The sequence below is a fragment of the Pseudoxanthomonas wuyuanensis genome, from assembly GCF_900215535.1.
Classification (GTDB): domain Bacteria; phylum Pseudomonadota; class Gammaproteobacteria; order Xanthomonadales; family Xanthomonadaceae; genus Pseudoxanthomonas_A; species Pseudoxanthomonas_A wuyuanensis.
The window spans coordinates 229,518-344,609 of sequence record NZ_OCND01000001.1; the positions used below are offsets into that span (position 1 = coordinate 229,518).

The following is a 115,092-nucleotide window of genomic DNA, read 5'->3' on the forward strand; positions in this document are numbered from 1 at the left end:
GCGAACGTCCTCGATGGTGATGTAGCTGGAAATCTCGGTGTCGTAGAGACGGCGGTTGGGATACTTCTTGATGATGCGGATCGCAGCCATTGAGCAACCACTCAGAATACGTATGCTGCGCAGCATGACGCAGCGCAGCAGCCCTTGCAACAGGCCGGAGGTCAGGGGCCCCTGTTCAGCAAGTAAATTGCTGCGCAGCATTGAAGCCGGGAATGGGGAAGAGGAAACGACGCTTAGCCTCACTCCTCACTCCTCACTCCTCACTCCTCACTCCTCGTTCCTCTCTCCTCGTTCCTCTCTCCTCGCTCGCCCTCACCACCCCATATGGTGGCCGCCGTTGATGTCCAGGTTGGAGCCGGTGATCCAGGCGGCCTGTTCGTCGACCAGGAACGCCACTGCGTAGGCGATCTCTTCCGGCTTGCCCAGGCGGCCGGTCGGGATGTCGGCGGCGATCTTGGCGCGTACTTCCTCGGGCACGGCCATCACCATGTCGGTGGCCACGTAACCGGGCGACACGGTATTGACGGTGATGCCGAGCTTGGCATTCTCGCGCGCCAGCGAAATCGTGAAGCCGTGCATACCGGCCTTGGCCGCGGCGTAGTTGGCCTGGCCGTACTGGCCCTTGAGGCCGTTGATCGAACTGATCTGGATGATCCGGCCCCACTTGCGTTCGCGCATGCCCTCGATCACCGGACGGGTCATGTTGAACACCGAATTGAGGTTGGTGTCGATGACATCGCCCCATTGCTGGGCGCTCATCTTGTGGAAGGTGCTATCGCGGGTGATGCCGGCGTTGTTGATCAGGATTTCGACGGGCCCGAGTTCGGCTTCCACCTGCCGCACCATCGCCTCGGCTTCGGCGGGATTGCAGACATCGCCCTTGAACAATGCAATGTCGTAGCCGTCGGCCTTCATCTGCTGCTGCCAGGCCTTGGCTTTTTCCTCGTTGCGGTAGTTGGTGGCTACCCGATGGCCGTTGCCGGCCAGTTTCTTGCAGATGGCGGTACCGATACCTCCGGTGCCGCCTGTCACCAGAGCGACGCGTGATGTCATGGGGGAATTCTCCGGATAACCGCCGGAACTGACGGTCCGACCGATTCTAGACAGCGTTCGCGCCAGCTTCGTTGTGCGGTGCAGCGAAATCGATCGAAGCGCGTTTGGGCAGCCGTTGCGGATCGAAATCGCGCACCGCGCGGGCCAGCAGGGCCTCGACACTGCGCGCATCGGCCAGGGCGGCTGCGTCCTGCCCAAGCAGGCGCCAGGCGGCGCGCAGTGCCGGCAGCGGATCGGCCGCATCCACCGGCAGTGCCGCCAGCGATTTGGACAGCTTGCGGCCGTCCTGGCCGGTGACCACCGGCAGGTGCAAGTAGCGCGGAATGGGCAATCCCAATGCGCGCTGCAGCAGGATCTGGCGCGGGGTGGAATCGAGCAGGTCGGCGCCGCGCACGACATCGGTGATGCCCTGCGCGGCATCGTCGACCACCACCGCCAGCTGGTAGGCCCAGTAGCCGTCGGCGCGCCTGAGCACGAAGTCGCCGACCTCGGCATACACGTCCTGCCGGTAATGGCCCTGCAGGCCATCGTCGAAACCGACCACGGCCCCCTGCGGCACCCGCAATCGCACCGCCGGGTCCGGGCGCAGCGAACCGCTCACGCAACCATGGTGGATGCCGTCGTTGGCCGCCAGGTCGCTGCGGCTGCAATGGCAGGCGAAGGCCTGGCCGTCGGCGAGCAACTGCTCCAGCGCGCGCCGGTACAGCGCCGAACGCCGGCTCTGCCACTGCACCGGACCGTCCGGCTGCAAACCGAAGGCCGCCAGCGTGTCCAGTTGCTGCTGCGCGGCGCCGGCGACTTCGCGCGGCGGATCCAGGTCTTCGACCCGCAGCAACCACTGCCCGCCGGCATGGCGGGCCAGCAGCCAACTGCCCAGCGCCGCCAGCAGCGAACCCAGGTGCAACGGCCCGGTCGGGGAGGGCGCAAAGCGCCCGCGGTAGACGGACGAATCCGGCAGCGATGCGGTGGCGGCGATAGCTGAATGTCCGGTCAGGAATCGGCTTGAATTCTATCCGCCGCGGCCGCAGAACAACGACACTTCTTTCCATGGCCAGCCTTCGGAGGCTCCCTGTGTTCACCCGCGTCGCGTTGTTCCTCGCCACCAACTTTGCCGTGCTGATCCTGGCCGGCATCGTGATGCGCGTACTCGGCGTCCACCCGCAACAGATGAGCGGCCTGCTGGTGATGGCGGCCATCTTCGGCTTCGGCGGTTCGCTGATCTCGCTGCTGAGTTCCAAGTGGATGGCCAAGCGGGCCACCGGCGCCCATGTCATTGCGCAGCCGCGCAACGAGGCCGAGCAGTGGCTGTTGCTGACGGTGCAACGGCAGGCGCAGGCGGCCGGCATCGGCATGCCGGAAGTGGCCATCTACGATGCGCCGGAAATCAACGCCTTCGCCACCGGCGCCAACCGCAACAATGCGCTGGTGGCCGTGTCCACAGGCCTGCTGCGCGGCATGAACCGCGACGAGGCCGAAGCGGTGCTCGCCCACGAGGTCAGCCACGTCGCCAACGGCGACATGGTGACGATGGCGCTGCTGCAGGGCGTGTTGAACACCTTCGTCATCGTGCTGGCGCGGGTGGTCGGCGGCGTCATCGACAGCTATCTGTCCGGCAATCGCGAAAGTCGCGGCCCGGGCATCGCCTATTTCTTCATCGTGATGGCGCTGGAGGTGGTGTTCGGCCTGTTCGCGACGATGATCGCCATGTGGTTCTCGCGCCGCCGCGAGTTCCGCGCCGATGCCGGCGGCGCCAGCCTGGCCGGCCGCCACAAGATGATTGCGGCGCTGGAACGCTTGGGCGCGCAGCAGCGCCCAAGCACGCTGCCGGCGCAGGTGGAGGCATTCGGCATCGCCGGCGGCATCGGCCAGGGCCTGAAGAAGCTGTTCCTCAGCCATCCGCCGCTGGAGCAGCGCATCGCGGCATTGCGGCAGGCGCAGGCGACGATGGTGTGAGGGGTCGTCCCGGTGTTTTGATTGGCAAAGCCCGCCTATTGGCGGGCTTTTGTTAAGCGGTGTGTCGTTGAGGACTTTGTCCGCTTTGCTGTTGAAGAGCGTTTCGCGCCTGTAGGCGCGAGTTACTTGACCAGCCATTCGGCTGTTGAAAAGCGCTTCTTTGCTTGTGCAAAGAAAGATAACCAAAGAAAGCACACCCCAGGCGGCGCGCCCTTCGGGTGCGTGAGCGGGACAGGACACGGACCCGCCGCGCAAAGCGCGGTGGGCGCGCCGTAGGGTGGCCTTTCTTTTGGTTACTTTTCTTTGGCCACGCAAAGAAAAGTGACTCGCACCGACAGGTGCGAAAGCCTTTGCGTTGCTTGGTCTATGAAAGCAAGGATATTGGATCCTGCCCTCGCGGGAATGACGAGCAAAAGCCGCGCATTCAAGCCTTCTCTAGAGGATATAGAGGAAACTTAGATCGAAAGCGGAGCAAGCTCCGCTTTACGAGAAATCGTAGTTCATCAGCGGCCCTGGCGTGGCCAGGAAGTTGCCTTCCACGTAATCCACCGCCGCGGTGAACAGGAAACTCATTGTTGCCGCGTCCTGCACATGCTCGGCGATGGTGATGATGCCCAGCGCCTGCGCGCGTTCGGCAATCTCGCGGATCTTCTGCTGGTGTTCCGGGACCTTCTGCATCTCCTCGGTGAACACGCGATCGATCTTGAGGAAGGTCGGCTCGAAGTGGGACAGCAGCTGGAAGGAGTCCAGGCCCGCGCCGAACTGCTCCAACCCCACCTTGCAACCCAGCTTTGACGCGCCGGCCTGGAATGCCTGCGCCTGGCGTAGGTGGGTGAACACCTTGGCTTCCGGCGTTTCCAGCCACAGGCTGTCGCCGGGTACGTCGTGCGCCGCCAACTGCTTGGCGATCAGTTGCAGCAGTTGGGCGTCGGCAAACGATGCCGGGCTGACCTTGACGATCAGGCGGGTCGGCTGGCCCTTGTTCTTGCGTTCGGCCAGCACCTCGATGGCGCGGTTGACCACCCAGCGGTCGATGGCGCCCAGCAGGTTGTGTTCCTCGGCGATACCGATGAACGACTGCGGCGTGACCAGCTCGCCGCCCGAATCCAGCCGCAGCAGCGCTTCGTAGACTTCGCCGGTTTCGCCCTGAAGGCTGACCACCGGCTGGTAGTGCAGCAGGAAATTGCCGTTGGTCAGGGCCTTCTGCAGGCGATCGATCCAGTTCTGGATGCGTTCTTCCTCGGCGCGGTCGACCGCGCCGGGGTCGAAAATCTCGAAGCGGTTGCCGCCCAGGCTGGTGGCGGCCTGCAGACTGTCGGTGGCGCGGGTCAGCACCTGGCCGACGCTGGCGATCTTCTCGCCGATCTGCACGCCGCCGATGCTGCAGGTGACCGAGACCGAACGCTCGCCGACATTGACCACATGCGAAGCGAAGGCCGCGCGCAGTTTTTCGGCCAGGCTGCTGGTGTCCTTGTGATCGCCGCGCAACAGCACCGCGAACGTGCGCTCGCCGAAGCGCGCGGAGATCGTGCCGGCGGGCAGTTTTTCGGTCAGGCGCGCAGCCAGCGCGGCGGCAAAATCGTCGGCCGAGTCCAGGCCGATGTCCTGCAGCAGGCGCTGGTAGTGGTCCGGTTCCACCAGCAGCAGCGCGAACTGGCTTTCGCCGCGCGCCACCTGGCTGACCGAATCCTCGAGTTCGCGCAGGAAGGTCGGGCGGTTGAGCAGGCCGGTGACCAGATCGCGCTGGCGCAGGTCCTCGACTTCGCGGGCCAGCTCCGGATCGAATTCCTCGCGGCGGCGGAACACCACCTGTACGCAGGGTTCGCCTTCATAGGTGGCGGTGGCGAATTCCAGCGTGGCCGGAAACTGGTCGCCGTCCAGGCTGCGCGCTTCCAGTTCGAACCGCGGCGGCGGCGCTTCGCCCTTGCCCAGCTGCTTCAACAGCGCCTTGAAATCGTTGACGTACTGCGGGGCCACCAGGTCCAGCAGCGACAGGCCCTCGATTTCGTCGAAGGACTCGTAGCCGAACATCTCCAGGTAGGCCTCGTTGGCGCGGATGTGCATGCCCTCGTGGATGTAGGCGATGGGGTCGCGCGAGGAGGCGATCAGCGCGTCGCAGCGGCGTTCGGTCTCGCGCAGTTGGCCTTCCAGCCGGCGCAAGGCGCGGCGCGCATCCAGATCCGACCATTCGGTCCGTACTACGTTGAGCAGGTGATCGTTGTGGCCGCGCAGCGCGATGGCGCGGGCGCCGCTGGCCAGATCGCCGATCAGATCGGCTTCGTTGATCGTCTCGGACATCACGATGATCGGGATGTCCTTGCCGCTGGCGTCGACCTGCGCCAGCACCGTCGACAGCGGGATGGTCCGTGCCGAGCGGGCAGCCAGCACCAGATCCATTGGCTGGGTCTTCACCGCCTGGGCCAGTTCATCGGCATCCAGGGGCCGCAGCGGCCGGACCGCGATGCCACCGTTGCGGAGCGCGCTGACAACGGCTTCGGCGTCTTCGCCGCTGTCGTCGATGATGGTCAAGCGCAAGGTGGTGTCTTTGCCGATCTGCATGCAACGGTTCCGCCGGGGGAGCGCGTTTAATACACGAAAGGGGCCGGAGGCGTCCAATGCCGGCGTCCCAAAAGCCGGCAAGCCGCGCCCGGTGGCGCTGCAAAGGCTTTCCGGGCCTTACAGCGGCCGTTTGCCGGTGTCCCCGGGAATTTCCCGCACCAGCCGCGGTACCAGGTAGCCGGACAGGCGGGCGGCCAGGGCGGCATGCAACTGGCGGGCGCGGCCGTCGTCGACTTCGTAGTGGGCCACGCCGGCCACCCGATCCAGCTGGTGCAGGTAGTAGGGCAGCACGCCGGCGGCGAAACTGCGCTCGCTCAGCGCAGCCAGCGCCTCGACGCTGTCGTTGACTCCGCGCAGCAGCACCGCCTGGTTGAGCAATTGCACGCCGCTGCCGCGCAGGCGCGCCAGCGCGCCGTCGACCGGGGCGTCGAACTCGTTGGCATGGTTGGCGTGGATGACGAAGGCGACCGGCCAGGGCAGGGCGGCCAGCCAGGCCTGCAATGCGTCGTCGACGCGCTCGGGCAGCACCACCGGCAGCCGGCTGTGGATGCGCAGCCGCTTCAGGTGGGGGATGCCGGCCAGCGCATCGGTCAGCTCGGCCAGCTTGGGCGTGGCCAGCGACAGCGGGTCGCCGCCGGACAGCAGCACTTCGTCGATGCCCGGGTCGCTGCGGATGGCTTCCACCGCTTCGCGCCAGCCGTCGCGGGCGGCGGTCTCCTCGGCGTACGGGAAGTGCCGGCGGAAGCAGTAGCGGCAATGCACCGCGCAGCTGCCGGTGGCCACCAGCAGCGCGCGCGCCCGGTACTTCTGGATGACGCCGGTGGCGGTCTTGGCGGCGCCGTCGCCGACCGCGTCCAGGCCAAAACCTGGCACGGGCCGCATCTCCTCGTTCACCGGCAGCACCTGCCGCAGCAACGGGTCGTCAGGGTCGCCGGGGCGCATCCGCGCCACGAATCCGCGCGGCACCCGCAGCGGGAATTGCGCGGCCGCGGCCTCGGACAGGCGCTGGGCCTGCGCCTGCAGGCCCAGCATGGCCAGCAGTTCGCGCGGATCGCGCACGGCATCGCGCCAGAGCTGCTGCCAGCGGGGCGGCTGCAGCGTTGCGGTGGCTGCGGGCTGTATGGGGATATGCGCTGCGGTTATCATATCGGTCTGAAAACAAGCGCCCGCCGGTCCCGGCAGGTTTCCCATTCTATCCGGCCGGCCGCTTCCGCGGCGGTTTTGCCTTATCCGAGGAGCTGCACCATGGCCAGTTACGGCATGAACGACGTCAAGAACGGGATGAAGATCCTGGTCAACAACGAGCCCTGCATCATCACCGACACCGAGTACGTCAAGCCGGGCAAGGGCCAGGCCTTCACCCGCGTGAAGTACCGTTTCATCAAGTCCGGCCGCGTGGTCGAAATGACGATGAAGGCCACCGACGATGTGGAAGCCGCCGACGTGGTCGACACCGACATGCAGTACCTGTATTCGGACGGCGAGTACTGGCATTTCATGCAGCAGGAAACCTTCGAGCAGGTGCAGGCCGACAAGGCCGGCATGGGCGGCGCCGAAAAGTGGCTCAAGGGTGAGGAAGACTGCGTGGTGACGCTGTGGAACGGCACCCCGATTGCGGTGCAGCCGCCGAACTTCGTCGAACTGAAAATCGTCGAAACCGACCCGGGCGTGCGCGGCGACACCTCCGGCGGCGGCGGCAAGCCGGCCACGCTGGAAACCGGCGCGGTGGTGCGGGTGCCGCTGTTTGTGGGCCAGGACGAAATCATCAAGGTCGACACCCGCTCCGGCGAATACGTCAGCCGCGTCAAGTGAAGCAATGGCCCGTGCGCGCAGCGCACGGCTTTGCCATTGCTTCACCCCGGCGCAAGCCGGGGTCCAGCGCCTTGAAGCTTTTGCTTTTGCCGGACCGAGGTAGGTTAATGAGGCGCGCAGCGCACGGCTTTGCCATTGCTTCACCCCGGCGCAAGCCGGGGTCCAGCGCTTTGGAGCTTTTGCTTTTGCCGGACCGAGGTAGGTTAATGAGGCGCGCAGCGCACGGCTTTGCCATTGCTTCACCCCGGCGCAGGCCGGGGTCCAGCGCCTTGGAGCTTTTGCTTTTGCCGGGCCAAGGCAAACAGCGAGTCACCGGATCCCCGCCTGCGCGGGGACGACGAACCCCATTCCAAGACGGCAGCGCATGTCCGAATCCTTTGCTCCCCCAGAAACCTGCGACCTGCTGATAGAAGCCGGCTTCGTCATCCCGGTGCAGCCGGCCGGCGCGGTGCTGGAAAACCACGCGGTGGCGGTGCGTGGCGGCGAAATCGTAGCCATCCTGCCCACGGCCGAGGCTCGCGCGCGCTTTGCGCCGGCGCAGACCGTATCGCGCCCGGAGGCGGCGCTGATCCCCGGCCTGGTCAACGCGCATACGCACAATCCGATGACGCTGCTGCGCGGCATCGCCGACGACCTGCCGCTGATGGTCTGGTTGCAGCAGCATATCTGGCCGGTCGAGGCCGCGGTGATCGGGCCGGAATTCGTCGCCGACGGCATGGCGCTGGCGATTGCCGAGATGCTGCGCGGTGGCACCACCTGCGCCAACGAGAATTATTTCTTCCCCGATGTGCAGGCCGCGGTCTACAAGCGCCACGGTTTCCGGGCGCGCGTCGGCTTGCCGGTGATCGATTTCCCGACCGCCTGGGCCAGCAGTTCGGACGAGTACTTCGACAAGGCCGGCGAGGTCCATGATCAATGGCGCGGCGATGCGCTGATCGGCACCGCGTTCGTGCCGCATGCGCCCTACACCGTCAACGACGCCAATTTCGAACGCATCCGCATGCTGTCCGACCAACTGGACATACCGGTGCATCTGCACACCCATGAGACGGCGCAGGAAATCACCGACTCGCTGAAGCAGCACGGGCAGCGCCCGCTGGCGCGTCTGGACCGGCTGGGGCTGGTCAACGACCGCCTGATCGCCATTCATATGACCCAGCTGACCGAGGCCGAGATACAGCTGTGCGCCGAACGCGGCGTATCGGTGGTGCACTGCCCGGAATCCAACCTGAAACTGGCGTCGGGTTTCTGCCCGGCCGGCGCGTTGCAGCGGGCCGGGGTCAACCTGGCCATCGGCACCGACGGCTGCGCCAGCAACAACGACCTGGACATGTTCAGCGAAGTCCGCACCGCCGCGCAGCTGGCCAAGGCGGTGGCCAACGACGCCACCGCGCTGGATGCGGCCAGCGCCCTGCATGCGGCCACGTTGGGCGGGGCGAAGGCGTTGGGTTTCGGCGACCGCATCGGTTCGATCGAGGTCGGCAAGCAGGCGGATCTGGCCTGCGTGGATCTGTCCGCGCTGGAAACCCAGCCGCTGCACCATGTGATCTCGCAGCTGATCTACGCCACCGGCCGCCACCAGGTCACCGATGTATGGATCGCCGGCCGGCCCAGGCTGATCCAGCGCGAGCTGGTCGATATCGACACCGTCGCGCTGGTCGCCAATGCGCGGCAATGGCACCAGCGCATCCGCAACCTCCATTCCTGATGCAGCGCTGCGCGGTGCCGGCATGAGCGAGATGACCCAGCCCGTTCCCATTGTGCTGATCCATGGCCTGATCGGCGATCTGCGGATCGTCGCCGACAGCGATGCTTTTGGCGGGGCGCCGGTGCTGGCGCCCAACCTGCTGGGTTACGGCAGCAACCGGGGGGTACCGGCAACGGCCATCACGCTGCCGGCGCAAGTGGAATGGCTGGAGTCAGCGATTGCGGCCCGTTTTGGCGAACGTCCGGTGCATCTGGTCGGCCATTCCGTCGGCGGTGCGGTCGCAATGCTGTTCGCGCACCGTCATCCGCAGCGGGTCGCCGCACTGGTCAGCATCGAGGGTAATTTCACCCTGGCCGACGCATTCTGGTCGGCGTCGCTGGCTGCGATGCCACCGTCTGAAGCCGAGCGCTTGCTCGAATCGATGCGCGCGCAACCGGCGGCCTGGATAGCGCAAGCGGTACAGGAACCGCCTGCGTGGGCGACGGCGCTGGCGGCGGACTGGCTGGCCTTGCAGCCGGCCTCGACGTTGCAGGCGATGGCGCGTTCGGTGGTCGATGAGACCGGTGCGCCGTCCTATCTGGACCGCGTTCGCGAGGTCTTTGCCAGGCATCCGGTACATCTGATCGCGGGCGAGCGATCACGCAGCGGTTGGGACGTTCCCGAATGGGCCTGGCGGCAGGCTGCCAGCACGACGATCGTCGCCCAGGCCGGCCATCTGCCGATGGTCGACGACCGCCAGGGATTCCCGCTACGGCTGGCGCGCTTGCTGGGTATGGCCGCGCCGGAGCCGGTTCATCACTGACGCCAACGACATGAGAATCGACGATATGAATGAACAGGCATCGCCGTCGGCGGCCAATTTCGATCAGGCCGAGCTGGACAAGTTCGGCGCGCTGGCCAACCGTTGGTGGGACCCCGACGGCCCGCAGAAGCCGCTGCATGCGCTCAACCCGGTGCGGCTGGACTATGTGCGCCAGCGCGTGACGTTGCAGGGCGCGCAGGTGCTGGACGTGGGCTGCGGCGGCGGCCTGCTCAGCGAAGCGCTGGCGCGCGAGGGCGCGCAGGTCAGCGCCATCGATCTGGCGCCGGAGCTGATCAAGGTGGCCCGCCTGCATCGGCTGGAGTCCGGTGTGCAGGTCGACTACCAGCTCAAGCCGGTGGAAGAACTGGCGGCCGAGCGGCCGGGCAGCTTCGATGCGATCGCCTGCATGGAGATGCTGGAGCATGTGCCCGATCCCGGTTCGATCATCGACGCCTGCGCCACGCTGCTGAAGCCGGGCGGGCGGCTGTTCCTGTCCACCCTCAACCGTACGCCGGCCGCCTTTGCGCTGGCCATTGTCGGTGCCGAATACGTGGCGCGGCTGCTGCCCAGGGGCACCCATCATTACCAGGAGTTCATCAAGCCGGCCGAACTGGCCGCCTGGCTGCGCGCGGCCGGCCTGCAACTGGAAGATGTCAGCGGCCTGGTCTACGAACCCTGGCGCAACCGGGCGCGCATCAGCCGGCGCACCGACGTCAACTACCTGGCCTGTGCCGTGAAGCCGGGAGCTGCCGGTGACAGGTAACCGGTTGCAGGCGCAGGCAAGGGCGGGGCAGGGCGGTTTTCCGCGTGCGGCGTTGTTCGATCTGGATGGCACCCTGCTGGACAGCGCGCTGGACATGCTGGCCACCGCCAACCGTCTGCGCGGCGACCGCGGCATCGCGCCGATGGCGCTGGCCGAATTGCGTCCGCATGTGTCCAAGGGCGCGCGGGCGATGCTGGCGGCGGCCTTCCCGCAGATCGCGCAGGCCGGGCGCGAAGCGATGGTGGCCGAATTCCTGGCCGTCTATCAGCAGGAACTGGGCCGTCACAGCCGCTTGTTCGACGGTGTCGAAACGATGCTGTCGGCGCTGGAACGGCATGGTGCGGTCTGGGGCATCGTCACCAACAAGCCGGAATACCTGGCCCGCCAGATTCTGCCGCAGCTGGGTTGGGAGAGCCGTTGCGCGGTGTTGATCGGCGGGGATACGCTGGCCGAGAAAAAACCGCACCCGCTACCGTTGCAGGTCGCCGCCGAGCGCATCGGTATCGCCATCGACGGGTGCGTCTACGTGGGCGATGACGAGCGCGACATCGTCGCCGCGCGCGCCGCCGGCATGCCGTCCATCGCCGCCTTGTGGGGGTACCGCCTGGATGGCGAACAGCCGCAAAGCTGGCAGCCCGATGCCATGTGCGAACTGCCGCAAGACCTCGCCGAACCGGCCGCATGGCCCACGCCGCCGGTTCCTCGAACCCTGTAGGAGCGCCGGCCCCGGCGCGAGCTCTTCGGCGACCGATGGGCACGTAGAGCAAGAGCCCGCGCCGGGGACGGCGCTTCCACGAGACTGCCCTTTCAAGAACCCGAATGTCCGATTCCACCGCTCTCGACAGTTTCCTGGACAAATGGCGCGCGCGCTGGCCGGAATGGCAGGTGGCCGAAACCTTCGTGCCGGCGCCGCGGCGCCGGCTTGCGGTGGCCTGGTTCGCGTTGCTGCAGGAGTTCGAAGACGCGATGAACATCGCCGGCGACCCGCTGCCCGCCGACGCCAAGCTGGGCTGGTGGGGCGAGGAACTGCGCGACTGGTCGCGCCAGCGTTCGCGGCACCCGCTGGGACGGGTATTGGAACCGTGTCCGGCGCCCTGGGAGGCGCTGGCAGGAGCGTTGCCGGCGTTGGCTGCCGCACGGGCGCCGGTGGACGATATCGGGGAGGCTTTCAGCCGTTTGCGCGATTACGCCCAGGCCGTGGCGGCGGTGGAAGCCAGCCTGTTCGACGCCGCAACCGCCGGGCAAGCGGCAAATGCGATCGCAGCACAGACGCTGGCGGCTCGGCTGGCCGAGGCGGGGCCGGCGGCGCTGGCCGGCAGCGGCAATGCGGGCGATGACGGCGACAGGGGCATGCTCCAGGTGGGTGAGGCCTTGCTGAAGCAGTGGCCGTTGCCGCGGCAGGCGCCTCGCGAACGGCGGATCTGGGCGGCGCTGGCCCGGCAGCGCCTGCAGCGCCGTGTTGGCGCGGGGCAGCCGGTGGCGGCGGCAGCCCCGCTGCGGCTGCTGCTGACCGCCTGGTGGGCGGCGCGGGGCTAGAGCGTGTTATGGCCTTTGGGGTGAGTGCGACAGCGGCCTTCCCGAAGAGCCTGCCCCGTACTTGATACGGGGGTTGCGCGCCAGCGCCGCCGCAGCCGCGTTGCCCGGCTTGCCTTGGGCACCACCCAAGGATCGCGCCGGACGCCTTGCTGCAACGGCGCTGGCGCGCAACGCATCTCATCCCAAAGGGCATAACACGCTCTGGGACCGCCGTCCCCATCCATGCCGTCTATCGCAGCGATAGCGCCGGCGCCGGCACGTAACAGACTGTTTCATCAAGGGGTTCGGCGCAGCGGGTACAATGGCCGCCGTCACTCCCCCGGCACCGCCATGTCCTCCCCGCCTTCAGCGCCCCGCGCCGATCTCCCCGATGTCGCCGACCACAGCGTACCGTTCGCGCGGCCGCTGGACTGGGTGGGCATGGACAACATCGCGCTGCCGATCCGGATTTCCGATGGCGTAGGCGGCCAGTTGCAGGTCGCGGCGAGCATCGATTTGTCGGTCAACCTGGTCAATCCGGACGCGCGCGGCATCCATATGTCGCGGCTGTACCTGCAATTGCAGGATGGATTGGCCCGCGAGGCGATTACTCCGGCCGGGTTGCGCCATCTGCTGCAGGACGGCATCGCTTCGCAGAACGGGCTGGCCTCGCAGGCGCGGCTGACGCTGCGCTACGAGGCCTTGCTGCAGCGACGCGCGCTGGAAAGCGACTATGCGGGCTGGAAGCGCTATCCGGTGGGAATCGAAGCCACGCTGAGCGACGGCCATCTGCACCTGGCGTTGTCGTTCGCGGTGGAATATTCCAGCACCTGCCCGGCTTCGGCGGCGCTGTCGCGCCAGGCCAATGCCGAGCGTTTCGCCGATGATTTCGCCGCGGCGACGGATCTGTCGGTGGAAGGCGTTCACGACTGGCTGGCGTCCGAGCGCGGCCTGGCTGCGACTCCGCACGCGCAGCGTAGCCGTGCGCAGATCCGGGTGGAACTGCGCCCGCAGTTCGACGAACTGCCGCTGGTGCCGTTGATCGACGCGGTTGAAGCAGTCCTGGCCACGCCGGTGCAGACCGCCGTCAAGCGCGTCGACGAACAGGCCTTCGCCCGTCTGAACGCCGAGAACCTGATGTTCTGCGAAGACGCCGCACGCCGGGTCGCCTCGGTATTGTCCAGCGACGCCCGCATCGCGCGGTACCAGGCCACCGTAGCCCACTACGAGAGCCTGCACCCGCACGACGCGGTGGCCCGCGTCAGCGGCAGCAATCCCTGACGCTGCGAACCCATCCTGTGTAGCTGCGTAGGAGCGACGTGAGTCGCGATGGGTTACCGGTAGAGCTTCATCGCGACTGACGTCGCTCCCACAAGATGGAAAGCTCGCGTCGGGGACGCCGCTCCCAGGAAGCTGTTTTCCGCGTTCGAGCACCGCGCCCCCCATAGCGCCTCAACGCGGACGATGACGAATGCGCCGCAGCAGGGTCCGGCTGTGCGCCTGAATCGCCCAGGATGACTCGTTTGTGAGGAAAGTTACCCTGTGGGAGCGACGTGGGTCGCGATGGGTGACCGGTAGAGCTTCATCGCGACTGACGTCGCTCCTACAAGGTGGAAGGCTCGCGTCGGGGACGCCGCTCCCAGGAAGCTGTTTTCCGCGTTCGAGCACCGCGCTCCCATAGCGCCTCAACGCGGACGATGACGAATGCGCCGCAGCAGGGTCCGGCTGTGCGCCTGAATCGCCCAGGATGACTCGTTTGTGAGGAAAGTTACCCTGTGGGAGCGACGTGGGTCGCGATGGGTGACCGGTAGAGCTTCATCGCGACTGACGTCGCTCCTACAAGGTGGAAGGCTCGCGTCGGGGACGCCGCTCCCAGGAAGCTACTTCCCGCGTTCGAGTACCAGCAGCGGATCGATACGCACATCGAACCAGTTCATCCCCCAATGCAGATGCGGCCCGGTCGCGCGCCCGGTGGCGCCGACCGCGCCGATGACCTGACCCGGTTCCACCCGGTCGCCGACTTTCACATCGATGCGCGACAGGTGCAGAAAGTTGGAACTGACGCCGTGGCCGTGATCCAGCAGCAGGGTGCCGCCGGTCAGGTACAGGTCGGGTGACGCGAAGCTCACCACGCCGCCGGCCGGCGCTTTCACTGGCGTGCCATTGGGCGCGGCGATGTCCATCCCCGAATGCCCGGCGCCGGGCTGGCCGTTGTAGACGCGGGCATTGCCGAAGCGGCCGCTGATGCGGCCCTGCACCGGCCACTGGAAGGGCATCGCGAAATCGGCGCGGTCGTCGTCGCGCACGCGGGCGGCGGTGACCAGCGCCTGTTCGCGCTTGATGCGCTCGGCGATCGCCGGCGGCGGATTGACGGTCTTCGGCGGTACGCCGCTGACATGTTCCACCGGCCAGTCGCGCGCGCTGACCGAAATGCGTACCGGCTCGCTGCGCCCGGACGGGGTGAGCACCGTCAACGCCAGCGGGCCTTTTTCGTCGCGGCCCACGCCGAAAGCCACCGTGCCGTAGCCGGTGCTGCGCAGCACGCGCTCGCGGTACCGCACGATGCTGCCGGGCGGCACCTTGCCCAAGACCAGCGCGCCTTGCGGTACGGTGGCGGGGAAGACCACGCGTTCGTCCGCGATCAGCGCCGGCATGGGGGCCGGCGCTTGCGCGGCCAGCGGCGGCGACCAGCCGGCGGCCATGGCCGCCAGCACCGCCACGATGCCCAGCTTCAACGCGCGAATTCCAGCCGCTGGCCGACAGGCGTGCCGACCAGGTGCTCGCCATTCCAGACCATGCGGCCGTTGACCCAGGTGGCGCCGATGCGCGAGCGGAACATGGTGCCCTCGAACGGCGACCAGCCGCACTTGGACAGCACATCCTCGCGCTTGACCGTGAATTCCTCGTCGTCGATCAGCACCAGATCGGCCCAATAGCCTTCGCGCAGGAAACCGCGCTCCTTGACATCGAACAGCTGCGCCGGTGCGTGGGCGAATTTCTGCACGATCTGGGTGGCCTTCAGTTTCTTCTCGTGCACCAGCTCCAGCGCCGCCACCAGCGCGTACTGCACCAGCGGCAATCCCGAAGGCGCCTGCGCATAGGGCTTTTCCTTTTCCTCCAGCGTATGCGGGGCGTGGTCGGTGGCCAGCACGTCGATCACGTCGGTGGCCAGCGCCTTGATCAGCGCTTCGCGGTCGCCGGCGTCCTTGATGGCCGGATTGCACTTGATGAAGTTGCCCAGCCGCGCGTAGTCGCCGCGGTCGAAGCGCAGGAAATGCACGCAGGTTTCGGCGGTGATGCGCTTGCGCGCGCCATCGCTGTGGATCAGCGGGCCGGGCGCGAACAGCGCCAGTTCGTCGGCGGTGGAGATGTGCAGCACATGCAGGCGGGTGCCGTGCTTGCGCGCCAGCGACAGCGCCAGCCGGGTCGACTTGATGCAGGCCTCGCGGCTGCGGATGTCGGGGTGGTGTTCTGCGCCGAGGGCATCGCCGTACCTGGCCTGGAACGCGGCCAGGTTGGCGTCGATGGTCGGGGTGTCTTCGCAGTGGGTGATGATGGGCGTGGGCGCTTCGCGGAAGATCGCGTCCAGCGTGTCCGGATTGTCGACCAGCATGTTGCCGGTGGAGGCGCCCATGAACACCTTGATGCCCGGCGCGGTCTTCGGGTCCAGGGTGCGGACGTCGGCCAGATTGTCGTTGCTGGCGCCCAGGTAGAAGCCGTAGTTGCCCCAGGCCCGGCCCTTGGCGCGCTGGTACTTGTCGGCCAGCGCTTCGGCGTTCAGCGTCGGCGGGCTGGTATTGGGCATGTCCATGAAGCTGGTCAGTCCGCCGGCGACCGCGGCGGCCGATTCGGTGGCGATATCGCCCTTGTGCGGCATGCCCGGTTCGCGGAAGTGGACCTGGTCGTCGATCATGCCGGGCAGCAGCCAGCGGCCGCCGGCTTCGATGATCTTGTCCTCGGGGCGCGCTGCCACGCTGGCGCCGATATGGGTGATGCGACCGTTCTCGAAGCGCAGGTCGCCTTCGGACTCGCGGCCTTCATTGACCAGACGGGCGTTGACTATCACGGTTCCGGGCATCAGCGGGCTCCTGTGGGCGGAGGGGGAGAGGAGGGGTGGGAGGGCTTTTCGGGGACCGGGTCATGCCCGCCCGGGTGCAGCGGGTGGCAGCGGCCGATACGGCGCAGCGCCAGCCAGCTGCCTTTGATCGGGCCGAACCGGCCGATGGCCTCCATCGCGTATTCCGAGCAACTGGGCACGAAACGGCAGCGCGGACCCAGCAGCGGGCTGATCAGGAGCTTGTAGAGCCGCAGAACGGCAATGAGTGCGCGGCCAATCATGTAGGGATGATAACCGCGTTGGCTTGCCGCTGCCGGCAGGGTAGGCTATAAAGTCGCGCTTTCCCGGTGATCGGGAAGAACAAGGAAGCGCTGTTCGTGGCTGCAAAAAAACCTGCCAAGAAGGCCGCCAAGGCCGCCAAGAAACCCGCCAAGACCGTTGCCAAGAAGCCTGTCGTGACGAAGAAGGCTGTCGCCAAGAAACCGGCCGCAAAGCCGGCCAAACCGGCGCCGAAGAAGGCTGCGGCCAAACCCCTCGCCAAGAAGCCCGCGGCGAAGAAGGCGGCTGTCGCCAAGAATGCTGCCGCCAAGAAGCCGGTGGCCCCAAAGGCAGTGGCGAAGAAGGCCGTGGCCAGCAAGCCCAGCCCCAAGACGGCTGCTGCCAAGGCCGCGGCCCCCAAACCGGCAGCCAAGCCTGGCAAGGCGGCACCGGTCAAGAAGACCGCGCCCCACGTTGCACCCAAAACCGTACCGAAGCCGGCGAGCAAGCCGGCTCCGGCCAAATCTGCCCCCCCCAAGGCAGCTGGCCGTGTCGAAGCGCCTGCGACCAAGGTAGCTGTAACTCCGGCATCTGCGCCCGCTGCCAAGGCCCCGTCCCCTGCGAAGCCTGTGACTGCCCCCAAAACAACGACCAAGACAACCAAATCCGTGCCCGCTCCGCAACCTGCCGTGACCGCCAAGCCCACAACGCCGCGTCCTGTCGGTAAAGTGGCTGTTGCCGTCGCCGCCAAACCGGCCGCGCCGGTGGTGCGCAGCAAGGTGAAAGTGGTGCCGTACAAGACCGACGAATCGACCGGACGTCCCATCATTCCGCAGGGCTACAAGCCTTCGGCCGATGAGGAATACATGAGCACGCTGCAGCTGGAGTACTTCCGACAGCGGCTGCTGCAGTGGCGCGCGGATCTGGTCGAGGAATCCAAGCAGACAATCGAAAACCTGAAGGACGAAGTGCGCGATATCGGCGATGAGGCCGAGCGCGCCACCCGCGAAACCGAGAATTCGCTGGAACTGCGCACCCGCGACCGTTACCGCAAGCTCATCGGCAAGATCGACAGCACGCTCAAGCGCCTGGATGCCGGCGACTACGGTTATTGCGTCGATACCGGCGAGGAAATCGGCCTGGAACGGCTGGAAGCCCGCCTGACCGCCGAGCGCACCATCGATGCGCAGGAGCGCTGGGAGCACCTGCAGAAGCAGCAGGGCGACTGAGCCAGCGCTTGTCCCAGAGACTGAAAGCCCCGCTTGATGCGGGGCTTTTTATTGGTTCTTCTCCCAAGTGAGGGGACGCGTTACGGGGTCGCTTGTGCGGGCTCCGGACGGTCGCCGTATCCTGGCGACCGGGAGCCGCTTTTCCCTCGGTCAGGGCATCCTGCCCTGACTCGGGCGCGCGCCATCCCTGGCGCGCTCTGCGCGGCCCCCAGCCGCCAGGATATGGCTCTGCCTGACTTGCCATCGCTGCTTCGGCGACGGACAGAAGCGACAAAAATGAATCGCCGATGCGGCGTCCCGACCGGAGCATGCGGATAGCAGGCCAGGATGGCCTGCGGCGGCGAGTCAGCCATGGATGGCTGACCGAGCCGGGGAGCATGTTCCGGTCGGGGCGACGCCTGCTTTCGAAGCCCGCGCACAGGCCGTCTGTCTGGATCGCCACCTTCCCCCACATAGGGGAAGAACCTTTTTATTTGCACCGCTAATGCAGGTCCTTCAGATCCAGCCGCCGCAACTTGGGTGCCTTCAAGGCGGTCACGCCGACCACCGCGAACGTCACGAAGCCGCCCAACACCACTGCCGGCACCAGCCCGAGCAGCCGCGCCATGCTGCCGCAATAGAACGCGCCCAGTTCGTTGGACGAGCCGATGAAGATGCCGTTGATCGACGACACCCGCCCGCGCATCTGATCGGGCGTGGCCAGTTGCAGGATGGTCGAACGGGTCACCACCGACACTCCGTCGCACATGCCCGACATCAGCAGCAGCAATGCCGACAGCCAGAAATGCGTCGACAGGCCGAAGCCGATGATGCAGAGGCCGAAGCCGGCCACCGCCAGCAACAGCACGCGGCCGGCGTGCCGCCCCGGCGGGTGCCGGGCCAGCCACAGCCCCATCGCCACCGCACCCAGGGCCGGCGCGCCGCGCAGGATGCCCAGGCCTTCCGGGCCGTAGTGCAGGATTTCCTGGATGAAGGCCGGCAGCAGCGCCACCGCGCCGCCGAACAGCACCGCGAACATGTCCAGCGCCAGCGCGGCCAATATGATCTGGTTGCCGAACACGAAACGCAGCCCTTCGCCGATACTGTTGAGCACCGGCGCGCGTTCGCCGCCGGCGACCGGTTCGGCGACTCTCAGCAGCAACAGCACGCTGCCGGCGATCAGCGCCAGCGCCGCGGCTGTCGCATACGCGGCGGTCTTGCCGGCCCAGCCGACCAGCACGCCGCCCAGCGCCGGGCCGGCGACCATGGCGGTCTGGAAGGCGACGCTGCCGATGCCGGCGCCGCGGGCGAATTGCTCGCGCTGCAGCACGCGCGCGAACAGCGCATAGAAGATCGGACCCAGGAACGCGCGCGCCACGCCGGTCACGGCGATGGCCGCGTAGATCATCCAGACGCTGCCATCGCCCAGCCAGCCGGCGGAAATCGCGGTCAGCAGCAGGCCGGTGACGCTGAGGCAGGCGCAGGCCGCCAGTCCCAGCTTGCGCCGCGGCAGATGGTCGACGGCGTAGCCGGCGAACAGGGCGCAGCAGAAGTACGGAATCACTTCGGCCAGTCCGATCAGGCCCAGCGACAGCGGATTGCGGGTCAGTTCGTAGACGTGCCAGCCCACCGTGACTGCGGTGATCTGGTAGGACAGGATGGACAGGACGCGATAGGCCAGCAACGTCGGGAACTGGGTCCCGAGCAGCGGCGCAGCCGCAGGCGGCACAGGCTCAGCCACGCTGGTTTTGCGCGGTATCCCGGATAAAGCCCAGCAGCGCCGCCAGGCCGTTGCTGCGGGTCGGCGAAAGGTGCTTGGCCAGACCGATGTCGGCGATGTAGTCCGGGTCGGTGGCCAGGATTTCCGCGGCCGGACGGCCGGAATACACCCGCAGCGCCAGGTAGATCAGCCCCGAGACGATGGCCGAGTCGCTGATGGCGCGGAAGTCCAGTCGCTGTGCATCGCCCTGCGGCACGATCCAGACCATCGACTGGCAGCCCAGCAGGCGGTGCTGTTCGGTTTTCCATTCGTCGGGGAAGGCGGGCAGCTTGCGCCCCAGATCGATCAGGTACTGGTAGCGCTCGGACCAGTCGCCGAAGAACGCGAACTCTTCCTTGATGGCCTGCTGGGCCTCGGCGGCGGTGGATTCTAGGGGGAAGATCGTTTCGGTCACGGTGTGCTCTTGGCGCGCTCTTGTTTAGGCTCCCTCCGCTGCGAAGGCAGGGAGGGTTGGGGAGGGGGTGGGGGCTCCACGTGGTCCGACGGCCTGCCTCCCAACTGTCCGGCCGTCAGCTACGCCTCTCCAAACCCTTGCATGGCAAGGGAGAGGGCTCAGGCCCGTTTCCACCTTACGCCCTGCGGCGTGTCTTCCAGCAGAATGCCCTCGCTGGCCAACTGGTCGCGGATGGCGTCGGAACGGGCAAAGTCGCGGTTCTTCTTGGCGATGGCGCGTTCGTCGATCAAGGCCTGGATGCGCGCGTCGTCGTTGCCGGAAGCGCCGCGCGCGAACCAGTCGGCCGGATCCTGCTGCAGCAGGCCCAGCGCCAGGCCCGCTCCGAGCAGCTCGGATTTCAGGCGCCGTTTGTCTTCATCGCTGGAAGCCTTGCGCGCTTCGCCGGCGATCCGTGCCACTTCGGCCAGCGCCTGCGGCGTATTGAGATCGTCGTCCAGCGCATCCTCGACCGCCTGCGGGATGACGGCTTCGGCCGGCACGTCCGCCAGATCGCGCAGCGTGCCGTACAGCCGCTCCAGCGTGCGCACCGACTGCTCGACCAGCGCATCGGACCAGTCCAGCGGCTGCCGGTAGTGCGCCGACAGCAGCGCCAGCCGCAGCGCCTCCGGCGGATGTTGCTGCAGCAGGTCGTGCACGCGCTGGATATTGCCCACCGACTTGGCCATCTTGGCGCCGCCGAAATTCAGCATGCCGTTGTGCAGCCAGAAGCGGGCGAAGGTCTTGCCGCCGTGCGCGCATTCGCTCTGCGCGATCTCGTTTTCGTGGTGCGGGAACTGCAGGTCCACGCCGCCGGCATGGATATCGATGGTCTCGCCGAAATGGGCGCTGATCATCGCCGAGCATTCGATATGCCAACCGGGGCGGCCGCGTCCCCACGGCGAGTCCCAGCCGGGCAGATCCCCGGTGGACGGCTTCCACAGCACGAAATCGCCCGGATTGCGCTTGTAGGGGGCCACTTCCACCCGCGCGCCGGCCAGCATCTCCTCCGGGTCGCGGCGCGAGAGCTTGCCGTAGTCCTTGAAGGTCTCCACCGCGAACAGCGCGTGGCCCTCGGCGGCGTAGGCGTGGCCGGATGCGATCAGCCGCTCGATCATCGCGATGATCTGCGGGATATGCGCGGTGGCGGCCGGTTCCAGGTCCGGGGAGAACTCGCCGGTCACGCCCAGTCCGGCCATGTCGGCGCGGTAGGCTTCGGCATAGCGGTCGGTGATGGCGGCGATGGCCACGCCCAGTTCCTGCGCGGCGGCGTTGATCTTGTCGTCCACGTCGGTGATGTTGCGGGCGTAGCGCAGGTTGCCGTAGCGGCGGCGCAGCAGCGCGGCCAACACGCCGAACACCACCGGCCCGCGCGCATTGCCGATATGGACGTAGTTGTAGACGGTGGGCCCGCAGACGTACATGGTGGGGCAGGCGGGGTCGAGCGGCGCGAACGGCTCGACCCGGCGCGTCAGGTTGTTGTGCAGGCGCAGGGTCATCAGGCAACGGACTGAGGGGAGCCCGGCAATTCTACAGGCTGCTGTTGCCTGCGGCAGCGGCGCATCCGGCGCAAATTGGTCTGCTGTGTTCAGCCCCACTCAAGGCGCGCTGCCTACACTAGCGGCGAGGGATCCAGGCTTCCGGACTCAATGCACCTACCCAGATTCGCACATCTGCCACTGTTGTTCGCTGCTTTGGCCGCGGCGCCGGCCGTTGCCCAGGAAACGGTGTTGCAGACGGAGAATGTCCGCCTGGACTACGCGCAGGTGCTGAATGTGGAGCCGGTCTACCAGACCCTGCGCGCCAGCCGCACGGAGCAGCAGTGCGAGGAAGTGCCGCAGCCCAAACCGGAGCCCAAGAAGGAAGACGGCGTCTGGTCGCGGATGGTCAATTCGGTCAAGAACGTCTTTTCCCGCGACGACGAGGAAGAGGAAACGGCCGCGCTGCCGGAGCCGATTCGCCTCAATTGCCGGGTGGTGCCGGTCGAGCGCGAGTTCCGCCGCCCGATCGCCTACGACGTGGATTACGTCTACAAGGGCATCAAATACCGTTCGCGGCTGGCCGAGGACCCGGGCAACCGGCTGCGGATCCGGGTTTCGGTAACCCCCTATGTGGCCGGGCAACCGCCCGGTTCCCCTTGAATCCCGCCTGAGCCTTGCGTTGCGTCGCAGCACATGCGAGGATTCGCCCCCATGAAGATGAACGCGCACATGCACGCCGACAGCGCCGCTCGGATGGCCTCGAGCATGACTTCGCGTGCGCGTCGACCGGAATCCTGCACCTAGCTGGGCCACCGGACGTTATCGCTTGTCTTACCGGAACCCAGCCTGGCGCTGGGTTTTTTCGTTTCTGCTGTACGCGTTTCCCCCCGCAAGCCCGGCTCTGGCCGGACTTTCCGAAAAAGGCTATGGAATTCTGACCCCATGAAGCATTTCTTGAACACGCAGGACTGGAGCCGTTCCGAACTGGACGCATTGCTGACGCAGGCGGCGCTGTACAAGCAGAACAAGCTTGGCGACGCGCTGAAAGGCAAGTCGATAGCGCTGGTGTTCTTCAATCCGTCCATGCGCACGCGCACCAGTTTCGAACTGGGCGCGTTCCAACTGGGCGGCCACGCGGTGGTGCTGCAGCCGGGCAAGGATGCATGGCCTATCGAGTTCGACCTGGGCACGGTGATGGACGGCGACACCGAAGAGCACATCGCCGAGGTGGCCAGGGTGCTGGGCCGCTACGTGGACCTGATCGGCGTGCGCGCCTTTCCGAAGTTCCAGAACTGGGCCGACGACCGCCAGGACAAGGTGCTCAAGAGCTTCGCCAAATACTCGCCGGTGCCGGTGATCAACATGGAAACCATCACCCACCCGTGCCAGGAACTGGCCCACGCGCTGGCGCTGCAGGAGCATTTCGGCACCACGGATCTGCGCGGCAAGAAGTACGTGCTGACCTGGACCTACCACCCCAAGCCGCTGAACACGGCGGTGGCCAATTCCGCGCTGACCATCGCCACCCGCTTGGGCATGGACGTGACGTTGCTGTGCCCCACGCCGGATTACGTGCTGGATGAACGCTACATGGGCTGGGCCGAGCAGAATGTCGCCGAAAGCGGCGGTTCGCTGATCGTCAGCCATGACACCGACAGCGCCTACGCTGGCGCCGACGTGGTCTACGCCAAGAGCTGGGGCGCGCTGCCGTTCTTCGGCAATTGGGAGCCGGAAAAGCCCATCCGCGACCAGTACAAGCACTTCATCGTCGACGAGCGCAAGATGGCGCTGACCAACAACGGCGTGTTCAGCCACTGCCTGCCGCTGCGCCGCAACGTCAAGGCCACCGACGCGGTAATGGACTCGCCCAACTGCATCGCCATCGACGAAGCCGAGAACCGGCTGCATGTGCAGAAGGCGGTGATGGCGGCGCTGGTGGGCCAGCGCGGGGACCGGGGACCGGGGACCGGGGACCGGTAACAGCAGATCCTTCCGCCTTTCATCCATCAACACGCTATTCCCCACAGGAGTTTCCCCATGTCGCAATCCGACGCTTCCGCCGGTCCCCGGTCCCCGGTCCCCGGTCCCGGCTCCTCCAAGGACATCGTCCTCGCCTTCTCCGGCGGCCTCGACACCAGCTTCTGCATTCCTTACCTGCAGGAGCGCGGCTGGGCCGTGCATACCGTGTTCGCCGATACCGGCGGCGTGGATGCCGAAGAGCGTGCCTATATCGAGCAGCGCGCCGCGGAGCTGGGTGCGGCCAGCCATGTCACCGTCGACGGCGGCCCTGCGATCTGGGAAGGCTTCGTCAAGCCGTTCGTATGGGCGGGCGAGGGCTACCAGGGCCAGTATCCGCTGCTGGTGTCCGACCGCTACCTGATCGTCGATGCCGCGCTCAAGCGCGCTGCCGAACTGGGGACCAACGCGATCGCCCACGGCTGCACCGGCATGGGCAACGACCAGGTGCGTTTCGACCTGGCGGTGAAGGCTTCGGGCGACTATCAGATTGTCGCGCCCATCCGCGAAATCCAGAAGGAACACACCCAGACCCGCGCCTACGAGCAGCAGTACCTGGAACAGCGCGGCTTCGGCGTGCGCGCCAAGCAGAAGAGCTACACGATCAACGAGAACCTGCTGGGCGTCACCCTGTCCGGCGGCGAGATCGACCGTTGGGAAGCCCCGGGCGAGGGCGCCCGCGGCTGGTGCGCGCCGCGCAGCGAATGGCCGGAGCAGCCGCTCCAGGTGGCGCTCGGTTTCAGCAATGGCGAGGCGGTGACGCTGGATGGCCAGCCGATGGCAGGCGCGCAGCTGCTGGCGAAGTTGAACGGCCTGTTCGCGCCCTACGGCGTCGGCCGCGGCATGTACACCGGCGACACCACCATCGGCCTGAAGGGCCGCATCGTCTACGAGGCGCCGGGACTGATTTCGCTGCTGGCCGCGCACCGCGCGCTGGAAGAGGCGGTGCTGAGCAAGCAGCAGAACCGCTTCAAGCCCGAGGTGGCGCGCAAGTGGGTGGAGGTGGTCTACGAAGGCTTCTACCACGACCCCATCAAGACCGACCTGGAGGCCTACCTGAAGTCCTCGCAGGCCACCGTCAATGGCGAGGTGGTGCTGGAAACCCGCGGCGGCCGCGTCGATGCGGTCGCGGTCAGATCTCCGCACCTGCTGCACGCCAAGGGCGCGGTATACGCGCAATCGGCCGATTGGGGCGTGGAGGAGGCCGAGGGCTTCATCAAGCTGTTCGGGATGAGCTCGACCTTGTGGGCCGAGATCAATCGTTGAGGAACGAGTTCGGAGAAACGAGGAACGAGTAGAAGCGAATACTTGTTCTCCGGTTTCCGCTCTTCCACTCGTTGCTCGTTCCTTTCCACTCGTTCCTGGCCTTCCCATGCTCCCTACCGTCCTCCACCATCTCGAAAAACTGGTGTCCTTCGACACCCGCAATCCGCCGCGGGATATCGGCACCGACGGCATCTTCGATTACCTGCGCACGCAGCTGCCGGACTTCACCATTGAAGTGACCGACCACGGCGCCGGCGCGGTGTCGTTCTTCGCCGTGCGCGGGCAGCCGAAGCGCGTGTTCAACGTGCATCTGGACACGGTGCCGTCGTCACCCGCTTGGAGCGCCGATCCGCACACGCTGCGCATCGAGGGCGGCCGCGCCATCGGCCTGGGCGCCTGCGACATCAAGGGCGCTGCCGCGGCCCTGGTAGCGGCGGCACAGGTGACGCAGGGCGCTGCCGCGTTCCTGTTCACGACGGACGAGGAAGCCAACGATGCCCGCTGCATCGCCGCGTTCCTGGCGCGCGACCACGGCTTTGGCGAGGCGATCATCGCCGAGCCGACCCGCTGCGAAGCGGTGCTCGCGCACCGCGGCATCAGCGCGGTACGGATGGCGTTCGCCGGCCAGGCCGGGCACGCTTCGGCCGAGAACGCGCTGTCGCTGAGCGCGCTGCACAATGCCATGCGCTGGGGGACCACTGCGCTGGATTTCGTGCAGGCCCAGCATCATCTGCGCTTCGGCGGGCTGACCGGGTTGCGCTTCAACATCGGCCGGGTCGAAGGCGGCATCAAGGCCAACATGATCGCGCCCAGCGCCGAGGTGCGGTTCGGTTTCCGGCCGTTGCCGTCGCAGGACATGGATGGACTGCATGCGCAGTTCAGAGGTTTCGCCAACGCAGATGCGCTGGCCGAGTACGAGGAAACCTTCCGCGGCCCGTCGTTGCCGTCCGGCGATGTGGCGCGCGCGGAAGAGCGCCGCCTGGCCGCGCGCGATCTGGCCGACGAACTGGGCCTGCCGATCGGCAACGCGGTGGATTTCTGGACCGAGGCCTCGCTGTTCTCGCAGGCGGGCCTGACCGCATTGGTCTACGGCCCTGGCGATATCGCCCAGGCGCATACCGCGGACGAGTGGGTCAGTCTCGAACAACTGCAAAGCTATGCCGATAGCGTGACCCGCATCCTCGCCGAGGGTGGGTGACGGGGCGAGCTAGAAACGAGAAACGAGTGATGAGAAACGAGAAACGAGAAACGAGAAGCGAGAAGCGAGAAGTGAGCGACGGGGAACCGGCGAGGAGAATGGAACGGGCTTTTACTCGTTCCTCGTTCCTCTCTACTCGTTCCTCGCTCTTCGTTCCTTCAACCAGAGACCACAAACGAAATGAACTCCCACACACAGACCCGGCAGACCATCATCCGGCTGCTGTCCAGCATGGCCAGCGCGAAGGAGATTTCGCAGTACGTCAAGCGCTTTTCGCAGCTGGATGCCAAGCGCTTTGCCGTGGTCAAGGTCGGCGGCGCGGTGCTGCGCGACGATCTGGAGGCGCTGACTTCCTCCCTGGCGTTCCTGCAGGAAGTGGGGCTGACGCCCATCGTTGTGCATGGCGCCGGCCCGCAGCTGGATGAGGAAATGACCGCCGCCGGCATCGCCAAGCAGACCGTCGACGGCTTGCGCGTGACCACGCCGGAAGTGCTGGCGATCGTGCGCAAGGTGTTCCTGCAGCAGAACCTGGCGCTGGTCGAGGCGCTGCAGCAGGGCGGCGCGCGCGCGACTTCGATCGTGTCCGGCGTGTTCGAGGCCGAATTCAAGGATCAGGCGACCTATGGGCTGGTCGGCGAGGTGTCGCGCATCAATCTGGCGCCGATCGAGGCCAGCCTGAAGGCCGGTTCGATTCCGGTCATCGCCAGCATGGGCGAAACCCGGGGCGGGCAGATTCTCAACATCAATGCCGACTTCGCCGCCAACGAACTGGTGCAGGTGCTGCAGCCGTACAAGATCATCTTCCTGACCGGCACCGGCGGACTGCTGAATGCCGAAGGCGCGGTGATCGATTCGATCAACCTGTCCACCGAGTACGACGAACTGATGGCGCAGCCGTGGATCAACGGCGGCATGCGGGTCAAGATCGAGCAGATCAAGGATCTGCTGGACAGATTGCCGCTGACTTCGTCGGTGTCGATCACCAAGCCGGCTGAGCTGGCCAAGGAGCTGTTCACCCACAGGGGCTCGGGCACGCTGGTGCGCAAGGGCGAGCGGGTGCTGCGGTTCGAAGGATCGTGGGAGGGCATCGACCTGCCGCGACTTCGCACGTTGATCGAGTCCAGCTTCGGCCGCAGGCTGCTGCCGGATTATTTCGAACGCACCGTGCCGTACCGCGTGTATGTCAGCGAGAACTACCGTACCGCGCTGATTCTGACCCGGGAGGAAGGCTTCGCCTACCTGGACAAGTTCGCCGTGCTCGACGACGCCCAGGGCGAAGGCCTGGGGCGCGCCGTGTGGCATGTGATGCGCGAGGAGAATCCGCAGCTGTTCTGGCGCTCGCGCCACAACAATCAGGTCAACATCTTCTATTACGCCGAATCCGATGGCTGCTACAAGCAGGAGAAATGGAAGGTGTTCTGGTACGGCATCGAGGATTTCGGCGATATCGAGCGTTGCGTGGCGCATTGCCGCACGCGCATGCCGACGCTGGCGGAATGAGCATGGACGGCAGCCATCTCCCCGATGCCTGGCGCGAGGTGCCGCGGTTGTCGGGCCGGTATGCGCGGTTGGAGGCGATGCGGCGCGAGCACGCCGATGGCCTGCGTGCCGCATTGGCCGGCGATGAACTGGCGCGCCTGTGGTACACCGGCGTGCCTTCGGTGGCCGGTGTCGATGCCTATGTCGACGCCGCGCTGGAAGCGCAGGCATCGGGCCGGGCGCTGCCGTTCGTCATCCGCGATGCCGGGGGCGCCATCGTCGGCAGCACGCGCTTCTACGATCTCGAACCCGGTGTTCCCAGGCTGAGCATCGGCTATACCTGGTACGCGCCGCAGGCACAGCGCACCGGCGTCAACACCGAATCCAAGCTGCTGCTGTTGACCCATGCGTTCGAAGCGCTGGGCTGCATCAGCGTGGTGTTCGAGACCAGCTGGTTCAACCAGCGTTCGCGCGCGGCCATTGCGCGGTTGGGCGCCAAACAGGATGGCGTGCTGCGCAACCATCGCCGCCACGCCGACGGCAGCCCGCGCGACACCGTCGTCTTTTCCATCATCGACAGCGAATGGCAGGGCGCGAAGCGCAACCTGCTGTTCAAGCTGCAACAACACGAGTCAACGCAATGAGCAGGAAGACCGTCGGCATCGTCGGTGCCCGTGGCCATACTGGCGCCGAACTGATCAAACTGATCGCCCGCCATCCGCAACTGGAGCTGGCATTCGTGTCCTCGCGCGAGCTGGCCGGGCAGAAGGTCAGCGAGCAGATCGCCGAATTCGCCGGCGAACTGCGCTACGAGAACCTCAGCCACGAGCAGGTCGGCGGCAAGGGTGCCGACGCGGTGATCCTGGCGCTGCCCAACGGCAAGGCCGCCGAGCTGGTCGCCGCCATCGATGCGCAGAAGCCGGACACGGTGGTGGTGGATCTGTCGGCCGACTACCGCTTCAACGAGGACTGGTACTACGGCTTGCCGGAGCTGACCCGTGCCGGCTATGCCGGGCAGAGGCGCATCAGCAATCCCGGTTGCTATGCCACGGCCATGCAGCTGGCGATCGCGCCGCTGCTGGATCAACTGGCCGGGCCGCCGCAGTGCTTCGGCGTGTCCGGCTACTCCGGCGCCGGCACCACGCCTTCGGACAAGAACAATCCCGAGCTGCTGCGCGACAACCTGATGCCGTATGCGCTGGCCGATCACATGCACGAGCGCGAGGTTTCCCGCCACCTGGGCGTGCCGGTGGAGTTCATGCCGCATGTGGCGCCGCATTTCCGCGGCATCACGATGACGGTGAACCTGTGGTTGCGGCGGCCGGTCAAGGTGGAAGCCATCCGCGAGTTGTACCGCCAGCGCTATGCGGATGAGCCGCTGGTCGCCATCCTGGACGATGCGCCCTGGGTCAGCCGCATCGCCGGCAGGCATGGCGTGGAAATCGGCGGCTTCACCGTGGCGCCGGGCGGCAAGCGGCTGGTGGTGGTAGCCACGCTGGACAACCTGCTGAAAGGCGCCGCCACCCAGGCGATGCAGAATCTGAATCTGGCGTTCGGGTTCGATGAGTTGATGTCGATTCCGGTGGAGGAAGGGGTATGAGGATTGGATTTTTTCGGGACCAGGGACCCGGGACCGGGGACCCGGGAAAACGCGGGGGAACCTCGGTGATTGGACATCCGCTTTCTCCGGTCCCCGGTCCCCGGTCCCTGGTCCCGATCACGCTCCCGTCCCACGAACGTCCGGAGAACTCCCGATGAGCGACCTGCTGTGGCAAAAATCCGGTGTCAGCGTCGATGCGCAAATCCAGCGCTTCCTGGCCGGCGACGACGTACTGCTGGACAGGGAATTCTTCCTGCACGATATCCAGGCCAGTACCGCGCATGCCGAAGGCCTGCAACGCATCGGCATCGTGACCGCCGATGAGCTGGCCGGCCTGAAGCGCGAGCTGGCCGTGCTGGCCGAAGATTTCCGTGCTGGCCGCTTCGTGCTGGATGAGCGGTTCGAAGACGGCCATTCGGCCATCGAGGCGCGGCTGACCGAACGGCTGGGCGATGCCGGCCGCAGGATCCACACCGGCCGCAGCCGCAACGACCAGATCCTGGTGGCCACGCGGCTGTGGCTGAAGCAAAAGCTTGCCCGCCTCGCCACGCTGTCGCGCGAGATTGCCCAGGTTGCGCTGGATCGCGCGCAGGCCGAACGCGATCTGCCGATTCCCGGCTATACCCATATCCAGCGCGCCGTGGTGTCCTCGGCCGGCATGTGGTGGGCAGGCTGGGCCGAGGCGTTTATCGACAACGCCATCCGCGCGCGGGACACGCTGAAGCTGGTCGATGCCAATCCGCTGGGCACCGCGGCCGGCTACGGCGTCAACCTCAAGCTGGATCGCGAACACACCACCGCCGCGCTGGGCTTCGCGCGGATGCAGATCAGCCCGATCTACGCGCAGCTGTCGCGCGGCAAGTTCGAGATGGCGGCGCTGGAAGCCCTGGGCGGGGCGACGCTGGATCTGCGCCGGATCGCCTGGGACCTGTCGCTGTTCACCAGCGCCGAGTTCGGTTTTGTGGCGCTGCCGGCGCAGTACACCACCGGCAGTTCCATCATGCCGAACAAGCGCAACCCGGACGTGATCGAGTTGATGCGCGCCACCCATGCCAGCGTGGCGGCCGCGCGCACCGAGATCGAACAGCTGCTGTCGCTGCCGTCCGGCTATCACCGCGATCTGCAGGCCAGCAAGGGCGCGATCTTCCATGGCTTCGGCCGCGGCCTGCCGGCGCTGGAGCTGCTGCCGGCGCTGCTGGCCAACCTGGAATGGCGCCAAGACCGTCTACGCGCGGCCATCGATTCGGGCATGTACGCCACCGACGTGGCGGTGGAAGCCGCGCTGGCCGGCGTGCCGTTCCGCGAGGCCTACAAGGCCGCCGCCGCGTCGGCCGACAGCGCCGGCGAAGGCCGCACGCCGGAATCCAGCCTGGCCGCACGCGTTTCGCCCGGTTCGGCGGCGGATCTGCGGCTGGACGAACTGCGCGCGCGGTTGAGTGCGCTGGAGAGTTGATGCAAGCAGGAGCGACGCGAGTTGCGATGGGGCCTGACCCATAAAGCATCGCGACTTACCTCGCTCCTGCAGCGGGACCACCTTGTCTTTCGCAGTTCAATGCAGAACAGAGAAACCACGGAATGAAGCGATACTTGGTCATGGCCATGCGCAATCCCAGTTTCAGCGACGATGTCATCGCGCCGCATCAGGCGTTCCTGGACCAGCTGCGCGCGGCCGGACAACTCGAGATGACCGGCGGCTTCAGCGACAGGAGCGGCGGCGCCTATGTGCTGGCCGCCGACTCGCTGGCGCAGGCCCAGGCCATTGCCGCGCGCGACCCGCTGGCCACGTCCGGTTCTTCCCTGGTCACCGTCTATGAATGGAACACACGTTGAGCCGCCTGCAATGAACCAGCCTGCCGCCCGCGGTTTCACCGAACAGCCGTTGCCAGCGTGGCGGCGTGCGGTGCTGAAAGTCGGCAGCAGCCTGCTGGCCGCCGACGGCGAGGGGCTGAGCCCGCGCCATGCGCTGAATCTGGCGCAGTTCGTTTCCGCCAGCCTGGCAGCCGGGCGCGAGGTGATCATCGTCTCCTCCGGCGCGGTCGCCGCCGGGCGCGCCATCCTGCACCGCAAGCCGCAGTCCGGTATCGCCATGGCCGAGCGGCAGGCGCTGGCGGCATTGGGGCAGGCGCAGCTGATCGGATTGTGGCAGCGCTTCTTCGAGCGCCCGGTCGCGCAGGTGCTGTTGACCCACGACGATTTGCGCAACCGCCGCCGCTATCTCAATGCCCGGGCGACGCTGCAGGAACTGCTGGCCCTGGGCGCGCTGCCGGTGGTCAACGAGAACGACACCGTCTCGGTGGACGAACTGAAGCTGGGCGACAACGACAATCTGGCCGCCGTGGTTGCGGCGCTGGTCGACGCCGATGCGCTGTTCATCGCCACCGATATCGACGGCTTCTATTCGGCCAATCCGCGCAGCCATCCCGAGGCCAGCCCGATTCTGGACGTGGAAGCGCTGACGCCCGAGTTCCATGCGATGGCCGGCGGTGCCGGCAGCGGGGTCGGCACCGGCGGCATGCATACCAAGCTGGAGGCCGCGGCCAAAGCGGCGGCGGCCGGCATCGAGACCTTCCTGTTCAACGGCACCCGCGCCGACACCGTGGCCGCGTTGGCGCGCGGCAGCCTGCTGGGCACGCGCTTCCGTCCGGCGCAGAACCGGCTGGCGGCGCGCAAGTACTGGTTGCGCAACGTGCCCAAGGAGGCCGGCGCCATCGTGGTGGATGCCGGCGCGGCCAACGCCATGACAAGCAGGGGCGCCTCGCTGCTGCCGGGCGGGGTGACCACGGCCGAAGGCGATTTCCGCCGCGGCGACATGGTCGAGGTGGTGCTGCGCGACGAGCACGGCGACCGCCGCATCGCGCGCGGGGTCAGCCAATACTCGGCGGTCGACATCCGCCGCATCGCCCGCCGCCACTCGCGCGACATCGAAGGCATACTGGGGTACAACTACGGCGGCAACGTCATCCACCGCGACGATCTGGTGTTGTTGTAGCGGGGACCGGGGACCCGGGACTCGGCGACTGATCCAACCACTCCCAGTCCCGCTTCTCCCTCTCGTTCCTCGTTCCTCGTTCCTCGTTCCTCACTCCTCACTCCTCACTCCTCACTCCTCACTCCTCACTCCTCACTCCCAGCCCCATGTCCGACATCAAACAACAGGCCCTGCAATGCCGTGAAGCCGCGCAGGCGATCGCGCAGCTGTCCACCGATGCCAAGAACGCGTTGCTGCTGGCGATGGCCGATGCGTTGCTGGCGGACCAGGCCGGCATCCTGCAGGCCAATGCCCGCGACATGGACGCGGCCGGCGCCAAGGGCATCGCCGGGGCGATGCTGGACCGGCTGAAGCTGGATGAAGCGCGTCTGGCCGGCATCGCCAGGGCATTGCGGGAAGTGGCCGAACTGCCGGACCCGGTAGGCCAGGTGACCCGCCGCGAAACCCGCCCCAACGGCATCGCCATCGAGCGCGTACGGGTGCCGCTGGGCGTGGTGGCGATGATCTACGAAGCCCGCCCCAACGTCACCGCCGATGCCGCCGCGCTATGCCTGAAAGCCGGCAATGGCGTGATTCTGCGCGGCGGTTCGGAGGCCATTCACTCCAATACCGCCATCGCCGCATCGCTGAAGCGCGCGCTGCGCGAATCGGGCCTGCCGGAAGCGGCGCTGACCCTGGTCGAGGATCTGCGGCGGGAGACGATGGTCGAGCTGCTGCAGTTGAACGACGTCATCGACCTGGCGATCCCGCGCGGCGGCGAAGGCTTGATCCGGTTCGTCGCCGAACACGCGCGGGTACCGGTGATCAAGCACTACAAGGGCGTCTGCCATCTGTTTGTCGACGCCAGCGCGGATCCGGATCTGGCGTTGCGGCTGCTGCTGGACGGCAAGGCCTCGCGGCCCGGCGTCTGCAATGCGCTGGAGACTTTGCTGGTGCATGAGGCCATCGCCAGCAGCTTCCTGCCGCGAGCCGGCGAAGCGCTGCGTGCGCGCGGCGTGGAACTGCGCGGCGACGAAACCGCGCAGGCCTTGGTGCCGGAGGCCAAGCCGGCCAGCGAAGACGACTACGCCGCCGAATTCCTGGATCTGATCCTCGCCGTGCGCGTGGTGAAGGACCTGGACGCAGCCATCGCGCACATCCGCCGCTACGGCTCCGACCACACCGAGGTCATCGCCACCCGCGATGGCGCGGCCGCCGACAAGTTCGTGCAGTCGCTGCGTTCGGCGGTGGTGATGGTCAATGCCTCCTCGCGTTTCAGCGATGGCGGCGAGCTGGGCCTGGGCGCGGAGATCGGCATTTCCACTACGCGCCTGCACAGCTATGGCCCGATGGGCGCCGAATCGCTGACCGTCGAACGCTTCGTCGTTCGCGGCGAAGGGCAGGTGCGCCATCCGGATCTGCTCTAGAGCGTGTTATGGCCTTTGGGGTGAGTGCGAAGGCTGCTATCGCGGTGTCAGGCAAGGCGCACGCCGCCGGTCAGGCTGGTGGCCTGGCCAAGGCGTGCAACGCAGCATGGCGCCGCGACAGCGGCCTTCCCGAAGGGTTGCGCGCCAGCGCCGCCGCAGCCGCGTTGCCCGGCTTGCCTTGGGCACCACCCAAGGACGGCGCCGGCCGCCTTGCTGCAACGGCGCTGGCACGCAACGCATCTCATCCAAAGGCCATAACACGCTCTAGGGCATCGCAGGCCCGGCATTTACGGGCACCGCTGTTCGTCGCTTCCGCGCATAGCCTGCCCTCCAATTGCCGTAGTTGGGGGCGACGGCTGTCCCTCACTCGCCGCGCGCCGCCGCCAGCGCGTGCAGCAGGTCCACATAGCTCTTTTCGATATCGGCCAGGCCGGCGGCGCGGACGCCGGCGGCCGGACGGAGCAGCATGTATTCGTTGGGCGCATGCGCGCCCGAGCCGTGGCCAAGGCCGCCGAATACGAACGGCAGACCCAGCGTGCGGGTGAACTGGTAGAACGGCGCACTGCCGGCCAGCCATGGGCTGACCCGCGGCGTGGCGCCGTACTTGTTCAATACGCTGATCGTTGCCTGCACCAAAGGAGAATCGGCCTGGGTGGCGGCGGCAGGGTAGCCTGAGGTCGGTCGCAGGGCGAGGTCGTCGAAGCCGTGCGCGTGCAGATGCGCGCGGATCATCCGGTAAGCCGCATCGGGCTCCAGGCCGGGCGGCAGCCGCGAATCGATCTTGGCGGTGGCCTTGTGCGGCAGGATGGTCTTGGTGCCTTCGCCGGTATAGCCGCTCCAGATGCCGTTGATGTTGAGGGTCGGGTCGTAGAGATTGCGGACCAGCGCCTGGCGGCCGCTGATGCCGTCTATCCATTGCCTGACCCCCAGCGCCTTTTGCAGCGCGCTGTCGTCCTGGGTGGCGGCCAGCGCGTTGATCAACCGCTGCTCATCGAGCGTCGGTGCGCGCACCGCATCGTAATAGCCCGGAATCTCTATCGTGTTGCCGTCGGCGCTGGTCATCGAGGCGATGGCCTGCACCAGGCGCAAGGCGGGCGAGTCGACCAGCGCTTTCAACGAGCCGTGCACTTCGGCATCGACCGGGCCGCCCCAGTCGCCGCCGCGCGCTTCCAGTTCGAAATAGATGATGCCCTTGACGCCCAGGTTCAGCGCCGCTGCGCCGCTGCGGTCCTGGATGTTCATCGGGAAGAAGGCGCCATCGGCCTGGCGCAGGCGCGGCAGATACGGCTCCAGCACCGCGCCGAAATTGGGGGAGCCGAGTTCCTCCTCGCCCTCGGCAACCACGTACAGGTTGACCGGCAGCGTGCCCTCGCTGCGGATGATTGCCTCGACCGCATTGAGGAAGGCGCGCTGCGGACCTTTCTGGTTGGTGGCGCCGCGGGCCATCAGCACGGTGCCCAGCTCGTTTTCGACCAGTGTGCCGGCAAAGGGATCGGATATCTGCCAGTTCTGCTCGACCGGCTGGACGTCGTACATCATGTAGACCACCAGGGTCTTTTCGGCGCCGGCGTCGTAGTAGCCGAACACGCCAGGGTGCCCCGGGGTCTGCACCAGTTCCACTTCCTGGAAGCCCAGCGCGGTCAGATCGCCGGCCAGCAACTGCGCCATGTCGTCGATGCCGTCATCCTGCGCGCTGATGGAGCGCTGCCGGACCCAGCGCTGCAGGTTGGCGATGTGCTGCGGCTGGTGGGCGTCGATATAGGCGTAGGCCGCTTCGTGCCTGCCGGCATAGGCCGGAATGGCGGTGGCATCGAAGGCCTCGGCGGTGTCGAAGGTCCATGCCGGCCGCTTGGCCGCTTCCGCCGCCGTCGCCGCTATCGATGCCAGGAACAGTACCGGTGCGAGAATCCACTTGCCTGCCGTTGCGCCCATTCCCGTCGCTCCTTCTTCGCATGTGATGGATGCATGTTCGGGGCTGGCCGGATGCCGCGCAAGTGCGCGGCCGGCAAGACTCTGCTCGGGCAGCCGCACGCGCGAACCGCCCTGGAAGCAGCAAGCTGGAGCTACCAGGTGTCTTCCAGATGGCGCGGTTTGCAGGCCAGGTAGCCGCCGATCAGCAGCACCGCCACGCACAGCAGCAGGAACGCGAACGGCCACCGCCAGCCGTGGCTGAGTTCATGCAGCCAGCCGACCAGCAGCGGACCGGCGCAGGACAGGCTGTAGCCGACCCCCTGCATGAATCCGGACAACGCCGACGAACCGGCCGGCGTGCGCGTGCGCAGGTTGATCAGGGTCAGCGACAACGGGAACGTGCTGGGGCCGATGCCCAACAGCGCGACCCACAGCAGCGGTGCCGCCATCGGCGCCAGCAAAAGTCCCGCGAAAGCCATCAGATAGAAAACCGAACACGCCAGCACCAGGCCGAACGGCTTGCGCATGCGCACCGCCAGCGAAGGCATCGTCAGCGACGACAGCAGGCCCAGCATCGAGAACAGGCCGACCATCGCGCCGCCGAAGGCGGGCGTGGCGCCGGCCTCGACCAACAGCTTGGGCAGCCAGGTGAACATGGAATAGGTGACCAGCGAGGTCATGCCGAACATCAGCGCCATGCCCCAGGCCAGCGGCGAACGCCAGACCCGTCCGGCGGCTGCGGGGCCGGCCAGTTCCGGTGCCTCGTCGGCGACTTCCACTGCCTGGTCGTGCACCCGTGCCAGCGGCGAATCCTTGCGCCGCTCCACCCACAGCACCGCGATCCAGGGCACCGCCGCGGTTGCCGCGAACAGCGACCACAGTCCCAGCGACAGCTGCCAGTTGCTGGCCGCCGCCACCGGCACCGCCAGCAGCGCCGGCAGGATGGTGCCGGCCTGCAGCACGGTGATGTACAGCGTGCTGACCGTGCCGATGCGGTCGGCGAAATAGCGCTTGACCAGCGGCGGCAGCACGACGTTGCCGATGCCCATGCCGGCCAGGGCCACGGCCGATGCCGCCAGCAGCGCCAGGGTGTCGCCGGCGGCCGAGCGCAGCAGCAGGCCCAGCGCGGCCAGCAGCATCGCCAGCAGCGCGGTGCGTTCAAGTCCGATGCGATGGGCGATGGCGGGCGTGAGCACGCCGAAAACGGCGAAAGCGGCGGTCGGCAGCATGCCGAACACGCCGGTCATGGTGGCGCCGAAGCCGAAGCTCTGGCCAAGCGCATCCAGCAACGGCGTCAAAGAGGTGACCGCCGTGCGCAGGTTGAATGCGGACAGCACGATGCCGATCAGGACAAGACCGCGTCCGGACCAGAGCGAAGCAGGGAAGGGGCGCCGGTCCGGCGCGGAGTGCGGTGTTGTCATCGGCGCCATTATCGTCGATGGCAACACCGCCAGCCGGGTTGGAACGCAACGCAGTGTCGCGCCAGCCGCCGCTATGCGGTGTGTCGCTGCGGTGCCGAAGTGCGGACAGGCAAAGACTGCTGCCGCTTTCGGCAAAGTCCGGCGGTCACGCCATGGCCAATGCCGATGGCGTCATCGCCGACGGCTGCGCCCTGTCGTCCATGTGCAACACGGTGACCTTGGCGTCGCGCAGCGAAGCCGCTACGGCCGGCGCGGCCCCCAGTCCCGCGGCCACCTCCTCCAGCGAGACGTTGGCCTGCGCGCCGCGGCGGTCGGACTTGCCGAACCGGTGGCGGTTGTACTCGGCCCAGCCGATCAACAGCAATGCGCACAGCACGGCGATGATGGGCAGCGAGATCAACAGGAACGGCTCGACCTGATGCTGCCGCGTGTACAGCTCGAAGAACGCGGTGCGGATGCCGAGCAGCCATAGCACCAGCGTCGCCAGCGGCGACCACAGGTAGAAGTACAGCGCCCAGAATCCCAGCGTGACAAAGCCCCAGGCGGTGCGTTGCAGGCGCGGCTGCGCGTACGGTTTGCTGATTAGTTGCGAGTCGTATTTCATCGGATTCCCCTGTCCGGACTGACCCAGGTGGCACGCTTCCCGCGCCGCTTCATCAGCGTCTTGGGCACGGCCACCACGGTGGTGAAAAGGCTGAGCAACCAGTACGCCATCGGGTACCAGATCATCCAGAAGTAATTGCGGCCCACTCCGGTCTCGTAGCGGCGGTCGATGATGATGCTGCTGGCGAACTGCAGCATGCATACCAGCGCCAGGACCATGCCGTGCCAGGACGGAAGAATGGTGCGGACGAACAATCCGTCCGGCATCGGCACGAACTTGCCCAGCGCCCACAGCACGATGATGAACAGCATGGTGTAGGCCCAGGCCACGCTGAACAGGTATTCGACCAGCACGCCCCACATGCGCCGCTTGCGCCAGGCGAACAGATCGCTGCAGTGCCGGAACAGCACCTCCACGCCGCCCTGCGCCCAGCGCAGCCGCTGCCGCCACAGGCCCTTCAGCGTTTCCGGCATCAGGATGAAGCACAGCGCGTTGGGTTCGTAGCGGATGTCCCAGTGATCCATCTGCAGGCGCCAGCTGATGTCGATGTCCTCGGTCACCATGTCGTCGGCCCAGTAGCCGATGCGGTGCAGGGCAGTGCGGCGGAACGCGCTGATCACGCCCGACACGGTGAAGATGCGCCCGTACACGCGCTGGGCGCGCTTGATCATGCCGATGATCGAGGAGAACTCGCCCACCTGCAGCCGGCCCAGCAGGGTCGAACGATTGCGGATGCGCGGATTGCCGGTGACCGCTCCCACGCGCGGTCCGGATGTCAGGTGCCAGACCATCCAGTGGGTGGCGTACTCGTCCAGCAGCGCATCGCCGTCGATGCAGACCAGATACTCGGAGCGGGCCGCCAGCGCGCCCATCCGCAACGCATTGGCCTTGCCCATGTTGCGGTCCAGATGGACCACCCGCAGGCGCGGGTGCAGCGCCGCCAACCGGTTGAGCTTGTCGGCGGTGTCGTCGCTGCTGCCGTCGTTGATGGCGATGACCTCGAAGTCCGGATAGCGCTGCGCCAGCGCCGCGCCGATGGTCTCATCGACGTTGTCGGCTTCGTTGTGGCACGGGATCAGGATCGACGCCGTGGGGAAGGAATCCATCGGCGGCGGTTCGGTGCGCGGACGCTGGTGGCGTTCGCGCCGGAAGTAGTAATACAGCCCGCCGGACATCCAGAAGAACGACATCACGATGGGGTAGAGGAACGCGAACTGGAACAGTATCGAGAGAGTCGTGTTCATGGCAATCACCGTTCCTCGTAAGGAAAGCTGCGCGCCGACAGGCTGCCGCGCGCGTCCTGCAGGCGCGGCTGGTCGCCGATGAAATCGTCCGGGTACCAGCCCAGGTGGCGTACACCATCGGCCTGCAACTGTCGTACCAATGCCTGCAGGGTCTTGCCGGGTATCGGCCTGCGCTTGCGCCAGTCCACGGTCTGCAGTTCGAACAGCGTCTTCTCGAAGCGCGGGTCGTGTTGGCGCACCGCTGCGGTCAACTCGCGCATCCACGCCTGCGGACGGCGGTGCGCGCCTTCCATCCAGGGCATGGCCATCAGCGCGGTGTAGTCGTAGGCGTCGATAAAGGAATCCAGGCGCTGGCCGAACCATTGCTGGCTTTCCGGCCGCAGCACCGTCAACGCGTACAGATTGCGCACCGTGGCCAGCTTGGGGCGCCAGCGTTCGGCCGACGCTTTCAGCTCATGGGTGAAGTCGATCAGCAGCCGGGTGCGCGCATCGGCGCCACCCAGCGCGGCGAGTTCGTCGTCGCGCAGGTAGGCGTCGTCGTGGAACAGCAAGCCTTCGAAGTAGCTGGCCACCGCCAGGTCTTCGTAGACATCGGCGATCAGCTGGCGTGCGCGCGGGTTGCTGGGATCCAAGCGGAAAATATCGCCGTCGCGTTCGGGCAGCGCCAGCTCGCGCCGCTGTTGCGCCTCCGGCGGCTCGAAACCCAGCACCGGCAGCCATGCGAAGACCTTCACCTCGGCGCGGGTTTTCAGCTGCCAGGCGACCCGGTTGAACAGATCCGCGCGCACCGGCAGGTGGCGGTTGGGGAAGTACAGCGCGTCGGCCGAACCGTTGCCGTCGGGATCGGCGAAGGCCTGCAGGAACACATGGCTGGGACCGATGCGCTTGACCCGCTCGATCAGCGCGTCGAGGTTGCGGTCCTGCTGGGCCGGGTCGGCATCGTAGACATAGTCCAGATCCACCTGCATCGCGCGCACGCCCTGCACATCCTCGTCGTGGCGCAGTTCGTAGGCCAGATCGGACACGTTGGGGTTGTTGTAGACCAGCAGCCGGGCCAGGCCGTGCAGATTCGCGGTGAGCTTCTGCTCGCGGCCTTCCAGGTCGAACGACACCGTCATGCCCAGGTCTTCGGCAATACCGTTGCTGATGCTGCTGTAGGCCGCGTAGGGCCAGACGATGGCGCGCGGACGCACGCCCAGTTCGCGCTCGATGGCCGCAGCGCTGGTGGCCAGGTCGCTGCGGATGCGGGCGCGGTATTCGGCTTCGGATTCGTAGCGCTGCGCCTGCGGGTCGTAGACGCGGGTGATGGCGGCAGGAGTGATGTTGCCCTGCGGATTGGAGGTGACGCCGTGGTGAAGATCATGGCTGTGCGAGGCCACTTCGACCAGGCCGCTGGCCTGCATTTCGCGCAGCTGTTCCCAGGTCAGGAAATCATCGCCGGTGAACGGGCGCGGGCCATAGTCCACCTGCTGGCCGGCCGGCAGATCCAGCCACGAGGTCACCACCGCCACCAGTGCAGGGTAGCCATAGGCGCGCAGCAACGGGAACGCATGCGTGTAGACGCTGCGCAGGCCGTCGTCGAAGGTCAGCAGCACTGCCTTGGCCGGCAGCCGGCGCTCGCCGCGCGCGGCCGCCTGCACGTCGGACAGGCTGACCGGGCGATAGCCGTGCCCGGACAGCCAGTCCAGATGCGCGGCGAAGTTCTGCGTGCTGGCCGCGTAGGCGTCCGGATCGCCCTTGCGCGCCACATCGTCGCGGATGTCGTGGTAGCTCAGCACCAGCAGCGTGTCGCTGCCCGCGGTGACGGATGCCGCACCGGCGGATTGGCTGGCGCTGGCCGAGAGCGGCAGCAACAGCAGCCAGCAGGCCAACAGGCTCAGGATCAGACGGTCCATGCGTTTCATTCTCCCCACCGGTATTCGATATCGAAGCCAAGCCGTTCTTCGCGCTGGCCGTCGTAGACCGGACGCGACCAGCTGATGCCGTAGTCCAGTACCTTGCCGACGCCGAAACGCCATTCGTGGCGATAGCTGGCGCGCGGTACCCACGCGCTGCCGTAGCCTTGCTGCCAGTAGGGGCCGGCGGTGACCTCCAGGCGCTGGCGCAGATGCCGCTCATAGCGGCGCCAGGTCATGTGGTCGATGCGTGCGCCGACGTTCAATGCATGGTCGCGCCCGGGATTGAAGTAGGGCGCGTCGTCGCGGCTGCCGCGCGAGGCATAGCCATCGCCGAGCAGGTCGACCAGCAGGTGCGGCCGGGTAAGCACGCGGCGCTGGCCGTACACGCGCAGTTCGCGGCGGCGGTTGCCGTCGTCGTAGTTTGACTGCTTGTAGGCGCCGCCCAACTGGCCAAGTTCAGAGGGCGTCCACTCCAGACCGGCCTGCCAGGAATCGGCGCCGATGCCGCTGCGGCGCGCCTGCAGCGACGCCTGCGGGTCGGCATGGAACGCCGCGGCGCTGGCGCGCAGCGTGTCGCTGAAACGCCAGCCGGCGCGCAGCCCGAATGAGGTGCCGTCCAGATAGTCGTCATCCGGGCGCGACACCTGCGCTTCCAGGTTCAGCCGGTCGTAGGCATACAGCACGCCGACGCCGGTATAGCGGCCATGCACGCGCTCGCCCTGGAAATCGGCCCAGGCGTCGCTGGCCTGCGCGGTCAGCCGCCAGCGGTCGGCCAGCAGCGGAGTCTCGACATAGACGCCGTATTCGCCGTCGCGGTTGCCCAGCGGCGAAGCGCTGTCGCCATTGCCTTCGCCATCGCTGCGGCCGCCGGCCGCCCAGGCGCGGCCGCGCCAGCCCAGATGCGCATCCCAGTAGCGATCCAACCGGCGCACATGCGGGTTGTCGGGGAACTGGGCGAGCAGTTCGTCATGCAGCGGCCGCGCCTGGTCGACGCGATCCAGCGCCAGCAGCGCTTCGGTGGCGCCGATGCGCGCCTCGATGCTGCGCGGATCCAGCGTCATCGCCATGCGCTGGCGTTCCAGCGCGCGTTGCGGCCAGCCGCGCTGGATGAATACGCTGCCCAGCCGCGATTGCAGGCCGGCGTTGTTGGGCGCGATGGCGGCCAGCGATTCCAGCTTCTGCTGCGCGTGAGCCAGGCGGTTGCCGTAGGCCATCAGCATGGCGTGGTTGCTGTCGGCCTCGAAGCGGCGCCAGTTCTGGTGGCCGCGCACCGCGCCCGGCGCGCGCGGCCACGGCTCGTTGGCATCGGCCAGCGCCTGCAGCAGCGCCAATGCGCGCGGGTGGTCCTCCGATTCCAGGTACGCGTAGGCCAGCAGCACCTGCACGTCGAACTCGTCGGGCATGGCTGCCGCAGCCTGTTGCAGCGCGGCGATGGCATCTTCCGGATGCTGCGCGGCCAGCAGCGAGTCGCCGGCCTTGGCCAGCACGTAGGGCGGCATGGCAACGCCGCGAGCCTGCAGATCGCGGTAGGCGGCTACGGCGTCGGTGTGCTTCTCCAGCGCATTGAGCATGACGATGCGGTCCAACTGCGGACGCAACGCCGAAGCGCGCTGTTCCGGAGTCAGGCTGGCCAGGTAGTCCTGCATCAGCCGTTCGGCCAGTTTCATTTCGTCCAGCCGGCTGGCTTCGTCTTCGGCATACAGGCCGCCCCAGACGATCAGCCGGGCCAGGCGGTCGTCTTCCAGCCGCTGCCGCTGTTCGGCCGAAAAGGCCTGCGGCCGGGCACGGTAGAGCTGCCAGGAACGGTCGGCACCGCCCATATCGGCCAGCGTCAGTACGCGCAGGCGGTAGATAGCGTCATCGTCCGGGTGGTCGTTGTGCAGGCGTTCGTAAATGGCCAATGCGGCCAGCCATTGGCGCTGCTCGCGCAGCCGCGCCGCTTCTGCCAGCGCCTCTTCCATCGGGAAATGCGCCGCCGGGGAGGCCAGTGCATTCGCGGTGGACTGGGCGTTGGCCGGATTTGGCCAAAAAGCTCCACCCAAGGCGCAGGCGAGCGCCATCCATAAGTTCGAGTTCTTCAAGAGTGTCTGCCCCTGTTACAGACCGGCCCCCTGCGGAGGCATTCCTAGCCAATGCCCATAGCTATGCATGGACCTTGCCAATTTTAGGGGAAAAGTGTGAATTTGGTCACAAAACGAGAATTTCGTTAATGTCTCGTAAATAAACGTGATGCAAGTCACGATTTCTGCCGCAAGTACGACGTAGACGGAATGCGGCCCACCGCGTAGGCGACGACTTCCCGCCAGGACGCCCAACTGACCCTCCAACGGCCCGATCTTGCGGCGCTGGCAGATTGGCGGAGACTTGCAACGACGCATCGCGTCACATAAATGCGAGTCACGTCACATTTTGTCGGCCGCGCGGAAATCGGTGGACCGGGCGCTGCCACGACGGCGCGGAAGGCACTGGCATGTCTGCGTTGCGCAGACCGTCGAGATACCTGGGGAGGAAACCTTGGGGGAAGACCAGCGGCATCGAAAGTGCCGGCTGGTCGGGGAGACAGGATTCGAACCTGCGACCTCTACGTCCCGAACGTAGCGCTCTACCAGACTGAGCTACACCCCGTGGAGCCGCGCATTGTATTCAGTCGCAGGGGGTAACGGCAATAGGCAGCATGCGTTGCCGTCGCGGCCATGCGCCGGGCTGGGCCGTGCGCCGGGCTCCGCTGGCTCACGCAGAATCGATCGCACTCTAGGGTGGCGTCCCGCAAACAACGTACCCATCCGGCTTGGTCCTGCCCCCCGATCCTGCGTTGCTCGTCGTCACCATAGTCCCGCGATGCCTCCTCCTCGCGCCTTGTCCTGGGGGCCAATCCGCTGCGCCACACAGGCAAGCTATTTGCAGGACACCACACTAGAATGTGCGTTTGCCGCCTGCTGGAGTTTTCGCTTGATCAAGCCGCGCACGCCGCCCGGGGTCATGGAGTTGCTGCCCCGCGAACAAATCGCATTCCAGCGCATGCTGGATGCCATTCGCCGCAACTACGAGCGGTTCGGCTTCCTGCCGGTGGAAACGCCGGTGTTCGAGCTGTCGGAGACGCTGCTGACCAAATCCGGCGGCGAGACCGAGCGGCAGGTGTATTTCGTGCAGTCCACCGGCGCCATCGCCAATGCGCGTTCGGCCGACGGCGCGGCCGAGGCGCTGCCGGAACTGGCGCTGCGCTTCGATCTGACCGTGCCGCTGGCGCGCTACGTGGCCGAGCACGAGCACGAGCTGACCTTCCCGTTCCGCCGCTACCAGATCCAGCGCGTCTATCGCGGCGAACGCGCCCAGCGCGGGCGCTTCCGCGAGTTCTACCAGTGCGACATCGACGTGATCGGCAAGGACGCGTTGAGCATCCGTTTCGATGCCGAGATCCTGGCGGTGATCCATGCGGTGTTCAGCGACCTGGGCATCGGCAAGTTCACCGTGCAGCTGAACAACCGCAAGCTGATGCGCGGCTTTTTCGAAGCGCAGGGAATCACCGATGGCGAACAGCAGGCGCTGGTTTTGCGCGAGGTCGACAAGCTGGACAAGCGCGGTGCCGACTATGTGCGCGAAACGCTGACCGGGCCGGAGTTCGGGCTGGCCGCTGAGGCGGTGCGGAAGATCCTCGAGTTCGTCGCGGTGCGTTCGAGCGGCCACGCCGATGCACTGGCCCGGCTCGACGCGCTGGGGCAGGGCAGCGAAACCCTCAACCAGGGCATCGCCGAACTGCGCGAGGTGCTGGCGCTGGTCAAGGCGCTGGGCGTGCCGGAAAGCGACTACTGCCTGAACTTTTCCATCGCCCGCGGCCTGGACTACTACACCGGCACCGTCTACGAGACGCAGCTGGACGACTATCCGCAGATCGGTTCGATCTGCTCCGGCGGCCGCTACGAGGATCTGGCCAGCCACTACACCAAGTCGAAGCTGCCTGGCGTGGGCATTTCGATCGGGCTGACCCGGTTGTTCTGGCAACTGCGCGAAGCGGGTCTTGTCGCCGGCAGCGAGGAAAGCAGCGTGCAGGCGATGGTGGCGCTGTTGGACGAGACGCAACTGGCCGATTCGCTGGACATCGCGCGGCGGCTGCGCGCCGGCGGCATCAACACCGAAGTGCAGATGGAAGCGCGCAAGCTGGGCAAGCAGTTCCAGTACGCCTCGCGCGCCGGCGTGCGCTTCGTGGTGCTGGCCGGCGAAGACGAGCTGGCCCGCGGCGCGGTGACGGTCAAGGATCTGCTGCGCGAGCAGCAGTTCGAAGTGCCGCGCGACGAACTGGCCAGCAGCCTGAAGGTGGAACTGGAGCAGGCGCGCGCGCTCGCAGGCCGCTGACGGTGCGCGGCTACAGGGCTGCGGCATGCCTGGGCCTGGCGTTGGCGTTGGCCGGCTGCATGGGCGATCCCGATGAGCGCGTCCGCCGATTGGGGAAAGACGTTCATCTGATCAGCAGCGATCGCTGCGCGGTGCTCGGCGACGAGCTGGAACGCGACATCCGCGAGCGCGCCATCCGCCAATGCCCGCATGGCGTGGCGCAGATCGGCGAGTTCCGCCCGCAGCCATCCAAACAGGGCAGCCTGCTTGGCGAATGCTTGAGAGCGGGCAAGCTGCAAGCGCAGGTGACCTGCCACGGCAAGAACTCGCAGTAATGGAACCGATGCGTCAGGACGGCAAGGCGCCGACCTGCAGCCGCCCGCTTTTGTAGGGGCGCCTGCAGGGACCCAGAGGGGGCGACCTGTAGGAGCGACGTAAGTCGCGATAAAGCTCTACCGGTAACGCCTCATCGCGACTTACATCGCTCCTACAAGCCGCTCGTCAGGAGACCGTCTTCTACAGCATCCGCACGCAGTCGCGGCCTTCGGCCTTGGCGGCGTACAGCGCCTGGTCGGCGACCTGCAGCGCGGACTCGATACTGTTCTTGGCCGAAGTATCGACGCAATGCACGCCAATGCTGGCCGACACCGGGATTTCGATGCCGTCGACACGGCAGGGCTGGTTGCGCAGGCTCTGCCGCAATTCCTCGGCCACCACGCTGGCTTCGACCAGGCTCATGCCGGGCAGGGCGGCGATGAACTCCTCGCCGCCGAACCGCGCCAGCAGGGCGCCGTAGGGAGCCAGCACCACCGCCATCGTGTTCGATGTCCAGCGCAGGCAGGCGTCGCCGGCAAGATGGCCGTAGGTGTCGTTGATGCTCTTGAAATGATCCAGATCGATCATCAGCAACGAGATGGGCCGGTGCGTATTGCGCGCCTGCGACAGCAGATGCTCGAAGGCCTCGCGGAAATGGCTGCGGTTGTACAGGTCGGTCAGTCCGTCCAGGCGGCTGGATTCGCGCAGGCGCACATGCGCCTCTTCCAGTTGTCCCAGCGCGCTGCGCAGTTCGGCGGTGCGCAACTCCACCTTCTGCTCCAACTGCAGCTTGGCCTCGCGCACGATGCGTTCGTTTTCGTTGCGCAGCGCTGCGTAGCGGTAGCCCAGCGCCACCGACAGCAGCAGCATTTCCAGTGCCGAACCGATCTGCACGCCGTACTCGGTGAAGAAGGTCTTGGGCAGCAGGCCGAACGCCAGCGCAACGAAGACCGCGGTGCCGAACAGGAACATCGACCACGCCAGCAGGAACAGCCTGGCCGGCTTGTAGCCCAGCCGTATCACCATCGTCGAGGCCACCGCGATCCAGCCGATGCTGAGGAACACCGCCGCCGAAGCGATGGGAGTGGCGAGGTGATAAGGCAATTGGGTCGCGGCGACGCCCAGCAACAGGAAGAACGCCATGACTCCCAGGCTGACCCAATCGCCCGCCGGCCATCGCCGTTTCAGATCAAGGAAGTGGCGGGAGAACTGCTGCATGCCGATCTGCGCCAGGCAGATCGACAGCGGCACCGAATGATCGGCCAGCCAGGCGGAGTTGGGCCACAGGTACTCGAAGCCCAGTCCATTGAGGGTGAACAGCACCAGCCCGAACGCGGAAATATGGAACAGGTACCAGAAGTAGCTGGCATCGCGCAGGGCCAGCCACAGCACCAGATTGTAGAAGAACAACGCCAGCAGGATGCCGTAGTACAGGCCGATGGCCAGTTCGGCATAGCGCGCCAGTTCGCTGAAGGCGGTCGGCGTATACAGCGCCAGCGGCACCTGCATCGAGCTCTGGCTTTGCACGCGGACCAGCAGTTCGACCGGTTCGTCCAACGGCAGGGTCAGCCAGAAATTGGGATGGCGGTGGCGGACGCTGCGGGTGTCGAACGGCAGGTGGTCGCCGCCGCGATAGTGCTGCACGCGCCCGTCCGGATGGTGCACGTAGACGTCCAGCAGGTCGCTGAGGGGGTAGTCCTGCACCAGCAGCCAGCGCGGTTCCAGCGGATTGCGGTTGACGATGACGGCCTGGAACCAGAACGCGCCGGTCTGGAAACCGAAGGCTGCGCCGCCTGCGGGCAGCGGCTGGAAATCGGCCGAACGCGCGCGAATGGCATCGACCGTCGCTTCGCCGCCGGCATCGTGGAAATAGCGCATGTGCGCGGCGAGATCCTGCTGCGAGGCCGTGGCTGCCAGTTCGGCGGGAGCTTGCGCGGCTGCGGTCAGGCACCCGAACAGAGTCAGGACCCAGCCCAGCACCAGTCGGTTCCGCCAACGCCGCATAGCCTTCCCTCTCCCGACAGGACCAGCGCGAGTTCGCCAGGCCGCTGCTTGCCCGGAGTGTACTCGTGCCCGTGGGGTAGGGAAGAGCGGCAAGCGCGCCCAGGCTGCCCTGACGGGAAGCGCCGGAACCGGTGCCGCGGCTTGACCGGCCTTTGGTGTTGCGTTAATGTGCTAACGCATTAATACATCAAGTGACGCTTGCACGATGAAACGCCGCCCCCCTGCCGACGCACAGACCGATAGCGCCTCCATCCGCGCCCTGTCGCAGGCGCTGGCCGCGCTGACCCAGGCCGGCGACGTCCAGGCCTTCCTGGAGGACCTGTGCACGCCGTCCGAGCTGGAGGCGATGGCCGATCGCTGGCGGGTAGTGCCGTTGCTGCTCAAGGGCGTGCCGTACCGCGAAATCCATGACCTGACCCAGGTCAGCGTGACCACGATCGGGCGCGTGGCCCGCACCCTGGAACGCGGCACCGGCGGTTACGCGGTCGCTTCCCAACTGCAGCCGCGCACCGCCGGCGCCTCCTACTGAGCCTTTCCCCATGAGCCCCGCTCTTGCCTCCGCGACGCGCGATCGCCTGCGCATCGCCATCCAGAAAAGCGGCCGCCTGGCCGAACCGGCGCGTGCGCTGCTGTCGGCGTGCGGTCTGAGCTGGCGCGAAAGCCGCGACAAGCTGTTCTGCTACGGCGAATCGCTGCCGGTCGATTTGCTGCTGGTGCGCGACGACGACATTCCCGGGCTGATCGCCGACGGTGTCTGCGATTTCGGCGTGGTCGGCCGCAACGAACTGGACGAGCAGGCCGGCGAGCGCGCCCGCATCGGGCTGCCTCCGGCCTACCGGGAGCTGCGCGCGCTCGGTTTCGGTGCCTGCCGGCTGATGCTGGCGATTCCGGAAAGCTGGGATTGGCAGGGGCCGGCACAGCTGCAGGGCCTGCGCATCGCCACCAGCTATCCGGCCATTCTTGCCAACTGGCTGCAGGCGCAGGGCGTGGATGCCAGCGTGGTCGAGTTGTCCGGCTCGGTCGAGATTGCGCCCAAGCTGGGTACCGCCGATCTGATCTGCGATCTGGTGTCCAGCGGCGCCACCCTGGCCGCCAACCAGCTCAAGCCGGTGGAAACGCTGCTGCAGAGCGAAGCGGTGCTGGCCGGGCCGGTGCGCGAGTTCGACGATTCCCGCGCCGGGCTGGCGGCGATGCTGCTGCGGCGCATGGATGGCGTTCTTAAGGTCAAGGACAGCAAGCTGCTGATGTTCCGCGCGCACCGCGATACCGTCGCCGAACTGTCGCGGCTGCTGCCCGATGCCGACCCGTTCACCCAGTTGGCGGCCAACGGCGATGGTCCGCTGTCGCTGCAGACCATGTGCCACGGCGCGGTGACCTGGCAGTTGCTGGAGGAGCTGGAACGGGCCGGCGCGCAGGGCTTGATGGTGCTGTCGGTGGAGAGGTCGCTGGCATGAATGCGGACGCGATCAGTTGGCTGCGACTGGACTGGCCGAGCCTGGACCAGGCCGCACGCAGCGCCGCGCTGACCCGGCCGGTGCAGACCGTTGCCGCCAGCACGCGCGAGTCGGTGGCCGCGTTGCTGGCCGATGTGCGCGCCAACGGCGATGCCGCGCTGCGCGAAATCACCGCGCGTTTCGATGGCGTTGCGCTGTCCGGCTTCGAAGTCGGTGCCGATGAGTTCGCCGCGGCGGCCCAAGCGGTTCCGGCCGGGCTGTACGCGGCGATGCAGCAGGCCGCGCAACGCATCGAAGCCTTCCACCGCGCCGGCATGGCCCAGCCCTATGCGGTGGAAACCGCGCCGGGCGTGGTCTGCGAACGGATGATCCGGCCGATCCAGCGGGTCGGCCTGTACGTGCCGGCCGGCAGCGCGCCGCTGCCTTCCACCGCGCTGATGCTGGGCGTGCCGGCGCGCCTGGCCGGTTGCCGCGAAGTGGTGCTGTGCACGCCGCCGCGCAAGGACGGCAGCGCCGACCCGGCGGTGCTGGTGGCCGCGCGACTGACCGGCGCGACCCGCGTGTTCAAACTGGGCGGCGCGCAGGCGATTGCGGCCATGGCGTTCGGCAGCGGTTCGGTGCCGCGCTGCGACAAGATTTTCGGGCCCGGCAACAGCTACGTGACCGAGGCCAAGCAGCAGGTCGCGCAGAGCGGCGCTGCCGCCATCGACATGCCGGCTGGGCCGTCGGAGGTGCTGGTGATCGCCGATGGCGGCGCCGATGCGGCGTTCGTCGCCGCGGATCTGCTGTCGCAGGCCGAACATGGCCCGGACTCGCAGGTGCTGCTGATTTCCGACGATGAAGACCTGTTGCAACGCGTTGGCGAGGAAATCGAATCGCAGCTGAGCGCGCTGCCGCGGGCCGGCATTGCCAGGCAGGCGCTGGCGGCATCGCGACTGATCAAGGTCGAACGGCTGCAGGATGCCTTCGCCATCAGCAACGCCTATGCGCCCGAGCACCTGATTCTGGCGCTACGCGAGCCGCGCGCCTGGCTGGATCAGGTCGAAGCGGCCGGTTCGGTATTCCTGGGCGATTACACGCCCGAAGCGCTGGGCGATTACTGCAGCGGCACCAACCATGTCTTGCCGACCAGCGGCGCCGCGCGCGCCTACAGCGGGGTCAGCGTGTCCAGTTTCCAGAATTTCGTCAGCGTGCAGTCGGCCAGCCGCAGCGGCCTGGCCGCAATCGGCGACTGCGCGTTGACGCTGGCGCGCGCCGAGGGCCTGGATGCGCACGCCAATGCGGTGGCGCTGCGGATGCGCAAGGTGGCCGCATGAGCGTGCCGCTCAACCTGGTGCGCGAGGACCTGCGCGATTTTGCCGGCTACAAGTCCGCGCGCAGCGAGACATTGCACGGCGATATCTGGTTGAACGCCAACGAATCGGCCTGGGCCAATCCGGCCGACGCGCAGGCCTCGTGCCGCCGCTATCCGGACCCGCAACCGCAGGCATTGCGCGGGCGGCTGGCGCAGCTGTACGGCTGCGCCACCGAACAACTGCTGATCGGCCGCGGCAGCGACGAAGCCATCGACCTGCTGGTGCGCGCATTCTGCAATCCCGACCGCGACGCGGTGGTGGTCACGCCGCCGGTATTCGGCATGTATGCGGTGTGCGCGCGGCTGCAGGGCGCACGCATCATCGAAGTGCCGCTGGTCGATGGCGAAACCGGATTCGTCGCCGATCTCGAGGCCATCGCCGAAGCGGCCATCGCAGGCGGCGCCAAGCTGGTATTCCTGTGCACTCCGTCCAACCCGGCGGGATCGGCCATCGCGCTGGCGGATATCGCGGTATTGGCCAGACGTCTGGACGGCGTGGCGCTGGTGGTGGTGGACGAAGCCTATGGCGAGTTCGCCGACAGCGCTTCGGCGACGACCTTGCTGGCCGCGCACGCCAACCTTGCCGTGCTGCGCACCTTGTCCAAGGCGCACGCGCTGGCCGCCGCGCGCATCGGCAGCCTCGTCGCAGACGCGCAATTGATCGACGTGCTGCGCCGCTGCCAGGCGCCATACCCGGTGCCCACGCCCTGTGCCGAACTGGCGCTGGCCGGATTGTCGGATGCCGCACTGGCGCAGACCCGGCAGCGGGTGGAACTGGTCAAATCCGAGCGGGTGCGGCTGCAGGCCGCGCTGGCGGTTCTGCCGGAAGTGGTGCGCGTGTATCCCTCGCAGGGCAATTATCTATTGGTGCGATTCCGCGACGCCGAGGCGGCTTTCCGCACCCTGCTGGCCGCCGGGGTGGTGGTCCGCGACCAGCGCGCGGCGCCGCAACTGGAGGACGCGCTGCGCATCACCATCGGCTCGCCGGAGCAGAACGATCGCGTGATTGCCGCATTGCGGGCGCTGGAGATGGCGGCATGACGCCCATCCTGTTCATCGACCGCGACGGCACCCTGATCGAGGAGCCCGCCGATTTCCAGATCGACGCCTACGAGAAGATCCGCTTCGTCCGCGGCTGCATCCCGGCGCTGCTGAAGCTGCGCGATGCCGGCTACCAGTTCGTCATCGTCAGCAACCAGGACGGACTGGGCACCGACAAGTACCCGCAGGCCTCGTTCGACGGCCCCAACGACCTGATGCTGCAGATCTTCGAAAGCCAGGGCATCGGCTTCCGCGAGGTGCTGGTGGACGGCAGCTGGCCGGAAGAGAACAAGATCACCCGCAAACCCGGCATAGGCTTGGTGCTGCATTACCTGCAGGACCGCAGCATCGACTGGAAGCGCTCGGCGATGGTCGGCGACCGCGAAACCGACATGAAATTCGCCGACAACCTGCGCATCCGCGGTTTCCAGCTGAAGACGCCGCAGTTCGGCGGACAGTGGGACTGGGCCGGCATCGCCCACGAGCTGGCCGACGCGCCGCGCCGCGCGGTGGTGCAGCGCGATACCAAGGAAACCAGGATCCGGGTGGAAGTGGACCTGGACCGCGTGACCGACCCGGCCATCAACACCGGTCTGCCGTTCTTCGATCACATGCTGGAACAGATCGGCAAGCATGGCGGTTTCGCGCTGGACATCCGCAGCGACGGCGATCTGCATATCGACGAACACCACACCGTCGAGGACACCGGGCTGGCGCTGGGGCAGGCGTTGCGCGAGGCGCTGGGCGACAAGCGCGGCATCGGCCGCTACGGCTTCACCTTGCCGATGGACGAGACGCTGGCGACGGCGGCGCTGGATTTCAGCGGGCGGCCGTATTTCGTCTTCGACGGCGAATTCAAGCGCGAACGCGTCGGCGACCTGCCGACCGAACTGGTGCCGCATTTCTTCCGTTCGCTGTGCGATGCCTCCGGCCTGAATCTCAACCTGAGCGTGCACGGCGACAACGATCACCACAAGGTCGAGGCCTGCTTCAAGTCGCTGGCGCGGGCGTTGCGCCAGGCCATCCGCCGCGAAGGCGCCGAACTGCCCTCGACCAAGGGAGCGCTGTGATGCGGGTTGCGCTGGTCGATGCCGGCGGTGCCAATATCGGCTCGGTGCGCTATGCGCTGCAGCGGTTGGGCATCGATGCCGAACTGACCGCCGATGCCGGGGCCATCCGCGCCGCCGACCGTGTGATCCTGCCCGGCGTCAGCACCGCGGCGCAGGTGATGGCGCGGCTGCGCGAGTCCGGGCTGGTCGACACGTTGCGCACGTTGCAGCAACCGTTGCTGGGCGTTTGCGTGGGCATGCAGCTGCTGTTCGAGCATTCCGAAGAAGACGACACCGCATGCCTGGGGCTGTTGCCGGGCCGGGTGACGCGGCTGCCCGACAGTACCGGCGTGCGGGTGCCGCATATGGGCTGGAATACGCTGGCGCCGCAGCGCGAATCGTCGCTGACCCGCGGTATCGGCCAGGGCGAGTACGCGTACTTCGTCCACAGCTATGCCGCGCCGGTGACCGCCGACTGCCTGATGGCCAGCGAACACGGCATCGCCTTCGCCGCGGTGGTCCAGCGCGGGCAGGTGGCCGGCGCGCAGTTCCACCCCGAGCGTTCGGCTGCCGTCGGCGCGCGATTGATCCAGAACTTCATCGAAACAGGACTGGCCTGATGGGCGCTGCGGCTACCACTCCGGCGTCGGTTGCGGCGCCGTTCCAGCGCTATCCGGCCATCGACGTCCGCGATGGGCGGGTGGTGCGGCTGGCGCAGGGCGACTATGCCCGCGAAACCCGCTACGGCGACGACCCGCTGGCGCTGATCCGCGACTATGCCGCGCAGGGTGCCGACTGGCTGCATCTGGTCGACCTGGATGCCGCGCGCGCCGGCGGCTATACGCTGGCGCCGCTGCTGCAGCGGATTGCCGGCAGCACCGGCTTGCGCGTGCAGACCGGCGGCGGCGTGCGCTGCCGCGATGACGTGGCCAGGATTCTCGAGGCCGGCGCGGCCCGGGTCGTGGTCGGTTCGCTGGCGGTGCGCCAGACCGATACCGTACTGGCGTGGATCGCCGAATTCGGTGCCGAACGCATCACCGTGGCGCTGGATGCGCGCCAGGACGACGCCGGCATCTGGCGGCTGCCGGTGCACGGCTGGACCGAAACCGCGGCCGAGACGCTGGACGATCTGGCCGTGCGCTTCGCCGACGGCGGACTGATCCATCTGCTCAGCACCGACATCGCCCGCGACGGCATGCTGTCCGGGCCCAATCTGTCGCTGTACCGGCATCTGCGCGCGATTGCGCCCTCGTTGCAGGTGCAGGCGTCTGGTGGTGTGCGCGAACTGGCCGACATTCCCGCCGCGCGTGCGCAGGGCTGTGCCGGCATCGTGCTGGGCCGCGCGCTGCTGGAAGGCCGTTTTTCATTGCCGGAAGCGCTGGCATGCTGAGCCGCCGCATCATTCCGTGCCTGGACGTGCGCGGCGGCCGCGTGGTCAAGGGCGTGCGTTTCCGCGACCACGTCGACATGGGCGACATTGTCGATCTGGCGCTGCGCTATCGCGACGCCGGCGCCGACGAACTGGTGTTCTACGACATCGGCGCCAGCCCCGAGGGCCGCTCGGTCGATTACGGCTGGGTCGAACGGGTGTCCAGCCTGCTCGACATCCCGTTCTGCGTGGCCGGCGGCATCCGCAGCGTCGATACCGCGCGCGCGGTGCTGCACGCAGGCGCCGACAAGATTTCGGTCAACACCCCGGCGCTGGAGCGCCCGCAGCTGATCGCCGAACTGGCCGAGGCCTTCGGTGTGCAATGCGTGGTGGTGGGCATCGACTCGGTGCGCGAGGCCGATGGCCAATGGCGCGTGCGCCAGTACACCGGGGATCCCGACAAGACGCGGGCGCTGCCGGTGCGCACGCTGGACTGGGTGGCTCAGGCGCAGCGGCTCGGCGCCGGCGAAATCGTGTTGAACTGCATGGACAGCGACGGCGTGCGTCGCGGCTACGATATCGAGCAGCTGTCGGCGGTGCGCGCGATCTGCCGGGTGCCGCTGATCGCTTCCGGCGGTGCCGGCGAACCCGGGCATTTCGCCGAGGTGTTCCGCCAGTCCGATGTCGATGGCGCATTGGCGGCCAGCGTCTTCCACAGCGGCAGGATTGCGATTCCCGAATTGAAACGCTTCCTGTCGATACAGAACATCGAGGTGCGGCATGTCGGTTGACGCGGATGGCCAGGACTGGAGCAAGCTGGATCCGAGCGGCCTGGATTGGAGCAAGCAGGACGGACTGCTGCCGGCAATCGTGCAGGACGCCGATAATCTGCGCGTGCTGATGCTGGGCTATATGAACCGCGAAGCGCTGCAGGCCACGCTGGATGGTGGCAAGGTCACCTTCTACAGCCGCAGCAAGCAGCGGCTGTGGACCAAGGGCGAGAGCTCGGGCCACTTCCTGGAGCTGGTATCGCTGGCCGCCGATTGCGACAACGACACCTTGCTGGTGCAGGCGCGTCCCCACGGGCCGACCTGCCATCTGCAGCGCGCCAGCTGCTTCCCGCAGGCGCCGGCAGCGTTTCTGGCCGAACTGGACGCGCTGGTCGCGCAACGCGAACGCGAGCGTCCGGCAGGCAGCTACACCACGCGCCTGTTCGAAGGCGGCGTGCGCCGCATCGCGCAGAAGGTCGGCGAGGAAGGCGTGGAAACCGCGCTGGCGGCGGTGGCGCAGGATGAGGCCGCACTGCTGGGCGAAAGCGCCGATCTGCTGTTCCATCTGACCGTGCTGCTGCGCGCCCGCGGGTTGTCGCTGCAGGACGCCATTGCGGAGCTGCAAGACCGCCATCGACGGTAGGCAACTCAGCGACCCGATAGGGGATCCGTGGGACTGTGGGAGCGACGTGAGTCGCGATTCATCGGTGTCGGCATGCCGGCACCACTCCTGCCGGGGAAGCGACAACCGACGGCGAGTCCGGGCGATAATCGTCCCGACAAGCTGCCTGGATCCGCCCGTGCGCCATCTTCTTTCTGTCATTTCGTTGCTGTGGCTGGCCGCTCCCGCGCAGGCGTCGCCGCATTGCGAAGGCGGGCAGGTATGGGAGGACCGCAACGGCAACGGCCACTACGATGCCGGCGAAACGCCACTGACCGGCATCAAGCTGTCCGACGGCGTCGAAGTATTCATCACCGATGCCGACGGCCGCTACCGGTTCGCCCCGGTCGAGGGCCGCACGCTGTTCGTGATCAAGCCGGCCGGCTACGACGTCCCGCGCCGCGCCGATGGCATTCCCGATTTCTGGACGCATGCGCGCACCACGCCAGGCCCTGCGCTGAAATACGGCGGTATTCCGGCCGGCAGTCCGGGCTGTCGCGACTTCGGCCTGATTCCGCGCGCGACCTTGGCGCAGTCCCCGGATCTGGAAGCGCTGATCTTCGCCGATACGCAGACCAAGAGCCTCACCGACGTCGGCTACTACCGGCGCGATATCGTCGAGCCGCTGATCGGCAGGCACACGGCGCAACTGGGACTCACGCTGGGCGACGTGGTCGACGACGATCTGTCGCTATACCCGGCCCTGAACACGCAGACCGCCCGCCTGCAGGTGCCGTGGCTGCATATCCCGGGCAATCACGATCTGGATTTCGACGCCGGCAGCGACGGCGACTCGCTGCTGACGTTCCGCCATCATTTCGGTCCCGATACCTTCGCCTGGGAAGAAGAACGGATGACGTTCATCGGAATGGACGATGTGATCTACCGGCCCGGCCAGAAGCCGGCGTATGTCGGCGGTTTCCGCGAGGACCAGTTCGCGTTCCTGCAGGCCTATCTGCCGACCGTTCGGAAAGACCGGTTGCTGGTGCTGGGCGTGCATATCCCGCTGTTCGATACCGGCGGCGGCAGTTTCCGCGCCGCCGACCGGCAACGGTTGTTCGAGCTGCTGCGCGACTTTCCGCATGTGCTGCTGCTGAGCGGGCATACCCATACCCAGCGCCACTGGTACCACGACGCCGCAACCGGATGGCATGGCCCGCAGCCGCTGCACGAATACAACGTCGGCACCGCCTGCGGCGCGTTCTGGTCTGGAGTGAAGGATGCCGATGGCATTCCCGATGCGACCATGGCAGACGGCACGCCGAACGGCTATGCGCGGCTGAAGGTCGCTACCGGCGGCGACTATGCGCTGTCCTGGCACCCGGCTCGCGATGCGCAGGATCCGGCCATCGGCCTGCATGCGCCCAAGGTCCTGCGGCAGGGCGCATACCCGGCCTGGGGCGTGTACGCGAACGTCTACCTGGGCGATGACAGGACCCGGGTCGAGTACCGCGTGGACGGGGGCGAGTGGAAACCGATGCAGAAGGTATCGCAGCCGGATCCGCGGCTGCTGGCCGAGAACATGCGCGATGACCTGGCCGATGCGCTGCGCGGCTACGATCGTTCGCCGGAGGCCAAACCTTCGCAGCACCTGTGGCGCGGCGCGCTGCCTACCAGCCTGCCGGCAGGCGAATATCGCATCGACGTACGCGCCAGCGGTCGCTGGCATGATGAAGTGAGCGCATCCACCCGTTACCGGTTGCAATCAGCGACGGAGTGAGCATGGCCGAACCCTTCGATCTTCCGGTCAAGCATTTCAAGAGCGCCGCCGCCTGGGAGAAGTGGCTGGTTGCGCATGCGGATGCGCGAGGCGTCTGGTTGCAGATTGCCAAAAAGGGAGCGGACATGGCGTCGCTGACCTATGCCGAAGCGTTGGATGTCGCCCTCTGCCATGGCTGGATCGATGGCCAGAAGCAGGCATTCGATGCGCAGTGCTTCCTGCAGCGCTTCACCCCGCGGCGCCCGCGCAGCGTGTGGTCGAAGATCAATGTCGGCAAGGTGGAGACGCTGATCGCCGCCGGCCGCATGCAGCCGGCGGGGATGCGCGAGGTGGAAGCCGCCAAAGCCGATGGCCGCTGGCTGGCGGCCTACGACTCAGCCCGGACAATGGAAGTGCCGGCCGAACTGGCGGCGGCACTGGCGAAGAACAGCAAGGCCAAGGCGTTCTTCGAAAGCTTGAACAAGACCAACTACTACGCCGTGTGCTGGCGCGTGCAGACGGCCAAGAAACCGGAAACCCGTGCCGCCCGCGTACACAAGCTGGTCGAGATGCTGGCGCGCGGCGAGAAGATCCACGGTTGATGCCGCAGTGCAGGCGGCCTGACAAGGCTACTGTTGCAGGAGCGATGGCTTGACCAGCCATTCGGCTGTTGAAAGCCAACAGCCGAATGGTTGGTCAAGTCGCGAGTATTGGCCGGAAGAGCTATTGAAGCCTGCCTGTTAGGCATCCGGACGCGCTGCGGCGCGTTCTTCATATGGACATCGGAACGACTAAGGGGGCGCGGCTGGCGAAGGCGGGCTGGCGCGGAACGCGTGACTGGCTGGCGAAAGCTGGCGAGTTGCGTGGCGCGAAGTTTAGTCAGTCGTTCCGATTTCTGTAGAAACGAGAATCAATCTCAATAATGGGGCGGGAGTCGGTAGTCGGGGAGGCTCGGCTTTGCTTTTCCTCTTCAAAGAGGTTCTTCACCCAAGAGCGGGGAACGTCTATGTGGAATCCGGTGGCCAGAGCAGTGCGGGACACGCCGTAAATGCCCAGGATGCGGGGCCGGCCCGTCATCGCAGATGGCGGGCGTTCGGCTGCGCGCGAAGCCGTGCTTCGCAAGCGCTTGCCTCACCCATGCAGGCTCTTCCGCGGCATCCATGCCGCGTACGGTCCCGCACTGCCCTGGCCACCGGTTTCTGGACGCTTGGTCGGCGCTCGAAGAAAGGCTTTCCGAAGTCGCGAGCTGCCATCTGCCCGAAGGCGACGGCCGGAGGGCTGGGGGTGCGGAGAGCAGGCCAGGGGTGAGCCAAGGCGGTTGGCGCGGCACTGCCGCGCGCCCCGGCGAACGCCCGGCGCGCTGCGCCGGGCCGGTTCGGGCCGCGAAGCGGAACGAGCCTGCGGCCCGACGTAAAGACACGACATCGTCAGGAGGGCGGAGCACCCCCCAGCCTGACGGGCGGCGCCTCCCGCCGAAGCCGACACCCGGAAACGGGAGAAGAACCTTAAAAAAAGGCTGTTTATCCGGCTAGTGAGGGAACGTTCCCCACGCCACTCGCCGCCGCAGTCAGCGCGTCGGAGACGCGGCGCTGGCGTGCGTCCGCGGCTTGCGCACGCTCAGCCACGCACCCAGCAGCAGCAATCCGATGGCGACCGCCTGTATCCAGTGCGGCTGCGCCTGGCCGGATACCACCAGCAGCAGCGTCGACAACAGCGGGGCCAGGTAGGACAGGCTACCCAGCAGCGCGATGTCGCCGCGTTTGGTGCCGTGATCCCACAGCCAGAACGCGGCGCCGACCGGGCCGATGCCCATCAGCAGCAATACTCCCCATTGCGAGGCGCGTGGCGGCACCGTCTGTTCGAACAGCAGGTGCGCGATGGCTCCCAGCACCGCAACACCCACACAGGCCACAGTGATGGCGGCGCTGGGCACCGCGGCGTGGCGCCGGTTGAGTACCGAGTAGGCGGCCCAGATCACCGCCGCCGACAGGGCGGCCAGATAGCCGGCCACGTATTCCGGCCGCACGTTCAGGCCGCTGCCGCGCGTGATCAGCAGAACGGCAGCGGCCAGTCCCAGCAGCGTGCCGGCGATTTGCGCGGGCCGCACTCTCACGCCGGGCAGCAAGCCGGCGAACAGCACGATCAGCAGCGGCCACAGGTAGTTCAGCAGGTTGGCTTCCACTGCCGGCGCGCGCTTGAGCGCCAGGAAATAAAGCGCGTGATAGCCGAACAATGCCGCCGTGGCCAGCGCCAGCGCCGAAAGCGGTTGCCGTAGTTCCGCCCAGCCGGCTGCGCCGCGCGCAGCGGTGCGCAGCAAGCCGATGATTGCCGCAAAACCGAAACTCAGCGCCAATACCTGGAACGGCGGCAAGCCATCGGTCGCGGCGGTCAGAACGGCCAGCGAGGCCCACAGCAGGATGGCCAGCAGACCGCTGAGCGTGGCGGCGCGCTGCGTCGCCATGGCACTCAATGAGGAAGCTGGATGTCGGCGAAGCTCGACACCTGCGGATGGCCGTTGGCCGCCGCACCTGTGCGCGGTTCGGGGTAGTCCTGCAGCCGATCGATCAGTTGCGTCTGCAATCCCGCATCGCGTGCCGCATCCAGTTCCTCCACCACATCCGACAGGAACAGGATGCTTCCCGGCGCCATACCGATGCTTTCGGCGATGCGGCGATAGCTGTCGGCTTCGCGCTTGCCGCCGACCTCGGTGTCGAACCAGCCGGAAAACAGCGGGGTCAGATCGCCGGCGTCGCTATGGCCGAAGAACAGCTTCTGCGCCGGGACAGAACCGGACGAATAGACGTACAGTCGGTAGCCGGCCTCGAACCAGCGCCGCAGAACCGGTGCCGCGTCCGGGTAGATATGCGCGGTGAAATCGGCATCGCGGTAGCCGGCCTGCCAGATCATGCCCTGCAGCGCTTTCAATGCGGTGTGCTTGCGGTCCAGGTCGATCCAGCCCTGCAGCGTTTCGACGATCACATCGTCGTTGCAGATGCTGCCGTGCTCGGTGGCCACCGCATCCAGCCAGCGCCGCACTTCCGGCTCGTTGCCATGCTCGCGCACGAACGCGGGCAGCGCGCGGCGGGCATACGGAAACAGCACGTCCTTGACGAACGAGATGCTGCTGGTGGTGCCTTCGATATCGGTGAGGATGGCGGAGATGGGCATGAATGGCGGGGCGGAGTAGGGGTAAGAGCCAGAGGGCGGAACTGTCGGTACTGCTGTTTACCGCTCCTGGCTTGGTCCGTCGTAGCGCGGGAACTGCTGGGCGATATCGGTGCCGGTGAAATGGCCGACCCAGCCGTCGGGTTCGGTGAAAAAGCGGATTGCCACGAAGCTCGGTTCCGGCCCCATGTCGAACCAGTGCTTCGTGCTGTCCGGCACGGCAATCAGATCGTCCTGCATGCACTCGACCTCATAGACCTTGCCGCCGACGTGCAGGGTAAACAGGCCGGAACCGGCGACGAAGAAACGCACTTCGTCTTCCTTGTGGTAATGCTCGTCGAGGAACTTGGCCCGCATCGCCTCGCGCTGCGGGTTGTCCGGCGCGATGCTGACCACGTCGACGGTCTTGAATCCGCGCTCGGCGACCAGCCGGTCGATGTCGGCGCGGTAGGCGGTCATCACGTCCTCCGGCGAAGCGCCCGGCGCTATCGGCTGGCTGGCTTTCCAGCGTTCGAAGGTGACCCCGATCTTCTGCAGCTCGGTGGCGATGAAATCGGGATCGTAGCTGGCGAACTCCGGCTTGCTCGGGTCGCTCTCGGAAAAGATGCGAAGGCGGCTCATGACGGTATGGCTTGGATGAACAGGGTGGACAAGCGTAGCAAACGCCAGAGCAACCGCTTGTTACGGATGCGTGGGCCGGCGTTACCTGCGGTTATCAGCGCCGGCAGCCCAGCTTGCGCAGCTCCAGCTCGCAGTGGAACAGGAACTCGAACGCCTCCAGATGGCGCCGCGCCTCGGCCATGTCGCGGCCCCAGGCATACAGGCCATGGCCGTCGATCAGATAGCCCCACAGGCTTTGCCGGTCGAGCAGGGCATCGACCTGGGCAGCCAGGGTCGGCATGTCCTGGGTATTGGCGAACACCGGAACTGCGATTTCGGCCTCGTGGGTGTGGTTGCCATGGAAGGCCTTCAGCAGTTCGTAGCCTTCCAGGCGGATATGCCCGGCGCCGGCGAACAGCCGCGAGGCGACGGTCTGCACCGGCGAATGGGTATGCAGCACGCAGCCGATTTCCGGGAAGCGCCGGTACAGCTGCGTGTGCAGCAGGGTCTCGGCGGAGGGGCGATGCGCGGTCGCCACGCCCTGGCCGTCGAAATCCACCACCATGATGTCGTCCTCGACCAGCCGGCCCTTGTCGCGGCCGGAGACGGTGATGGCGGCATGGCGGTCGTCCAGCCGGTGCGAGAAATTGCTGCTGGTGGCCGGGGTCCAGCCCAGTTGCGAGAGCTCGCGAATGTTGGCGATCAGCAACCGGGCCAATTCCTGCAGGCGGTCGACGTTGTAGGGCAATGCGCTCATGCGGCCGATCTTATCAGGCGCGTGCTTTCAGGCACGCTCTATCCGGCGGCTGCCCTCGGACAGGTGTCGTCAGGCCCCTGGCCGCGCAGCCGGGGGCCGGCTGCGGAATGCGGTGGAACTCAGATAACGGCGCGCACCAGCACCACCAACACCAGCAGCGGCGCGACGACCCGCAGCATCCAGCGCAGCGCGATGAACAGGGGCTCCGGCATTTCCGAAAGCTGCCCGCGCAGGATCTTGCGGTCCAGCGCCCAGCCGGCGAACAGCGCGATCAGCAGGCCGCCCAGCGGCAGCATCAGGTCGTTGGCCAGGAATTCGACCAGGTCCATGATGTTCTTGCCGCCGATCACGTTCACGTCGGCAGGAACCCGCACATCGTTCCACAGGTTGAGCGACAGCACCGACAACAGGCCGACCACCCAGGACAGCCCGGCCAGCAGCAGCGCCGCCAGCTTGCGGCGCTTTAGACCGAATTTTTCGGTCAGGAATGCGGTCGCCGGCTCCAGCAGCGAAATCGACGAGGTCCAGGCGGCGATCGCCAGCAGGCCGAAGAACGCCAGGCCGTACACCGTGCCGAAGGCCATCGACTCGAATGCCAGTGGCAGCGAGTTGAAGATCAGGCCCGGGCCGCCGCCGGCCGGGTCCAGGCCGAACGCCAGCACGATCGGGAAGATCGCCAGACCGGCCAGCAGCGCAACTGAAGTGTCGGTCAACGCGACGGCAATGGTTACGCGCGGAATGGAAATGCCTTCGCGCGGCAGATAGGCGCCGTAGGTCATCATCGTGGCCATGCCCAGGCTCAGGGTGAAGAACGCCTGGCCCATCGCACTGAGGAACACCCCGCCGCTGATGCGGGAGAAGTCCGGCTTGAACAGGAACGCCGCCGCCTCGCCCATGCGGCCGGTGGTGAAACCGTAGCCGACCAGCAGCAGCAATAGCACGAACAGCGCCGGCATCAGGAAGCGCACCGCGCGCTCCAGGCCCTTCTCCACGCCCAGCGCCACCACGCCGGTGGTCAGCAGCATGAACACCGCATGCCAAAAGGTCAGTTCCAGCGGATTCCCCAACAACGATCTGAACGCCAGGCCGGGATCGCCCAGCGGCGCGCCGCCGAACAGCTCCTTGATGTACAGCCAGGTGTAATGCAGGGTCCAGCCGCCGACCACGCTGTAGAAGCTCAGGATCAGCACGCCGGCGACGATGCCCAGCCAGCCGATGCTGACCCAGCCGCGGCTGGCCCCGTGCTCGCGGGCCATCTTGCGCAGCGTGTTGATCGGGCTCATGCGGCCTTCGCGGCCGATCAGCACCTCGGCGATCAGGATCGGCAGCCCGACCACGGCGATGCAGGCCAGGTAGACCAGCACGAAGGCGCCGCCGCCGTTGTCCGAGGTCAGGTAGGGGAAACGCCAGATGTTGCCCAGGCCCACCGCCGAGCCGGCGGCGGCCAGGACGAACATCAGGCGCGAGGACCACATGCCGTGGATTGAGGTCGTCTTTTCCATAATCGAGTCAGATCATCTCTAGAAGGCGGTAAAGGGCGGCGCAACCGTCATTCGCGATGGACGATGACAGGTTCCGGGGTCACCCGCAGGATCTTGAAGCCGGCGTAGGCCAGCGTCACCGCGACCAGCGGGCTGACCAGGTTGAAGAAGACGTACGGCAGATAGTCCAACGTGGCCACGCCCAGGGTGGCGGCCATATAGGCGCCGCAGGTATTCCACGGGATCAACGGCGAGGTCATCGTGCCGGCATCTTCCAGCGCGCGCGACAGGTTGACCGGCGCCAGCCCGCGCCGCTCGTACTCGGGCCGGTACAAGCGGCCGGTCAGCACGATCGACATGTACTGATCGGCGGCGACCACATTGGCGCCGATCGCCGTGCCCAGGGTGGCGGCGATCAGCGAGCCGGTCGATCGGGCGGCCTTCAGCACGCTGCGGATCATCCGTTCCAGCAGGCCGGTGGACTCCATCACCGCGCCGAAGCCCATTGCGCAGACCACCAGCCAGACGGTGTTGAGCATGCTGCTCATGCCGCCGCGGCTGAGCAGTTCATCGACCGCCGCATTGCCGGTTTCGACCTTGAAGCCGTCGAACATCGCTGTCCATGCGCCGGACAGCAGCGCCATCGGACGCGACAGGCCATCGTTCCCGGCCAGACGGAGCACCGCCTCGGGCTGGAACACCACCGCGAACAGCGCTCCCAGCAGCGCGCCGATCAGGATGGTGGGGTAGGCCGGAAACCGGCGCACCGCCAGCGCGAACACCACGATCAGCGGAATCAGCAGGTGCCAGCCCATGTTGAACTGCGCCGCCAGCGTGGTCGGCAGATCGCCCAGGGCGGCATCGCCATCGGTGCGGCCGCCGCTGCCCAGGCCAATGGCGGTGAACAGCAGCAGCGCGATGGTGATGCTGGGGACCGTGGTCCAGGTCATATGGCGGATGTGCGCGAACAGCTCGCTGCCGGCCGCGGCCGGGGCGATGTTGGTGGTGTCCGACAGCGGCGACATCTTGTCGCCGAAATAGGCGCCGGAAATCACCGCGCCGGCGGTGATCGGCAGCGACATGTCCAGACCTTGCGCCACCCCGATCAGCGCCACGCCCAGGGTGCCGGCGACGGTCCAGGAACTGCCGATGGCCAGCGCCACGATGGCGCAGATCAGGCAGGCGGCCGGATAGAAGAACGACGGGTGCAGCAGCTTCAGTCCGTAGACGATCAGCGTCGGCACGGTGCCGCTGAGCATCCAGGTGCCGATCAGCGCGCCCACCGCCAGCAGGATGAAAATCGGCACCACCGCCAGCGAAATGCCGTGGACCAGACTTTCCTGGATCTGCCGCCAGGACATGCCGTTGCGGATGCCGATCAGCGCGGCAACGCCGCCGGCCAGCAGCAGCGCGATCTGGTTGGCACCGTAGGAGGCGTTGTCGGCGTACAGGTAGACCGCCAGCGCCAGCAGCACCATCAGGAACAGCAGCGGGGTAAGCGCTTGCAACAGGCTTGGTTCGCGCCGCGGGGTTTCCAGCTTCATACAGGTTCCTTGGGTGGCCACCAGCCACCGGTGCGGCGGCGGTAGCCGGCGGTTGTATCACGCCGGCCGGTGCCGGCAGACGGTTCAGGTGGTTGCGGGCTGTCGACGGTAGTTGCGTACTTCGCCGCTGCGCAGCCGGGCCAGGTATCCGTTCAGTTCGCGCCTGATCACCGGCGCCAGCAGGTAGACGCCAATCAGGTTGGGCACCGACATCACCAGGATCATCGCGTCGGAGAAGTCCATCACCACGCCCAGGTTGCTGGACGCGCCGATCACCACGAACAGGCAGAACAGCAGCTTGTAGCCCAGGCTGACCGTGCGCGATTCGCCCAGCAGATAGCAGGCGGCCTTCTCGCCATAGTAGGACCAGGCCAGCATGGTCGAAAACGCGAACAGGAACACCGACACCGCCAGCAGGTACGGGAACCAGCTCAGCACCGAGGCATAGGCCATCGAGGTCAGCCGCACGCCGTCGCCGACGCCTTCGACCTGGTACATGCCGGTGATCACGATGACCAGCGCGGTCAGCGTGCAGATCACCACCGTATCGATGAACGGTTCCCACAGCGCCACCAGGCCTTCGGAGGCCGGTTCGCGGGTGCGCGCGGCGGAATGGGCGATGGCGGCCGAACCGACCCCGGCCTCGTTGGAGAAGGCCGCGCGGCGGAAGCCCTGGATCAGCACGCCGATGAAACCGCCATAGCCGGCTTCCGGGGTGAACGCGCCGGCGACGATGGCGCGCAGGGCCGGCAGCACATTACCGATGTCGGCAATGATGATGTAGGCGCTGCAAAGGAAGTACAGCACCGCCATCAGCGGCACCAGCTTGCCGGTGACGCGGGCGATGGAGCGGATGCCGCCGATGATCACCACCGCCACCAGCCCCGCCATCAGCAGGCCGAACATCCAGCCCTTGCCAGCCAGCCAGCTGCTCTCGCCACCGGAGATGTTGAGCATCTGCTGGAAGGTCTGGTTGGCCTGGAACATGTTGCCGGCGCCCAGCGAACCGCCGATGCAGCAGATCGCAAACAGCACCGCCAGCGCCGCGCCCAGCGGCTTCAGCTTCGGCCGGTGCTCGGCGATGCCGCGGCTCAGGTAGTACATCGGGCCGCCGGAGATGCTGCCGTCGGCGTTGACCCGCCGGTATTTCACCCCCAGCGTGCATTCGGCGAACTTGGAACTCATGCCCAGCAGGCCGGCGACGACCATCCAGAACGTCGCGCCAGGACCGCCGATGCTGATGGCGATGGCGACGCCGGCGATATTGCCCAGCCCGACCGTGCCCGACAGCGCGGTGGCCAGCGCCTGGAACTGGCTGACCTCGCCGGTATCGCCCGGGCGCGCGAAGTCGCCGCGGATCAGCCGGAAGCCCTGGGCGAAGCCGCGCAGGTTGATGAAACGGAAGTAGAACGTGCAGAACAGCGCCGCCACGATCAGCCACAGCACCACGAACGGCAGGCTGGCGCCGAAACCGATCGGAACCGGGTGGAACACCAGCCAGGCCACCGCGTCGGCGACCGGCTTGAAGGCGTTGTTGATGGCATCGTCCAGACCGATGCCGTTGGTTGGAGCGGCCTGGGCCAGCGACGGCATCAGGGCGAAGAATGCCGTCAGCGCGGGAACAAGGCGGCTCATGCCGGGTCCAGGTGGGGGGCGCAAGCGCGGGGATGCCCGTCCGGGCGGCGGACGGATCGGGTACGGCGGTCGCTGGAAATCAATGGGCCCCCTGGCTGAACGATGGCGCTGGGTATAGCCGCCGTACCTTGCCAAAGCAGGACCAGGATCACAAGCGCGACCGCAGCATTGAAGGTGATAATCGGCGCTGGTCGGGAGCGGGGCTACAGGCGGACGATGGCGGAGAAATACGATGCGCTGGCGCAGCAGTTGGCCGATTATCGGCGGCGTTGGCCACAGGAAGATGCGGTCGTTGCCCAATTCATGATGTTGCTGCAGGACCGGGAAAATCCGTTCAGCCGCGACCGCCTGGCCGGTCATTTCACCGGCGGCGCCTGGCTGGTCAGCGCCGACGGCCAGCGCATCCTGATGACCCATCACCGCAAGCTGGGACGCTGGCTGCAACTGGGCGGGCACGCCGACGGCGACACCGATATGGCCCGGGTCGCACTGAAAGAGGCCGAAGAGGAATCCGGCCTGCCGGGCCTGAGCGTGGATGGCCAGGCCATCTTCGACCTGGACCGGCACTGGATTCCCGAGCGCCAAGGCGTCCCCGGGCACTGGCACTACGACGTCCGTTATGTGGTGCGCGCCGGTGCCGACGAAACCTTCGCCGTCAGCGAGGAGTCGCTGGACCTGGCCTGGCGCCCGATCGCGCCGATGGCCGCCGACGCCGACGAATCGATGGCGCGCATGGCGCGCAAGTGGCTGGCGCGGTGAACAGTGAACAGTGAAGCCGCGTCTGCGGCGCTGAGAAGGGAAAGTCGCAAGGAGGGCAATGGGCCCACCCTGCGGCGAAGAGGAGATCCATCGCTTTTCCCTCGCCCTTTGCAGGCCGCATAGCGGCCGGCTTCGCTCTTTACCGCATCAATACAGCACCCGCGTCCTCAGCGTGCCCGGAATGGCGGCCAGCGCTTCGCGCAGTTCGCTGGTCTGTTCTTCCGACGCGGTCACGTCGATGACCACGTAGCCGACCTTGGCGTCGGTACGCAGGAACTGGCCATCGATGTTGACGCCGCGGTCGCGGAAGATGTCGTTGACCTGCGACAGCACGCCAGGCACGTTGCGGTGGATATGCAGGATGCGGCGGCTGCCGTCGTGGCCGGGCAGGGTGACTTCGGGGAAGTTGACCGCCGACAGCGTGCTGCCGTTGTCGCTGTAGCGCACCAGCTTGGCCGCCACTTCCACGCCGATGTTGTCCTGCGCTTCCAGCGTGCTGCCGCCCACGTGCGGGGTCAGGATCACATTGTCGATGCCGCGCAGCGGCGAAACGAAGGCATCGTCGTTGCCCTTGGGCTCGACCGGAAACACATCCACTGCCGCGCCACCCAGATGGCCGGATTGCAGCGCCGCGGCCAACGCGTCGATATCGACCACGGTGCCGCGCGAGGCGTTGATCAGGTGCGCGCCGGCCTTCATCCGCGCAATCTGCGCCGCGCCGAACATGCCCTGCGTCGATGCGGTCTCCGGCACATGCAGCGTGACCACGTCGCTGCGTTCCAGCAGGTCGTCCAGGCTGGCGGCAGCGCGCGCATTGCCCAGCGACAGCTTGGTTTCGATGTCGTGGAAGATCACCTGCATGCCGATGGCCTCGGCCAGCACGCCGACCTGGGTACCGATGTGGCCGTAGCCGATGATGCCCAGCGTCTTGCCGCGCGCCTCGTGGCTGCCGGCGGCCGACTTGGACCAGCCGCCGCGGTGGCATTCGGCGTTCTTCTGCGGGATGCCGCGCATCAGCATGACCGCCTGCGCGATGACCAGTTCGGCGACGCTGCGGGTATTGGAATAGGGTGCGTTGAAGACCGGGATGCCGGCCAGTTCGGCCGCATCCAGGTCGACCTGGTTGGTACCGATGCAGAAACAGCCGATGGCGATCAGCCGGCGCGCCTGCGCCAGGACCTCGGCGTTGAGCTGGCTGCGCGAGCGGATGCCGATGATATGGGCCTCGGCGATGCGCGCCTTCAGCTCGTCCTCCGGCAGCGATTTGGCATGCAGTTCGATCTGGGTGTAGCCGGTGGCCTTGAAGGTATCCACGGCGGTCTGGCTGACCCCTTCCAGCAGCAGCACGCGGATGTCCTGCTTGGGGTACGAGGTTTTCTTGTTCGACATTGACTGGGCAGCGTCTGGGTAAGGCGAAAGCGGGCCGACACTATGCCAGATGACGGGCCGCTTTGCTGCGCTGCGTCAGCTGCCGGCCGCGGCGATTCGGTTACCGATGAAACCGTTGCCCGGCAACGGTTTCGACCGGAAGCGCGGGCCGTCCTCTGGACGCTTTGGCGCATCGCTGGCACCCTGACCACCCCCTACCGATACCGATGCGTCATGAGCGATCCGCGCCTGCAGGCCCTGCAGCAAGCTGTCCCCGATCTGCGCCTGAAAACCGAGCCAGCGGATCTGGAGCACTACGGCCGCGACTGGACCCGGCGCTGGACGCCGGCGCCGCTGGCGATCGCCTTGCCCGCTTCGGTCGAGGAAGTGCAGGCCGTGGTGCGCTGGGCCAACCAGCATCGCGTCGCCATCGTGCCGTCCGGCGGCCGCACCGGCCTGTCCGGCGGCGCCGTAGCCGCCGACGGCGAGCTGGTGCTGAGCCTGGAGCGCATGAACAAGGTGCTGGACTTCAATGCGGTCGACCGCACCCTGACCGTGCAGCCGGGCATCGCGCTGGAAGCCGTACACAATGCCGCGCGCGATCACGGCCTGGTTTACCCGGTCGATTTCGCCGCCCGCGGCTCCTGTTCCATCGGCGGCAGCATCGCCACCAATGCCGGCGGCATCCGCGTGATCCGCTACGGCAATACCCGCGAATGGGTGGCCGGGCTGAAGCTGGTCACCGGCAGCGGCGAGTTGCTGACCCTCAACCGCGGCCTGATCAAGAACTCCAGCGGTTACGACCTGCGCCACCTGGTCATCGGTTCGGAAGGTACGCTGGGCGTGGTGGTCGAAGCGACATTGCGGCTGACCGATCCGCCGCCGCCGTCGAACGTGATGCTGCTGGCGCTGCCGTCGTTCGATGTGCTGATGAAAGTGTTCGCCGCGTTCCGCGAGCGCCTGCAACTGGAAGCGTTCGAGTTCTTCACCGACCGCGCGCTGCACCATGTGCTGGCGCATGGCGCGCAGAAACCGTTCGAGGAAACCCACCCGTATTACGTGGTCACCGAGTTTGCCGCTGGCGACGAGATCCAGGAAGCGGCGGCGATGGCCGCCTTCGAAGCCTGCATGGAAAACGGCTGGGTCAGCGACGGGGTGATCAGCCAGAGCGATGCGCAGGCGGCGCAGCTGTGGCGGTTGCGCGAAGGCATCACCGAAAGCCTGGCCCGCTACAAGCCCTACAAGAACGACGTGTCGGTGCGGATTTCGGCGATGCCGGCGTTCCTGGAGGAAACCCAGGCGCTGCTGGGCCAGGCGTACCCGCAATTCGACGTGGTCTGGTTCGGCCATATCGGCGATGGCAACTTGCACATCAACGTGCTGCAGCCCGAAGGCACCGGCGATGCCGAATTCGTCGAACAGTGCGGGCACGTCACCGAACTGCTGGGGCAGACGCTGAAGCGCCACGGCGGCAGCATCTCGGCCGAACACGGCATCGGCCTGGTCAAGAAGCCCTACCTGGACAGCACCCGCAGCGATGAGGAAGTGGCGATCATGCGCGGCATCAAGCGGGTGCTGGACCCGAACGGCCTGATGAATCCGGGCAAGCTGTTCGACAGCTGAAGCGGCAGCGGCGTCCGCGAGCCAAGGACGTTTTGGAAACGGCTCGCTCGGTAGATGGCGAGGTGCAGAAATTGCGGCAACGCGGGCCGGGGCCCGCCCTACGCGTGCGAGTTTTATCCGTGTTTATCTGTGCCGAGAAGCGCTTCGGGAGCGCGCCAGGTTCGCGGTGCCCACGCAGGGATGTTGTCGCGCAAAACGTGGCCCGGGTTCAGCCGCCGAAGCGGGTTTGCGGGTAGTCTTGTGGCCCCGCGCCAGCGATGGCGCCATGACGGATCCGTGACCCTCCATGCTTCGACTGATTCTGGCCAGCCTGCTGCTGGCATCCGCTCTTCCTGCCCTGGCCGGCAGCTTCGCCGGGACTTCCGCTGGCGCCTCCTCGGCCGGCTCATCGGCCTCATCCGGCAGCACCTCCGGCGACGACAAGGTGGTGTTGCAGGCGCGCGATGACGCTGCCAGCTTTGTCGCCAGCGAAGGCCGCATCCGCGGCGCCCAGTTGGAAGCCGCACTGCGGCAGTTGCGCGAGCGCGATCCGGCCGCGCGCGAAGCCAGCGACATGCAGCTGGCGCAGGCCATCCTGGCGCTGTGACCCGGTACCGCCGGTCGCCGCCCTGGCGGCGGCTGGCGTGCTGTCTGTTGTTGTTCGCAGGCCATGCGCAGGCCGCATTGCAGCTTGAAGCGGATGCCGGTGCGTTGACGGCAGCGCAGGCTGCCGCGACCCGGCACCTGCTCGACGAAGCGCTGCAGCGCTTGCCGCCGGCCTGGAACAACGGGCTGGACCGGCGTATCACGGTGCAATGGCGCGACGACCTGCCGCCGCAGGTGCATGGACGCGCCATCGGCAGCCTGCTGTTGCTGGATCGCGGACTGCTGGACGGCTGGATGGCGCGGCCTGCCGCCGGCGGTCTTGAACATCCGGACGCGCGCGCGGCGCTGGCGGCGGTGATCCATGAACTTGCCCACATCTACGATCGCTCGCCGCAAGGCCGACTGTCGCGCGATCCGCGCCTGCTGGATCTGGCCGGCTGGCAGGTTGCGCCTTTGCGGCTGGGCATGCGCACTTCAAGCAATTCCTTCAGCGACCGTAGTCCGGACCGGTACGAACTGACCAAGCCGGCCGAATTCGTTGCCGTGAACCTGGAGCATTTCCTGCTGGATCCGGATTACGGCTGCCGACGGCCGGCGTTGTTCCGCCACTTCTCCGGCCATTTCGGCTGGGCGCCGCCGACGGGCGCATGCGCGCCCGGGCTGGTGTTTCTGCAAGCAGGTACGGGCGTGGAACAGGAAACGCCGCTGCTGCAGTTGGATGCAGAGCGGGTCTATGCGGTGGACTATCTGCTGGCCGAGGGCAACGAACAGCCAATGAGCCGCTGGGGCCACAGCATGCTGCGGCTGGTGATCTGCGCGCCGGGCCGGCCGCGCGGACCGGATTGCCGGCTGGACCTGCAATATCATCGGGTGCTGTCGTTCCGTGCCTTCGTCGATGACGTGCAGATTTCCAGTTGGCGCGGACTGTCTGGTTCGTATCCGTCGCGCCTGTTCCTGTTGCCGCTGCAACAGGTCATCGACGAATACACCAAGATCGAGCTGCGCGGCCTGCAGTCGATTCCGCTGCGGCTGGACGACGCCGAGGTGGCGGGGTTGCTGGAACGCGCCGCGCAGCTGCACTGGAGCTACGACGGCCGCTATTACTTTCTCAGCAACAACTGCGCGGTGGAGACGTTCAAGCTGCTGCATGACGGCGTGCCGCGTCTGGCCGGCGAGCCGCTGTCCAGCATCACTCCGACCGCGCTGCTGAGAAAGCTGCGAATGCGCGGCATCGCCGACGGCACGGTGCTGGACGACGAGGCCGAAGCCCTGCGCCTTGGCTATCGTTTCGCGCCGCTGAGCGCGCATTTCCAGGCGATGTTCGATATCGCCCGCACCGCGCTGGACCTGCCGCAGCGACGGGTACAGGACTGGTTCGCGCTATCGCCCGATGCGCGCGCCTCCTGGCTGCGGCGTGCCGAGCACGGACCAAGCCCGGAACTGGCGCTGCGCGCCAGCGCAGCGTTGCTGCTGCTGGAACAAGCGGCGCTGCGGCAACAGGAGCTGCTGGCGCGCGATGAACTCAAGCGCCGCTATCTCGGCAAGCGCGGGCGGGCGGATTCGGGAGCAGCCGAGATCGCAGCGGCGCTGCGGGAATTCCTGCAGACCGAGGGCTATTTCAGCCGTCCGGCGACGTTGCTGCCGGAACCGGGCTATGGGCTGCCGCAGGCGGAGGAGCGGCAGATCCTGCGGCAGGCGGGCAGCCGCCATGCGGCGCGACTGCAGGAGCAGGGGGCGGCGTTGCGCGCCGGCGCGCGCCAATGGCTGGGCCCGGCGCAGCGCGCGGTATTGGAAGGCACCGAAAAGAACATCGCCGAACTGGGCGAACGGCTGCGCCGCCTGCATGGGCAGCTAGGCGGAATGCAGCTGCAATGACGGCATCGCGCCGAACAGGAAGGCCAGGACAGCGCCGCCGGCTGGGAGCGCCCGTAGGACGATTGCAGGAGCGGCGCAGGCCGCGAGCTCTTCGCGAATACCGCTATTGGCAGCGCATGCAAGAGCTCGCACCGGGGACGGCGCTCCTACCGCCCCGGGCGGCGCCCTTCCCGGTTGGTCAATCCGCGCGGCCGCCGAATTCGCCGGTGGTAGTGTTGACCAGGATGCGTTCGCCGTTGCTGATGTACTCGGGCACCATGATTTCCAGCCCGGTATTGAGCTTGGCCGGTTTCGGCCGCTTGGTGGCGGTGCCGCCCTTCAGTTCCGGCGGGGTTTCCACCACTTCCAGGGTCACATGCTGCGGCAACTGCACCGCCACCGGCAGATCGTCGATGATCTGCACGTAGCTGCCGGTCAGGCCGTCGGTGATGTAGCCGGCGTCGTCGCCGACCACGTCGGCGTCCAGCGTGTATGGCGTGTAGTCCTCGTCATCGAGGAACACGAAGGCGTCGCCGTCCTTGTACGAGAACGTCGCCTGCCGGCGCGACAACTCGACTTCCTTCAGATCGTCGTCGGCGCCGACGCTGAGATCGTACTTGACCCCGCCAGGCACGCTGTACATCGTGAAGCGGAATTTGACGTTGCCGCCGCGGCCCTGCGGCGAGCTGCGCTCGATGTCGCGGATCTGGTAGACCGTTCCGTTGTGGTCGATGACGTTGCCTTTCTTGATTTCGCTGGCTTTCATGGTTGAGGGTTAGGAGTGAGTGGAGAGGAGTGAGGAGGAGCGAGAAACGAGGAACGAGAAACGAGAAATGAGGAGTGAGAAATGAGGAGTGAGAAATGAGGAGTGAGAAATGAGGAGTGAGGAGTGGGGAGTGGGGAGTGAGGAGTGGGGAGTGAGGAGGCTCCGCCTTTACTCGTTTCTCACTCCTCCTTCACTCGTTTCTCGCTTCTTTACTTCGGCGCCAGCCGCACGGCGCCGTCCAGGCGGATGGTTTCGCCGTTGAGATAGCGGCTTTGCAGGATGAAGGCGACGGTGTCGGCGAATTCCTCCGGCCTGCCCAGCCGCGAGGGGAACGGAATCGATGCGCTCAGCGACTGTTGCACCGCTTCGGGCATGCCGTCGACCATCGGGGTCCAGAAGATGCCCGGCGCGATGGTCATCACCCGGATGCCGAAGCGCGAAAGCTCGCGCGCCATCGGCAGGGTCATGCCGACCACGCCGCCCTTGGACGCCGAGTAGGCGGCCTGGCCGATCTGGCCTTCGAACGCGGCCACGCTGGCGGTGTTGACGATGACGCCGCGCTCGCCATCCTCGCCCGGCGCGTTGTGCTGCATCAGGTCGGCGGCGGCCTTGGCGACATTGAAGCTGCCGACCAGGTTGACCATCACCGTGCCCTGGAACGTGGAAAGCGGCATCGGAGCATCCTTGCCCAGCACGCGGCCGGCGCCAAGAATGCCGGCGCAGTTGACGGCCGCGTTCAATCCGCCCAGGAATTCCCTGGCTGCGGCCAGGTTGGCGGCCACGCCGGCCTCGTCGGTGACATCGGTGCGGAAGTAGCGGGCGTTGGCCGCGCCGAGTTCGGCCGTCGCCGCCGCGCCCTTGTCGTCGTTGACATCGAACAGCGCGACCTTGCCGCCATGGGCGACCAGGTGCCGGGCCACGGCCAGGCCCAGGCCGGAAACGCCGCCGGTAATCGCGGCGCGGGTATCGGAAAGCTGCATGAGGAAACCGCCGGTTCGTAAAAACCGGCATTTTACGCGATGTGGACGGCGATCCGGCCATTCCCTGGGTTGCGGGTTTGTGGGTTTGTGGGAGCGACGTAAGTCGCGACGCGGCTTTCCCGGCAATGCGTCGTCGCGACTTACGTCGCTCCCACAATCCCCAGTCCCCAATCCCCCAATCCCTCGCACGGACGGGCGCATCAGGCAATGGACGCGCGTTCCAGCGGCGTGTCCAGCCGCCGCGCGAATTCGTCCGGCGACAGTCCGGGGGCGAACAGGAAGCCTTGCCCCACCGGTACGCCCAACTGCAGCAGGAACTGCCGCTGCGCCTCCGATTCCACGCCCTCGGCAACCAGCCCCAGCCCCAGGCTGCGGGCGATGGCCGACACCGCCTGGCACACCGCCACGTCCGAGCGGTTGTTGGGCACGCCTTCGGTGAACAGCTGGCTCAGCTTCAGGCCGTGGATCGGCAGCCGCCGCAAGTAGTTCAGCGCACTGTAGCCTTCGCCGAAATCGTCGATGGTCAGCACCACGCCCATCGCGCGCAGATCGGCGAAGGTGCGCAACGTGGCCGGCGCGTCCTCGATCAGCACGCGTTCGGTGAATTCCAGCTCCAGCGCCGAACCGGGCAGGTCGAATTCGATCAGCAGCGAGCGCACCTTCTCGGCCAGGTCCTCGCCGACGAACTGGCGGTACGACACGTTGACCGCGACACGGACGATGCCCAGGCCCTGGTCGCGCCATTCGGCGACCTGCCGGCAGGCTTCGCGCAGCACCCAGCTGCCGATGCGGACGATGTCGCCGGTGGTTTCGGCGTGGCTGATGAACAGATCCGGGCGCAGTTCGCCCAACTGGTGGTTCTGCCAGCGGATCAGCGCTTCGGCCGCGACTACGCGACCATGGCGCAGGTCGACCTGCGGCTGGTAGACCAGCCGGAATTCCTCGTTGTCCACCGCGCGCCGCAGCTGGGTTTCTATCTGCATGCGGTCCTGCTGGCGCCGCGCCAGTTCGGGGGTGAACATCTGCCAGCCGTTGCGCGCGCGGTGCTTGCTGTCGTACATGGCGATGTCGGCGTTCTGGATCAGCTGCTGCGGGCGCTGCCCGTCGATCGGCGCGCGCGCGATGCCGATGCTGGCGGTGATGGCGAATTCGTCCTTGCCGAAGCGGAACGAGTCGGCGAAGGCGTGCAGCACCGCGTTGGCCAGCGCTTCGGGACGATCGCGGTCATCGCCGGCGTCGCAGATGACCAGGAACTCGTCGCCACCGAAGCGGGCGATCATGCCGTCGGTGCCGACCGCGCCACGGATGCGATCCGATGCCTGCACCAGCAACTCGTCGCCGGCGTTGTGGCCCAGCACATCGTTGATCATCTTGAAGCGGTCCAGATCGATGTACAGCACCGCCGCGCGCGCCTGCTCCGGGTCCTCCAGCAGCGCGCCCAGTTCGGTCAGCACCGCATCGCGGTTCATCAGCCCGGTCAGCGGATCGGTGCGCGCCTGGATGCGCAGCATTTCCTCGGCCTGCTTGTCCAGCGAGATGTCCTGCATCGTGCCGGTGATGCGCAGCGAGCCAGGGTCGGCCGGTTCGGCCTCGCCGATGACGCGGATCCAGAAGACGTGGCCATCGGCGCGGCAACCCTGCAGTTCCAGATCGAAACCGCCGCTGCCGGCGGCGACCTGCTGGACCGCCATGCGCAGTCTGCGGCGGTCGGCCTCGCGCAGGCACGACAGCATCGCGTCCAGCGTTTCCAGCGGCCGCGCCGCGCCAAGGATGCGCAGCGACTCCTCGGTCAGGTACATGCGGTCGCGGCTGATGTCCCATTCCCAGCCGCCGATATGGGCCAGCGATTGCGCGCGGTCGAACAGCGCGCTGTCGCGCTTGAGTTCGGTCACGTCGCTGAAAAGCGAAATCACCTGGGTCGGTACGCTTTCGCCGGGCGCGAACTGCGGCACCGAGGTCATGGTCAGCCAGATCAGATGCTTGTTCCTGCGGTGGTACAGCCCCAGCAGCACGCTTTCGATCACATGTCCGCTTGCCAGCGCGCGGTGCGAGGGCAGTTCTTCCGGGGTCAGCTCGTTTCCGTCCTCGTCGACGATGCGCCAGCGTTCCAGCGCCAGTTCCTCGTCGGCGCGCTGGTTCTCGCCGATGCCGAACATGCGCAGCGCTGCGCCGTTGCAGTAGACGATTTTCTGATCGCGGTTCTGCACCACGATGCCCTTGTCGATGGTCTCCATCAGTTCGCGGTAGCGCATTTCCGCCTCGCGCCGGCCGCTGATGTCGCGCGCCACCGCCACCAGGCTCTTGCGCTCGTCGAAGTGGATGTTGGCCGAATGCACCTCCACCGGGAAACGGCTGCCGTCGCCGCGCATGTTGGTGACTTCGATGACGTAGGTGTCGCCGCGGTTGAGGGCTTCCCAGACCGGGATCATGTGGTCGCGCGGCAGATCCGGATTGAGCACGCTGATGTTCTGGCCGACGATCTCCTCGCGCCGGCGCCGGTAGGCATCCATGCCGGCCTTGTTGAGGTCCAGCACGGTGCCGTCCTCGGCAATGATGCTGACCGGGTCGGGCACCGCATCGAACAGCGTGCGGTAGCGCAGCCGCGCGGTCTCGGCCGCGTGCAGGGTAGCGGCCAGCGCATCCCCGGCCTGGCGCAACAGTTCGCGGGTCGCTTCGCTCTGCGAAGGATCGTCGCCGGCCTGCCGCAGCGCCTGCAGGACCGACTCGGCATCGGTTTCGTCGGCGCCCGCGGCACCCGGCTCGGGAACCTCCTCACCGCGGGGCCTGGACGGATTCATGCCGACGCCATCGCCTTGCCGACCTTGCTGCCGGTTTCCCGCCCCAGCAACTGCGCCAGCCACTGGCCGGTCTGGCTGAGCAGGGGCAAATCTATTCCGGTAGCCATGCCCAGTCCGTGCAGCAGGTAGACCACGTCCTCGCTGGCGACGTTGCCGCTGGCGCCCTTGGCATAGGGGCAGCCGCCGGTACCGGAAACGGCCGAGTCGACCACCCGCACGCCGCTTTCCAGGCAGGCCAGAATGTTGGCCAGCGCCTGCCCGTAGGTATCGTGGAAATGCACCGCCAGGGCCGGCAGCGGGACTTCGCCGGCGACCGCCTGCAGCATGGCACGGGCCTGGTGGGGAGTGCCGACGCCGATGGTGTCGCCCAGCGAGATCTCGTAGCAGCCCAGCTCGTGCAACTGCCGGGCAACCCGGACCACATCGGCCAGCGGCACCTGGCCCTGGTAGGGACAGCCGAGCACGGTGGAGACATAACCGCGCACCTTGACCCCGTCGGTGCGGGCGCGTTCCAGCACCGGGCGGAAGCGTTGGATCGACTCGTCGATGTCGGCATTGATGTTGTGCCGGTTGAACGCTTCGGACGCGGCGGTGAATACCGCCACTTCTTCGGCCCCGGCCGCGCGCGCGCGTTCGTAGCCTTTTTCGTTGGGCACCAGCACCGGGTAGCCGACCCCCGGCTTGCGCTGGATGCCGGCGAACACTTCCGCCGCGTCGGCCAGTTGCGGGACCCACTTGGGGCTGACGAAACTGGTCGCCTCGATGCTGCGCAGGCCGGTCTGCGACAGCCGGTCGATCAGCGCGATCTTGTCGGCGGTGGCGATGATGGTCTTTTCGTTCTGCAGGCCATCGCGCGGGCCGACCTCGACGATGCGGACGAAGTCGCTCATGGCGCGTCCGCGTCTGCGGCCGGTGCGCGGCGCATGCGCAGCACCTTGGCCGCACGGTCGAAATCGTCGAACAGATCCGGATGCTGCCGCAGCAGCGCCAGCAACTGGTCCGGCGTGCCCTCGAACATCCTGACCGTCGGTTGCGCCGGGTCGGCCGCCACGGTCAGGTCCGCCATTTCGCCCAGCACCTGGACCAGGTTGGGCAGGGCCACTTCCAGCACATCGTCCTGGATGCGGTAGCGGGTCAGGAACACCGCCTCCGGCGCCAGGTCGGCGCTATGCGGGGGTTCGGGCATGGCGCGGAACAGGCTGTCCAGATCCTGCCGGCCGAAGGCCAGGTAGCGATGCCCGCCATCGCGGAAGCCCAGCGCGTTGAACCGGGGCGACTGCCCGCTGGCCGCATCGGAGAGCAGCGCGCGGCAGCCGGGCTGCACGTCGGCGTAGTCGTCAGGCCCCAGCGGCGTGTCCTGCTGGCCTTCTGCGGGCAGCGGCAGCCAACGCCCGACCAGATCCGGATCGCAGCTCAGCGCCATCGGAGCCCGCTCAAACATCACGCAACCTCCCAGCATCGTCGTCAGTACCAGCGAAAACGCCACCTGCGCCGCGGCGCGCCACGCTCCAGCCGTCATTCCAGCACCGCCAGCACCGCATCGGCGTCGACAAAATCGCCGGCAACGGCGCGCAGTTCGCTGACGACGCCATCGCGGGGAGCCTTGAGCGCCAGTTCCATCTTCATCGCTTCCATCACCAGCAGTTCCTGTCCGCTGCTCACCGCATCGCCGGCCCGGGTCTTGACCGCCACCACACGCCCGGGCATCGGCGCAACGATGCGGCCGCTGCCGGCCGATTCGGCCGATTCGCCGGGCCGATAGGCGGCAACGATGTCCAGTTGCAGTCGCTGCGTTCCATCGTGAACGGTCAGTCGCGGCCCGCGACGGATGACACCGAATCGCCTGGCTTCCCTGTTGATACGCAGACTGAGCCCGCCAGCGGTCAAGCGCGCGCCTTCGATGAGCAGTTCGGCGCCGCCGGTTTCCAGGCGGTAGTCGCCGCGGTTGCCGTGGGCATCGAGCAGGATTTCGCGGTCCCGGTGCAGGAAGGCCAGCCGGCGGACCCCGCCGTGACCCAGCCGCCAGCCGTCGGCGATGGCCCAGGGCGAATGCGGGTCCGCCGAGGCCGCGGCGGCGGCCAGCGCGGCGGTTTCCTGGTCCAGCAGGGCGACGGTGGCGGCCGCGGCCAGCAATGCCGGATCCTGCGCGTCGGCCGGCATGAACTCGTCCAGATGACGGTCCAGGTAGCCGGTATCGATGCTGGCGTCCAGCACGGCCGGATGCGATGCCAGTCGCTCCAGGAATCCGATGTTGGACTTGGGTCCGACGATGTCGCATTGCGCCAGCGCTTCGCGCAGGCGGGCGAGGGCGCGTGGGCGGTCCTGGTCCCAGACGATCAGTTTGGCGATCATCGGGTCGTAGAAGATGGTGACGGCATCGCCCTCGACCACGCCCGAGTCGATGCGCAGATGCTGCGAAGCTGCCGGCAACGCCAGCGCTTCCAGCTTGCCGGAGCCGGGCAGGAAGCCGGCTTCCGGGTCTTCGGCGTACAGCCGCACCTCGATGGCGTGGCCATGGCGTGGGACCTGCGCCTGCGTCAGCGGCAGCGCTTCACCGGCGGCAACGCGCAATTGCCATTCCACCAGGTCCAGCCCGGTGGTCAGCTCGGTGACCGGGTGCTCGACCTGCAGCCGGGTATTGATTTCCATGAAGAAGAAATCGCCGCTGGGGGCAACGATGAATTCGACCGTACCGGCGTTGACGTAGTCGATGGCCTGCGCGGCCTGCGCTGCGGCCTTGCCCATCGCGGCGCGCAGTTCCTCGCTGAGGAAGGGCGATGGCGATTCTTCCAGCACCTTCTGGTAGCGGCGCTGCGCCGAGCATTCGCGCTCGTTGAGGTGGATGATGTTGCCGTGCGCGTCGCCGAAGATCTGGATTTCGATATGCCGTGGCGACTGCACATAGCGCTCCAGCAGGACGCGGTCGCGGCCGAAGGCGTTGCCGGCCTCGCGCTGGCAGCTTTCCAGCTGGCCGATGAAATCCTCCAGCCGGTGCACGGTGCGCATGCCCTTGCCGCCGCCGCCATGGGCGGCCTTGATCATCAACGGGAAGCCGATCCGATCGGCTTCGCGCAACAGCGTTTGCGGCGATTGATCCTGGCCGGTATAGCCGGGTACGACCGGCACGCCGGCCGCCATCATCAGTTCCTTGGCGCCGGCCTTGCTGCCCATCTTGCGCATCGACGCCGCGGTCGGGCCTATGAAGACGATGCCGGCCGCTTCCACGGCTTCGGCAAAATCGGCGTTCTCCGAGAGAAAGCCGTAGCCGGGGTGGATGGCCTGCGCGCCGGCGGCTTTGGCCACTTCGATGATGGCTTCGCCGCGCAGGTAGCTTTCGGCCGGTTGCGGCCCGCCGATGGGCCAGGCTTCGTCGGCCTGGCGCACATGCTGGGCGCCGGCGTCGGCGGACGAATAGACGGCCACGGTGCGGATGCCCAGCCGGCGGCAGGTGCGGATGACCCGGCAGGCGATTTCGCCGCGGTTGGCGATCAGGATTTTCGAGAACATCAGGCAGTAACTTCCATGGGCAAGTGGCAGACGGCCTCGATATTGTTTCCGTCCGGATCGATGGCGAATGCGCCGTAGTAGTTCGGGTGGTAGTGCGGACGCAGCCCAGGTGCGCCGTTGTCCTGTGCGCCCGCCGCCATCGCCGCGGCATGGAAGGCATCCACTTGCGCGCGAGTTTGCGCCGCAAAGGCCACGTGCGTGCCTTGGCTGGACCTGCCGCTGCCACTGCCCACCCAGAAGTGCGGACGGCCCGGCGGGCTGAACCCGCAGCCTTCGTAGCTGCCGGTCATTTCCCGGGTCACTTCCATCACCACCGTGTAGCCCAACGGTGCCAGTACCTGCGTATAGAACGAGCGGCTACGGGAGTAATCCGCGACCTCCAAGCCCATATGATCGATCATCGGTTCACTCCTTCGCAGCCCAGGCAGGCGGACGCTTGTCGAGAAAGGCGGACAGCCCTTCCTGGCCTTCTGCGGATACCCGCAACTGCGCGATCAATGCGGCATTGGCTTGATCCAGCGCAGCACGGTCGGCCGCAGCGGCCACCTGTGCGACCAGCCGCTTTGCGGAGGCCGCGGCCACCGGGCCGGCTTTCAGCAGCAGGGCAATCTGGCGATCGACAGCGCCGTCCAGTTGCTCCATCGGCACCACCTGATGCAGCAGCCCAATCTGGAGCGCCGTCTGCGCATCGAAAATCTCCGCACTGGCAAACCAACGCCGCGCCTGGCGTGCGCCGATGGCGGCGATCACATACGGAGAAATCACCGCCGGCAACAGACCCAGCTTGCTTTCGGTCAGGCCGAACTTCGCCTCAGGTACGCCGATGGCGATATCGCAGCAGGCCACCAGGCCGACCCCGCCGCCGAACGCCGCGCCGTGTACGCGGACGAGGGTGGGCTTGGGCAGTTCGTCCAGCGTGCGCATCAGGCCGGCCAGGGCCAGCGCGTCCTCTCGGTTTTCCGCCTCGCTGGCCGCGGCCATGCCGCGCATCCAGTTCAGATCGGCGCCGGCCGAGAACGAAGCGCCAGCGCCTTCCAGCACCACCACCCGTACCGAGGCATCGTCCGCGGCCTCCCGTAGCGCCGCCGTCAGGCCGGCGATAAGAGCGGCATCGAAGGCATTGTGCAGTTCCGGCCTGTTCAGCCGCAGACGCAGGACCGCGCCCGATTGTTCCCTGACCAGCGAATCCGTCATCCCAAGGCCCCTCCCGTTGAACCGCGCATGATAGCGGCACACTCGGTACTGGCCTGTGTGCGGTGCGGGAATGGTAGAATCGAGAATAGTTCGCATTTGAGATTCACCCGTGACGCTGAGCGATCTTCCTGGCCGCACACCCGCCATCGTCGAGTCCGTCGAGGACCACGGCCCCAACGACGCCATTGCCCGGCGCCTGCGCGAGCTGGGTTTCGTCAATGGCGAGGAAGTGCAGATCGTGGCCAAGGGCCCGATGGGCGCCGAACCGTTGCTGGTGCAGGTTGGCTTCACCCGTTTCGCGCTGCGCCGTAGCGAAGCGGCGCGCGTGCGGCTGCGCGCCAACGGAGCGTCGGCATGAGCGGGCAACTGCCTTTGCGGTTGGCACTGGTCGGCAACCCCAACTGCGGCAAGACCGCGTTGTTCAACCAGCTGACCGGCAGCCGGCAGAAGGTCGCCAACTACGCCGGCGTCACCGTCGAGCGCAAGGAAGGCCGCCTGCACACCGCCGCCGGCAACAGCTATGCGGTGCTGGATCTGCCTGGCGCCTACAGCCTGCATGCGGCCAGCCTGGATGAGGCCATCACCCGCGATTTCTGTCGCGGTTTCCTGCCCGGCGAAGCCGCACCGGACGTGCTGGTCTGCGTGGTCGATGCGACCAACCTGCGCCTGCACCTGCGCTTCGTGCTGGAAGTGCGCGAACTGGGCAAGCCGATGATCGTGGCCCTGAACATGGCCGACGCCGCGCGCCGCCGCGGTATCGGCATCGACCGCGCCGTGCTGGAAAAGGAACTGGGCGTGCCGGTGGTGGAAACCGTTGCGGTCAAGCGCAATGGCGCCCGCTCGCTGATCGAACGGATCGACGAGATGGCCGCGCATCCGCGCGAGCCGCAGGCGACCCTGGGCGGGCAGGCCGATGTGCAGTCCGACCGCTACCATGAAGAGACCCGCCGTCTGTTGTCGCTGGCGGTGACCATGCCCACCCGCACCGCGAAGGTCGACGATGCGCTGGATCGGTGGCTGCTGCATCCGGTATTTGGGCTGGCGGCGCTGGCGGTGGTGATGTTTTTGATCTTCCAGGCGGTGTATGCCTGGGCCACGCCGATGATGGACGCCATCGACGCCGGTACCGGCGCGTTGGGCGAGTGGGTCGGCGCAACGATGCCGGAAGGTCCGCTCAACAGTCTGCTGGTGGATGGCATCATCGCCGGCCTGGGCGGAGTGATCATCTTCCTGCCGCAGATCCTGATCCTGTTCGCCTTCATCCTGGCGCTGGAGGAAAGCGGCTACCTGCCGCGGGCGGCGTTCCTGCTGGACCGGATGATGGCCTCGGCAGGCCTGTCCGGGCGTTCGTTCATCCCGCTGCTGTCCAGCTTCGCCTGCGCCATTCCCGGCATCATGGCCACCCGCAGCATCCAGGACCCGCGCGACCGACTGGCGACGATCCTGGTCGCGCCGCTGATGACCTGCTCGGCGCGCTTGCCGGTTTACGCATTGCTGATAGGCGCCTTCATTCCGCAGCAGCAGGTCTGGGGCATTTTCAACCTGCAGGGGCTGGTGCTGTTCGGCCTGTACGTGGCCGCCATCGTCAGCGCGCTGGTGGTGTCGTGGGTGATGAAGAAATCGCGCCGCGACAAGGGCGAACATGCGCTATTGCTTGAATTGCCTTCCTACCGTCTTCCGCACCCGCGCGATCTGCTGATCGGGCTGTGGGAACGGGCGATGATCTTCCTCAAGCGCGTCGGCGGCATCATCCTGGCGCTGACCATCCTGTTGTGGTTCCTGTTGTCGTTTCCGGCGGCGCCGGCCGATGCGGTCGGGCCGGCCATCGACTACAGCTTCGCCGGCCGTATCGGCCATGCGATGGCTGTATTCTTCGCGCCGCTGGGCTTCAACTGGCAGATCTGCATCGCGCTGATCCCCGGCATGGCCGCGCGCGAAGTGGCGGTGTCGTCGCTGGCCACCGTCTATGCGCTATCGGCCGCCGATGACGAGTCGGCCGCGCAGGCGCTGTCGCCGCTGATCAGCGACGGCTGGTCGCTGGCCACCGCGCTGTCGCTGCTGGTCTGGTATATCTATGCGCCGATGTGCATTTCCACCCTGGCCACGATCAAGCGCGAGACCAACTCCTGGCGCAAGATGGGTTTTGCAGCGTTCTACCTGTTTGCGCTGGCCTACCTGGCCTCGCTGCTGACCTACCAGATTGCCGTGGCGCTGGGGGCGGGCTAGGGCCTGTTAACACTATTGGGATGGGTCACGCCGCAACGGAGTGCGTGCGGGACAAGGAAGAATGAGGAAAGTGTATGCCGATACATGTCCGAGTGATGACGCCGTACCGCGCGCACTCCGTTGCGGCCCCCGTATCAAGTACGGGGCAGGCTCTCCGGGTTGCTGTCCAGCGGCCGCCAGATGGCCGCGCGCGGCTTGAACAGGCGGCCAGCCTGTCGCTGCGCCACGCACAGCCACCTGACGACCGCTGGGGCAGCAACGTGACCCATCCCAATAGCGTTAACAGGCCCTAGTGGACACCGGCCTGCTCTTGCAATACCTGGTGATTGCCGCGGCGGTGCTGATCAGCGCCTGGGTAGTCGCCAACAAGCAGTTCCCCGGCGGCATGCGCAAGCTGCGCATCGCGCTGGCGCTGAGGCTGCTGCGCGAAGGCCGGGCGGAGTGGCTGCGCGCCATCGGCCGCCGGATTGCGCCACCGGGCCGTGCAGCCGATGCGGCCTGCGGCGGCTGCAACAATTGCGACCCACCGGCGGCAGGAAGGTAACCTGACACGGTGGGAGTGGTGCCGGCATGCCGGCACCGGTGAGTCGCGACGAGGCTTTCCCGCGAAAACGCCATCGCGACTTGACCAGCCATTCGGCTGTTAAAAACCGTCGCTTCTACCATTGAACAGAAGCTAATGCCGGGTGCTGCGCTTGCCGCCCTTGCCGGCGGTGGGATTGACCTCTACGGCCAGGGTGAAGGTGCGCTGTTCGTTGGGCTGCATTGCGCCCACGCCCACGACCTCGCGCTTGATCTCGTCGCCGCGGTCGTTGCGGATCGACAGCACCACGCAGTATTCCCAGGCGCCGCCGTCGGCCGGGTGGCGGATGCTGCCTTCGACCCGGAGCGGCGTGATGGTGTTCGACGCAGCCGCACCTGCGTTCGGGTCGAAACGCAGGTGGTGTTTGCAGGCGGGGCAGACGGCCGCGCTTTCCAAGATGGTGGTCTTGCAGTGCGGACAGGTGCGGGTTGCGCCGGCGGTTCCCGGGCGCGGACTGCTCATGCGGCCGCGCCGGACTCCGTGGCCTTGCCGTTCTTGGCGGATTTGCCGTCTTCGTCCCAGCCGAAATCGGCCTGGCCGCGCATCCGCGAACCGGCGGCGACGGTCAGCGAACCGGCCTTGACGTCACCGATGAGCACGCCGGAGGCCAGCAGTTCGACCCGCGACGCGGATTCGATATTGCCTTCCAGCTCGCCGGCGATGATGACCTTCTTGGCCTTGACGCCGCCGCTGAGCTTGGCGCCGCTCTCGATGGTCAGATCGCCCTGCACATTGACGTCGCCCTTGAACTTGCCGGCGATGCGGATGTGACCGGTGCCCTCGATCTTGCCTTCGATGGTCAGATCGGCCGCAATCAGGGATTCCTTGACTTCGCGCTCGGCGGCACGCGTGGCCGGCGGCGTCACCGTCGGGGTGAAGCTGGCGGCGGCGGGGGCGGGCGTGTCCCGCAGCGCGACGGGTTCGGGGGGCTGTGGCGCCGGAGAATCCTTCTTGGCAGGGCCTTGATCCTTCCAGATAGACATGGGCGGGGGTCTCCAGTCGAAAAGAATGCCGACTATCGCCCGCTCGGCGTTGTCATGCTGTGATGGGCCTCACCTTACGAAGCTTTGTTGTCCCGGGCGTTTTCCAGTGACCGCTGTCGCGGTGCGGCTGGTCCGGCTACATCCGGAATACGCCAAACCGCGCCGGTTCGATGGGCGCGTTGAGCGAGGCCGAGATGGCCAGCCCCAGCACCCGGCGGGTGTCGGCCGGATCGATGATGCCGTCGTCCCACAGCCGTGCGGTGGCGTACCAGGGGCTGCCCTGCGACTCGTACTGGTCGCGGATGGGCGCCTTGAACGCCTCTTCCTCTTCGGCGCTCCAACGGCCGTTCCTGGCCTCGATGCCGTCGCGCCTGACCGTGGCCAGCACGCTGGCGGCCTGTTCGCCGCCCATCACGCTGATGCGCGCGTTCGGCCACATCCACAGGAAGCGCGCGCCGTAGGCGCGGCCGCACATGGCGTAGTTGCCGGCGCCGAAGCTGCCGCCGATCACCACCGTGAACTTGGGCACCGACGAGCACGCCACCGCGGTGACCATCTTGGCGCCGTCCTTGGCGATGCCGGCGTTCTCGTACTTCTTGCCGACCATGAAGCCGGTGATGTTCTGCAAAAACACCAGCGGGATGCCGCGCTGGTTGCACAGTTCGATGAAGTGCGCGCCCTTGAGCGCGCTTTCGGCGAACAGGATGCCGTTGTTGGCGACAATGCCCACCGGATAGCCATGGATGTGCGCAAAGCCGGTCACCAGGGTCTTGCCGTAGCGGGCCTTGAATTCGTCGAAGTCCGAGCCGTCGACGATGCGCGCGATGACCTCGCGGATATCGAAAGGACGGCGCGTGTCCCTGGGGACGATGCCGTACAATTCCTCGGCGGCGTAGCGCGGTTGGCGCGCATCGCGCACCGCCAGCGGCAGGGTCTTGCGCCGGTTGAGATTGCCGACCAGATTGCGCGCGATCTGCAGCGCGTGGCGGTCGTCTTCGGCGAAGTGATCGGCCACGCCGGACACGCTGGTATGCACGTCGGCGCCGCCCAGCGCTTCGGCATCGACGACCTCGCCGGTGGCGGCCTTCACCAGCGGCGGGCCGCCCAGGAAGATCGTGCCCTGTTCCTTGACGATGACGCTTTCGTCGCACATCGCCGGCACGTAGGCGCCGCCTGCGGTGCAACTACCCATCACCACCGCAATCTGCGGAATATTGTCCGCACTCAGCCGCGCCTGGTTGTAGAAGATGCGGCCGAAGTGCTCCTTGTCCGGAAACACCTCGTCCTGCAGCGGCAGGAACGCGCCGCCGGAATCGACCAGGTAGATGCAGGGCAGGCGGTTCTCGCGGGCGATTTCCTGCGCGCGCAGATGCTTTTTGACCGTCATCGGGAAATAGGTGCCGCCCTTGACCGTGGCGTCGTTGGCCACGATTACCACTTCCAGCCCGTTGACCCGGCCGATGCCCGCAACCATGCCCGCGGCCGGCGCCGCGCCGTCGTACATGTCCTCGGCCGCCAGCGGCGCGATTTCCAGGAACGGCGAACCGGGGTCGAGCAGGGCGGCGATGCGGTCGCGCGCCAGGAGCTTGCCGCGTTCGGTGTGTTTGCTGCGCGCCTTCTCGCCGCCGCCATCGGCAGCGCGGGCCAGGCGGCGATCGAGTTCTTCGACCAGTGAACGGTGATAGGCCGAGTTGGCCAGGAAATCCTGCGACCGCGGATCGAGCTGGGTAGTCAGAGCGGGCATGCGATGAGCCGTAACCGTAAAGGCGGCATCAGAACACAAAGCCAACGGCGGCGCCAAACGCCGGCGGACGATGTCGCGTCCGGCCAGGCAACGGCTGGAGCGCTACCTGTCGGGTCATCACAGATTCGTCATGGCCAGCCATCCGGCCGTCGAACAGCGCCTCCGGCGCAGGCCGGGACGACGACGGACGATTCGATTCGGCGTCGACGCCTGGACCGGAATGGTTCCAGCGTGTCATGGACGCTACGTAGGGATCCCGGTATGGCGCAGAAACGACAAGGCCCGCTTGCGCGGGCCTTGTCTGCCAGCATGGGAAGCAAGCGATTACTGCTTGGCTTCTTCGGCCTTGGCTTCTGCTTCTTCAGCGACTTCGGCAGCCTTGTCGGCGGTGGCCTGGGCCGCATCGGCGGTGGCATCGGCGGCAGCGGCGGTGGCGTCGCTGGCAGCGGCCACGGCGGCGTCGGCGGCTTCGCCAGCGGCTTCGGCGGTGGCGTCGGCAGCTTCGCTGGCAGCAGCAGCGGCTTCGTCGGCGGCAGCGGCAGCGTCGTTAGCGGCCTGGTCGGCTTCCTGCTTGGTGCAGGCGCCCAGGGCCAGCACGGCGGCGGCCAGCAGGATGTAGAACTTGGTCTTCATGGCGTATCCCCTTGATTCGGATGTGGAGGTCGGATTGAGTCGCTGCCATCGCTGCCACAACTATCAGCGGACGGCGGACTTTCGGATATGGAAAAAGCCGCCGAATGATCCGGCGGCTTTTCCCAGTTTAGCGTCAACCTTGGCAGTTGCCAGCAGATTACTGCTTGGCTTCTTCCGCAGCGTCCTTGGCTTCTTCGGCGGTGTCGGCAGCCTGGGAAGCAGCATCGGCAGCGGCGTCGGCAGCTTCCGCGGTGGTGGCGGCAGCAGCGTCGGCAGCGGCGTCGCTGGCAGCGTCGGCAGCGGTAGCGGCAGCGTCGGCGGATTCCTGTGCAGCGTCGGCCACTTCGGTAGCGGCGGCGTCAGCAGCGGCCTGCGCTTCGGTGGCGGCATCGGCAGCGTCGGCAGCGGCGTCGGCAGCCTGGTCCTGGTTCGAGCATGCGGCCAGAGCGAAACCCAGGGCCAGCGCGATCAGAGCCTTATTGATGGTCATTGTTCGATTCCTCGTCGTTTGAATAGGCAACGCGCTATTGCGCGCCTGCAACATGATGACAAGCCCGTGACGCGTGTCAAGCGGCGACTGGGTCATTTTTGTCAATAGCGCGTTAAGCGGAAAGCGGAAATGGCAATGGTTATACGCAGGTCCTTGAGCGGCAAGGCTTCGCCAGGCTGACGCGCACCCAAACGGGTTACGGCAACTCGATGGCGATGGCCGTCGCTTCGCCGCCGCCGATGCACAACGAGGCGATACCGCGCTTGCCGCCGCGGGCGCGCAAGGCGTGCAGCAGCGTCACCACCAGACGCGCGCCGGACGCGCCGATGGGATGCCCCAACGCGCAGGCGCCGCCGTTGACGTTGACCTTGGCGTGCGGAATGCCCAACTGCTTGATGGGCGCCATTGCCACCACCGCGAACGCTTCGTTGATCTCGAACAGATCGACATCATCGACGCTCCAGCCTACCTGCTTGAGCAGCTTTTCGATGGCGCCGACCGGTGCAGTGGTGAACCACTCCGGCTCCTGCGACAGCGTGGCATGCCCGACGATCCTGGCCAGCGGCTGCAGGCCGCGGCGGGCGGCTTCGTCCGCGCTCATCAGCACGGTGGCGGCGGCGCCATCGGAAATGCTGGACGAACTGGCGGCGGTGATGGTGCCGTCCTTCTTGAACGCGGCACGCAGCGTCGGAATCTTGGCGATGTCGGATTTGCCGGGCTGCTCGTCGCTGGCGAACTCGACCTCGCCCTTGCGGGTGCTGACCTTGACCGGAACGATCTCGTCGGCGAAAGCGCCCGACTGCTGCGCGGCCTGTGCGCGCTTTACAGATTCGATGGCGTAAGCGTCCTGGTCTTCGCGGCTGAAGCCGAACTTCTCGGCGGTGGCTTCGCCGAACACGCCCATCGCCTGGCCATCGTAGGGATTGGTCAGGCCGTCCCAGGCCATGTGGTCGACGGACTGGAAGTTGCCGTAGCGGTTGCCGGTACGCGAGTTGGGGATCATATGCGGCGCATTGGTCATCGACTCCATGCCGCCGGCCACGACCACCGATGCCGAACCGGCCTTGATCAGATCGTGACCCAGCATGATGGCCTTCATGCCCGAGCCGCAGACCTTGTTGATGGTGGTGCAGCCGGTGGCGACCGGCAGGCCGGCGGCCAGCGAAGCCTGTCGCGCCGGCGCCTGGCCCAGGTTGGCCGGCAGCACGCAGCCCATGATCACTTCGGATACATCGCCGGCGGCAACCCCGGATTGGGCCAGTGCCGCGCCGATGGCGGCCGCGCCCAGGGTCGGTGTGGGGACGCCGGTGAACTGGCCCAGGAACGAACCAATGGCGGTGCGCTTGGCGCCGGCAATGACGATATCGGACATGAAACGGACCTCGATGGTGTAGACCGCCGATTATCCGCCCCCCGTCACGGGGCGGCAAATCGGACTTTCGATACAGGCCGGCCGGCGAGCCGCTGCGACTGTGCGCTCATGGCCAGTTGTGCGGTTTTCGCGGTAGATTCGGCGGTACCGGGCGGCTGGTCCGGAGGGGCGTTTCACGGAAGGGGGAAGGCAATGGAACAGGCAGGCAGGGAAATGGTGCGGGCCGCGCGGCTCACTGCGGGCGGACTGGCACTGCTGTTGGCGGCATGCGGCGGCGGCGGCGGCGGCAACGTCCGCAACGATCCGCCACCGGTCAGTCCGCCGCCGGCTACGCCGCCCCCGCCGGCGCCGGCAGGCGCCAGCCTGCATTTGCAGCTGACCAATACGACTGTTGCGCACGCGGCCGGTTTCACCGGGCAGGGCGTGCGCATCGGTGTGGTCGACAGCGGGGTCAACCGCAACCATCCGGCGCTGGCCGGGCGGGTGATCCGCAATTTCACCTACATCAATCCCAACACCAACAATCTTGCGGTCGACGACGTGGTCGGGCACGGCACCTGGGTGTCGCAGATCCTGGCCGGCGCGCCGTTCGCCAATTCGCCCGGCGGTATCGCTCCGGGCGCGCAGATTGTCTCGGCGCGCATCATCAGCGATCGCGCGCCCAGCGACGATGGCTCCGGCCAGGGCAACCAGGTCGACGGCGCGCTCGGGCTGCTGCCGGTCCACCAGGATCTGATCGCCGCCGGCGCGCGCATCATGAACAACTCGTGGGGCGGCCTGTACTGGACCAACCCGGCGGCCACCGCACCGATCGCCGACGAATACCGCCCCTTCGTCTTCGCCAACGATGGCTTGGTGGTGTTTGCCACCGGCAATTCGGGCTTCGCCAATCCGTCCGACATGGCGGCACTGCCGAGCCAACCCGGCGTCGGCGGCAGCATGCCGGCCGCCGATCTGGAGCGCGGCTGGCTGGCGGTGGCGGCGCTGGATTCGAACAATCCGCACCAGCTGGCCGGCTATTCCAACGCCTGCGGCATTGCGATGCGCTATTGCCTGGTCGCGCCCGGCAGCGTCATCGTTACCAACGAGAACGCGACCGAGGCCAATCACAGTTACGGCACCGTATCCGGCACTTCGCTGGCCGCGCCACAGGTGTCCGGCGCGGCCGCGCTGGTATGGGAAGCGTTTCCGTACTTCAACAACGATCTGGTGCGGCAGACATTGCTGGGCACGGCGACGGATCTGGGCGATCCCGGCGTGGATGCGGTGTTCGGGTACGGCCTGCTCAATGTCGGCAAGGCGGTGCTGGGCCCATCGCGGTTCGATTGGGGCGATGTGACGGTGTCCTTCGACGGCATCACGTCGGTCTGGTCGAATGCGATCAGCGGCGATGGCGGATTGATCAAGCGCGGCAGCGGGCGATTGGAACTGGCGTTCTCGACCAACTATGGCGGCGATACGCGGGTGCAGGGTGGCACGCTGGCGTTCTCGTCCTCGGTGCCCGGCGACAGCTTCATCGAAGCCGGAGGCAACCTGGAACTGCGCGGGCTGGGCGTGCACGGCGATGTCGACAACCGCGGTACGCTGACCGTGCAAGGCATGGCAGGAAGCCGATTGGTGGAGGGCAACTATGTGCAGGGAAGCGGCGGCCGCTTCGCCTATCAGGTCGGATCGCCGTTGAACGTTTTCGGCACCGCGCAGCTGGCCGGGGATCTGCAGGTGATCGGTATCCGCAGCGGCTATGTGCGCAGCGACCGCGAACTGGTGCTGACGGCACAGGGCGGGTTGAGCGGGCGCTTCGACTCGTTGAGCAACGGGCCAGGCGTGTTTCTGCAAGCGACGCTCGGCTATGACGCGACAGAAGCTTGGCTCGATATCACCCGACTGGATATTGCTGCCACTGCGATGGCCTTCGGCCAGATCAGCGCGGCCTCCGCGGCTGCCGCGGTTCGCATGGAGCAAGCATTCAAGCGCATGGATGCACATGATGGCGACGCCGCTGGCGCCGAGCCCGTCGCGGATACGTTCCGAGCGCTCGCCGGCGAATTCCAGCGCAGTTCGACCCAGGCGGAGGCCAAGGCCTCGCTGGCCAGCCTGTCCGGCGAACTGCATGCCGCCGCCGATGCGATGACCTTCGATGCCATCGACGTCAGCCGGCGCGCCTTGTCGGCACGCTTCGACCAGCTGATCGATCTGCCGCGGCCACGCGGCGACTGGTACCGACGGTTGGGCGAAGCGGGGCAGGGCAGCTATGGCGGCAACGATTTCCGGATGGACGGCTGGATGCTGGGCAGCGATCTGCGGCTGGGCGAATACGGCGTAGCCGGCGTCGCTTTCGGCGAAATTCGCGCACACAGCCAAATCGGTGGCGGCCGCCGCGATCGCAGTCAGGACCGGCAGGCACAGGGGCAGGTCTATCTGGGCAGCGTGCGTGGCCAAGCCTACGCGCTGGGCCAACTCGGATTCGGCCGCTACGACCGGCAGATGCGGCGTGAACTGTGGCTGGGCCAGGCCCATCGTGGCGTGAACAGCGAGTACGCCGGAGATTTCACGTCTGCCAGCATCGAAACCGGCTACCGCTTCGGCACTGCGCTGGCGGCGATGACGCCGTATCTGGGCGTCGACCATGCCCGCGTCGACCGCGATGGTTTCAGCGAAGCAGGCGCCAGCGGCTTCGGCCTGCGGACCGACGCCAGCCAGGGTCAACGCACGCAGGCGATCGCAGGCGTGCGCCTGGCACGGTCATGGGACGGCCGGCATGGGCGCGGTTTCGGTGCGCGTGGCTATGCCGAGTGGCAGCAGACGCTGGCAGCGCGCGGCCTGGGCATCGATGCGAGCTTCGTCGGTGCGGAAGCCTGGGCGCCGCTGGTGGGCATTTCGCCGGAGGCGTCGGGCGGAGTGTTCGGCTTCAGCTTCGAGTCGCACCTGGCCGATGCTGCCACGCTCAGCTTCGGCTATGACCAGAGTTTCGGGCCGCGCGAGCGGTCGCGGATGCTGTCGGCGAGGTTCGCTGTCGGATTCTGAAGCGCTGCAATCTTGGTGCGGTAGAGCGGAGCAGATTCCGCTCTACTGCGTGAGGTCCGCGAGGCCGTCAGTCGCGGCCGTCGAATAGTTCGCGGCCAATCAGCATGCGGCGGATTTCGTTGGTGCCGGCGCCGATGGCGTACAGCTTGGCGTCGCGCAGCAGGCGGCCGGCCGGGTATTCGTTGATGTAGCCGTTGCCGCCCAGCGCCTGGATCGCTTCCAGCGCGACCTGCACCGCCGCTTCCGACGCGTGCAGCAGGCAACCGGCGGCGGCGGCGCGCGAATTGCGGCCGCTATCGTAATCGCGCGCCACCTGGTAGGCGAACGCGCGGCTGGACTGCAACTGGGTGTACATGTCGGCCAGCTTGCCCTGCATCAGCCCGAAGGTGCCGATGGCCGCATCGAACTGCTTGCGTTCGCGGACATAGGGCAGGGTGAGGTCGAGGGCTGCCTGCATCAACCCGATCGGGCCGCCGCTGAGCACCAGCCGCTCGGTGTTGAGGCCGCTCATCAGCACGCGCACGCCCTGGTTCGTCTCGCCCAGCACGTTGGCGGCCGGGATTTCGCAGTTCTCGAACACCAGCTCGCAGGTGTTGCTGCCGCGCATGCCCAGCTTGTCCAGCTTCTGCGCGGTGGAAAAGCCCGGCATGCCTTTTTCGACGATGAAGGCGGTCATGCATTTGGAGCCTGCGTCCTTGCCGGCGGTGCGCATGTAGACGATCAGCACATCGGCTTCCGGGCCGTTGGTGATCCACATCTTGTTGCCGGTGGCGACCCAGACGCCGTCCTTGAATTCGGCGCGGCAGCTCATCGAACCGACCACGTCCGAGCCGGCGCCGGGTTCGCTCATCGCCAGCGCGCCCTTCCATTGGCCGCTGCACAGCTTGGGCAGGTACTTGCGGCGCTGGGCGTCGTTGCCGTTGAGATACAGGTTGGACACGCAGAGATTGGAATGCGCGCCGTAGCTCAGGCCGACCGAACCGGAAGCGCGGGAGATTTCCTCCATCGCCACCAGGTGCGCCAGGTAGCCCATGCCGCTGCCGCCGAATTCCGGATCGACGGTCATGCCCAGCAGTCCCATCTCGCCCAGCTTGGGCCACAGGTCCTGCGGAAACGCGTTGTCGTGATCGATCTGCGCGGCGCGCGGCGCGATTTCGCTTTCGGCGAAACGGCGTACCGCCTCGCGCAGCGCGTCGATTTCTTCCCCCAACTCAAACGGTCGCATCCGGTCCTCCCTCCTTTGCGGCCTGGGTATTCTGTATTCGGTCAGTGCTCGCCGCGCAAGTGCCCCATGAAGCGCGGCGCGGTGCGGCCGAGCGGCAGCTTGAGCTTGCCGATGGAACCGATGCGCGCTTCGGCCATGCGGTCGGCGGCGTATTGCGGGGTGATGTTCTCACGGTCGGCCAGTTCGAAGATCTTGCCGACGGTGTGGTAGATGGTGCGCATCATGCGCATTGCGCGTTCGCGGTTGTAGCCGTCGATTTCCAGCGATACGTTCATGACGCCGCCGGCGTTGACCGCGTAATCCGGCGCGTACAGGATGCCGCGCTTGGCGGCTTCATCGCCGGTCACATGCGACATCTGGTTGTTGGCGGTGCCGCAGATGATCCTGGCCTTCAGCCGCGGCAACGTCTCTGCGTTGATGGCGTATTCCAGCGCGCACGGCGCGAATACATCCACCGGCAGGTCGTAGATTTCGTCCGGCTTGACCGCCTCGGCGCCGAATTCCTCCACCGCGTGCGCGACCAGCCTGGGGTTGAGGTCGGTGACGAACAGCTTGGCGCCGCGCTCCTTCAGCAGCTTGACGAACTCCATGCCGATATGGCCCAGGCCCTGTACGGCGATGCTGGTCTTGCCGACCTCCTCGTGGCCGAACTTCCTGTTGAGCGTGGCCATCAGCCCCTGCAGCGCCCCGTAGGCGGTGAACGGCGCGGGGTCGCCCGAGCCGCCGTGGACCTGATGCACGCCCACCACGTATTCGGTTTCGCGGTAGACGTTTTCCATGTCGTTGACGTCGGTGCCCACGTCCTCGGCGGTGATGTAGCGGCCGCCCAGCGAGTCCACGTAGCGGCCGAACGAGCGGAACAGCACCTCGCTCTTGTCCTGATCGCAGTCGCCGATGATCACCGCCTTGCCGCCGCCGACGCTGAGCCCGGCCAGCGCGTTCTTGTAGGTCATCGTGCGGCTCAGGCGCAGCGCATCGGTCAGGGCCAGGTTGCTGTCGGCGTACTGGCGCATGCGTACGCCGCCCAGGGCAGGGCCCAGTACCGTGCTGTGGATGGCGATGATGGCCTTCAGCCCCGCATCGGGGTTGTGGCAGAACACGACCTGTTCGTGGCCGGAGGTGTCGAGGGTTTCGAAGATCATTGCGGGCTCCGGGGCGGCGTGGGGTTGCCGCAGGCTTGCCTGTGATTCGGTTAAGTGACTGGTAGAAAACAAAAAAGCGACGTTTCCGGAACACGCCCGAGGTCGTCGCAGGGGCGCAGTTTAATGCAATCGCGGTAGCGGGGCCGAAAGTGTGGTCCTGTCCGGGTGAACGGCATGGCTCAGCCGGAACTTGAATAAAACGAACGGTCGTGCTATTTATCGCATCATGAACCTGGCCGCCTCCACCAGCAAGGGCACCGCCACCCGCGAGATGATCCTCGAGCGGGCCTACGGCATCGCCTGCCGGTTCGGCCTGGAAGGCCTGTCCATTGGCGAGCTGGCTACCGCCGCGGGCATGTCCAAGAGTGGGGTGTTCGCCCATTTCGGTTCGCGCGAGGAACTGCAACTGACGGTGCTGGACTGGACCGCAGCGCGGTTCGGCCATGCGGTGATGGGGCCGGCATTGCGGCAACCGCGTGGGTTGCCGCGGCTGCGCGCCATCATGCTGGGCTGGTTCGAATGGGTGCGCGCCAACCCGGATGGTTGCGTGATGCTGGGCGCCGCCGGCGAATACGACGGCCGCCCCGGACCGCAGCGCGACCGCGTGGTCGAGTGGCTGGCCCAGTGGCGTGCGCAGCTCGGCAAAGCCATCGCCATGTGCATCGAAAGCGGCGAGCTGCGTTCCGATATCGACCCGGCGTTGCTGTCGTTCCAGTTGTTCTCGATCACCGAAGGGCTGCATCACGCCCGCCTGTACGACCCGCAGCATGCCGAACAGCTCGCCCGCAGCGCGCTGGATCAGCTGCTGCGCAACTCCGCCCCCTGACTCGGTCCATTCGTGGAGATCGCCATGGCTGTCATCGCTTCCCCCAAAAAAAGCACGAACGTTCGAAATATTGCCCGCTTGGCGGTACTGCGCACCGGCTACCGGCTGGGCAGCTGGCTGATGCCTGTCATCACGCTGCAGCGGGCGTTTCGCCTGTTCGGCACACCGTTGCCCGGCGGCCGCCTGCGCGCGCGCCACAGCGATACGGCCGGCGCCCGCATCCACGAGTTGCCGTTCGGCCGCGAGCGCATCACCGTCTATGTCTGGGGCGATGCCGCCACCCAACCGCTGGTGCTGCTGGCGCATGGCTGGTCCGGCTATGGGCTGTTCTTCCTGCCCTGGGTGCAGGCGCTGCGGAGCGCCGGTTACGCGGTCGCCACCTTCGATCAGGTCGCGCATGGGCGCAGCAGCGGTTACCGGGCCACGTTGCCGATGTTCGCCGATGTGCTGCACCGGGTCGCCAACCATCTGGGGCCGCTGGCGGCGGTGGTCGGCCATTCGCTGGGGGGCGCGGCGGCGATGCTGGCGCTGTCCAGGGGTATCGCGGCCGAACGCGCGGTACTGATTGCGCCGGCCGCCGATCCGGGACTGGCGGCGCAGCGCTTCGCCGGTTTCATCGGGCTGGCGGAGCATCTGTCGGGACGGTTGTTCGATGAATTCGAATCGCTGACCGGCATTTGCGTCGACACGCTGCAGGCGCATGTCAACGCACCGCATATCGGCCGCACGGCGCTGATCGTCCATGACCTGGAGGACGGCGAGGTGCCGTGGGCCGAAGGCGAGCGTTATGCGCGCTACTGGCCCGACGCGCGCCTGCTCAGCACCACCGGCTTGGGCCACAACCGCATCGTCACTGCGGCGCCGGTCATCGCCAGCGCGCTGCGTTTCCTGCAAGGCCAGCCCGTCGGCGACCGGGTGGTGTCCTCGCCCAACCTGCCTTACGGCTGGGCCTGAGCCGGGGCGGGTTTCCGCCGGATTGCGCAAACCGCACGGCCGCGTAGGGTTGCCGTCGCGGTTGCGCCTGCGCCCGCAACACGTTTGGACAAGCCGCCGCACGGTACAATTCCGCTCTTCGCACAATGCACGAGTGAGGGCGCGCATGAGCACACCGGCTTTCCATGTTCCCGCAGTACAGGCAGATGCAACGCCGCTGCGTTTTGTTACCGCAGCCAGCCTGTTCGACGGGCATGATGCCGCCATCAACATCATGCGCCGGTTGATCCAGGGGCAGGGCGCGGAGGTGGTCCACCTGGGCCACAACCGCAGCGTCGAGGATGTGGTGCGCGCCGCGCTGCAGGAAGACGCCGACGGCATCGCGCTGTCCAGCTACCAGGGCGGCCATGTCGAATACTTCAAGTACATGGTCGACATGCTGCGCGAACGCGGCGCTGGCCATATCCGCGTGTTCGGCGGCGGCGGCGGCACCATCACCCCGGAAGAGATCGCCGAACTGCAGGCCTACGGCGTAGAACGCATCTATCACCCCAACGACGGCATGAAGATGGGGCTGGTGGAGATGATTGAGGATGTGGTGGCGCGTGCGCAGCATGCGCGCGACCGGGAACCGGGAACCGAAGACCCGGCGAATGCGGCGCTCCCCTCGATCAACGATGAAATCGCCATCGGCCGCATGCTTTCGGCGATAGAGGACGGCCTGTTTTCCGAATCGGAGCTCGCGCACCTGCGCAAGCAATGGAACCTTGCCTCAGGCTCGCAGGTCCCCGGTCCCCGGTCTCCGGTACTCGGCATCACCGGCACCGGCGGCGCCGGCAAGTCGTCGGTCACCGACGAACTGCTGAACCGCTTCCTGGCCAGCTTTCCGCAGATGCGCATCGCGGTGATCTCGGTCGACCCGACCCGCCGCCGCACCGGCGGCGCGCTGCTGGGCGATCGCATCCGCATGAACTCGCTGCGCAGCCACCGCGTCTACATGCGCTCGATGGCCACGCGCCGGCAGAACGTGGCAACCAATGCGGTGCTGAAGGACTGCATTGGCTTCCTCAAAAGCCTGGCCTTCGACCTGGTCATCGTCGAAACCGCCGGCATCGGCCAGAGCGATTCTGAAATCGTCGATCTGGTCGACTTCCCCGTATACGTGATGACCAGCGACTACGGCGCGGCCAGCCAGCTGGAAAAGATCGACATGCTGGATTTCGCCGAACTGGTGGTGCTGAACAAATACGACAAGCGCGGCGCCGAGGATGCGCTGCGCGACGTGCGCAAGCAATGGAAGCGCAACCGTGTGGCGTTCCAGATGAAGGACGAGGACGTCCCGGTGTATCCCACCATCGCCAGCCAGTTCAACGATCCCGGCATCAGCTGGATGTTCGCCAACCTGTGCCGGCTGTTGCGCGAAAAGCTGGGGGCCGGGAATGCGGAACCGGGAGCGCGCGCGCGCGGCAGCGACAGGTGCGATTTCAATCCCGACGTCGATACCGGGCTGAAGGAACCGCGCGCCACCGTGCTGATTCCCGGCGCGCGCATCCGCTACCTGGCTGAAATCGCCGAGCAGGGCCGCAACATCAACCGCCGCATCGAAACCGAGGCCGAAACCGCCAGCCGCGCGCAGAGCTATTGGCAGTCGCTGCGGGATCTGCAAGATCTGGCGTTGCCGAAGGCGTTGGATTTGTATGACGCCAAATCCCTTCTGCCGGAGGGGGAAGGGAAAGCCGCCGCCGACCGCACCCTGCTGACCCTGCGCCAACGCTACAACGACGCCGTGCAGTCGCTCAGCTCCGAAGCGCTGAAGCTGCTGCGCGAATGGCCGCAGCGGCTGAAGGCGGTGACCGACCAGGTCAACGAGTACCAGGTGCGCGGCAAGACCATCCGCATCGACAACTACACCACCTCGCTCAGCCACCAGCCGATTCCCAAGATCGCCGCGCCCAGCTACAACGGCTGGGGCGAACTGCTGACCTTCCTGCAGAAGGAAAACCTGCCCGGCAGCTACCCATACACCGGCGGCGTGTACCCGTACCGCCGCACCGGCGAGGACCCGATCCGCATGTTCGCCGGCGAGGGCACGCCCGAGCGCACCAACCGCCGTTTCCATTACCTCAGCGTCGGCCAACCGGCCGCGCGCCTGTCCACCGCCTTCGACAGCGTCACGCTATACGGAGAAGATCCGGCGCCGCGCCCGGACATCTACGGCAAGATCGGAAATTCCGGCGTCAACATCCCCACGCTGGACGACATGAAGAAGCTGTATTCGGGCTTCGACCTGTGCGCGCCGACCACCAGCGTGTCGATGACGATCAACGGCCCGGCGCCGATGATCCTGGCGATGTTCATGAATACCGCCATCGATCAGCAGGTGGAGAAATACCTGAAGGAAGACGACGCGCGCTGGACCGAGGCGCAGCGGAAGATCGATGCGCTGTTCGCCGGACGGGTACGCCCCACCTATGCCGGCGATCTGCCGCCGACCAACAACGGTCTGGGCCTGGGCCTGCTGGGCGTCACCGGCGATCAGCTGGTCGACGCCGACACCTACGCGCGCATCAAGGCCGATACGCTGAAGACAGTACGCGGCACCGTGCAGGCCGACATCCTGAAGGAAGACCAGGCGCAGAACACCTGCATCTTCAGCACCGAGTTCGCGCTGCGGATGATGGGCGACATCCAGCAATACTTCGTCGACAACGGTGTGCGCAACTTCTACTCGGTGTCGATTTCCGGCTATCACATCGCCGAAGCCGGGGCCAATCCGATCTCGCAGCTGGCCTTCACGCTGAGCAACGGCTTCACCATCGTCGAGTACTACCTGGCGCGCGGGATGAAGATCGACGACTTCGCGCCCAACCTGAGCTTCTTCTTCAGCAACGGCATGGACCCGGAGTACACCGTCATCGGCCGCGTCGCCCGCCGCATCTGGGCGCGCGCCATGCGCGAGCGCTACGGCGCCAACGAACGCAGCCAGATGATGAAGTACCACATCCAGACCTCCGGCCGCAGCCTGCACGCGCAGGAAATCCAGTTCAACGACATCCGCACCACGTTGCAGGCCCTGTACGCGCTGTTCGACAACTGCAACAGCCTGCATACCAACGCCTACGACGAGGCCATCACCACGCCCACCGAAGAAAGCGTGCGCCGCGCGGTGGCCATCCAGATGATCATCAACAAGGAACTGGGGCTCAACTTCAACGAGAACCCCTGGCAGGGCAGCTTCGTCGTGGACTACCTGACCGATCTGGTCGAGGAAGCGGTGTACAAGGAATTCGAAGCCATCAGCGAACGCGGCGGCGTGCTTGGCGCCATGGACACCATGTACCAGCGCGGCAAGATCCAGGAAGAGTCGCTGTACTACGAACACAAGAAGCACGACGGCAGCCTGCCGCTGGTAGGCGTGAACACGTTCCTGCCCAAGGAACACGGCGGCGAAGTGGCGACCGAAATCGAGCTGATCCGCTCCACCGAGGAGGAAAAGGGCCAGCAGATCGCCAACGTCCAGGCCTGGCAGGCCAATCGCAACTCATTGGCCCCGGAAGGCGAGACCGACCACGCCCATGTGGTCGAGGACGACACCATTGCCAACGAAACCCATGACGGCCACGGGCTGGGGTATCTTCAGCGCACGGCCCGCGAACGCCGCAACGTGTTCGAGGCGCTGATCGAGGCGGTAAAGACCCACAGCCTGGGGCAGATCAGCCACGCGTTGTATGACGTGGGTGGGGAGTACCGAAGGAATATGTAGCAATAACCGTCCCGCGCGTTGGGCCGCGTGGGGTTCCCAATGGAGCAGAACCACACGCAAGGGGAAGTAGTCGTGGAAATCAGGCAAAAACGCAATTCCAATCGGATCGACTTCAAGTTCGGGGAAGAAGAACTGGAGTACCGGATCGAGGACAGCTCAGGCAGCCGCAGCTTCTCGGTTCCCTATCTGGGCATCAGTCGCGACCGGCAGACGTTTGAAGAGCGCAATCAGTGGCTAGGCAATGTTGGCTTGCTGTGGATCGCGTTGGGGGTGGTGCTGACCGCAGCCAGTTATTTCGGCGAAGGGCCGTTTCGCCTGTCATTCTGGGTTTGGGTTGGTATCGGGTGCTACGCGTTCTACCACTTCCGACGGACCAGGTTCACGATCCTGCCTAGTGAGAAGGGCAATCTCTGCGTGATAGATGATGCCGAAGGTCCGCGCGTGATAGCGGAGATTGAGCGTCGCCGGGTTGCAGTTCTTCGCGAGAACTATGACTTTGTCGCGGCCGACGAGTCTGCTGAACAAAGGGTCAGACGGTATCGGTTCCTGCATCAGGAAGGGGCGCTGAGCGATGATGAACTGGCGGAGCGGCTTTCGATGATTGAAGAGCCTTCGTCTGTAGAGCCGGCACCCTCAACGCCAAGGCAGTTGTTGAACTGAAGTCAATCCTGGCGGTCAAGGCCTGGATTGTCACCCAGCCAACCCGCAAGGCAGGCTTGAGCCGCCTACGGGCTGCCCCGTTCGTGCCATTCACCGCTACCGCGGAACCGCCAGCCGCAGATCGCTTTCCTGCCCCGCCGGCTCGGAGAAGATGAGCTGGGTTCCGTCCGGCGACAGGTCCAATCCCCAGCCCTCGAAGGACGGCGACAGCGCGAGGATATCGGTCGCTGACGAATCCACCGGATCAAACAATGACAGCATAGGCGCGCCTTCGGCCAGCCGGCGCACAAAGTAGATGCCGTCCGGCGCCGGCGCCCAATTGCCGCCATCCTGCGGTTCGAGTGCGGCGATAAGCAGTTCTTCCGATCCGCCAGCGATGCCTTTGCTCCAATCCTCCCGCGGCCGTTGCCACAGTCCTGGCTGGCCGGGTTTGCTGTAGAGAAGCCATTGGCCGTCGGCCGATTCGCGGGCGTCGATGCCCGGCCCGGCGGTGACCGCAATCGGCGTACCGCCGGTGGCCGGCTGCGCGTAGATTCGCCACTGGCCGCTGCGGTTGGATTCGAAATAGAGCCACGCCCCGTCGCGCGACCAGGCCGGGTTGCGGCTGTCGCCCGGCCCGTCGGAGATCTTCCGCGGTTTGCCGCCTTCCGGCGATACGGCGAAGATCGCGGTGGTGCCGTCCGGGCTGCCGTCGAATGCGATCAGCGTGCCATCGGGCGACCACGCAGGATTGTCGATGAAAGCGCCGCCGAAATCGGCAATCTGCACGGCACCGCGTCCGTCGCGCTGGCTGACCCAGATGCTGTGCGGACCGCCGCGGTTGGAGACGAAGGCGATGCGCTCGCCGTCGGGCGACCACACCGGATTCGAGTTCCACCGGGTCGACTGGAGATATGGGCTGGCATCGGCCTGGGTGCGCCGGACCAGATCGATCTGCCGCAGTCGCGAGCGGTGCGTCCACTGCTCGAAGGCGATGGCATCCACGCCCGCCGCTGTCGCAGGCTGATGCACGTTCTCGTTGCCCAGGAAGACCTGCTGCAGGTCGCCGCCGTCAGGATCCGCCGACCACAAGCCGTACATACCCGAACGGGTCGAGGTGAAAAGCAGGCGGTCGCCACCCGGCGACCAGGCCAGCCCGTTGATCTTGCGGTTGTCGAAAGTCAGCCGGGTCGACTCGCCGCCGTCCAGGGCGATGCGGTAGACATCCTTGGTGACCTCATTGACGCCACGGACGAAGGCGATCGACTGGCCATCGCGCGAAAAGCGCGGGTCGATGTCGCCAAGCGAGCCAGGCCCCGGATTCGAAACGCTCCGCTTTTCTCCGCTGTCCAGCGCGGCCAGGAAAATCCGGTAGGGCGAGGCGGCACTTTCCCGGCCTGCGTAGGCGATGCGCGCGCCATCCGGCGACAGGCTCATGCCGCGGATGTCGGCCGCCGCCGTGTCGCCGAATACGCGGGTCACGCCGCCGCCCAGCGCCGAGACGCGCATGATTGACATCCCGCTGCCATCGGTACGCGCGAACAGCAGGCTGCGCCCGTCCGCGGACCAGACCGGAAAGCGCTCATCGGCGGGGCTGTCGGTCAGGTTCAGGACGTCCTCGCTGCCTATCGTTTTCACGTAGACGTCGAAGGCGCCGCCACCGCCGTCCCAGATGAAGGCGATGCGGCTTCCGTCCGGCGACAGCGCAGGTTCGAATTCGAGGCCGACAAAGCTCGTCAGCGGCAGCACGTCGTAGCGTTCGGCAATGCCGGAAGCGTCTCCCGATAGCCGTGGAGCCAGCAGGAAAACCGCAGCTGTGGCGGCAACGACGCAGGCCGCGGCCAATCCGTACAACGCGGGCCGGCTTCGGAAACTGCGCGGCGTTGCGGGCGGGGGCGTTGCCCCGGCCGATGGCGCGCCAGACTGCGGCGCCATCGCGGCAGGCCCCTCGGATGCGGGCCGTTCGGAAGCCGGCTCGTCGGCGGCAACTTTGGCGACCGCCGCGGCGACCTTGGCCGGCGCAATCGGCGCGATCAGGCGATAGCCGCCTTTGCGTATGGTTTCGATGTAACGGGGCGCCTGCGGGTCGTCGTCGAAAATCTTCCTGAGCTCGGAAACCGCGCGGTTGAGCAAGTAGTCGTCGGCGACGGTTCCGGCCCACACGGTGTCGAGAAACGTCTCCCGGGAGATCACGGTGCCCGGCCGCTCCGCCATCAGGATCAGCACCTGCATGACCTTGGGTTCGACCTGGGTAACGCGCCCATGGACCGAGATGCGGTTGAGCGAAGGCTGGATCAGCGCTTCGCCCGCAGCGAAGTTCGCAGGCCCGCCGCGGGCCGCCCGATCTCCGGGCGCCTCGTCGATCTTTCCGATTGCCGTCTGTTCGCTCACTTGCTCACCGCCCGAACCTGCGCTCGCCCGGCGATGCCGGCAGCGTCTGCAGACAATCTATAGCAAAACCATAGCTTCCCTCCATTCAGGCAGCGGGCGATTCGTTTTCTGCTTGCGGCGTTGCGGTCCGACTGGCCGCTTCCGAACGCTCGCATCCAGAGCGCACGCCACCAGGAGGAATGGCCCATGTCCGGTTTCCGTACTCGAACGATCGCCCTCGCGGCGGCGGCCGCGCTGGCCCTGGCGGTCGCCGCCGCCGCAGCGCCGGCAGCCGCCCAGACCGCGGCATCGGCGCTTTACCAGAGGAATTGCGCCTCCTGCCATGGCGCCGAACGGCAGGGCACGGGGCTGGGCCCGCCGCTTTCCACCCGGACCTACCGCTACGGCGGCGGCCGCGAGGACCTGGCCCGCATCATCGGCAACGGCATCGCGTCGCAGGGCATGCCGGCCTTCGGCGAAACGCTCTCGGCGGAGGAAATCCAGGCGCTCGCCGAGTTCCTGCCCGCCCGCCAGGGCGAGCCGCAGCCCGACCCGGAACAGGTGCAGGCCGAAGCGGACGCCAAGCCGCGCCAGTTCGACGCGGTTCCCGGCGTGGTCGATACGCTGGACTACGCGGTGCGCGCGGAACTGTTCGCCGATGGGTTGGAAACCGTATGGGCCATCGCCTTCATGGATGCGAACACGGCGCTGGTCAGCGAACGCCCCGGCCGGCTCAGAATCGTCCGCAACGGCGTGCTGCAGCCGCAACCGGTAACCGGTACGCCGCAAGTCCATGTCAGCACCCACATCTGGAACCAGGGTGGCCTGCTGGATATCGCGCTGGACCCGGACTACGGCAACAACGGCTGGATCTATCTGTCCTACAGCCACCTCCTGGAGCGGACCGGACCGGAAGGCAAACCGCTGGCCATGACCCGCGTCGTGCGCGGCCGTATCCGCGGCAACGCCTGGGTCGACCAGCAGGTACTGTTCGAAGCCGATCCCTCGGCCTATGGCGAACCGTTCTGGCATTACGGCGGCCGGATGGTGTTCGACCGCGAAGGACGGCTGTACTTTTCCATCGGCGACCGCGGCGTGCAGGAACTGGCGCGCGAGCCGGGGCGGCCTACCGGCAAGGTGCATCGCATCATGGCCGACGGGTCGGTCCCCGCGGACAACCCGTTCCGCGGCCGCGACGACGCGCTGGCGTCGGTCTACAGCCTGGGCCACCGCAATCCGCAGGGCATGGCGGTCGAACCGTCCAGCGGGCGCATCTGGGCCACCGAGCACGGCCCGCGCGGCGGCGACGAGCTGAACATCATCGAGCGCGGCGCCGACTACGGCTGGCCGGTGGTCTCCCACGGTATCAACTACGATGGCACGGTGCTGACACCGGACACGCACGCAGAGGGAATCAAGCAGCCCGTCCACTACTGGCGCCCCTCCATCGGCGTTTCGGGGCTCACCTTCTATCGCGGCAACGAATTCCCGCTGTGGCAAGGCAAGTTGCTGGTCACCGGCCTGGCGCCGCGCGATCTGCGCCTGCTCACCCTGGACGGCGACCGCGTCCAGCACGAGGAGATCGTCTTCAGGGCCGAAGGCCGCCCCTACGAGCCGGTGGTGGGGCCCGACGGCGCCATTTACCTGGTCACCGACAACCCCGGCCAGATCCTGCGGTTGACGGCGCAACAGGAACGCCGGCAATAGTAGGCCCGCCGGGACCGCCCCGGAATGAATTCATCCCACCCAGGAGCACACGATGAAACCGATACTCGCCAGTCTTGCCGCCACGGCAGCCTTGTTCGCAAGCAGTGGACCGCAGGCGCAAACGATGCGGCCGTTCCTCGACTTCAAGACCGCCGACGCCATCCGCGACCATTGCCTGGCCAATGCAGGAAAGGCCGGCCATTCCGTCGCCGTTGCGGTGTTCGACGACGGGGGCGACCTGGCCAGCTACTCCAACCACGGGGCCTCGCCGGCCGCCGCCGCCGTGGCGCAATGGAAAGGACGCTCGGCAGCGGTGTATCGCAGATCGACGCGCGAGACCGCCGCATGGAACGCCCCGACCGCGCCGATGATGGCCACCATGGAAGGCGGCGTGCCGCTGTTCGCCCGCGACGGCACGCCAATCGGCGGCGTCGGCGTCTCCGGCGCATCGTCGGAATTCGATGCCGAGTGCGGAACCCGTGCGGCGGAGGCGGCGGGTTTGCGCGTTTCGCGGCCAGAGCCGGGGTCGGAGTAGGCGTTCATTTCAACGCCGACATCGCAAGCGGTGCGGCCCAGTCCGGACACCAAGACCCAAAGGAACACGCAAGTGCGCGCCAACATCTCTTCAGGATCTTCGTTTGAGTCCACGGCCGGCTTTTCCCGTGCGGTGCGGATAGGCGATTTGCTGGCCGTTGCCGGAACGGCTCCTGTCGCTGCGGATGGCACGGTGGCCGCGCCGGGCGATGTGTACGGGCAGACCAAGCGATGCCTGCAGATCATCGCCACCGCCCTGAGCGCCGCAGGCCTGGGCATGAGCGATGTCATCCGGACCCGCATCCTGCTTACCGACATCCAGACCTGGCGCGATGCGGCAAAAGCGCACCGGGAGCTGTTTGCCAGGTTCAAGCCGGCCTGCACCTTTGTCGAAGTCTCCCGCTTCATCGAGCCCGGCTGGCTGGTCGAAGTCGAGGCCGATTGCGTGGTTCTTCGGAATGCCCCGGCGCTTGAACCAATGCCCCTGGAGCGACACTCCTTCCATGGCGCGAATGGCGCCAGCCCCGATAGGATGCGGTAAGCCGCTGGCGTACCGCATCGTTCGTGACCGGGTTAGGACCGTAGGCTGGGTTGGCTCCACCACCCAGCGCTTCTGGCCGGAGACCGCACACTCCGTGCCCACGCTTTCCCGCTCAAGGCACCACGAAAATCGCCGTACTGGGCCGCTGCATGCCGTCGCGCAGCCAGGCCGTGAAGAAGCGCTGCAGTTCGGCCGTGCCACTCGCCGTGCCGGCGGGAATGCGGTTGACCGACAGACTGACCCAGGGCGCGTTGGATGGGTCGGTGGCGCGGTGCAGACTGATGAAGGCGGTATTGCTGCCGGCGCTTCCGCAGCGCCGGTCGCCACCTGCCGCCGCACCGGCCGCGAGCGCCCGCATCAGGGCATGTGCCATGGACAGATCATCGGGCCAGTCGGCCTGACCAAGCGCCGCCACCGTGTCGGGAATCACCTTGTCGGAGGCCAGCGTGTTGCCTTGCACGCTGACATACCGGCTGCTGGTACTGCCCTTGATGCCCGGTACGTCCTTCCCGGTGAAGGCCCGCGGCCCGTCGCCTGTCCCGCCGGCGAGCACCGCGTATTGCTGTCGCTCGGGTGCGTACCCCGACGACGGGTCGGTGATCTTCGCGAGGATCGCATCCAGCGGCGCGCCCTCGCGCAGCATCTTCATCGCGTCACTGCGCGCCTCGTTGCTGCTCTCCGCCTGCACGATCACCGCGCCCGTACCCGGCGCGACCGACTGGATGCCGAACACCCCACCCGAGCACGACGCCGCCGCCACGCCAATGGTGCCGGTGCGCGGATGGATCGCAAGGATCGACCACGTGGCGGAGGCAGGGAACACCACGCCGCAGGACAGCAGGACGGCGAGCAGGGACAGCGCAGCAGGGGAACGCAGGAAGGGCATGGGAAGATCCGGTCGTCGGCAGGGAGGAAGTTCGGCCCGCAAAGAGTCGGCGCGCCTTCCTCTTGTCGATGCGCGGGGCGGGCAGTGGGTTTAAGGCAACCCAGTAGCGGTCGGTTTCCGCCTGGTCGCCGGTGGCCACCTGGAACCAGAACGACTCGCTGTGCTTGAACGCCGGGCCGCCGTTCAAGCCAAGGCAGGGAACGCCCAGTACGGTGAACTCGACACTCGGCAGCCGCGGCCCATGTGCCTACCCGAAGCGCGATGAGATGAGTTGCGAGGCCGGGATAAGGTTGAACAGGACATGCGCAGCCAAGGGTGGCCAGATGGATCGTTTCCATTCGTAGAGCACGGCGAACATGAGCCCCAGCATGAAGCAGAGCCCAACCCAGACCAGCGCCGCCCGCCAGGGATAGTCCGGTCCCTGCAACTGGACGGCATGCCGGATCGCGAACACGAACGCACTGAGCAACACGGCGGTCATGGTCCCCCAGGGACGCAGCCGCTCCTGGACATAGCCCCGGTAGAACAACTCTTCGCCAACGCCCGCCCACACGGTGATGAACATCAGGTACGCGAGGAGCATCTGCGGCGGTTCCAGCCCCCAGTGCGGCGCGTAACGCGCGATCGCCGCCGCCAGCGCGCGCGAAGGATTCCAGTCCGGCACCGCGTCGGCGCCGACACCGAGCGTAGAGAGCAGACCGGGCAATCCGGAACCTGCGAACCAACCAAGACCGGCCTGAACCGCGAAGACCAATGCGATCAGCAGCAGCCAGCGGAATACGCCCAGCCGGATCCAGGTGAACCGGCCGCCCACGAACAGCGGTATGGCGATACAGAGCAATGCATATGACAGATAGAACGGCCGCCAGGGCGCATAGCCATGCTCAATCCCGGCGAGCAGCATCGCCGCGCAGGCGACGGCGAGGCACGCAGCGGGCCTGGACAGACCGGTACGGAACGCATCGAGCAGATCGGAGGCTTGTTTCCGCAACCCTGTGACTCCGTCAGAGAGACTGCGCCCATGCGATTGCGGCGATCGCCGCAACCCCGTCCCGAGTCGACGGCCAGCCTGTGTCTATGGGCCCAGCGAGTCTGGCAGCGGTCAGGATCCTTGTTCATCGCCCAGAAGTCATGACGGACTGACGGAGATCGGCCAAAGGGAACAACCAAGGGACGGTTGCAGCGGACTGCCGCCAGTAGTGCTCACCCCCGCCGCGCGGCCTCAATCTTCGCGACATCAATCTTCCGCATCGTCATCATCGCATCGAAGGCGCGCTTGGCGGCTGCCCGGTCCGGGCTGGTGTAGGCCTCGGTCAGCACGCGGGGCGTGATCTGCCATGACAGGCCCCATTTGTCCTTGCACCAGCCGCATTCGCTTTCCTGACCGCCGTTGTCGACGATGGCGTTCCAGTAGCGGTCGGTTTCCGCCTGGTCATCGGTGGCCACCTGGAACGAGAACGCCTCGCTGTGCTTGAACGCCGGGCCGCCGTTCAAACCCAGGCAGGGAATGCCCAGCACGGTGAACTCGACCGTCAGCACGTCGCCCTGCTTGCCGTCGGGGTAGTCGCCCGGCGCGTGGTGCACGGCTTTGACTTCGCTGTCGGGAAAGGTCTTGGCATAGAACGTCGCCGCTTCCAGCGCGGTGCCGTCGAACCAGAGGCAAATCGTGTTCTTGGGGATCATCTTCGTTCTCCTGTTGGTGTGCGGGTCAGGGCAGGGCGGGGGCCGATCATCGCCAGCCTGTTCGAAAAGCAGGGTGAAGCCCTTGGCGAGGGCGGGCGGTCAATCGTTCGCGAACGAACCGGTGCGCACGTCGCCATCGCGCAGGTAACGCATGCCCAGCACGCCGTGGGATGAGGGAGCCGCCGGGCGCCTGCATCACGCCGTCCAGACGGACCATGGCGGCCGCAATGAGCTTGCTCATGTCGGGTTTCCTGGCGGATCACCATGTCCGCCTCTCTTCCACGACGGACGGGAAGCGGGGAAATCGACATGCCGGCGAACAAAACGGCGATGGAGGCAACCAGGTCATCCAAACCGGGCTGGGAAGCGGCTTTCAGAACGGGGTCAGGTGCTGAGGCGTCCCTGCAATTTCTGTTGCAGGATCAGCCGCTTGCCGATGATTTTTCTGGAAGCAAGTGCGCCAAGGGCGCACTCTTCGAATGGCTTCCGGACATCCGCGCAACGACTTCAAAACTCCCAAGGGTGTTGCACTTGGAGGGTTGATTCACCCCTCATTGCACCACGCGCGACATGACGATGTCTTGGTGGGCGTGGCCTCCACCGCCAACCTGGTGAAGGCCCAGCGGCTCGAAGCCATGCTTGCGATAAAACGCAATGCCACGCGCATTGTGCTCGGAGACTCCAAGCCAGATGACGTCGTGCCGATGCTTGCGCGCATGGTCTAGAGCAGCGGCCATAAGTCGCGCCGCTACACCGGAACCGTGGAACTCGGGCATTACGTACAGCTGCCAAAGCTGGATTGGATCGTGGCCCTCAACGGCAGGATGGGATGCCTTGTGCAATATGAGGAATCCTAAAACCGAGCCATTAGCCTCGGCGAGATATGTCAGGCCAGCATGCTGCTCGATTGGCTCGGCATAGCGTGTCGGATTGATCTCCCGCGAACCGGACGCCGCTGCATGGACCGCGGCCAGCGCGGCAGCGTCTGAACCGATGGCTATCCGGATACTGATCATGCGGCCCAACGAGGTTGTAGAAAAAGTCCGGTGCCGATTCTAGCGCCCTTCGAACATCGGAAAACGCTCGCGAGATTTCGATCTCAGCGCAGTTTGCGAGTCGAAACGGTGTTTTGACAACGTACGCGAGCATCAGCCGGGGCTTTCTTGGACTGCGAGGGCTTTTCTACAGCCTCAACGCCTGAGCTCAGCCGCGCCGCGAAGCGGCGTCGGGTTGAATGAACTATCAGGGCCCACCTGCCTAAGGCCAAGGCCCTGACAGCTGTGCTGGGCAGGAGACCGGAGCGTGCCAAGGATCTCGCTCATTTCCGGAACTCGGTAGGGCGCTCAAGGAGATAGATGGCTTCACCCAGATCTTCCAGCTTGCTGGAGAGGATGGCCTGGGCATCGTAAAGGCCGCGATTGTAATAGTATGGGCCAACCTCGTCGGAGAAGAAGTCCAGCAGGAATTCCGCGTCAAAGCGCCCGATCTCGTGCTTCAGCTCTTCGGTGAAGTAGAGCTGGATCTTCCGGACGATGAGAGCCTTCTCATCTTCCGTGAACTTGATGTTTTCCATGCGCCCTCCTTAGGGGCTAACGCCTGAACCAAGCCGAACCGCGAAGCGGTTCCGGTTTGAATTGTTAGGCCGCAGCGACATACAGCTACGGTCCGAAGCTGCGTCTACTGGGTTAGAACCAACTGCTGGACCGAGTCGACGAGCGTGCGCGACCAGACATTATCTCGGCTGCCGTTGGTCAGGTAGACAATCACGAAATGGTCATCGAGATATTCCCGGAACAGGATGCGCACGCGCAGCTTGGCACCGCCGTCGTGTCCAACCTCATGCCAGGCATCGCGTTCGGCATACTCCCAGCCCGACGCGAAGTAGCCGTTGTTGCCATTGGGAAACTCATAAGGCTTCCAAAAGCGCATCAACGCTCCGCGCGAGACAAGCCTGCCTTCCGCTACGGTGGTCAGGAACGTCGCCATGTCGTCGGCGGTGCTGTACATGTCGCCATGGGCCACGGCATAGCTCGGCCACGCAATCGGAATGTCCGGCTCAATCCGTCCGTCCTCACCATGATAGTCGGCGACGAGCCTGCCCTGCGGCACTCCATCGAGTCCGAGCCAGGTATTGTGCAAGCCAAGCGGGGAGAGGATGCGGCTGCGTACCAGGTCGCCATAGTTTCTTCCGGTCACGGATTCGATGATCGCCTCTATGACCAGAAAGTCTGTTTGCGTGTAGCGTGTTCGCGTACCTGGTGGGTCGGTTAACGGCTTGGCAGCAAGATGTTCGAACACCGCGCTGAGGGAAGGTGGGAACGGTTTTGCAAGATTTCCAGGATCGAAGTACTCGGGGACGCCAGAGACATGGCTGAGGAACTGTTCAACCGTGATCGCATGCCAAGCGGGTGGCAGGTCGGCCACATAGCGCGAGGCGGGCGCGGCAAGATCCACCTTCCCCTCCTCGACGAGCAGCAGGAGCAAGGTTCCCGCAAAGAGCTTGCTCACCGAGAAAACCGGAAAGACCGTCTCCTCATTGACGGGGATTCCGCCACCAGAAGAAGTTCTCCCCGAAAATCGACGATAGACAAGCTCGCCGTTTCGCAGAATGACGACCGCTTGAGCAGGGATGCCATGTATCGTCGCATTACTCGTGACGACATTGTCGATGGACGAGTCTTGTGTGCGTTCGAGGGCCGCTGCGCAGGCCACGAGTGCAGCGGCGGCACCTAAAGCTATCGCGCACTTAGCAAGTCTGAGCATGTAACCCCTTCAGCAGCCTGGCGCCTGAATAAAGCCGAACCGCGGAGCGGCGTCGGCTTGAATGAATTGTTGGTCATCACCGCCCGAAGACCATCTGCGCTCTGGCCAACAATATTTGCACAATCATCTTAAGCGGAAAAGTCTTATAGGCTGGTGCGTCGTCTGGAAGTCTCTCGGCTCGCGTATAGAACTTGGTGGAAATGCGAGATTGAAGCGCAGGAGCATGGCCGCGAACACGCGAACGGTACACAGTAATCCAGTGTTGTGAGTTGTCAAAGGCCAGGAACATGGGTGACATGCAGCAGTTGGTCACCATTCGCTTAGTGGGCGACTCTTCGCGGAGCTTATGAGGCAGAAGTTTCTCTCCACCCAAGATTGTGTAGCGATCTTTGCGATGCAGGATGTAGTGAGTTCCGTTGGACGGGTCCATGATGGGCTTAGAGCCCGGCAGCTTCTGGAGCTCATGTGCTGCGGCCTGGCAGTCGTCGCAATGGCAGGCCGTGCAATAGATGTGCGGCCCATGCAGTTCAATTGTGACTTGACCACATGTGCACTCGACAAGTGTGCAATTTTCTGTCATGCGATGGACTCTTACAGTGAGGGGGACGCCTGAATTAAGCCGCGCCGCGAAGCGGCTTCGGCTTGAATTGTTAGACCGCACTTAGAAGAACTCATCCAGGATCCGGTAGTACTCAATCTTAACTGGGCTCGGATTTGGCTCTCCATACTCAATGAAGAACTGGTCAGCGAGTTCCGGTCCAAATAACGCATCAATGTTTCTTGATGCAAGTGCCAAGTCTTGATACTTGTCGGCAAGCCCTACCCGTCCGCAGTCTATGAAGCCGACGAAAGCATCACCTCGGAAGATGAAGTTCTCGGGACAGGCGTCACCATGTGTAACTACCAGTTGCTCGGCTGCAGGTATTCTACTCAACAGTTGCTCGTAAACATCTCGCACGCGCATGCCTTGCCTTGCCTGATCGAAGTCTTCTTCATCAACTAAGCCGGCTTCCATGCGGGCCAAAGCCTGCTTGAGCCGCAGGTGCAGCCTTTCGTCGAATGGGCAATCTTCAGGCGCAATCGCATGGAGCTCGCGCAAAGCTCGCGCCATCTCTGCAACGATAGTGGTTGGATCCGCACTCGCGGCGTCAGCGGCATTGCGGCCAACTAAGGCTTTCGTCAGAAGAATGGTTGCGTTTGATGTTGAGGCGTACGAGATCACTTCTGGTACTGGTATGCGAGTTTGTGCTGTAAGCCATCCGATACGTTCATGCTCTTCGCGAAGTTCTTCGGCGAAAGCGCCGGAGGCATACTTTACATACGCGATGTCGCCGCCCGGCATCAGAACTCGAATCACTCGAGCACCGGACTGACCATACTCAGCTTCTTCGAAAGTGCATTCATCCAACAAGGGAGAGAGCGCATTCTTTAGTTCAGACACCTCGTCGAGGCTGATTGTCATAGCGGTCTAACAACTATTCGGCCCCTCAAATGGCCCGTTTCTCGGAGTATGGGGCAGTTGTGGGTCAAATCCAATTGGAAGCTCCCTGCCTGAAAGGCAGGCTCCATGCGTTATCGGACAGGAGCGGGAGCGTACGAAATACGCCGGTTGATGCGTATCGGCGGCACGACTCCGTGCGCTCCCGGGCGGCGTCGGGATGCTCGGCCAGTAACTGGAACACCTTCCCGGGCAGGTTGTGGTAGCGATCCGCTGGCGGCACACTGGATTGCTGCGCTCCGTAGAGGAAGATGCCGATGATGGTTCGGCATCTCCTTGACGATGGCCGTCGCCAGCATGGCCGCGCGGCCGCGTTCGGACAGCCGCCATGCTTCCGGGTGCGGCGGTCGGCTCAGGACAAGCTGGCATCCGGGCAAGCGCGGCGAGTGTTGCTGGATGCCATGACGATCGGGCCTTCTTCGCTTTGCGAGGATGAAGGAAGATCCGGCGCTGACTCTGATCGTGGAGCGTTCATGCGCCTGGTCCTGTGGGTGATCGCTGTCCTGGTGCTCGTTTCGCCGGTTCGGGCAATGTCTACAACCCCGGATGCGGGACAGACGTGCGCGCCCGCGGCGTCGACTGAGGCGCCGCGGGTGATCCAGACCGAACTGGTCGGTGTTCCCGCATGGATCCGGGTGCCTGCCCGCATTTCGGCACCGCCTATCGTGCTGTGGCACGGGTTCGGTCCGCCCGACAACGAGGAGGCGCTGATGGCGCTGCTGCCGCTGGACGATGTGCCGGCGGTGAAGGTCTATCTGGGGCTGCCGATGTTCGGCAAGCGTGCGCCGGAGGAGCCCGGAGTGCTGGCGCAGCGGCAAGCGGAGAATCTGGCCACAGGCGTGTTCGAGCCCGTGGTCATGGGGGCTGCCCACGAGTTGCCGGATGTGGTGGATGTATTGCGCCGGCGGGGCTGCCTGCAGAGGGGGCAGGGCATCGGACTGTTCGGTTTTTCCGCGGGCGGTGCCGCGGTGCTGTATGCGCTGGCCGAACGCGAGGTACCGGTCGAGGCCGCAGTGGTGCTGAACGCATCGACCGGACTCAGCGCGTCGGTCGCCGCTTACGAGCGGGCTGCAGGCAGGAAGTTCGACTGGACGCCGGAAACACGCTTGCTCGCCCGGCGTTCGGATGCCATCGGGCGCGCCGCCGACATTGCGCAAGCAACGCCGCCACCTGCATTGCTGATCGTGCATGGCGCCAAAGATGCGATGGTGGACCAGACCGGCGCCCACGCGCTGCACCGCGTGCTCAAGCCGCACTATGCCGGCAACGGCGCCGGGCGCCTTCGGCTGAGTATCGTGCCGGACCTTCCGCACGCCCTGCGCACGCCGGGTGACATCGCGCATGCGCGCACCCTGGCCGGCGCATGGTTTCTGCGTTTCATGGCGCGTGAGGACAACTGAAGGGAACGAAAGCGGACGAACGAATCCAATGGCCACCCTTAAGCATGGTCACCCCGCGGCTACCAACCGCCGCAGGAATGACGAAACACCGGAGATGCGAAAGGAGGGCGCCATTCGGGCCAGGACTGAATGCGTCAGTTCAGTTCAATCCCGGGATACCACCCGCTTGCCGCAAGCAAGGCCTTCGGGTCTTCCATCCGCAGGATGTTGCGCAGTGCCTGGCGCTTGTCATCGGCGCGCTGGTAGTAGGCTTTTACGATGCGGTAGCCGACCCAGTAGCCAAGGTCGCCCGGTTTCTCCACGCTGCTGTTGTCCAGCCAGTCGCTGAGGTCGGTCTTGTCCATGTCGGCCTGGAATGCGGTTTCGATTTCCTGTTCACGGCCGCGGGTCACTGTGTCGAAATGCGCATACGCGGTGTTGCCGGCGGTCAGTTCGGCGGCGAACTCGGCGGCACCTTCCATCAATGAGCGCTCCAGCACCGTGGGCTGTTCCAGGGCCGAGACTTCCGGGGCCAGCTGTACGTGCGCGTACTCGTGCGCGATGACGTAGACAAAGCGGTCCTCTAGGTCGGGATTCATCCAGCCCACTGCGCAAAGCGCCTCCAGGCCAATCTGCAGCCCGGTCTCGGGATAGCCAATGCCCACCGGTTTGCCGCGGCCGACGACGATGGTTACTGGCGGCAGGTTCGCTTCGGGGTAGAGCGTGGCCAGCGTGTGCAACGACTGGCTCAGCCGCTGCTTCACCTGCGGCATCACGCGCATGCAGCCGCGGGCGGCTTCGTACAACGCCGGTCGCTTGTCCAGGGTGGCGGCGATCGCTTCGCCGGTGACGCGGCGGTGCCTGGCGAAGTGGTGCAGGCCTTCCGTACCCTGGTCCAGGTAGTCGCGTTGAAGTTGCTCGACGGTGGGTTTGCCGTCAGCGGCGTCGTAGATGCGGTAGAAGCGCTCCACGTCCTCGATCACGACCGCCGGCGCCGTGGTACCGGCTGTGGCGGGTGTCTGCGCCAGTACCGCGTGCGCGGGTGTGGCCAGCATGGCGAATACAAGCAGCCAGGC

The 115,092-nt window shown here is 66.4% G+C and carries 101 protein-coding genes, 1 tRNA gene and 1 pseudogene (2 of these 103 running past the window's edge); 50 read left to right on the forward strand and 53 right to left on the reverse strand.

The window, feature by feature from the left end; translation table 11 throughout:
• From phaR to gluQRS, 3 genes are all read right to left on the reverse strand, one after another.
• Positions 1–90: the beginning of a polyhydroxyalkanoate synthesis repressor PhaR gene (phaR, locus tag CRO39_RS01050; RefSeq protein ID WP_097120020.1), read on the reverse strand. 414 nt of this gene lie to the left of the window's left edge; the window shows 90 of its 504 coding nt (coding positions 1–90); its start codon is at positions 88–90; its stop codon lies beyond the left edge, outside the window.
• 222 nt (positions 91–312) lie between these two features.
• Positions 313–1,053 (reverse strand): beta-ketoacyl-ACP reductase, encoded by a 741-nt coding sequence (gene phbB / locus CRO39_RS01055; RefSeq protein ID WP_097120021.1) that lies wholly within the window; start codon positions 1,051–1,053, stop codon positions 313–315.
• 46 nt (positions 1,054–1,099) lie between these two features.
• Positions 1,100–2,011 carry a tRNA glutamyl-Q(34) synthetase GluQRS gene (gene gluQRS / locus CRO39_RS01060; RefSeq protein ID WP_097120022.1) on the reverse strand — a complete coding sequence of 304 codons (912 nt, stop codon included), beginning with the start codon at positions 2,009–2,011 and terminating at the stop codon, positions 1,100–1,102.
• A 113-nt stretch (positions 2,012–2,124) separates the two neighbouring features.
• Between gluQRS and htpX the strand changes: the two genes are divergently transcribed.
• Positions 2,125–3,006: a protease HtpX gene (gene htpX / locus CRO39_RS01065; protein WP_097120023.1), complete on the forward strand. Its 882-nt coding sequence runs from the start codon at positions 2,125–2,127 to the stop codon at positions 3,004–3,006.
• 483 nt (positions 3,007–3,489) lie between these two features.
• On the opposite strand, the gene CRO39_RS01070 is transcribed toward htpX, so the two are convergent.
• On the reverse strand, positions 3,490–5,565 hold the full coding sequence (locus CRO39_RS01070; RefSeq protein WP_097120024.1) for a GGDEF/EAL domain-containing response regulator: 2,076 nt from the start codon (positions 5,563–5,565) through the stop codon (positions 3,490–3,492).
• A 117-nt stretch (positions 5,566–5,682) separates the two neighbouring features.
• Positions 5,683–6,711 (reverse strand): EF-P beta-lysylation protein EpmB, encoded by a 1,029-nt coding sequence (gene epmB, locus CRO39_RS01075; protein WP_097120025.1) that lies wholly within the window; start codon positions 6,709–6,711, stop codon positions 5,683–5,685.
• 99 nt (positions 6,712–6,810) lie between these two features.
• Between epmB and efp the strand changes: the two genes are divergently transcribed.
• The 7 genes from efp to folE2 all read left to right on the forward strand — a co-directional run bounded on the left by efp (position 6,811) and on the right by folE2 (position 13,446).
• Positions 6,811–7,377, forward strand: a complete 567-nt coding sequence (gene efp / locus CRO39_RS01080; RefSeq protein WP_097120026.1) for an elongation factor P — start codon at positions 6,811–6,813, stop codon at positions 7,375–7,377.
• Between the two features lie 364 nt (positions 7,378–7,741).
• On the forward strand, positions 7,742–9,085 hold the full coding sequence (locus tag CRO39_RS01085) for a TRZ/ATZ family hydrolase (RefSeq protein ID WP_097120027.1): 1,344 nt from the start codon (positions 7,742–7,744) through the stop codon (positions 9,083–9,085).
• A gap of 22 nt (positions 9,086–9,107) precedes the next feature.
• A complete protein-coding gene (locus CRO39_RS01090) occupies positions 9,108–9,887 on the forward strand; it encodes an alpha/beta fold hydrolase (RefSeq protein ID WP_202926291.1) in 780 nt (259 codons plus the stop codon).
• A gap of 25 nt (positions 9,888–9,912) precedes the next feature.
• A complete protein-coding gene (gene ubiG / locus CRO39_RS01095) occupies positions 9,913–10,650 on the forward strand; it encodes a bifunctional 2-polyprenyl-6-hydroxyphenol methylase/3-demethylubiquinol 3-O-methyltransferase UbiG (protein ID WP_097120028.1) in 738 nt (245 codons plus the stop codon).
• A 4-nt stretch (positions 10,651–10,654) separates the two neighbouring features.
• A complete protein-coding gene (locus tag CRO39_RS01100) occupies positions 10,655–11,365 on the forward strand; it encodes a phosphoglycolate phosphatase (protein ID WP_097120029.1) in 711 nt (236 codons plus the stop codon).
• A 104-nt stretch (positions 11,366–11,469) separates the two neighbouring features.
• Entirely contained in the window at positions 11,470–12,186 is a 717-nt protein-coding gene (locus CRO39_RS01105; protein ID WP_097120030.1) for a phytoene/squalene synthase family protein, read from the forward strand.
• Positions 12,187–12,516: 330 nt separating this feature from the next.
• Positions 12,517–13,446 (forward strand): GTP cyclohydrolase FolE2, encoded by a 930-nt coding sequence (folE2, locus tag CRO39_RS01110; protein ID WP_097120031.1) that lies wholly within the window; start codon positions 12,517–12,519, stop codon positions 13,444–13,446.
• Positions 13,447–14,045: 599 nt separating this feature from the next.
• Here folE2 and CRO39_RS01115 read toward each other — a convergent pair.
• From CRO39_RS01115 to yidD, 3 genes are read right to left on the reverse strand one after another with little or no spacing between them, the layout of a single operon-like run.
• Positions 14,046–14,909 (reverse strand): M23 family metallopeptidase, encoded by an 864-nt coding sequence (locus CRO39_RS01115; RefSeq protein ID WP_484564695.1) that lies wholly within the window; start codon positions 14,907–14,909, stop codon positions 14,046–14,048.
• On the reverse strand, positions 14,897–16,243 hold the full coding sequence (locus tag CRO39_RS01120) for a dihydroorotase (RefSeq protein ID WP_097120032.1): 1,347 nt from the start codon (positions 16,241–16,243) through the stop codon (positions 14,897–14,899). Before CRO39_RS01120 ends, CRO39_RS01115 begins: the two co-directional genes overlap by 13 nt.
• Positions 16,243–16,503: a membrane protein insertion efficiency factor YidD gene (gene yidD, locus CRO39_RS01125; protein WP_097120033.1), complete on the reverse strand. Its 261-nt coding sequence runs from the start codon at positions 16,501–16,503 to the stop codon at positions 16,243–16,245. The genes CRO39_RS01120 and yidD overlap by 1 nt, the downstream gene beginning before the upstream one ends.
• A 96-nt stretch (positions 16,504–16,599) precedes the next feature.
• Between yidD and dksA the strand changes: the two genes are divergently transcribed.
• Complete coding sequence (dksA, locus tag CRO39_RS01130; RefSeq protein WP_097120738.1) at positions 16,600–17,709, forward strand: RNA polymerase-binding protein DksA; 1,110 nt, start codon at positions 16,600–16,602, stop codon at positions 17,707–17,709.
• A gap of 481 nt (positions 17,710–18,190) precedes the next feature.
• Here dksA and CRO39_RS01135 read toward each other — a convergent pair whose 3' ends face one another.
• From CRO39_RS01135 to cysS, 3 genes are all read right to left on the reverse strand, one after another.
• Positions 18,191–19,429: an MFS transporter gene (locus tag CRO39_RS01135; RefSeq protein ID WP_097120034.1), complete on the reverse strand. Its 1,239-nt coding sequence runs from the start codon at positions 19,427–19,429 to the stop codon at positions 18,191–18,193.
• Complete coding sequence (locus CRO39_RS01140) at positions 19,422–19,862, reverse strand: SufE family protein (protein WP_097120035.1); 441 nt, start codon at positions 19,860–19,862, stop codon at positions 19,422–19,424. Before CRO39_RS01140 ends, CRO39_RS01135 begins: the two co-directional genes overlap by 8 nt.
• Positions 19,863–20,020: 158 nt before the next feature.
• Positions 20,021–21,397, reverse strand: coding sequence for a cysteine--tRNA ligase (gene cysS, locus CRO39_RS01145; RefSeq protein ID WP_097120036.1), 1,377 nt, complete (start codon positions 21,395–21,397; stop codon positions 20,021–20,023).
• A 150-nt stretch (positions 21,398–21,547) separates the two neighbouring features.
• On the opposite strand from cysS, the gene CRO39_RS01150 reads away from it, so the two are divergent.
• The 11 genes from CRO39_RS01150 (at position 21,548) to CRO39_RS01200 (ending at position 33,333) form a co-directional block, all read left to right on the forward strand.
• The gene (locus CRO39_RS01150) at positions 21,548–22,039 is read left to right on the forward strand and encodes a hypothetical protein (protein WP_097120037.1); all 492 of its coding nucleotides are present in this window, start codon (positions 21,548–21,550) and stop codon (positions 22,037–22,039) included.
• A gap of 282 nt (positions 22,040–22,321) precedes the next feature.
• Complete coding sequence (locus tag CRO39_RS01155; RefSeq protein ID WP_097120038.1) at positions 22,322–23,359, forward strand: N-acetylornithine carbamoyltransferase; 1,038 nt, start codon at positions 22,322–22,324, stop codon at positions 23,357–23,359.
• 57 nt (positions 23,360–23,416) lie between these two features.
• Positions 23,417–24,661, forward strand: a complete 1,245-nt coding sequence (locus tag CRO39_RS01160) for an argininosuccinate synthase (protein ID WP_097120039.1) — start codon at positions 23,417–23,419, stop codon at positions 24,659–24,661.
• Between the two features lie 106 nt (positions 24,662–24,767).
• Positions 24,768–25,859, forward strand: coding sequence for an acetylornithine deacetylase (locus CRO39_RS01165; protein WP_097120040.1), 1,092 nt, complete (start codon positions 24,768–24,770; stop codon positions 25,857–25,859).
• Positions 25,860–26,039: 180 nt separating this feature from the next.
• Positions 26,040–27,359, forward strand: a complete 1,320-nt coding sequence (locus tag CRO39_RS01170) for an acetylglutamate kinase (RefSeq protein WP_097120041.1) — start codon at positions 26,040–26,042, stop codon at positions 27,357–27,359.
• A gap of 2 nt (positions 27,360–27,361) precedes the next feature.
• Positions 27,362–27,982 carry a GNAT family N-acetyltransferase gene (locus CRO39_RS01175; protein ID WP_097120042.1) on the forward strand — a complete coding sequence of 207 codons (621 nt, stop codon included), beginning with the start codon at positions 27,362–27,364 and terminating at the stop codon, positions 27,980–27,982.
• Positions 27,979–28,938, forward strand: a complete 960-nt coding sequence (gene argC / locus CRO39_RS01180) for an N-acetyl-gamma-glutamyl-phosphate reductase (RefSeq protein WP_097120043.1) — start codon at positions 27,979–27,981, stop codon at positions 28,936–28,938. Before CRO39_RS01175 ends, argC begins: the two co-directional genes overlap by 4 nt.
• A gap of 154 nt (positions 28,939–29,092) precedes the next feature.
• Positions 29,093–30,391 (forward strand): argininosuccinate lyase, encoded by a 1,299-nt coding sequence (argH, locus tag CRO39_RS01185; RefSeq protein ID WP_097120044.1) that lies wholly within the window; start codon positions 29,093–29,095, stop codon positions 30,389–30,391.
• A 122-nt stretch (positions 30,392–30,513) separates the two neighbouring features.
• On the forward strand, positions 30,514–30,768 hold the full coding sequence (locus tag CRO39_RS01190; protein WP_176520131.1) for a YciI family protein: 255 nt from the start codon (positions 30,514–30,516) through the stop codon (positions 30,766–30,768).
• 10 nt (positions 30,769–30,778) lie between these two features.
• Positions 30,779–31,927, forward strand: a complete 1,149-nt coding sequence (proB, locus tag CRO39_RS01195; RefSeq protein WP_097120045.1) for a glutamate 5-kinase — start codon at positions 30,779–30,781, stop codon at positions 31,925–31,927.
• Between the two features lie 146 nt (positions 31,928–32,073).
• Entirely contained in the window at positions 32,074–33,333 is a 1,260-nt protein-coding gene (locus CRO39_RS01200) for a glutamate-5-semialdehyde dehydrogenase (RefSeq protein WP_097120046.1), read from the forward strand.
• A gap of 363 nt (positions 33,334–33,696) precedes the next feature.
• Here the strand turns inward: CRO39_RS01200 and CRO39_RS01205 are convergent, their stop codons facing one another.
• From CRO39_RS01205 to CRO39_RS01235, 7 genes are all read right to left on the reverse strand, one after another.
• A complete protein-coding gene (locus tag CRO39_RS01205; protein WP_097120047.1) occupies positions 33,697–35,265 on the reverse strand; it encodes a M20/M25/M40 family metallo-hydrolase in 1,569 nt (522 codons plus the stop codon).
• Between the two features lie 131 nt (positions 35,266–35,396).
• Positions 35,397–36,665 carry a CynX/NimT family MFS transporter gene (locus CRO39_RS01210; RefSeq protein WP_097120740.1) on the reverse strand — a complete coding sequence of 423 codons (1,269 nt, stop codon included), beginning with the start codon at positions 36,663–36,665 and terminating at the stop codon, positions 35,397–35,399.
• A 145-nt stretch (positions 36,666–36,810) separates the two neighbouring features.
• Positions 36,811–37,269: a poly-beta-1,6-N-acetyl-D-glucosamine biosynthesis protein PgaD gene (gene pgaD, locus CRO39_RS01215; RefSeq protein WP_097120048.1), complete on the reverse strand. Its 459-nt coding sequence runs from the start codon at positions 37,267–37,269 to the stop codon at positions 36,811–36,813.
• On the reverse strand, positions 37,266–38,513 hold the full coding sequence (gene pgaC, locus CRO39_RS01220) for a poly-beta-1,6-N-acetyl-D-glucosamine synthase (RefSeq protein ID WP_097120049.1): 1,248 nt from the start codon (positions 38,511–38,513) through the stop codon (positions 37,266–37,268). The genes pgaD and pgaC overlap by 4 nt, the downstream gene beginning before the upstream one ends.
• 5 nt (positions 38,514–38,518) lie before the next feature.
• On the reverse strand, positions 38,519–40,417 hold the full coding sequence (gene pgaB, locus CRO39_RS01225) for a poly-beta-1,6-N-acetyl-D-glucosamine N-deacetylase PgaB (RefSeq protein WP_097120050.1): 1,899 nt from the start codon (positions 40,415–40,417) through the stop codon (positions 38,519–38,521).
• Positions 40,414–42,492 (reverse strand): poly-beta-1,6 N-acetyl-D-glucosamine export porin PgaA, encoded by a 2,079-nt coding sequence (gene pgaA / locus CRO39_RS01230; protein ID WP_274382273.1) that lies wholly within the window; start codon positions 42,490–42,492, stop codon positions 40,414–40,416. Before pgaA ends, pgaB begins: the two co-directional genes overlap by 4 nt.
• Positions 42,493–42,959: 467 nt before the next feature.
• A tRNA-Pro gene (locus CRO39_RS01235) sits at positions 42,960–43,036 on the reverse strand.
• A gap of 324 nt (positions 43,037–43,360) precedes the next feature.
• Between CRO39_RS01235 and hisS the strand changes: the two genes are divergently transcribed.
• Both hisS and CRO39_RS01245 read left to right on the forward strand, forming a co-directional pair.
• On the forward strand, positions 43,361–44,761 hold the full coding sequence (gene hisS, locus CRO39_RS01240; RefSeq protein WP_097120052.1) for a histidine--tRNA ligase: 1,401 nt from the start codon (positions 43,361–43,363) through the stop codon (positions 44,759–44,761).
• A 59-nt stretch (positions 44,762–44,820) separates the two neighbouring features.
• On the forward strand, positions 44,821–45,075 hold the full coding sequence (locus CRO39_RS01245) for a hypothetical protein (RefSeq protein WP_097120741.1): 255 nt from the start codon (positions 44,821–44,823) through the stop codon (positions 45,073–45,075).
• A gap of 181 nt (positions 45,076–45,256) precedes the next feature.
• On the opposite strand, the gene CRO39_RS01250 is transcribed toward CRO39_RS01245, so the two are convergent.
• Positions 45,257–47,035 carry a sensor domain-containing diguanylate cyclase gene (locus tag CRO39_RS01250; protein ID WP_162125904.1) on the reverse strand — a complete coding sequence of 593 codons (1,779 nt, stop codon included), beginning with the start codon at positions 47,033–47,035 and terminating at the stop codon, positions 45,257–45,259.
• A 229-nt stretch (positions 47,036–47,264) separates the two neighbouring features.
• On the opposite strand from CRO39_RS01250, the gene CRO39_RS01255 reads away from it, so the two are divergent.
• From CRO39_RS01255 to CRO39_RS01305, 11 genes are all read left to right on the forward strand, one after another.
• Positions 47,265–47,588 (forward strand): YerC/YecD family TrpR-related protein, encoded by a 324-nt coding sequence (locus CRO39_RS01255; protein ID WP_097120054.1) that lies wholly within the window; start codon positions 47,265–47,267, stop codon positions 47,586–47,588.
• A gap of 10 nt (positions 47,589–47,598) precedes the next feature.
• The gene (gene hisG, locus CRO39_RS01260) at positions 47,599–48,513 is read left to right on the forward strand and encodes an ATP phosphoribosyltransferase (protein WP_097120055.1); all 915 of its coding nucleotides are present in this window, start codon (positions 47,599–47,601) and stop codon (positions 48,511–48,513) included.
• Entirely contained in the window at positions 48,510–49,829 is a 1,320-nt protein-coding gene (gene hisD, locus CRO39_RS01265) for a histidinol dehydrogenase (protein WP_097120056.1), read from the forward strand. The genes hisG and hisD overlap by 4 nt, the downstream gene beginning before the upstream one ends.
• On the forward strand, positions 49,826–50,908 hold the full coding sequence (gene hisC / locus CRO39_RS01270; protein WP_097120057.1) for a histidinol-phosphate transaminase: 1,083 nt from the start codon (positions 49,826–49,828) through the stop codon (positions 50,906–50,908). Before hisD ends, hisC begins: the two co-directional genes overlap by 4 nt.
• The gene (hisB, locus tag CRO39_RS01275) at positions 50,905–51,978 is read left to right on the forward strand and encodes a bifunctional histidinol-phosphatase/imidazoleglycerol-phosphate dehydratase HisB (protein ID WP_097120058.1); all 1,074 of its coding nucleotides are present in this window, start codon (positions 50,905–50,907) and stop codon (positions 51,976–51,978) included. Before hisC ends, hisB begins: the two co-directional genes overlap by 4 nt.
• Positions 51,978–52,577: an imidazole glycerol phosphate synthase subunit HisH gene (gene hisH, locus CRO39_RS01280; protein ID WP_425479637.1), complete on the forward strand. Its 600-nt coding sequence runs from the start codon at positions 51,978–51,980 to the stop codon at positions 52,575–52,577. The genes hisB and hisH overlap by 1 nt, the downstream gene beginning before the upstream one ends.
• Complete coding sequence (gene hisA, locus CRO39_RS01285; protein WP_097120060.1) at positions 52,577–53,347, forward strand: 1-(5-phosphoribosyl)-5-[(5-phosphoribosylamino)methylideneamino]imidazole-4-carboxamide isomerase; 771 nt, start codon at positions 52,577–52,579, stop codon at positions 53,345–53,347. Before hisH ends, hisA begins: the two co-directional genes overlap by 1 nt.
• A complete protein-coding gene (gene hisF, locus CRO39_RS01290; RefSeq protein WP_097120061.1) occupies positions 53,341–54,117 on the forward strand; it encodes an imidazole glycerol phosphate synthase subunit HisF in 777 nt (258 codons plus the stop codon). Before hisA ends, hisF begins: the two co-directional genes overlap by 7 nt.
• Positions 54,107–54,739: a bifunctional phosphoribosyl-AMP cyclohydrolase/phosphoribosyl-ATP diphosphatase HisIE gene (hisIE, locus tag CRO39_RS01295; protein WP_097120062.1), complete on the forward strand. Its 633-nt coding sequence runs from the start codon at positions 54,107–54,109 to the stop codon at positions 54,737–54,739. The genes hisF and hisIE overlap by 11 nt, the downstream gene beginning before the upstream one ends.
• Before the next feature lie 157 nt (positions 54,740–54,896).
• The gene (locus CRO39_RS01300; RefSeq protein WP_097120063.1) at positions 54,897–56,477 is read left to right on the forward strand and encodes a calcineurin-like phosphoesterase C-terminal domain-containing protein; all 1,581 of its coding nucleotides are present in this window, start codon (positions 54,897–54,899) and stop codon (positions 56,475–56,477) included.
• Positions 56,478–56,479: 2 nt separating this feature from the next.
• Entirely contained in the window at positions 56,480–57,058 is a 579-nt protein-coding gene (locus CRO39_RS01305) for a YdeI/OmpD-associated family protein (RefSeq protein WP_097120064.1), read from the forward strand.
• A 965-nt stretch (positions 57,059–58,023) separates the two neighbouring features.
• Here the strand turns inward: CRO39_RS01305 and yddG are convergent.
• The 7 genes from yddG to CRO39_RS01340 form a co-directional block, all read right to left on the reverse strand.
• The gene (gene yddG / locus CRO39_RS01310) at positions 58,024–58,917 is read right to left on the reverse strand and encodes an aromatic amino acid exporter YddG (protein ID WP_097120065.1); all 894 of its coding nucleotides are present in this window, start codon (positions 58,915–58,917) and stop codon (positions 58,024–58,026) included.
• Between the two features lie 5 nt (positions 58,918–58,922).
• Positions 58,923–59,624: an acireductone synthase gene (gene mtnC / locus CRO39_RS01315; protein WP_097120066.1), complete on the reverse strand. Its 702-nt coding sequence runs from the start codon at positions 59,622–59,624 to the stop codon at positions 58,923–58,925.
• A gap of 57 nt (positions 59,625–59,681) precedes the next feature.
• Positions 59,682–60,242 (reverse strand): 1,2-dihydroxy-3-keto-5-methylthiopentene dioxygenase, encoded by a 561-nt coding sequence (locus CRO39_RS01320; protein WP_097120067.1) that lies wholly within the window; start codon positions 60,240–60,242, stop codon positions 59,682–59,684.
• Positions 60,243–60,336: 94 nt separating this feature from the next.
• Positions 60,337–60,978 (reverse strand): methylthioribulose 1-phosphate dehydratase, encoded by a 642-nt coding sequence (locus tag CRO39_RS01325; RefSeq protein WP_097120068.1) that lies wholly within the window; start codon positions 60,976–60,978, stop codon positions 60,337–60,339.
• A gap of 119 nt (positions 60,979–61,097) precedes the next feature.
• Positions 61,098–62,480 carry a sodium-dependent transporter gene (locus CRO39_RS01330; protein WP_097120069.1) on the reverse strand — a complete coding sequence of 461 codons (1,383 nt, stop codon included), beginning with the start codon at positions 62,478–62,480 and terminating at the stop codon, positions 61,098–61,100.
• Positions 62,481–62,527: 47 nt separating this feature from the next.
• Positions 62,528–64,003 carry a Na+/H+ antiporter NhaC gene (gene nhaC, locus CRO39_RS01335; RefSeq protein WP_097120070.1) on the reverse strand — a complete coding sequence of 492 codons (1,476 nt, stop codon included), beginning with the start codon at positions 64,001–64,003 and terminating at the stop codon, positions 62,528–62,530.
• An 84-nt stretch (positions 64,004–64,087) separates the two neighbouring features.
• Positions 64,088–65,638, reverse strand: a complete 1,551-nt coding sequence (locus tag CRO39_RS01340; RefSeq protein ID WP_097120071.1) for an alanine/glycine:cation symporter family protein — start codon at positions 65,636–65,638, stop codon at positions 64,088–64,090.
• 216 nt (positions 65,639–65,854) lie between these two features.
• On the opposite strand from CRO39_RS01340, the gene CRO39_RS01345 reads away from it, so the two are divergent.
• On the forward strand, positions 65,855–66,397 hold the full coding sequence (locus CRO39_RS01345) for an NUDIX hydrolase (protein WP_097120072.1): 543 nt from the start codon (positions 65,855–65,857) through the stop codon (positions 66,395–66,397).
• 147 nt (positions 66,398–66,544) lie between these two features.
• Here the strand turns inward: CRO39_RS01345 and serA are convergent, their stop codons facing one another.
• A complete protein-coding gene (serA, locus tag CRO39_RS01350) occupies positions 66,545–67,786 on the reverse strand; it encodes a phosphoglycerate dehydrogenase (RefSeq protein WP_097120073.1) in 1,242 nt (413 codons plus the stop codon).
• A gap of 213 nt (positions 67,787–67,999) precedes the next feature.
• Between serA and CRO39_RS01355 the strand changes: the two genes are divergently transcribed.
• The 3 genes from CRO39_RS01355 to CRO39_RS01365 all read left to right on the forward strand — a co-directional run bounded on the left by CRO39_RS01355 (position 68,000) and on the right by CRO39_RS01365 (position 71,848).
• Positions 68,000–69,388, forward strand: coding sequence for an FAD-binding oxidoreductase (locus tag CRO39_RS01355; protein ID WP_097120074.1), 1,389 nt, complete (start codon positions 68,000–68,002; stop codon positions 69,386–69,388).
• Between the two features lie 286 nt (positions 69,389–69,674).
• Positions 69,675–69,974, forward strand: coding sequence for a DUF2388 domain-containing protein (locus CRO39_RS01360; protein WP_097120075.1), 300 nt, complete (start codon positions 69,675–69,677; stop codon positions 69,972–69,974).
• Entirely contained in the window at positions 69,971–71,848 is a 1,878-nt protein-coding gene (locus CRO39_RS01365) for a DUF7844 domain-containing protein (RefSeq protein WP_425479639.1), read from the forward strand. Before CRO39_RS01360 ends, CRO39_RS01365 begins: the two co-directional genes overlap by 4 nt.
• 178 nt (positions 71,849–72,026) lie before the next feature.
• Here the strand turns inward: CRO39_RS01365 and yeiP are convergent, their stop codons facing one another.
• The 8 genes from yeiP to CRO39_RS01405 all read right to left on the reverse strand — a co-directional run bounded on the left by yeiP (position 72,027) and on the right by CRO39_RS01405 (position 81,072).
• Entirely contained in the window at positions 72,027–72,593 is a 567-nt protein-coding gene (gene yeiP, locus CRO39_RS01370) for an elongation factor P-like protein YeiP (RefSeq protein WP_097120076.1), read from the reverse strand.
• A 209-nt stretch (positions 72,594–72,802) separates the two neighbouring features.
• Positions 72,803–73,573, reverse strand: a complete 771-nt coding sequence (locus tag CRO39_RS01375) for an SDR family NAD(P)-dependent oxidoreductase (RefSeq protein WP_097120077.1) — start codon at positions 73,571–73,573, stop codon at positions 72,803–72,805.
• Positions 73,574–73,773: 200 nt separating this feature from the next.
• On the reverse strand, positions 73,774–76,371 hold the full coding sequence (locus CRO39_RS01380; RefSeq protein ID WP_097120078.1) for a sensor domain-containing protein: 2,598 nt from the start codon (positions 76,369–76,371) through the stop codon (positions 73,774–73,776).
• Positions 76,368–77,261: a hydroxymethylglutaryl-CoA lyase gene (locus CRO39_RS01385; protein ID WP_097120079.1), complete on the reverse strand. Its 894-nt coding sequence runs from the start codon at positions 77,259–77,261 to the stop codon at positions 76,368–76,370. The genes CRO39_RS01380 and CRO39_RS01385 overlap by 4 nt, the downstream gene beginning before the upstream one ends.
• The gene (locus CRO39_RS01390; protein WP_097120080.1) at positions 77,258–77,890 is read right to left on the reverse strand and encodes a hypothetical protein; all 633 of its coding nucleotides are present in this window, start codon (positions 77,888–77,890) and stop codon (positions 77,258–77,260) included. Before CRO39_RS01390 ends, CRO39_RS01385 begins: the two co-directional genes overlap by 4 nt.
• A complete protein-coding gene (locus CRO39_RS01395) occupies positions 77,887–79,878 on the reverse strand; it encodes an acetyl/propionyl/methylcrotonyl-CoA carboxylase subunit alpha (RefSeq protein ID WP_097120081.1) in 1,992 nt (663 codons plus the stop codon). The genes CRO39_RS01390 and CRO39_RS01395 overlap by 4 nt, the downstream gene beginning before the upstream one ends.
• Positions 79,878–80,279, reverse strand: a complete 402-nt coding sequence (locus CRO39_RS01400; RefSeq protein ID WP_097120082.1) for a VOC family protein — start codon at positions 80,277–80,279, stop codon at positions 79,878–79,880. Before CRO39_RS01400 ends, CRO39_RS01395 begins: the two co-directional genes overlap by 1 nt.
• A 4-nt stretch (positions 80,280–80,283) precedes the next feature.
• Positions 80,284–81,072, reverse strand: coding sequence for an enoyl-CoA hydratase-related protein (locus tag CRO39_RS01405; protein ID WP_097120083.1), 789 nt, complete (start codon positions 81,070–81,072; stop codon positions 80,284–80,286).
• A gap of 109 nt (positions 81,073–81,181) precedes the next feature.
• On the opposite strand from CRO39_RS01405, the gene CRO39_RS01410 reads away from it, so the two are divergent.
• The 3 genes from CRO39_RS01410 (at position 81,182) to CRO39_RS01420 (ending at position 83,842) form a co-directional block, all read left to right on the forward strand.
• Positions 81,182–81,430 carry a FeoA family protein gene (locus CRO39_RS01410; RefSeq protein WP_097120084.1) on the forward strand — a complete coding sequence of 83 codons (249 nt, stop codon included), beginning with the start codon at positions 81,182–81,184 and terminating at the stop codon, positions 81,428–81,430.
• Positions 81,427–83,298, forward strand: coding sequence for a ferrous iron transporter B (gene feoB / locus CRO39_RS01415; RefSeq protein ID WP_097120085.1), 1,872 nt, complete (start codon positions 81,427–81,429; stop codon positions 83,296–83,298). Before CRO39_RS01410 ends, feoB begins: the two co-directional genes overlap by 4 nt.
• Before the next feature lie 292 nt (positions 83,299–83,590).
• Positions 83,591–83,842 (forward strand): DUF6587 family protein, encoded by a 252-nt coding sequence (locus CRO39_RS01420; RefSeq protein WP_097120086.1) that lies wholly within the window; start codon positions 83,591–83,593, stop codon positions 83,840–83,842.
• A 132-nt stretch (positions 83,843–83,974) separates the two neighbouring features.
• Here the strand turns inward: CRO39_RS01420 and CRO39_RS01425 are convergent, their stop codons facing one another.
• The 6 genes from CRO39_RS01425 to CRO39_RS01450 all read right to left on the reverse strand — a co-directional run bounded on the left by CRO39_RS01425 (position 83,975) and on the right by CRO39_RS01450 (position 89,103).
• Positions 83,975–84,343, reverse strand: a complete 369-nt coding sequence (locus CRO39_RS01425) for a hypothetical protein (protein ID WP_097120087.1) — start codon at positions 84,341–84,343, stop codon at positions 83,975–83,977.
• Positions 84,340–84,864 (reverse strand): bactofilin family protein, encoded by a 525-nt coding sequence (locus tag CRO39_RS01430; protein WP_097120088.1) that lies wholly within the window; start codon positions 84,862–84,864, stop codon positions 84,340–84,342. Before CRO39_RS01430 ends, CRO39_RS01425 begins: the two co-directional genes overlap by 4 nt.
• 136 nt (positions 84,865–85,000) lie before the next feature.
• On the reverse strand, positions 85,001–86,608 hold the full coding sequence (locus tag CRO39_RS01435) for a carboxyl transferase domain-containing protein (protein ID WP_097120089.1): 1,608 nt from the start codon (positions 86,606–86,608) through the stop codon (positions 85,001–85,003).
• A 324-nt stretch (positions 86,609–86,932) separates the two neighbouring features.
• Positions 86,933–87,241 (reverse strand): hypothetical protein, encoded by a 309-nt coding sequence (locus CRO39_RS01440; RefSeq protein ID WP_097120090.1) that lies wholly within the window; start codon positions 87,239–87,241, stop codon positions 86,933–86,935.
• Between the two features lie 157 nt (positions 87,242–87,398).
• Complete coding sequence (locus tag CRO39_RS01445) at positions 87,399–87,731, reverse strand: hypothetical protein (RefSeq protein ID WP_097120091.1); 333 nt, start codon at positions 87,729–87,731, stop codon at positions 87,399–87,401.
• 196 nt (positions 87,732–87,927) lie between these two features.
• Positions 87,928–89,103 (reverse strand): thiolase family protein, encoded by a 1,176-nt coding sequence (locus tag CRO39_RS01450; protein WP_097120092.1) that lies wholly within the window; start codon positions 89,101–89,103, stop codon positions 87,928–87,930.
• A 192-nt stretch (positions 89,104–89,295) separates the two neighbouring features.
• Here CRO39_RS01450 and CRO39_RS01455 point away from each other — a divergent pair, with 192 nt between their 5' ends.
• Positions 89,296–92,127 (forward strand): S8 family serine peptidase, encoded by a 2,832-nt coding sequence (locus CRO39_RS01455; RefSeq protein ID WP_238394610.1) that lies wholly within the window; start codon positions 89,296–89,298, stop codon positions 92,125–92,127.
• A gap of 67 nt (positions 92,128–92,194) precedes the next feature.
• Here the strand turns inward: CRO39_RS01455 and CRO39_RS01460 are convergent, their stop codons facing one another.
• Both CRO39_RS01460 and CRO39_RS01465 read right to left on the reverse strand, forming a co-directional pair.
• Positions 92,195–93,352 (reverse strand): isovaleryl-CoA dehydrogenase, encoded by a 1,158-nt coding sequence (locus CRO39_RS01460; RefSeq protein ID WP_097120093.1) that lies wholly within the window; start codon positions 93,350–93,352, stop codon positions 92,195–92,197.
• Positions 93,353–93,393: 41 nt separating this feature from the next.
• A complete protein-coding gene (locus CRO39_RS01465) occupies positions 93,394–94,494 on the reverse strand; it encodes a Glu/Leu/Phe/Val dehydrogenase dimerization domain-containing protein (RefSeq protein ID WP_097120094.1) in 1,101 nt (366 codons plus the stop codon).
• Between the two features lie 226 nt (positions 94,495–94,720).
• Here CRO39_RS01465 and CRO39_RS01470 point away from each other — a divergent pair, with 226 nt between their 5' ends.
• From CRO39_RS01470 to CRO39_RS01485, 4 genes are all read left to right on the forward strand, one after another.
• On the forward strand, positions 94,721–95,320 hold the full coding sequence (locus tag CRO39_RS01470) for a TetR/AcrR family transcriptional regulator (RefSeq protein WP_097120095.1): 600 nt from the start codon (positions 94,721–94,723) through the stop codon (positions 95,318–95,320).
• Positions 95,321–95,398: 78 nt separating this feature from the next.
• Positions 95,399–96,274 (forward strand): alpha/beta fold hydrolase, encoded by an 876-nt coding sequence (locus CRO39_RS01475; RefSeq protein WP_238394609.1) that lies wholly within the window; start codon positions 95,399–95,401, stop codon positions 96,272–96,274.
• A gap of 145 nt (positions 96,275–96,419) precedes the next feature.
• Entirely contained in the window at positions 96,420–100,016 is a 3,597-nt protein-coding gene (locus CRO39_RS01480; RefSeq protein WP_097120097.1) for a methylmalonyl-CoA mutase family protein, read from the forward strand.
• Between the two features lie 39 nt (positions 100,017–100,055).
• A complete protein-coding gene (locus CRO39_RS01485; protein ID WP_097120098.1) occupies positions 100,056–100,676 on the forward strand; it encodes a hypothetical protein in 621 nt (206 codons plus the stop codon).
• Positions 100,677–100,772: 96 nt separating this feature from the next.
• Here CRO39_RS01485 and CRO39_RS01490 read toward each other — a convergent pair whose 3' ends face one another.
• Entirely contained in the window at positions 100,773–103,046 is a 2,274-nt protein-coding gene (locus CRO39_RS01490) for a winged helix-turn-helix domain-containing protein (RefSeq protein WP_097120099.1), read from the reverse strand.
• 186 nt (positions 103,047–103,232) lie between these two features.
• On the opposite strand from CRO39_RS01490, the gene CRO39_RS01495 reads away from it, so the two are divergent.
• The 3 genes from CRO39_RS01495 to CRO39_RS01505 all read left to right on the forward strand — a co-directional run bounded on the left by CRO39_RS01495 (position 103,233) and on the right by CRO39_RS01505 (position 105,807).
• A complete protein-coding gene (locus CRO39_RS01495) occupies positions 103,233–104,732 on the forward strand; it encodes a PQQ-dependent sugar dehydrogenase (RefSeq protein WP_097120100.1) in 1,500 nt (499 codons plus the stop codon).
• Between the two features lie 52 nt (positions 104,733–104,784).
• Positions 104,785–105,267, forward strand: a complete 483-nt coding sequence (locus CRO39_RS01500) for a GlcG/HbpS family heme-binding protein (protein ID WP_202926304.1) — start codon at positions 104,785–104,787, stop codon at positions 105,265–105,267.
• 72 nt (positions 105,268–105,339) lie between these two features.
• Positions 105,340–105,807: a RidA family protein gene (locus tag CRO39_RS01505; RefSeq protein WP_176520133.1), complete on the forward strand. Its 468-nt coding sequence runs from the start codon at positions 105,340–105,342 to the stop codon at positions 105,805–105,807.
• Between the two features lie 112 nt (positions 105,808–105,919).
• On the opposite strand, the gene CRO39_RS01510 is transcribed toward CRO39_RS01505, so the two are convergent.
• The 4 genes and pseudogenes from CRO39_RS01510 to CRO39_RS01525 form a co-directional block, all read right to left on the reverse strand.
• A complete protein-coding gene (locus tag CRO39_RS01510) occupies positions 105,920–106,693 on the reverse strand; it encodes a DUF1028 domain-containing protein (RefSeq protein ID WP_097120101.1) in 774 nt (257 codons plus the stop codon).
• Between the two features lie 91 nt (positions 106,694–106,784).
• A pseudogene (locus CRO39_RS01515) lies at positions 106,785–106,919 on the reverse strand (VOC family protein); the annotation flags it as partial.
• A 21-nt stretch (positions 106,920–106,940) separates the two neighbouring features.
• Complete coding sequence (locus tag CRO39_RS01520) at positions 106,941–107,684, reverse strand: CPBP family intramembrane glutamic endopeptidase (RefSeq protein ID WP_141400670.1); 744 nt, start codon at positions 107,682–107,684, stop codon at positions 106,941–106,943.
• A gap of 212 nt (positions 107,685–107,896) precedes the next feature.
• Positions 107,897–108,376: a VOC family protein gene (locus CRO39_RS01525; protein WP_097120103.1), complete on the reverse strand. Its 480-nt coding sequence runs from the start codon at positions 108,374–108,376 to the stop codon at positions 107,897–107,899.
• A gap of 309 nt (positions 108,377–108,685) precedes the next feature.
• Here CRO39_RS01525 and CRO39_RS20345 point away from each other — a divergent pair, with 309 nt between their 5' ends.
• The gene (locus CRO39_RS20345) at positions 108,686–108,919 is read left to right on the forward strand and encodes a hypothetical protein (protein ID WP_141400671.1); all 234 of its coding nucleotides are present in this window, start codon (positions 108,686–108,688) and stop codon (positions 108,917–108,919) included.
• Between the two features lie 8 nt (positions 108,920–108,927).
• On the opposite strand, the gene CRO39_RS01535 is transcribed toward CRO39_RS20345, so the two are convergent.
• The 4 genes from CRO39_RS01535 to CRO39_RS01555 all read right to left on the reverse strand — a co-directional run bounded on the left by CRO39_RS01535 (position 108,928) and on the right by CRO39_RS01555 (position 112,601).
• Positions 108,928–109,392, reverse strand: coding sequence for a GNAT family N-acetyltransferase (locus CRO39_RS01535; RefSeq protein WP_097120105.1), 465 nt, complete (start codon positions 109,390–109,392; stop codon positions 108,928–108,930).
• Between the two features lie 302 nt (positions 109,393–109,694).
• Complete coding sequence (locus CRO39_RS01540; protein WP_097120106.1) at positions 109,695–109,949, reverse strand: DUF2164 domain-containing protein; 255 nt, start codon at positions 109,947–109,949, stop codon at positions 109,695–109,697.
• 104 nt (positions 109,950–110,053) lie between these two features.
• The gene (locus CRO39_RS01545) at positions 110,054–111,139 is read right to left on the reverse strand and encodes a serine hydrolase domain-containing protein (protein ID WP_097120107.1); all 1,086 of its coding nucleotides are present in this window, start codon (positions 111,137–111,139) and stop codon (positions 110,054–110,056) included.
• A gap of 661 nt (positions 111,140–111,800) precedes the next feature.
• The gene (locus CRO39_RS01555) at positions 111,801–112,601 is read right to left on the reverse strand and encodes an APH(3') family aminoglycoside O-phosphotransferase (protein ID WP_097120109.1); all 801 of its coding nucleotides are present in this window, start codon (positions 112,599–112,601) and stop codon (positions 111,801–111,803) included.
• Positions 112,602–112,888: 287 nt separating this feature from the next.
• Here CRO39_RS01555 and CRO39_RS01560 point away from each other — a divergent pair, with 287 nt between their 5' ends.
• Positions 112,889–114,037 (forward strand): alpha/beta hydrolase family protein, encoded by a 1,149-nt coding sequence (locus CRO39_RS01560; protein ID WP_097120110.1) that lies wholly within the window; start codon positions 112,889–112,891, stop codon positions 114,035–114,037.
• Positions 114,038–114,171: 134 nt separating this feature from the next.
• Here the strand turns inward: CRO39_RS01560 and CRO39_RS01565 are convergent, their stop codons facing one another.
• Positions 114,172–115,092, reverse strand: the 3' portion of a protein-coding gene (locus CRO39_RS01565; RefSeq protein ID WP_238394607.1) for a DUF2268 domain-containing putative Zn-dependent protease. 57 nt of this gene lie beyond the right edge of the window; the window shows 921 of its 978 coding nt (coding positions 58–978); its start codon lies beyond the right edge, outside the window; it ends in the stop codon at positions 114,172–114,174.

Coding starts and splice junctions, on each gene's coding strand:
- CRO39_RS01160 (WP_097120039.1), top strand. CDS start 23,417: ATGTCGCAATCCGACGCTTCCGCCGGTCCCCGGTCCCCGGTCCCCGGT.
- CRO39_RS01330 (WP_097120069.1), bottom strand. CDS start 62,480: ATGGAAAAGACGACCTCAATCCACGGCATGTGGTCCTCGCGCCTGATG.
- CRO39_RS01450 (WP_097120092.1), bottom strand. CDS start 89,103: ATGTCCGATATCGTCATTGCCGGCGCCAAGCGCACCGCCATTGGTTCG.
- CRO39_RS01105 (WP_097120030.1), top strand. CDS start 11,470: ATGTCCGATTCCACCGCTCTCGACAGTTTCCTGGACAAATGGCGCGCG.
- hisF (WP_097120061.1), top strand. CDS start 53,341: ATGCTGAGCCGCCGCATCATTCCGTGCCTGGACGTGCGCGGCGGCCGC.
- yeiP (WP_097120076.1), bottom strand. CDS start 72,593: ATGAAAGCCAGCGAAATCAAGAAAGGCAACGTCATCGACCACAACGGA.
- CRO39_RS01540 (WP_097120106.1), bottom strand. CDS start 109,949: ATGGAAAACATCAAGTTCACGGAAGATGAGAAGGCTCTCATCGTCCGG.
- CRO39_RS01455 (WP_238394610.1), top strand. CDS start 89,296: ATGGAACAGGCAGGCAGGGAAATGGTGCGGGCCGCGCGGCTCACTGCG.
- CRO39_RS01375 (WP_097120077.1), bottom strand. CDS start 73,573: ATGCAGCTTTCCGATACCCGCGCCGCGATTACCGGCGGCGTTTCCGGC.
- hisG (WP_097120055.1), top strand. CDS start 47,599: ATGAGCCCCGCTCTTGCCTCCGCGACGCGCGATCGCCTGCGCATCGCC.
- CRO39_RS20345 (WP_141400671.1), top strand. CDS start 108,686: ATGCCGGCGAACAAAACGGCGATGGAGGCAACCAGGTCATCCAAACCG.
- CRO39_RS01165 (WP_097120040.1), top strand. CDS start 24,768: ATGCTCCCTACCGTCCTCCACCATCTCGAAAAACTGGTGTCCTTCGAC.
- CRO39_RS01560 (WP_097120110.1), top strand. CDS start 112,889: ATGCCGATGATGGTTCGGCATCTCCTTGACGATGGCCGTCGCCAGCAT.
- CRO39_RS01555 (WP_097120109.1), bottom strand. CDS start 112,601: ATGACAATCAGCCTCGACGAGGTGTCTGAACTAAAGAATGCGCTCTCT.
- CRO39_RS01205 (WP_097120047.1), bottom strand. CDS start 35,265: ATGGGCGCAACGGCAGGCAAGTGGATTCTCGCACCGGTACTGTTCCTG.
- CRO39_RS01380 (WP_097120078.1), bottom strand. CDS start 76,371: ATGAATCCGTCCAGGCCCCGCGGTGAGGAGGTTCCCGAGCCGGGTGCC.
- serA (WP_097120073.1), bottom strand. CDS start 67,786: ATGTCGAACAAGAAAACCTCGTACCCCAAGCAGGACATCCGCGTGCTG.
- hisIE (WP_097120062.1), top strand. CDS start 54,107: ATGTCGGTTGACGCGGATGGCCAGGACTGGAGCAAGCTGGATCCGAGC.
- CRO39_RS01355 (WP_097120074.1), top strand. CDS start 68,000: ATGAGCGATCCGCGCCTGCAGGCCCTGCAGCAAGCTGTCCCCGATCTG.
- hisB (WP_097120058.1), top strand. CDS start 50,905: ATGACGCCCATCCTGTTCATCGACCGCGACGGCACCCTGATCGAGGAG.
- CRO39_RS01485 (WP_097120098.1), top strand. CDS start 100,056: ATGGAGCAGAACCACACGCAAGGGGAAGTAGTCGTGGAAATCAGGCAA.
- CRO39_RS01425 (WP_097120087.1), bottom strand. CDS start 84,343: ATGAGCAGTCCGCGCCCGGGAACCGCCGGCGCAACCCGCACCTGTCCG.
- CRO39_RS01545 (WP_097120107.1), bottom strand. CDS start 111,139: ATGCTCAGACTTGCTAAGTGCGCGATAGCTTTAGGTGCCGCCGCTGCA.
- argH (WP_097120044.1), top strand. CDS start 29,093: ATGAGCGACCTGCTGTGGCAAAAATCCGGTGTCAGCGTCGATGCGCAA.
- nhaC (WP_097120070.1), bottom strand. CDS start 64,003: ATGAAGCTGGAAACCCCGCGGCGCGAACCAAGCCTGTTGCAAGCGCTT.
- CRO39_RS01480 (WP_097120097.1), top strand. CDS start 96,420: ATGAGCACACCGGCTTTCCATGTTCCCGCAGTACAGGCAGATGCAACG.
- hisC (WP_097120057.1), top strand. CDS start 49,826: ATGAGCGTGCCGCTCAACCTGGTGCGCGAGGACCTGCGCGATTTTGCC.
- CRO39_RS01460 (WP_097120093.1), bottom strand. CDS start 93,352: ATGCGACCGTTTGAGTTGGGGGAAGAAATCGACGCGCTGCGCGAGGCG.
- phbB (WP_097120021.1), bottom strand. CDS start 1,053: ATGACATCACGCGTCGCTCTGGTGACAGGCGGCACCGGAGGTATCGGT.
- argC (WP_097120043.1), top strand. CDS start 27,979: ATGAGCAGGAAGACCGTCGGCATCGTCGGTGCCCGTGGCCATACTGGC.
- CRO39_RS01400 (WP_097120082.1), bottom strand. CDS start 80,279: ATGATCGATCATATGGGCTTGGAGGTCGCGGATTACTCCCGTAGCCGC.
- CRO39_RS01190 (WP_176520131.1), top strand. CDS start 30,514: ATGAAGCGATACTTGGTCATGGCCATGCGCAATCCCAGTTTCAGCGAC.
- CRO39_RS01155 (WP_097120038.1), top strand. CDS start 22,322: ATGAAGCATTTCTTGAACACGCAGGACTGGAGCCGTTCCGAACTGGAC.
- CRO39_RS01360 (WP_097120075.1), top strand. CDS start 69,675: ATGCTTCGACTGATTCTGGCCAGCCTGCTGCTGGCATCCGCTCTTCCT.
- CRO39_RS01430 (WP_097120088.1), bottom strand. CDS start 84,864: ATGTCTATCTGGAAGGATCAAGGCCCTGCCAAGAAGGATTCTCCGGCG.
- folE2 (WP_097120031.1), top strand. CDS start 12,517: ATGTCCTCCCCGCCTTCAGCGCCCCGCGCCGATCTCCCCGATGTCGCC.
- CRO39_RS01320 (WP_097120067.1), bottom strand. CDS start 60,242: ATGAGCCGCCTTCGCATCTTTTCCGAGAGCGACCCGAGCAAGCCGGAG.
- CRO39_RS01200 (WP_097120046.1), top strand. CDS start 32,074: ATGTCCGACATCAAACAACAGGCCCTGCAATGCCGTGAAGCCGCGCAG.
- CRO39_RS01325 (WP_097120068.1), bottom strand. CDS start 60,978: ATGAGCGCATTGCCCTACAACGTCGACCGCCTGCAGGAATTGGCCCGG.
- hisA (WP_097120060.1), top strand. CDS start 52,577: ATGGGCGCTGCGGCTACCACTCCGGCGTCGGTTGCGGCGCCGTTCCAG.
- CRO39_RS01465 (WP_097120094.1), bottom strand. CDS start 94,494: ATGATCTTCGAAACCCTCGACACCTCCGGCCACGAACAGGTCGTGTTC.
- CRO39_RS01445 (WP_097120091.1), bottom strand. CDS start 87,731: ATGACCATCAATAAGGCTCTGATCGCGCTGGCCCTGGGTTTCGCTCTG.
- CRO39_RS01340 (WP_097120071.1), bottom strand. CDS start 65,638: ATGAGCCGCCTTGTTCCCGCGCTGACGGCATTCTTCGCCCTGATGCCG.
- epmB (WP_097120025.1), bottom strand. CDS start 6,711: ATGATAACCGCAGCGCATATCCCCATACAGCCCGCAGCCACCGCAACG.
- CRO39_RS01390 (WP_097120080.1), bottom strand. CDS start 77,890: ATGACGGCTGGAGCGTGGCGCGCCGCGGCGCAGGTGGCGTTTTCGCTG.
- CRO39_RS01085 (WP_097120027.1), top strand. CDS start 7,742: ATGTCCGAATCCTTTGCTCCCCCAGAAACCTGCGACCTGCTGATAGAA.
- yidD (WP_097120033.1), bottom strand. CDS start 16,503: ATGATTGGCCGCGCACTCATTGCCGTTCTGCGGCTCTACAAGCTCCTG.
- CRO39_RS01535 (WP_097120105.1), bottom strand. CDS start 109,392: ATGATCAGTATCCGGATAGCCATCGGTTCAGACGCTGCCGCGCTGGCC.
- pgaC (WP_097120049.1), bottom strand. CDS start 38,513: ATGAACACGACTCTCTCGATACTGTTCCAGTTCGCGTTCCTCTACCCC.
- pgaD (WP_097120048.1), bottom strand. CDS start 37,269: ATGAAATACGACTCGCAACTAATCAGCAAACCGTACGCGCAGCCGCGC.
- CRO39_RS01440 (WP_097120090.1), bottom strand. CDS start 87,241: ATGAAGACCAAGTTCTACATCCTGCTGGCCGCCGCCGTGCTGGCCCTG.
- CRO39_RS01120 (WP_097120032.1), bottom strand. CDS start 16,243: ATGCCCGGAACCGTGATAGTCAACGCCCGTCTGGTCAATGAAGGCCGC.
- CRO39_RS01090 (WP_202926291.1), top strand. CDS start 9,108: ATGAGCGAGATGACCCAGCCCGTTCCCATTGTGCTGATCCATGGCCTG.
- CRO39_RS01395 (WP_097120081.1), bottom strand. CDS start 79,878: ATGTTCTCGAAAATCCTGATCGCCAACCGCGGCGAAATCGCCTGCCGG.
- CRO39_RS01500 (WP_202926304.1), top strand. CDS start 104,785: ATGAAACCGATACTCGCCAGTCTTGCCGCCACGGCAGCCTTGTTCGCA.
- CRO39_RS01345 (WP_097120072.1), top strand. CDS start 65,855: ATGGCGGAGAAATACGATGCGCTGGCGCAGCAGTTGGCCGATTATCGG.
- proB (WP_097120045.1), top strand. CDS start 30,779: ATGAACCAGCCTGCCGCCCGCGGTTTCACCGAACAGCCGTTGCCAGCG.
- CRO39_RS01435 (WP_097120089.1), bottom strand. CDS start 86,608: ATGCCCGCTCTGACTACCCAGCTCGATCCGCGGTCGCAGGATTTCCTG.
- hisH (WP_425479637.1), top strand. CDS start 51,978: ATGCGGGTTGCGCTGGTCGATGCCGGCGGTGCCAATATCGGCTCGGTG.
- CRO39_RS01245 (WP_097120741.1), top strand. CDS start 44,821: ATGGGCGATCCCGATGAGCGCGTCCGCCGATTGGGGAAAGACGTTCAT.
- CRO39_RS01495 (WP_097120100.1), top strand. CDS start 103,233: ATGTCCGGTTTCCGTACTCGAACGATCGCCCTCGCGGCGGCGGCCGCG.
- CRO39_RS01470 (WP_097120095.1), top strand. CDS start 94,721: ATGAACCTGGCCGCCTCCACCAGCAAGGGCACCGCCACCCGCGAGATG.
- CRO39_RS01175 (WP_097120042.1), top strand. CDS start 27,362: ATGGACGGCAGCCATCTCCCCGATGCCTGGCGCGAGGTGCCGCGGTTG.
- cysS (WP_097120036.1), bottom strand. CDS start 21,397: ATGACCCTGCGCCTGCACAACAACCTGACGCGCCGGGTCGAGCCGTTC.
- efp (WP_097120026.1), top strand. CDS start 6,811: ATGGCCAGTTACGGCATGAACGACGTCAAGAACGGGATGAAGATCCTG.
- CRO39_RS01525 (WP_097120103.1), bottom strand. CDS start 108,376: ATGATCCCCAAGAACACGATTTGCCTCTGGTTCGACGGCACCGCGCTG.
- pgaB (WP_097120050.1), bottom strand. CDS start 40,417: ATGAAACGCATGGACCGTCTGATCCTGAGCCTGTTGGCCTGCTGGCTG.
- CRO39_RS01210 (WP_097120740.1), bottom strand. CDS start 36,665: ATGACAACACCGCACTCCGCGCCGGACCGGCGCCCCTTCCCTGCTTCG.
- feoB (WP_097120085.1), top strand. CDS start 81,427: ATGAGCGGGCAACTGCCTTTGCGGTTGGCACTGGTCGGCAACCCCAAC.
- ubiG (WP_097120028.1), top strand. CDS start 9,913: ATGAATGAACAGGCATCGCCGTCGGCGGCCAATTTCGATCAGGCCGAG.
- CRO39_RS01510 (WP_097120101.1), bottom strand. CDS start 106,693: ATGCCCTTCCTGCGTTCCCCTGCTGCGCTGTCCCTGCTCGCCGTCCTG.
- CRO39_RS01170 (WP_097120041.1), top strand. CDS start 26,040: ATGAACTCCCACACACAGACCCGGCAGACCATCATCCGGCTGCTGTCC.
- CRO39_RS01150 (WP_097120037.1), top strand. CDS start 21,548: ATGCACCTACCCAGATTCGCACATCTGCCACTGTTGTTCGCTGCTTTG.
- CRO39_RS01070 (WP_097120024.1), bottom strand. CDS start 5,565: ATGCAGATCGGCAAAGACACCACCTTGCGCTTGACCATCATCGACGAC.
- hisD (WP_097120056.1), top strand. CDS start 48,510: ATGAATGCGGACGCGATCAGTTGGCTGCGACTGGACTGGCCGAGCCTG.
- CRO39_RS01405 (WP_097120083.1), bottom strand. CDS start 81,072: ATGACGGATTCGCTGGTCAGGGAACAATCGGGCGCGGTCCTGCGTCTG.
- CRO39_RS01305 (WP_097120064.1), top strand. CDS start 56,480: ATGGCCGAACCCTTCGATCTTCCGGTCAAGCATTTCAAGAGCGCCGCC.
- mtnC (WP_097120066.1), bottom strand. CDS start 59,624: ATGCCCATCTCCGCCATCCTCACCGATATCGAAGGCACCACCAGCAGC.
- CRO39_RS01385 (WP_097120079.1), bottom strand. CDS start 77,261: ATGAGCGACTTCGTCCGCATCGTCGAGGTCGGCCCGCGCGATGGCCTG.
- CRO39_RS01255 (WP_097120054.1), top strand. CDS start 47,265: ATGAAACGCCGCCCCCCTGCCGACGCACAGACCGATAGCGCCTCCATC.
- yddG (WP_097120065.1), bottom strand. CDS start 58,917: ATGGCGACGCAGCGCGCCGCCACGCTCAGCGGTCTGCTGGCCATCCTG.